Below are 89640 nucleotides of genomic sequence, written 5' to 3'. Positions count from 1 at the left end.
CCCCCGCGGGCGCGGGGGGGCATGCGAGGCTTTTATAAACACCCCCCCCCCCCCCCCCCCCCCCCCCGAAAATTCGGCGCAAAAGAATAAAGGTGCAGGATATGAATTTTAATCCCTGTGCTTGATTATCCGCTTTGCTTTTGTTAAAATCAAAGAAATTTTGCACAGGGAGCGTCCGTATGATTGTTATGAAATTCGGCGGTTCATCCGTAGCGGATGCCGAGCGCATCCGTCATGTCGCCTCGATTATAAAAGCCTATAAAGATAAACGGCCGATTGTCGTATTATCCGCGATGGGCGATACGACCGATCACTTGTTGGCTGCCGCCGACGAAGCCGTTGCGGGCAGGGTTGACATAAGCTGTGTGGAAACCTTACACAGACAGACGGCTGCGGCTTTGGGCTTGGGCGAAAAAGCCCTAAAAGATACGGAATCGCTTTTATGCGAATTGCATGCACTTTTAACCGGTATTTCGATGATTCGTGAATTGACCAAACGCACGCGCGATTATCTCGTATCTTTCGGCGAACGCTTAAGCGTTCGCATAGCCGCAGCCTTTTTGGAACAAGAAGGAGTGCCTGCCCGTTTTTATGATGCATGGGATGCCGGCTTTATTTCCGATTCGGCTTTTATGAACGCGGAACTGTGCGATGAAGTATGGAATACGATTCCGGAAGCTTTAGCCGCGTATAAAAACGGAACGCAAAAAGAGATTCCCTTTGTTACCGGCTTTATCGCCAAAGATAAAAAAGGCAACATTACCACTTTGGGGCGCGGCGGAAGCGATTTAACCGCTACAATGCTGGGAGCGGCTTTAGGAGCCGAAGAGATTCAAACGTGGAAGGATGTCGACGGCATTTTAACCGCCGATCCGCGTATCGTAGCGCAGGCAAAAACCGTTCCCCTCGTTACCTACGAAGAGGCTGCCGAACTTGCATATTTCGGCGCTCAGATTTTACATCCGCGCTCAATGGCGCCCTGCCGTAAAGCGGGTATTCCCGTACGGGTAAAAAATTCGTACAATATTGACTTTAAAGGTTCTCTTGTCGTTGAAAAACACGAGGGTGAACTTTCTCCCGTACGCGCGATTACTGCCGTTAAAAACAGTACGCTTATCGATATCGTATCGACCCGTATGCTCGGCGCATCGGGCTTTTTGGCGCATATTTTTAATTTGTTTCTTAAGCGGGATATCAGTATCGATGTGATTGCAACCAGCGAAGTATCGGTTTCGCTTACGGTAAATACGGGCGCCGATTTATCCGGCTTGGTGGAAGATTTACGCGGTATTGCCGAAACACAGGTAAAAACAAACCGTTCGATTGTTACCCTTATTTGCGACGCCGCCCATTCAAGTTCCATCCTTGCATCGGCCTTTGCCGCTTTGGCAAAAGAAAACATAAATCCGGAAATGATAAGCCAGGGCGCTTCGAAGGTAAATGTCAGCTTGGTGTGCGCCAACAATCTTGCCGATAAAACCGTGCGAACGCTTCACGCCGCTTTTTTTGAATAAAAATATGCAAAAAATGTGCAAGGGGAGAAAATGATATGAAAATCGCCTTATCCGGTTACGGAAAAATGGGACGTATGATAGAAAGCGCGGCACAAAGCGCAGGGCATACAATCGTACTTAAAGCCGATATAGGCGCCGAAGGTGCTGTAAGGGTCGGATCCGCGGCGGAATTGGCCGAAGCCGTAAAAAAAAGCGGAGCCGACGGCGTTATCGATTTTACGCATCCTGCATCCGTTGTTGAAAACATATTGGCTTTAACGCATTTGGGTTTGCCGATTGTCGTCGGCACTACCGGCTGGTACGATAAACTGGAAGAGGTGCGGCGTGCAGCTCAAACCGGCGGCGCTTGTGTTTTTTATTCTGCAAATTATTCAATCGGGGTAAACCTGTTTTACCGCATAGCCGAATACGCAGCCCGTTTAACGGCGGCATACAGCGAATACGATACGGCCGTTTCGGAAACGCATCACCGCCGCAAAGCCGACAGTCCGTCGGGAACCGCTTTGGATTTGGCAAAGGCGGTTATGAGGGGCAATCCGCACAAAAAAGAAACGGTGTTTAATGCACAGGATATAAAAGACGACCGGCTGTACGTCGCATCTTTGCGTGTAGGTTCGGTTCCCGGTACGCACCGCGTGTACTTCGATTCTCCGGCAGACACGATTGAATTGACTCATTGTGCGCGAAGCCGCGAAGGATTCGCTTGCGGGGCGGTACGCGCCTTTGAATGGCTTGCAGGCGGCCTTGCAAACGGCAGTTTAAAAAAAGGCGCCCTTTATACGATGGACGATATGTTGGTTGACTGATTTCAGTATGGATAAATCGATATTCACCGAATCCGATATAAACTGTCTTGTCGTTTTAGGGCCGACCGCTGTGGGGAAAACCGCCCTTGCCGTGCGTTTGGCCGAACATTTTAACGCCGAAATATTATCGGCGGATTCGCGCCAAGTGTACCGCGGTTTGGATATCGGTTCGGGTAAGGATTTGGACGAATACACCGTTCCTTATCACCTTATCGATATCACCGATTTATCGGTAGAATATTCGGTTTTCGATTACCAGCGTGATTTTTATACCGCCTTTAATACGGTTCGGCAAAAAGAAAAAGTACCCCTTATTGCAGGGGGTACGGGATTGTATTTGGATGCGGTTATCCGAGTCTACGATATGAAGCGCGTTCCGGAAAACCCCGTTTTGCGCGAAAAACTTTCGTCTTTACATATGGATGAACTGTGCGCGCTTTTGTACACCTTAAAACAAGAGGCAGGGACGGAAGTCCACAATACAACCGATACGGAAACCCGTGCACGTTTGATTCGCGCTATCGAAATTGAAACCTATAATGCCGAGCACAAAGAAAAAAAAGCCAACGCCGAAGACGAGAATAAAAAGGCGGCCGCTTTGCATCCGCTTGTAAAACCCCTTATTATCGGAACGACTTTTCCGCGCGATATGCTCCGCGCCGCTATCCGCAAACGTTTAAAAGCGCGGCTTGCAGGCGGAATGATAGAAGAAGTTGAAAACCTTCACCGTACTGCGCCGGGATTAACTGAAGGCGCTTCGTGGGAACGTTTGGAGCGTTTAGGTTTGGAATACCGCTTTATTGCCGAATATATACAAGGCCGTATTACATCCCGCGAAGAACTGGAAACCAAGCTGGGCATCGCCATCGGGCAGTTTGCAAAACGGCAGGAAACATGGTTCCGCGGTATGCAAAAAAAAGGCGTACATATTCATTGGCTTGAACATAACGGAACACATGAAGACTGTTCGGTTGAATGCCGTTTTGAACAAAGCCTGCGTTTACTGCGCTCGGAACAAGGGTAAAACAAGCATAAAGCAAGTATGAAAGACGTTATCGGTTTATACAATAAAAAACGCTCAGTGTTTGCGCACTCCCGTTTTCCGTGTAAAATTATAAAAAGCGCTTCCTTTGAACATAAAAAGACGGCGGCCGTCATTCCCGCGTGCGCCGAGTATCCGAATATTCTTTCAACCTTTGAATCTTTACAAGCCCTCGAATATGCACCTTCGGTTATTTGCGTTGTAAATCACCGCGCAAACGCCAGCGGCGAGGTAAAAGAAAACAACCGTACCCTTGTAAAAGAAGCTCCCAAATACGGCGTTTGCGTACTTGATTGCAGCGAACCGGAATTCGAGTTTGAACAAAACGAAGGGGTGGGGACTGCCCGCCGTATCGGCATGGATTACGCCCTTTTGTCCGGCGCACACGTTATCGCCTGTATGGATGCCGACACTTCAGTCAGTGTTTCTTACGGGCCGGCCGTGCAGGATTTTTTTGAACGCTGCGAGTTCCGCTTAAACGGGGGAAAATTTCCCTTTGCGGGAGCTGTAACCGGCTTTACCCATCAGGCGGCCGAAAACCGGCACTTACAGACAGCGATCGACGCTTATGAGTTTTTTATAAAAGAACACAGCCGCCGCCTTTTTAAAACGGGAACTCCCTTTTACCCCTATGCTTTGGGGCCGTCGATTGTGTGTTCGGCTTGGGGTTACGCCGCTTCGGGCGGTATGAACAAGCGCATATCGGGCGAAGATTTTTACTTTTTGCAGTCGCTTATAAAGGTCGCCGTTCAGCAAGCGGCGGTACAGCCGGAAGAATCGGCATATGCCGGTTACGCCGGCCTTTGCACATTTTGCACGGACGGCACTTTGCCGGAAAAAAAATTGCGGCGCTTTGTTTTTCCCGAACTTGATTGTACGGTGTTTCCGCAAGCACGGCTTTCAAAACGTACCCTGTTCGGTACGGGGCAAAGACTCGCCGCCCTCACCGAAAATGCCGAAAACAGCAAAAATACCGAAAATACCGAAAACTCCGCAGCTTCCATTGCGCGCGATTCTTTAGTGTATCCCGACGAAGTATATAAAAAAATAGAAGATTTTATCGCTTTGTTTTACAAAACGGCACATAAGCCGGAACTCTTTTTTAACGAGTGTGCACAATGTTTAGACGACGTATACGATTTTTTGGCAAAAGAACGATTTTTCGATGTGTGGGAAAAAATGCTTATTCAAAACCGCAAAAACATAAGAAAATTGGAAGCCGCCTTCCATACATGGTTTGACGGCTTAAAGATTTTGCGGCTTATACATTATCTTATGCGCTGATTATGCGCTGACGGCCGCAGCTTGCGGTACTTCTATTTTTGTTAAGTATCCCGTTCTGATGCAGCTTTCAAACAGTATTTTACTTATAAAGTCGGTTACAACTTCTTCAAATCCGTCCTTATCGCGGACTATGCGGACGACAAATCCGTCGTCGAGTTCTTTTTCAATCGTTAAATAATCATTCGAATAATGGCTTTTTAATGCATAACAGTTTTTCATAATTCCTCCCAAAATCAAAAGACTTTAAAGTCCGGTGCCCGGTTATTATTATTGTCGGTTTTTATAAAAGATATATTAGTACTTTTTGCCCGTGCCGCCCTTTTGAAAATCGAACGTTTTGTGGTATAGTCAAACTATGATTTTTGCCGACGCTCATATGCACATTACCGATCTTGATTCGTGGACACCCTTTATTGCAAGCGAAAAAGCTTCTCCGGTATGTTCGTGCGCGCACTGTGAAAAAGATTGGAAAAAGCTCACGGATATTGCCCTGCGGTATCCCGGTTTTGTAGTGAAGGCGGCCGGCATCCACCCTCAAGATCCGGACAAAAAGCACTGCCTTTTTTTATCGGATGCTTTGGAAAAAAATCAAGCCGATGCGATAGGAGAGGCCGGCTTTGATCTTTTTAATCCGGCTTATGCCTCCCGTTTGGACGAACAGGAACAGGTGTGGGCTTTTCAATTGGAAGCCGCCGTGCGCTATAACAAGCCGCTTATCATTCATTGCCGAAAAGCCTTGCACTTGATTTTTCGCGATGCGAAAAAACTTGCAAAGGTGCCCTCTGCGGTATTTCATTCTTTTCCCGGCTCACCGCTCGAAGCGCTTTCGCTTGTTAAACGCGGAATCAATGCCCGTTTTTCTTTCGGCAAACCTTTATTGAACGGCAATAAGCGCGCCCTTTTGTGTGCTTCTTCTTTACCGATGGAACTTTTACTCGCGGAAACCGATGCACCCTGGCAAACCCTCAAGGGAGAAACGGCAACCGCACCGAGCGACATTCAAAAAGTGTACCTTAAAATCTGCGAATTGCGGAATGTATCGATAGAGTATGTTTGCAGCAGCTTATATGAAAATTTTAAAGATTCTTTTGCAATTCTTTAAATTCGGCATTTGTTTTTTCATATACCGTAAACAAAGTACTTAGGCAGAGGTTTAAATCATCGGCTGATTTTGCACGTAAAATGTCTTCGACTTTTTGCGCTGCCCGAAACAATTCCAATGCGCCTAAAGAACCGGCGGCCCCTTTTATTCGATGTATATACGACGCAGCGTCGGCAAATGCATTCTTTGCCCTAAAATCATCGAGAACCGTTTTTTGTAATTGTATTTCGGAAAACCAGCAATCAAGTAAATCTTTGTACAAATCCTTGTCATTACCTAAGTCCGCAATTGCTTTTTTATAATCGACGAAAGATTGTTCCATAATCTGCATGCCTTCTTCCAATGAAGCTTTAATGCATTATAGTATATATTTTATTTTTTTGCTATACTGATTACATGAAAAAGATTGTGCGTATTTTAAACACCAAGGTACTTATTTTATGTGCTTTGTTTTCGATTTTGCAAATTATATTCGATTTTAGAATTACCCTTGATGTATGGGGTGTTTGTGCCTTTATATTAACCGCCGTTTTTACGATTTTTTTGGTACGTGAAACTTCTTTGTTTTTTAAGGGGCGGCATGTAAAGCGGTATTTTGTTATTCACAAGCTGTATCAATACCTCCCCTTTGTTTTGCTGGCGGGCTTTATTATCCGCCGTTCCGGCGATAAAACCGCATCTTTGTCCTACGATATTGTCGCCGTTATCGTATGGGCGGCCGCTTCGCTGTGTGTATTATGCTTGCTGTATTTTTTTAACCCCAAGCGCTTTTTTGTTCAAAATAAAGACTATGCCGATGAAGCTCTGTGTATGGGATTAACCGATAAAGCCGGAAAACTTGTACCGAAAAAGCGCCGCGGCATACAAAAAGTGCTTTTTGAAATTCTCGACTGGACGGATGCGATTGTGCAGGCAGTGTGTACGGTTGTACTTATCAATATCTTTATTTTTCAACTATACGTGATTCCTTCCGAATCCATGGTACCCGAATTTTTAATAGGCGATCGTGTTATCGGTTTTAAAACGGCTTCGGGGCCGCGTTTTCCGGTTTCCGACGCGGGTCTTCCCGTTATGCGTACATATAATCGCGGCGATATTGTCATTTTCCGCAATCCGCGCTATCCGCAGGATAATAAATCCGAAGTAAAAACTTTTTTGTCGCAGCTTGTTTTAATGTTTACGTTTACAAAGGTGAATTTGAATGTCGATGAAAACGGAAATATAAAAGCAGATCCCCTTGTTAAGCGTATTACCGGCGTTCCCGGAGAACAGCTTGTTATGCAAGACGGCGTATTGTACCGCCGCACTGCAAGCCAAAAGGAATTTACACCCGTTGAAGAAGAAAACCTTTGGGCGCAATGGAACAACGCAAGCCTTCCCGATCCTATCCGCAAAAAAGTACAATATATTCCTTTGACAAACGACCAGTACAAAGGCATGCTCGATATTGAAAAAACGCGGCGCGGCCTTGATTATAAAGAAGCCGCCCGTGAAGCGCATGAATTAAGCCGCCGTTTTAGCGAATATAAAAAACTTTTATCCGCTTTTTCTTTTTCGGCAACGCAAACTTCCGGCCTTGTACCCGAACATATGATGAATGCCCTTGCTTTTTTTAAGCAAAGCGATACCTTAATCCGCAAACTGCTTATGTTTTCCGGCGGCGAACTCTGGTTCGATGCATTTATGACCGATTGGGAAAAAGCTTTTGAAAAAGCCGCAGCCGAAGCGCAAAAAAACGGCGCGGCGGACAAACCCGTTTTAATCGGCGGCGATATCTATTCGGATGCAATGTTTCGCCAAAACCTCGTTATAAAGCTGAACTTCGGCCGTCTTGCAGTGCGCACTGCCGAACTTATACGGCAAGGTGTGAGCGCTTCCGAGCAAAACCGCGATCCCGAGCGGCTTCGTTTGTTAAACGATTTTCAAAACGCGGTGTTTTATCTTGTATCGATTAACGATATGCGCAATATGCCTGTTTTTCCCGCAAATACGGCCGAAGGAGAACCGTCTTATATTCCGCCGAACAACTTTTTTATGATGGGCGACAACCGCTTTAATTCTTTGGATATGCGCCACTTACTTGAATCGCGCAAAGTTCCTCTTACCGCCTTTGATTCTCATACTCTGTACTACGATTCGAATATGCAGCCGCAGTACGTTCCGCAAAAAAATATTTTGGGAACTCCTATATTGCGCTTTTTCCCGCCCAAACGTTTCGGCGTACCGGGAAAGATACGTAAGGGATAAACTCACAAGTATAAACGGATATAAAAACTCCTTTTTTACTTGTTTTTTGCGCCGTTTTTAACTATCTTTAATATAGATATGTTTCAAAACCGCTTGGTTTTCGGCTTTTCGCCGATTTAAAAATCAAGAATTGTGTGTATAGGAGTTTATATGGAAACGACCAATTCGCCCAAAAGGCGGAAAAAATTCAATGCGACGCCTGCAACCCTGTTTACAGCCGTAGCGGTTGCGCTCTTTATCGGTATTGCGGCGACGGGTTTTTACATCGTAGACGAAACGGAGCAGGCGGTTGTAACGCGCTTCGGGAAATACCATAAAACGCTTGATGCGGGCTTGCGTTTTAAAATTCCCTTCGGTATAGACAAAAATTACAATGTACCCGTAAAGGTTGTACAAACCGAGCAATTCGGTTTTACCACCCTTAAAGCAGGCCAAACAAATAAATACAAAAACGGCATTACAAAAGAATCCACTATGCTCACCGGAGATTTAAATATCGTCGATGTGGAATGGACGATTCAATACCGCATTGTAGACCCGGCAGCTTGGCTTTTTAACGTGCAGGAGCGCGTACAAACCATACGCGATATTTCCCAATCCGTTGTAAATACCCTTGTCGGCGACCGCACGATCTTAGGCGTTATGAGTTCCGAGCGTTCGGCCATCGAAGAATCGGCTATGACCTTGATGAACGATAACTTCAGTCAACTCGGCTTGGGTATAAAGGTATTGACCGTTAAACTGCAAAACATCGTACCGCCGGCCGGCGTTCAGGACGCCTTTGAAGACGTAAACCGTGCAAGCCAGGATGCCGAGCGTTATATAAGCGAAGGAAAAGAAGCTTACAAGCGCGAAATTCCCCTTGCAAAAGGAAAGGCCGACCAGCAAATTCAAATTGCCGAAGGTTATGCTGTAGAACGCATAAATCAAGCGCACGGAGATGTCGCCCGTTTTAATGCGGTGTATCAGGAATACCGTAAATCGCCTGCGGTTACAAAAGAGCGCTTGTATTTGGAAACCCTCGAACAGGTATTCAATGCAAACGACAAAACCCTGCTCATAGACGGCAAGCTGAACAACGTACTGCCTATAAAAAATCTTGATTTAAAGAAAGGAGGCAAAGAATGAAAACAAAACAAGCATATGCGGCACTGGGTGTCGTTGCGGTGATTGTCGCCGTCTTTTTAATGCTCGGCCCCTTGTATATTGTAAACGAGGGTACCCAAGCCGTTGTAACGCGGTTCGGCGAAATCGTCGATACGCATACGGAAGCCGGCTTATATGTAAAAGTTCCCTTTATAGATGTCGTAACCGTTTACCCCAAATTGATTTTATCGCTTGACGGGGACGCATACCGCATTCCCACAAAGGAAAATCAGTTTATTATCGTCGATACCACATCGCGCTGGCGCATTACCGACCCCAAGCGTTTTTATCAATCTTTAAAAACCTTAAGCGCAGCTTATAACCGCTTAAGCGACGTTATCGACTCGGCAACGCGGACGGTTATTACGCAAAACCCTTTAAGCGAAGTGGTACGCACATCGAATCAAATCAACGATAAAATACGCACGGGCTTAACCGAAAATACAAACAACGATTTTAACGTATCGCAAGTTCAAATCGAAACCCTCGTAAACGCGAATACCCTTGTCGAACAGGTAAGCAAGGGACGCCGTCAATTAAGTTTGGAAATGGCTGCCGAAGCGCGCAAAACGGTGGGCGAATACGGTATCGAATTGATAGACATTGTACCGCGCCAAATCAAATATTCTGACGAAATGACCGAAAGCGTGTACAACCGTATGATTACCGACCGCAAGCAGGTTGCCCAAGCATACCGCTCATGGGGCGAGGGCCAAAAAGCCGACTTACTCGGACGGCTCGAAAAAGACAAAAAAAGTATAGAGTCCGAAGCGTATCGCAGAGCGCAGGAAATTAAGGGAAATGCGGACGCTCAAGCGGCGCAAATCTATGCCCGCGCTTATGCAAAAGATCCCGAATTTTATGCGTTTTGGAAAAGCATGGAATCGTATAAAACCACCCTTCCCAACTTCGATGCGGCGTTCAGCACAAATATGGATTATTTTAAATATCTGTATGCGCCTTCGGGACGCTGAACGTATGGGATAAAACCTGATTTTTACTCGGCGGACTGTCAAAAAGCAAGCGGCTTTTAAGACGGCCGCCGCATTTTTATTGAAGGTTTAAAGTGAGCGTCTAAAATGGCGCCGCGCACTTTAATTTGAGTTTTGCCTTTTGAGAAAAAGGTAGCTCGGCAAAACTCCCGGTATTTACGGTGCTTTCTCACCTGCGTTACGAAAGCACGAATAAAACAGCTTCCAAAGCTCATACTTTGTTCAGCTGTTTTATTTTAAGGAACACTTTTTTTATCGGACGGCGGTTTACTGTGATAAATATAGACGATGTATTACGCATAAAAAATAATAGGCTCGAATTAAACAGCGGTTTAAGCGAACAGGAATTTGCACGCTCGCGTTTGGCGCAGTATATGAGCGAAGAAGGCCTTTTGTGCAAACCTCTTTCAGGCACTTCAAAAAAAAATGCCCCTTGTCCGGCAGACTCTCAAGGCGGTGCCTCTTTTACAATCGAAGCATTCCGCTTTACGCAAACGCATGTAAAAGACGGTGCCGTTGTTTTGTCCGCTCCCGCTTTTAAAGGCAGGCCGCTTTTATCGTTTATACAAACTGCGATGAGCGCACCCGCCGAAAACTCTTCTGTCGCGCAAAAAAAAGCCGCGCTCGAAGCCCTCGATGCCGCATATTGCGCCGTGCGGATGCTTAGCGAGGATACGGAGGCTCAAAAAACCGCACAAGATAAAACCGCACAAAAACTGCATAACTGCGGCCCCTTAAGCATTTTATACGGCGAAGACGGTTCGGTGTTGTTTTTACCGCCTTCTCTTTTTGAGCGCAGTATGCTTGCCCGCTCAGGGAAAGAACGCGCCTTTTTGTACGGCTTTTGGGTGCGCGGCGGTACAAGCGAAAAAGAAAGTTTTACCTTTAGCTTCGGCTCCTGCCTTTATGCGGTGCTTACGGGAAGAGTACCGTTCCCCGCCGCAGACGATGAAGCGCGTATCGCAGACTACACGGACGACAATTTTATTCCGCTTTCCCTTCTTTTTCCCTACATTGCCGACAATGACGAAGGACGCGCCTTTGCCGCCCTTATTCAAGCTATAGATTCGGCTCTTGTTTCTCCGCAAGCACAGCGTACAAGCATTCAAATAAAACGGCAAAAAAGCACAGCGTTTCCGTCTATGATTGTAAACGAAGGAGCTTTTACACAAAATCCTCTTACGCCCCTGCAGATTCCGCAGCATGATGACGGACGGCAACAAGAAGGGCGGCAAGAGCCGAAGGCGGCACAACCGGCTGCACACGCAGCCGAAGACAAAGCACTTTTTTCGTTTATAAATGCACAGCAAAAACGCATAGGCAAGCGGCGCTTTATGCGTAAACACGGAACGAAGCTTGCCTTCACCGCCGCAGTCGTCGTCATTATCTGTGCCGCAGCATTCAGTATCGTTAAAGCAAATATGCAGCGCCCGACGACAAAGGGTATGACTCCCCTTGAGGTTGTACATACCTTTTATACGGCCCTGCACGAATTGGATACAATCGTTTTGGACGGCTGCGGCGACAAAAAGGCAATCAAAGCCTATTCGAATACGGCGGCAAGTTTATTCGTTATGGGCAAAGTGCGCCAAGCATACGAAAAAACGCCCGACTTTTTGCCGCCCGAACAATGGCTTTTTTCGTATAATCCTTTGGAAACATGGATATTCGGCTTAACGCGGCTTTCCGTGAACGCTTTAGAAAATACGAGTTTTACCGATTCGGTATCGGCGCAAAAAGGCGACAGTGTACGGTTAAAAGCCGAGTTTTTTATGCTTGCAAACGAAGGCCCCGAACACTACGCGGTAAGCCGCCGCAGCGACGAACTGACTCTTACCTTTAATAAGATGTGGCGCATAACGGCATTAAAATCCTCACAAAAAGAAATTGCCGCAGACGATGAAGCGTTCAGGCGCGATATAGCCGAAGTTTTGGAAACGGCACAAAAAGCCCCACAGGAAGCCTTCGCCGAAAATCTTATTCGGGAAATCGGACACCTTTACGGCCGCTACCCCTGGCTTCCCGACGAAGCGGCGCTGCGGCACGGCGTGGAAAAAATTCCCGAATACTGCCGCTTCCGTTAATAAGGTTGCTGTCCCGTTTCTTCAGTCCTATATATCTTGTACAAAAAATATAGGGCGATTTTTCCGGTTATCCTCTATACTGCTATCTGTAGGAGGAAACAAATGCCGTATAATGACAATTGGGACGAGATACTTGACATCTACGTAAAAAAAATTACCGCACCCGACGGCCGCGACACCTTTGAAAGTACAACAACCTTGGTTTCCGATATTATAAACATAGCCGAATTAAAATCATCGGATATGGTAATCGATATCGGATCCGGCTGGGGAAATATCACAATACCCGTATCGCAAAAAGTATTTCATATAACGGGAATAGAACCGAATAAAAAAAATATTGGTGAAGCTGAAAAAAAAACACAAAATTTAAAGATAAAAAACGTACGGTACATACGGGGTTCTTTTGAAAAACCAAACTGTAATATACGAGCCGATAAGATTATCAGTTCGCTGGTTTTTCATCAAATCATATACGGAAAAAGAAAAAATACACTCCGAAAAAAAATCGTTTTTACAGCGAAAGCGACTTGGAAAAAAATCTCGGCGCTTTAAATATGAAAATTACAAAAAAGAAATTATATACTCCCTTTTTCGGTATAGCGGTTATTGAGCATATCGTATAGCCGCCTGCCTTTTACTCCGCCGCTTTTCCGCCGCGCTTGCCGTTGAGATTTTTTATCCCGCTTCACGAAAGCCCTTTTTTGTGCTAAACTATGGATAGTGGGGTGAGGTAAAAAACAACCGACTTTTTAGACACTGCAACAGCCGTGTGCTGCGGCCGGTTTGGGTTTAGGAGAGCTGTATATGGAATTGTATGAAAAATGCGCCGCTTTTGCCGGCCGTCACGGTATAAGTATAAACGGACCCGATATAGGCGGCGTTATAGATGCTTTACTGTACGATATGCGGCTCGGTTTAAAAGAGCTGAACGAAAAAAACGGTGAGTCCGGAAAGATGACCGCGGCGCAGGAAATGATTCCCACTTGGACGACTCCGCCGCAGCACAAGCCCGTAAACGAAAATGTTATTGTCATAGATGCCGGCGGAACGAATTTCCGTACTTGTTTGGTATCCTTTGACGCAAGCGGCGCACCGTCGATAAGCGCATTGGAAAAATCTTCTATGCCCGGTACGGAACGCGAATACTCGAAAAACGAGTTTTTCGATACCATCGCTTCAAAATTGGATTATCTGAAAAACAAAGCGTCAAAAATAGGTTTTTGTTTTTCTTATGCAATGAAAATCACGCCGGATAACGACGGGCAGGTTATCAGATTTTCAAAAGAAATAAGGGCAAAAGAAGTGGTTGGCTCCTTTGTCGGCGCTTCGTTGTCGGACGCACTCGTAAAGCGCGGATGGGAGCGTCCCGAAAAAATTGTTTTGCTCAATGATACGGCAGCCGCTTTGTTAGCCGGAGCGTCGCACTATGAAAACGGAAGACGTTACAGTTCTTATGCGGGCCTTATTTTAGGTACGGGCTTAAACACCGCCTATATAGAATATGAAGCCATAGATAAAATCCGCGGTATGCACGGCGATATTCCGTCAAGTCAAATTATCGTCTGCGAATCGGGAATGTTCGATAAAATTGCCCGCAGCGATTTTGACATTGCCTTCGATAAAACAACCCAAACGCCCGGCCGCTATATTATCGAAAAAATGTGTTCGGGGGCCTATTTGGGAGCGGTTGTTTTTTATGCGGTAAAAGAAGCGTGCTGCGAAGGCTTGTTTTCAGCGCATGCCGCCGAAGCTTTGTCGGCTTTAAAAGAATTCACCCTTTACGATATGGACCGGTTTTTGTATACGCCGTATCGAAGCGATACTCTTTTGGGTGCGGCTTTGTCCGGTTCAAGTCAAAACGATTACGATACTCTATATTTTATTTTGGATATGTTTGTGGAACGCTGTGCGCGCTTAACCGCCGCTTTAATTGCAGCTGCGGTTATTAAAACGGGCAAGGGTAAAAATCCTTCAATGCCGGTAAGTGTTTTATGCGAAGGAACGACTTTTTATAAAACTCACAATTTGCGTTCGCGTATTCTCGGATATTTACATGAAGAATTGATGTACAAGCGCCGTATTTATTACGAAATTCGAACGCTTGATAATGCCATTGTATTAGGAGCGGCTGTTGCGGCTTTATCGGTATAAGTTTTTTTTATCCGTGCCGATACTGTTGTTTTGTGTGTTTACACTGTATGCACAAAGACCGGCCGGCCGAATATCGGTTTTTAAAAAGCTTTCGGTAATTCAAACCGAATACTTCGATTTTATTTTTTCGGAAGAATCGGCTCTTTCCGCCCGCCGTCTTGCCTCCTGTGCCGACACCCTGTATCGCAAAGCCGCCGCTCATCTTCAATTTCAAAAAGCATTACATATTCCGGTTGTAATTACGCGCGATACCGACGTTTTTAACGCTTATTATACGGCCTTTCCGTATAACCGCATTGTTTTATTCGATTCGGTTCCTCCCTCATCATTTTCGGTTTTTTCGGATTCTCTTGTTTCCGTTTTTTATCATGAGCTTGTACACGCTTTAACCTTTAATATCCGCTCGCCCTTGTGGGATTCTCTTTCTTCCGTTTTTGCCGATGCGCTCAGCCCTTCTTTTATGCTGAATTTTCCTCCTTCGTTTACCGAAGGCGCGGCCGTTTTTTTTGAAAGCATGGACACTCAGGGAAGATTGAATGACAGTTACAGTATGCATGTACTGCGTCAAGCAAAGATAGAAAACAAATTTCCCGATTGGAGATCGGTAACCGGAGCATACGGATCTTATACCGACGGTTCTTTACCCTATATTTTCGGCGCGGCCTTTACCGACTATATTCAAAAAAAATACGGCATGCATACATATGCCGAATTATGGAAACAGGGCGGCAGGGTACATTTTTTTAACTTGTCGGCAGGTATTTTTAAAAAGGTATACGGCATTTCTCTCAGCCAAGCATGGAACGGCTTCGAAAGTTCAGTTTATATTCCTCCCTACGAACAAGCTCCGGAATCCTTATTCGATGATATTACAGCCGAATATAAAAACGCACAAAAGGGTTTTCGCCTCTATGCCAATCTTACATCATCGCCTTCCGGGCTTGCATGGTACGATTATGCGTCCTCTTCGGTTATGTTTTTGCCGGCGAAAACCCGCACTCCGCTTTTTATCTGCCGTTCCGATTTGTCTAACCGCCTTGTTTTTTCCCGCTCCGGCACTTTTTTACTTTTGTCCGGTTTACGCGGCACCGAAAAAGCGCGCCGAACACTGAGCGTGTACGATACGCAAAAAAAACGCTTTGTTTTGCATACGGACGCTCCGGATCAGGCAAGCCTCATCGAACACAAGGGAAAAACGCTGCTTGCCGGTACGGAACGCCGGGGAACGTCGTATTCGCTTGTACTTTATGATTTTGATGAGCTGTGCGGCGCAGCCAAAACTGGAAAAATAAATCCCGTAAAACGTATAAACTTTACACAGGGAGTTTTTCCCCTTGAATCTGCGGATATAGGAGAGGGGCGGATTTTATGTTTATTGGAACATAGGGCTGCGCCCTCTGGTAAACTTGTATGCTCGCTTTTTGTATACGATACCGAAAACGAAACGATGTGTACCTATGACTTTGCGGCTCCGGACGAAAATAGAGATGAAAACGGATGTGATATAAACCCCGTTTTATGTTCCCCCTCCGTGCATGACGGCGTTTTATATTTTTCATGCGCGCTTAATGCCCGTTTTCAACCCGTTTTGGCACGCCTTGATTTAAAAAGCCTTGTGTGCGCAAGCGGCGGCGTTTTAGAAGTACAGCGCACACAGTATTCGGGAGGAGTGTTTTGGCCTGCCGCCTTTGAAGACGGTATTGCTCTTATATCGCGGTTTTATGAGCACCGGCATTTGTCGATTATGCATGATTTCGGCGATTATTACAGCCTTCCTTTAAAATCTTGCGGACAAAATTATATCGCTGGAGAACCGATAAAAACGGATATAAAAATGGAACTGCCGGTAACTGCGGAAGTTAAACCCTATCGGCCTTTAAAATATATGAAAAGAGGCGTTTTAATTCCGCTTGTCGGTTTTTTAAATATCGATTCGTTTACTCCCTATGTTCCGGCAGACATTCCGTTGGGAGTATCGGCCCTAACCGGAGATCCGGTCGAACATTTTTTATTTATAGCAGGTTTGGGAATCGACGCGCATACACATAATTTTAATGCAAACGCCTCTCTTGCCTTTGCCGACTATCCTGCGGAAATTGAAGCCGGTTTTTATACCGAAGCGGGAATAAAAACCGGCTTGCAGCGCGCCGTTTTTCGTATGCATACGGATTTTGAAATTCCTCTTGTATCGAATTTTGCGGCTTTATATGCGGCAAATACGGCTTTTTTTACATACAATGCCGCTTCGCACAGCGACAATGTACCGTACAAAGATGACGGCTATTCGTTAACGGATCGCGTGCAGCTCGGTTTAAAATATACCCGGCGTACCGGAACCGGCGCGTATGAGTATATCGGCTTTAACTCGAACGTACAGGTTTTTATAAAAAAGAATTGGGATATATCGGGGCGGCCGGAACCGGCGTTTCGGGTTATACACCGCTTTAAAAACGGTTTTCATATGCCCTTTTTACTGCCTTTTAAAAATCCCCGCCGTTTTACATTAAACCTTCCCTTTTCGGGTGCGGTTTCGGCATATATAAATGCCCAAGAAAAGTGGGGCATTGAAAGCCGGTTTATTCTTTTTGCCTATGATATCCAAAAACCGTTGACCTTTATGCCGATTTTTTTTAGACGTATTTGTGTAGACGGCGGGGCGGATGCCGTTTTTTTGCGCGGCGGAACCACCGTTTTTACGGTACACGGAAGTTTGTTTTCCACCCTTTCGTTTAATTCCGGTTCGGCCGCCTCTTATCCGATTGATGCGGGCATTACCCTGTTGTGGAAACCCTTTGAAATTCCCAAACATCAATTTAAATTGATGTTTAAATTTATGCTTTGAAGTTTTTTTTGCCGAAGATATATACAGATTGACTTATCATGTAGTATAATAACTATATACGGCTGAAAATACTGCTGTTTTACAGTATGCACAGCGGGAACAAACAGGAGGCGGCTTTGGCGAGGGGAGCTACTATCGGAAAAACCATAGCATTGCTTATTTTGGTTCTTATCTTGATTTTAGGCGGGATGCTGTGGTTTGATTATTTGGGTGTCATAAATGCAAAAAAAATGTTTGCACCGCTGTATCGGCTGATGGGCTTGCAAGTACAAACCTCCGAAACAAACGCACATGCGGACACCGATCTTATAGCAAATTTGGATGAAGACCGGCTTGCCAAGCGTTTGGAATCGCTTAACATATATGCCGAAGAACTCAATAAACGTGAGCAGGATATTGCCGCACAAGAGGCGGAAAACAGCCAAATAGCGCAAAAATTGGAAGAAATGCGTCTTGCCTTGGAAGAACGCGAAAAAACATTTAACAATGAAGTAAAAAAGTACGATGATAGAAATGTAAACATCGAACAAAACGCAAAAAACCTAAACAGTATGCGGCCGTCCGACGCCGTGGAAATACTGAATGCGATGGATGATCAGGACGTAATCGATACGCTGCGTAAGGTGGAAGAAATGGCGCAAGCTGCCGGAAAACTTTCGCAAGTATCAAACTGGCTGTCTATGATGCCGCCCGACAGGGTTGCCTTGCTCCAGCGTAAAATGACGAATAAGCCCGTGTCAATACAATAGTCCGATGTTTACATCGGAGGTATGCCCATGCAGGCATTATATACTCACCTTGAAGGTCCCCGTATACGGGTACCTCCCGGAAGATTTTCGGTTCAGGGATTGAACGCTTCCTTTCAAGGTGAATCTTCTTTTGAAAAGCTTTTAAAACAAAGCGGTTTTTCACAGGATTTAAAAGCCAAGGAAGGCCCTCCTGAAACCGGCAGCCCGAAGGCTGCGGAATCAGATGTCCGTACGGCCGGCAAAAACGAAGCTGTGCGGAACTCAGTACACGAAACCGGCTCGCCGCCGCCCGGAGCAGGTGAAAAAGGCGCAGGCGAAACGTCCGCACCCGAAAAAGGCGCTCAAGCCGAACAAGCAATGAAGCCCGAAGATTCGGATACAAAGGCTAAAGCGGCCGGAAAAAAAGACTTTGAAAAAACCGAAACTGCGGTTTTTTCGCCCGATGAAAAGGGGCTTAGCGAAGGTACGATTGACGGGCCTGCGATTGACGAAAAAGCCGTTGCGTTTACCGGCTTTGAAAACCTTGAAGGCGGTTGCAAAACGGGGGCGGAATGTGCCCTAAAAGAAGTTTCGGAAAAATCGAATGCAGCGCAAACGCTTGTGCCCTCCGATACCGAAAACGATGCGGACGCCGAAAGCAAAAATGCTTTGTTTGCTTTGCCGCCGTATGCGTCCGCCGAAACGGCAAGCGCAAAGCCCAAACCCAAAGCCGCCCGACACACAAAGGCCGCCTTCGGCGAAGAGGTTTCGCTTAACCGGGTATCCGACATTGAACATACCGGCGGTGCGGAAATGCGCCTGCCCGAAATCCCTGCGATTTCGGTCCGCGACGAACGTACCCAAGCGCCGGTTGTAAAGGAAAAAAAGCACAACTTTGCGGACAATCTGCGGTATGACGGCAAGGGAAACGTTCACGCCGATGTTTTTTTTAACACATCGGAAGAGCCGAACAATGCGGTACCTTCAGCTTTTTTTACAAAAGAGGCTTCGGTTTCCGCGCAGGGCTCCGAACAAGTTCAAAACCGTTTTGCTTCGCTGTTGTCGTCCGAAATACGCAATAATGCCGCAGACTTGGTAAAAGCCGGTTCGATTATCTTGCAGGACGGAAATAAGGGAACGATAAACTTGATTTTGCATCCCGAAGAGCTGGGAAACGTTAAGATACGTTTACAATTTTCCGACAATATATTGACGGGACGTATAACGGTTGCCAGCGAAGAAGCGTACAATGCCTTTAAGTCGAATATAACGGCATTAACCGAAGCTTTTTCGTCGAACGGTTTCGATACCGCCGGCTTTGATTTAAGCTGGTCGGGACAAGACGGACGAAATACGGACGGACGCCAAACGGACGGACACAATTGCGCGGCCAATCCCTTCGGCATACGTTATGACGAGCAAACGGCTTTTATCGTAGAAGATGCGGCAGCCGCTTCGGAAGCGCTGCTTGATTCGCGTCCTTACATAAACCTGATAGCCTAAACGTGAGGAGTTGTTTATGGAAATAAACACAAAAATGAATGCAGCTGATGTCGCGAAAACGCAAATGCAAGTCGACAGCTTTAACAAAAGTCTTGCGGTAAACGGACGTACCTCAAGTCAGCAATTAGGCAAGGATGATTTTTTAAAACTGCTTATAACGCAGCTTTCGCACCAAGACCCGCTGTCGCCGATGGAAAACACCGAATTTATTGCACAAATGGCGCAGTTTTCGTCGCTGGAGCAAATTACGAATATGAGTTCGGGTTTTAACCGCTTGGCTTCAATGTTAACCAATTCGGAGGCGGTTAGTATAGTCGGAAAAACCGTAGATGTGGCAACCGAAAACGGGCTTATCAAGGGAACGGCAGAAGCCGCTTCGCGCGGTGAAAATCCGCACGTTGTCGTAAACGGCACTCCCTATGAGATGAAACAAATCGAACGCATTTATGCACATTAAGAGGAACTACTGATATGATGAGATCACTTTATTCCGGCGTATCCGGAATGCAAAACCACCAAACCCGCTTGGACGTCATCGGTAACAACGTCGCCAACGTAAACACCACCGGCTTTAAAAAAGGCCGCGTCAATTTTCACGATATGATTTCTCAGCAGCTTTCGGGTGCCGCAAAACCCACCACCGAAGTCGGCGGTATAAATCCCAAAGAAGTCGGCTTGGGCGTTATGGTCGCTTCAATAGACACGATTTTTACACAGGGCAATTTACAGTCTACGGGAGTCGGCACCGATGTCGCCATCCAAGGCAACGGCTTTTTTGTCTTAAAGGACGGAGAAGAAACCTTTTACACCCGTGCCGGAGCTTTCGGTATCGACCGTGACGGTACCCTGGTGAATCCCGCCGACGGTTTACGTGTGCAGGGATGGATGGCGCGCGAATTAAACGGCGAAATGGTTATCAACACCGCGGGCAATACCGAAGATTTGATTATTCCCGTGGGAACAAAGGACCCTGCAAAGGCGACGGAAAACGTCAACTTTGCCTGTAACTTAAATAAAAACACGCCCGAAATTCTTGAAGGCGCCACTGCCCGCGATATTGCAAAGGGAACATGGGCGACCGAATTTAAAATTTACGACAGTTTCGGCAATGCCCATAACTTGGCCGTATCTTTTGCCCGTGTTGCCGGCACTCCCAACCAGTGGCTTGCAACCGTAGATGTAGATCCGGACAATGCCGATTTTACGCAAACAAGGGTCGGTTTGGGAACGACGGACGGTATGGGCAATACTTTTTTGGTAAACTTCGACAATACGGGAACCTTGCTGTCGGTCAGCGATACGGTGGGTAATGTAACGAATCCCGGCGGAGAAATTATTTTGCAAACATCGTTTACCGTACCCGAATCGAACCCCGATGCGGACGGAAACCCTTTGCGCCAAACTTTAAACATCAATTTGGGTACCATCGGAAGTCAAAAAAATACGATTACCCAAAGCGCGTCCGAAAGCAGCACAAAGGCCTTTTTCCAAGACGGCTACACAATGGGCTATTTGGATAACTTTAAAATAGACCAAAGCGGTGTGATTACCGGCGTGTATTCAAACGGTACGAACCGCGCTATCGGTCAAATAGCCCTTGCTTCGTTTACAAATCAGGGCGGTCTTGAAAAAACGGGAAGCAATACCTATGTGCAGTCGAACAACTCCGGCTTGGCAAATATCGGCACTTCGGGCATTGCAGGAAAGGGCAGCCTTTTGGCAGGTACCTTGGAAATGTCGAACGTCGATTTAACCGAACAGTTTACCGATATGATTGTAACCCAGCGCGGTTTTCAGGCAAACTCAAAGTCCATTCAAACCGCCGACACCCTGCTTGAAACGGTATTGTCCTTAAAGCGCTAAGCTGAAGACTGAACCGGAGCTAAAATAGGTTTTAGAGATTAAATGCAAAGAGCCGACGGGTTTTCCGCCGGCTCTTTTTTTGTGTGCGGTGGGCACGGATACATAACTGTCCTGTATCATAACTGAAAATCACCGCTTTTAAAGCGGGGCAGAATTTTTCCCCTCCCGTTTTATCCCTTGCCAATACCGCTTGTCCCGTGCTATACTTATGCACATGAAGGCTGCACGGCGTATTAACTTCTGCGCATTTTTACAAAAAAAGTGCATTTTCCCGCAAAAAACGCTTGACACAAAAAGAGCGCGCCGTATAATGCCCTTCGATACCCGATACCCGATACCCGATACCCGATACCCGATACCCGATACCCGATACCCGATACCCGATACCCGATACCCGATACCCGATACCCGATACCCGATACCCGATACCTGCGCGTCAGTGCGCTGCGCGCACTGACGCGCGACGAGTTTGCGGTTCCGCAAACTCGCAGGGCATACGGCTTTTTAACTTATATTCCCGAAGATGTTTATCTTTTTCTAAAAGCCCGCTGAGCCGCTCGCTTTTATGCAGAACATACAGCTTTTATAACTTATATTCCCGAAGATATTTATTTTTCTCTAAGAGCTCGCTGCAAACGGTGCGTCAGTGCACTGCACATTTCGCACGCGAAACTTGGTTATATAAGGCTTTTCCGAACATCGTGCACGTGTGCAATACAAATAGCATTGCACACGTGCATATCGAGTTTTGCAAAGCAAAACTCGCATAAAAGTCGGCTTTAAGTTCGCAATTCTTCAGAATTGCTCACACTTAAAGATAACATCGAACATACCGTTTCAAAACCGAACCTCCTGTTCGGTTTTGAATCTCGGTTTCAGGCAAGCCCGAAACCGACTATTTACGGCTTTACCGTACTTCCTGTACGGTAAAGATAGCATTGCATATACAGCTGTCAGCTGTATCGGCCGGGTTCTTAGGGGCGGTGAGCCCCTAAGCGGTATTTGGAAGATAGGATAGGGGCGCAAAATCACACATCCGTGTGCGATTTTGCGCTGCACGTTTCGCGTGCGAAACGTGTTTATATAAAGCTTTTCCGGCATCCGTGCCGGAAGCGTAAATCAAGGAAAGAAACTTTTGTCCGAAAAAGTGTCTTTCCTTCCCTAACCTTAGGAGGATTGTTGAAGCTCACGGCTTAAATAGCGCCGCTCGCTTCAACTTCGAGTTTGTTTCAAAACCGAACCTCCTGTTCGGTTTTGAATCCCGGTTTCGGGCTTTGCCGAAACCGATTACTAACGGTTTTCCCGGCATCCGTGCCGGGACTATGGAAAGAGATTTTCCGCTTTTTTAGGAGGAAATTATGCTAAAGTATTGCCTACGTGAGAATTTACTCACGGCAAAACCTGACGACTTTATGGCGCAGGTTACCGACAGTCAGGTATTCACCCTTGACGACATTATCGAGCGCATGGTAAAGCGCGGTACCACCGTTACCCGCACCGACCTTGCCGCCCTTATGCAGCTGTACACGCAGGAGTGTACCTATATTGTCGAAGAAGGCGGCACCTTAAACACGCCGCTTATCAACACAAGCTACAGCATTTCGGGCGTATTCGACGGGGCGGACGACGGCTTTGATGCAAAACGCCACGCCCTGCACCTTAACATCACGGCGGGTACGGGAGGCATAAAATCGGACGTCGTGTCCGATTTTATGCAACGAGTTTGCCGTAGGCAAACTCGCGGTATCTACGGCTGTTCCGGCATCCATGCCGGGACTATGAAGGGGAGGAGAGAATACAGCGGCATTAGATGAAACAGGCGGTGAGGCATGGGCACCGCGCAAAAAATCTGCACAAGCGAAGCGCGGAAGCCTTTTTGCGTGTGCCCAATGCCTCGATACTATTCATCTTATGGAAATACTCGGCAGCCGTCTGAAGTTCGACCCGAAGGATGAAGAACAGGGCGTGTTCGCCGTAACGGGTGCAAAGACCGTGCGCTGCACATCGGTGGTGGAAAACAAACCCGCACGCCTTATCGTCATACTCGACCCGACCGTAGAAGCGGGAGATTTTACTCTGGAGGTGCGGACAAAGGTAGTCGGCAACGGCAGTAAAAAATCCAAGACAATAAAAAAGGGCTATTACCTCAAAAGCCTCAAAGCAATCGTATAACAAACAAGTCGGAGTCCCCGACCGCATAAGGTCGGGGTCTCCGACCACGTAAGGTCGGTCTGTCCGCCTGCATAAGGTCGGGGTCTCCGACTACATAGGGGCGAAAAATCGGACATCCGTGTGCGATTTTGCGCTACACGTTTCGCGTGCGAAACGTGTTTATATAAAGCTCTTCCGGCATCCGTGCCGGGACTATGAAGGGGATGAGAGAATACAACGGCATTAGATGAAACAGGCGGTGAGGCATGGGCACCGCGCAAAAAATCTGCACAAGCGAAGCGCGGAAGCCTTTTTGCGTGTGCCCAATGCCTCGATACTATTCATTTTTATGAACGCCGTGCTCTCTCCCCCTAATCAACAAAAAAGCCGGCGGGCATAAACGCAGAGGAGTTGTGTAATGAAACAAAGCAAAACACGCAAAAAGACCTGTGTCTTTTTAAAGCGTGCAGTACACTTTACTGCATTGGTAGCGGCGGCGGGACTGCTGACGGGACTGTTTACCGGCTGCCCGCAAAAGATAGACGGCGGGCCGTCGTCGGGAGGGGGAGCGCAAAGCGGGCCGGATCCAAACTTAAGAATTGAGGGTACCGTACTTATGGGCTATAATGAGATTCCTGCAGGGGTGCTGAACATTCCCGCAGGCGTTACCGAAATAGCCGGCTCTGCCTTTGAGAACTGTACAAGTTTGACAAGTGTGAACTTTCCTTCAAGTCTTAAAAAGATAGGCGGCTCTGCTTTTTACGGCTGTACGGGCTTGACAAGTTTGGCTTTACCTGCAAGCCTTGAGCACATCGGCTCTCAGGCTTTTGGCGGTTGTACCGAAATTGCGGGGACGGTGAGTATACCTGCACACCTTAAAACAATCGGCTATGCTGCTTTTAGCGGCTGTAAAAAGGTAAGCGGTTTTGATTTTTCTTCTTGTACGCAGCTTACCTCAATAGGAGACCGTGCTTTTTCCGGCTGTACGGCGGCAACGTACAAGGTTAAATCGGGCAGTTCGATACGGAATTTATTGCTTAACAGCCAAAGCGGTATTACGCTAAGCCAAATTATCGAGGAGTAGTAAAAACGGTATACCGGGTATCGGTTGGAGTTTCCCCGCACAGGATGCGGCTGCACAGGGTGCGGGGAAGGGGAGAATTATAATGACGGCTTATTGCCGAAAGGAAGGATAAAATGCATGAAGTGAAAAAAGAAAGTGATATTAAAACGTGTCTGGATGAATTTTATGACAAAATAAAAGAGGATCCTCAGCACCGGTTCAGGTCGTGGGAGCATTGTTACAAATATTTTCAAAGTATAGAAAAGCCGGGTTTTGACGAAGAAAAAGCGGCGCTGCACCTGGCCTTTTTTCTTGCAAGCTGGGGAATGTACCGAGGTTCAAGTTCGGTTTTATGGAAGGATTATACAATCCACAAACCGGCTATACAATATCTGTTCGATTCAAAAGATAGGATACAAAAAATACGCAGCCTTAAAGACTCGTATCGCAAAGACGAAAAAGCCCAAGCTGAAGATATACGTACAATCATAGAGGAAGTAAAAGCAGTTCAAAATCTGTATACCGAAAATCTTAAAACTTCTGTAATTAAGGGAAAGGAACGTAAAGAATTTGTGTCGGTAATGTTTGTATCGAAGCTGCTTCTTGCAACCTATGCCTGTATTCCCGCCTTTGACTCCTTTGTCTGTAAAAGTATGGGCAGGTCATCTTCCTCACAGATAAACGAAAACACACTGCGATATGTATATAACTTTGCCTCCTTAAACGAAAAGGACTTGCTTGCAAAAAAAGAACGCATAGAAAAAGAATGCGGCTGCGAACAGCCTATGATGAAGCTGGTTGATGCCTATCTTTGGATTAAGGGACAAAAAGCGAAGGAAAAATCATAAAGGGGAACCGACAATGAAAAAAGAATATGCAACACAAAAAATAAAACCGGTGTTGTTTGCAGCCGTTTTTATACTTATTGTTGTGCTGCTGCTTTCGGCCTGTCCGAATGCTGCCGGAACAAATCCGAGTACTCAAGGTTTAATCATTGAGGGTACCGTCCTTAAGGGATATAGGGGAGAAAAACCTACAGGCGTATTGGAAATCCCCGACGGTATTACCGAAATAGCTAAAGACGCCTTAGCAGTGCACGGGTTTGACTCAAGTAAAGTTTCCTGCAAGCCTTACTGCAATAAGAGAAACTGCCTTTATAGGCTGTATGGGATTGACCGAATTGAACTTGCCTGTAAAGCTTACAACCGTAGAAAACTATGCTTTTTACGGCTGTAAAAACAGTATACCGGGTATGGGTTATAACGCTTCGATTTCTTCAACGGACAAACCTGATATTGTACAAATATCATTAATCGGATAATTCATTCCTTTCATCAGTTTTGCCGTTTCAAGTTTAGTTTGATGGGCACCCTCGGAAAAGCCCTCCCGTCTGCCGTAATAGCGGGCATCCATTTCAAAGCCGGAGATAAAGCGGTATTCGCTTCTTGCCTGTTCCGTGTTTTTTACTTTCTCTATCATCTTTTCTATCCTCCCTGTAAACTCTGTGGTAACTTTACCGGTTTTAACGTATTCCAAAAAGCCGCTTAAGTTTTTATCTTTAGCTTTTCTAAAGGCATTTGCATTGATTATAATCTTTTTTGTACCGTCTTGTAAGAGCGTTTGTTTATCTTCGAGGCAGATGTTTTCAAATGTATAAAGGGGCATATTTTTTCCAACCGAATCAAAAAGGCATAAAAAGATTATATAGCTGTCGTTAAGCTCACTGTAATGTTCTCCCTTGTCTAAAAATAAAATATCGATTGCGGCTTGGTAATAGCGCATACGTTTAGGGAGATTATGCTCGTTGACCGCTTGCATCTCAATGTCATACGTTTTACCGTTTTCGTCTTTTACAAGAATGTCTAGGCGAATTGATTTTGCTTCAGCACCTGTAAATATTGCATTTTGCGATGACAGTTCTGTAATTTTCCCGATTTGACCTGCCAGAGTCATTTCAAGAAAAGTTTTGCAGACTTCCTCATCCTGCATAACCTTGCAAAACATAAAATCATCCGCAATGGTCAGTTCATCAAAACTTTTGCGCATTTTGAACCTTCCTTATACAAAGTATAACACGAAAATGGAAAATCTCCAACTGTTAAACTTATGAATTGTTCAAGATGTGAAACAGCGGTGAAGGCGCGGATGCTGCCTTTTGTTGTGCTGAATGAACTTATAGGATTACCATTAAGCTCCGAGGACTTTCGGCGCTTTTGCCTTATCGCAGCATACTGTCTTTTATAAGGGTGCGGGCATGCGATACCAGCGTGTTCATTTGTTCGCCGGAGTAGGGGATTATGTCGTTATAAGACGGGTCCAAGCAGTTTTCGGGCAAAAAGGGTGCAAAGCGCCAGCGCGCGTCTTGGGGCAAAAGGGCGGCCATATCTGTAATGTCGTCTTTTTGCACAAGGGGCGGCACCAATACGGTTCTGAATTCGCGGTTTTCGCACGAAAAAAAACGGCAGGCAATGTCTATGCTTTGTAAAAGCCTGTGCGAGGCGGGGTTTGTTTTGTTTGTGTAAAGGGGCGAATGCTGCGGTACAAGAAGGTTGTAGCGGTCGGCGGACGTTTTAAGATCGATGGCGATAAAGTCGGGACAGGTATCGTCTTTTGCGCAAAGCCGTTCAAGCTCTTGCGGATGCATACCGTTTGTATCGAGCTTTACCGCATAGCCGAGTTTTTTTACTTTTTGTATAAGGGCGGGAATTTCCGCATGAATAAGCGGTTCGCCGCCTGAAATAACAAAGCCGGAAAGTACATTCCGGCGTTTTGTCAAGTGTTCGAAAACCTGCGTTTCCGTAACGCTTTCTTCCGCTTTTAAGCGGTTAAAAACGGAGTCCGCATTGTAACAATACGGACAACGCAAACTGCACCCGGTTAAAAACCATGCACAGGCGACTTTCCCCGGATAATCTATGAGGCTTGTTTTTATTAAAGCGCCTGAAAGCATGATTTTATAAGCGGTTTTAAGCTACATGTACCGCCGCGGGGTTAAGTATAGCTTCAAGCTCGGCTACGCTGTGCGCCCGTGCGATTTCTTCGCGGTTTTCGTTAAATAAAATAACCGTAGGAGCGGAAAGCACAGCGCATTGCGAAGCTTTGTGCAACCCTGCTTCCGTATCCACATTTATATAACTTCCTTCTAAAGAAAGATTTTCCAAATATTTTTTTACGGGCGGACAATTCGGACATGTCGCCTTTCCGAAAAATTCATAGGAAAAAACCGCCTGTGCATGAACTGCGGCAGTGCGGGTTTCCGAAGCGAAGGGTGTATCCTGTTCGGCGGTAAAAACACCGGCGGCGCAGGAAGGAACGGTTTCGTATACAAATTGTTTGCGGTGGTTGTATTCGTCGCGTTTTCCCTTGTTCCAATTGCGCACGGAACGGTAATAACCTACAATCCGTGAATACACTTCGGTTTCGGTTCCCCGAACTTCGGCAAGCTCCTTTTGTATATGAGCTATATCGGCATCGATTTCCGCTATAGTTCTTTTTTCATTCATTATAAAAATCCTCCCATTCTTATTATTCCCATTCTTATTATATTATATATCGGCTGTTTTTTCAATGCACCTTTGTCTTTCTTCTTCAAGATTTCGCAGTTTTAAGCGCAGTTCTTTTTCTTTTTCCGCCTTGCATTTGGGGCATTCGAACACTTCTCCGTTTAAATAACCGTGAATTTTACAAATCGAATAAATAGGCGAAATGGTGATATACGGAATACGGTAAGAATTTGTTATCGCGCGCACCAAATCCCGGCATGCTTTCCAATCTTTTATCGCTTCTCCCATAAAGGTATGAAAAACCGTTCCGCCGGTGTACTTTGTTTGCAGGGATTCTTGATGATCCATAGCTTCAAAAATGTCGCTTGTGTAATCGACGGGCAGTTGGGTCGAGTTGGTATAATACGGGTCCTTTTCGCCGGAAGTAATAATATCGGGGAACTGCTTTTTATCGTGGCGTGCAAGCCGGTAAGACGTGCTTTCGGCGGGGGTTGCTTCCAAGTTAAAAAGTTCTCCGGTTTTTTCCTGATAATCGGCTAAGCGCCGGCGCATATACGTCAAAACGTCTTCGGCAAAGGCTTTTCCGCGCGGATGCACGATATCGACGCCTAAAAAATTCAAACAGCACTCGTTCATACCGCACAAACCGATAGTATTAAAGTGGTTGTTTAAAGTCGAAAGATAGCGCCGTGTATAGGGAAATAAGCCTCCGTCCAATAAGCGCTGAATTACCTTGCGTTTTGCACACAAACTTTCTTTTGCCAAATCCATAAGATAGTCCAAGCGCGCAAAAAACTGTTCCTTTGTTTTTGCCAAATAGCCTATTTGCGGCAAATTAATCGTAACGACTCCCAAAGAACCGGTAAATTCGTCCGAGCCGAACAAACCGCCGCCTCTTTTACGCAGTTCGCGCTTGTCCAGCTGAAGGCGGCAGCACATGGAGCGCACGTCGCCCGGATTCAAATCGGAATTGACGAAGTTTTGAAAATACGGGGTTCCGTACTGTGCGGTCATTTCAAACAAAAGCTTTGCGTTTTCTCCGTCCCAGTTAAAATCCTTTGTAATGTTATAGGTGGGAATCGGATACTGAAAGCCGCGGCCTGCCGCATCGCCTGCAATCATCAATTCGATAAATACCTTATTGATGACATCCATTTCGTGTTGACAGTCGCCGTAGGTAAAGTCCGCTTCTTCGCCGCCTGCAATCGCTTTTTTGTCTTTCATGTCTTCGGGAACCGTCCAGTCGAGCGTTATGTTCGTAAAGGGCGCTTGCGAACCCCAGCGGCTGGGCGTATTGACGCCGTAAATAAAACTTTGTATGCATTGGCGCACTTCTTTTTCGCTCATATTGTCTTTTTTAACAAAGGGAGCCAAATAGGTGTCGAACGAGCTGAACGCTTGAGCGCCCGCCCATTCGTTTTGCATAATGCCTAAAAAGTTTACGATTTGCTGAATAAGCGTGGACAAATGCTTTGCCGGTGTGGAAGTAATTTTATCCGGCACGCCGCCCAAGCCCTCGGCCACCAATTGTCTGATAGACCAGCCCGCGCAATAGCCGGAAAACATCGACAAATCGTGGATGTGAAAGGCGGCCGTTTTGTGGGCTTCGGCGACTTCCTGAGAATAAATGTTTTTAAGCCAATAGTTTGCGGTTATCGTTCCCGAATTGTGCAGGATAAGGCCGCCGAGCGAAAAGTTTACGTTTGCATTTTCGTTTACGCGCCAATCCGACTGGCTTAAATAACCGTCCATAGTCGCATTTATATCGAGCATTAAACGCTTGGCATCCCGAATAGCCTCGTGTTTTGCACGGTATAAAATGTAAGCCTTTGCAACTTTGACTTCATTTTCTTCAATCAAGACCGTTTCCACTATGTCTTGAATCTCTTCGATGGCGGGAATAGAATGTTCGTGGCGCCCTGCCATAAGAAGGCGCAAGCGCTCTTCCGCCTTTTCCGTAAGCCGTTCCGCCTTATCGGGATCGGGCCGTTTTTCAACGGCCGTAATGGCTTTCCCGATGGCGGCAGCGATTTTGGAACGGTCGTAATCCCCTATTTCCCCCGACCGTTTTACAACATGCTTGATGAACATGGCCGATTTTTCGTTTTTTTCGGTTCCCAAAAAGCTTTTCCACTCAGGGAATACCGTCTGTTCGGCAGAGCTGTTTTGCCCGCTCATTCGTTTCCTCCCAGTTTATTTACTTCCGTTATAAACTCTTCCAAATTTTCAAAATGCCGATACACCGATGCAAAACGTATGTATGCAACCTTATCTACTTTGTGCAAGGCTTCCAATACCAAATTACCTAAATCGGCCGTCGAAATCTCTCGGCTGCCTTTTTCTTTCATAACGGCGAGGTTTTCAATATCGTTTACGATATTTTCGATTTCCGCCGTGGAAACCGGCCTTTTTTCTAAGGCGCGGCTTATTCCTTTTTCCAACTTTGCGCGGTCAAAAGGTTCGCGTCTGCCGTCTTTTTTTACAACCATAAACGGCTTTTCTTCTATGCGTTCATAACTGGTAAAACGATAACCGCAGCTCAAGCATTCCCGCCTGCGCCGTATGCTTTCTCCGTTTGTCATCGTTCGGGATTCAAGCACCTTATCGTCAAGGTTTCCGCAATACGGACAGCGCATATACACTCCTCTTTTGCACCGGCGGTGCAGGTGAGTACGGTAAAAATTTCAGCGAATTATGCTACTAACGATAAAAACAGTATGCTTGTATCTAGTGTTGTATCGCTTATAAACTAATTATACAACACTATATCTGTTAATGCAAGATGTTTTGTAGAATAAATGCAAAAAAAAGCGGGAAAACGGCTGCGGTACCGCATTTTTGCTTAATTACGGTTTTGGAGAGCATAAAAAAGGTTTTGAGCTTTAAAAAGCGCCGTTGAAATAAAAACGGGAAAGAGTACAAAGAGTTTTTTCGGGCCGTTTTTACCTGCGCGCGCCTTCCACGATAAATCAAGTTGTGCCCATACGGAAAAAAGCAGGGGAATAAAGGTTAAAAAAAGAGTAAAAATCAGCGATATGCTTTTAGGCAATACCTTTTCGAGCGCTTGTTTTAATTCAAGGGATGTTGTCGTGCTGAAAAACAAAGAAGAAATTTGTATCGCGCAGGTAAGCCGCAGTATAAGGGCTATGAGGGGTTTGACCGAACCGCTTTCTCCGATTAAAAAAGAAACAATATGTGTCAATGCAAGAAAAAATGCGTAATATGCAATCGGTTTTAAATCTTTTATTTGCCGGCGCAACGAAAAACCGGCATAAAATGCCGCAGCGGAATTTATGAATATATAAAAAAAACAGTACAGGGGAGGTATAAAAAAAACGGCTGCCGGAAGCAAAAACAATAAAATAAGTTTTATAAGGGCCGGCATTTTATGAATAAGGCTGTTTCCGCTGCGATATGCAAAAAGAGGTTTTATGTCCATAATAAATCTTCCCGTTTTGTATATGAGGCGAGGGGGTGGCGGATATTCCAGTGCAATAAATCCTGCTGTAACCCTTCTTCGGGTAAGCCGTCGAATACGGTTTTTCCGCCGTGCAATACAATTAAGCGGTCGGCTAGGGCATAGCATTTTTCCAATTCATGGGTTAAAAGCAATACGGTATGTTTTTCGGCTTTAAGCATTTGTATCAATTTATTCACTTGAACGACGCCGCTGTAATCCAAATTGGCAAAGGGTTCGTCGAAAATGATAATCGGGCAATCCATCGCAAGGATACCGGCTACTGCAAGGCGGCGTTTTTCACCTCCCGACAAAAAGCGTGCGGGGAAAAAGCTTCGTTCGAGTAATCCCGTTTTTTCCAAAGCGGCGTATACACGTTTTTTTGCTTCGTTTTCGGGTATTTTTAAATTTTTCAATCCGAACATAATGTCTTCTACGGGGGTTTCACCCAAGATTTGAGTGTCCGCATCTTGAAATACTAAGCCGCAGCGCCCCCGTATATTAAGGCTGCCCCGTGTCGGTTTGTCCAACCCCGCAATAATCGACATAAGAAGGCTTTTACCCGAACCGTTTGCGCCGGCTATAAGCACACATTCTCCCTTATACAGGCAAAAAGAAATGTTGTCCAAGGCGGTAAAGTAAACGCTTTCGTTTTTCGATTCGGCGGCGTCCGTATTTTTCGAACCGGCCGTGTTTTTTTTGTTGCCCGTACCTTTCGGATTGCCGGCAGTTTTTTTTGGGGGCGTATTTTGTAAAACTCCTTGAAAATAGCCGTTCGCAGCGGTTTGTATAAAACGCTTGGTTATGCCGTGCAGTTCTACAGCCGGCAAGTCGGATGTTCGGTCGGTCATTCGGCTAAATCTGCATCCTTATATACATAGCGCGCAACAATCGGGCGCAGTTTTGCCGCTAACAGGATTGTCAAAACGGCTTTAACCGCATCGCCGGGTAAAAAGGGTATACAGGCAAGCGCAAGGGCTTCTTTTAAGCCTTTGCCGGTAACCTTGATAAATTGGCTTATGCCCGGCACGTACAACAGTACAAAGCCTAAAAGACAACCGCAGATAATGCGCGGCAGTGCCGTTTTTTGCTTTTGTGAAGGTTTTCCTATGTAAAAACCCGCTGCGGCCGCCGCCAAAAAATAGCCGATTAAAAAGCCGCCTGTAGGGCCGAGTATTACCGCCATACCGCCGCGGCCGCCGGCAAAAACGGGAAGGCCGAGCATTCCTGCAAGTAAAAAAAGGCCCGCCGCTCCGGTTCCCTGTACGCCGCCTAAAAGTGCCGCCGCCAAAACGGGCATCATATTTTGCAGTACAATCGGTACCGGCGATGCAGGCAGGGGAACTGAAATAAAACCGCTTACGGCAATAAGGGCCGCAAAGAGGGCGGTAAAAACGGATAAAAGTATTTTTTGATTTGACTTTGTGTTAGACATATGTTCTCCGCATAAAATGATATATATTGTCGATTTTCGCAAAGTGTGACGGTTTGCACTGTTTGTGTCAAGTGGCCGGGCATGTTTTGTGTCCTTCGATACGGCGGCGTATGTAAAATACAAGATAAAAAGCGCCCCACAAGCCTCCTAAAAGAATGGGTAACCAATCGCCCAAGACGGCGTAGACGGTTAGGGTCCGTTTGTAAACGGGTACGTCGACAATACCGGCAGTGCTTTCAAAAAGCGGCAGGCTGTACAATATGCGGCCGGCAGGATCTGTAACCGAGGTAAAGCCCGCATTTGTGCAGCGCACCAAGCTTGTTCTGAATTCCTGCGCACGGTACGAGGCTATAACGTAGTGTTGGATTTCCGCCGAATCCGTGCGCGACCATGCGTCGTTTGTAAGGTTAAAAAACACTTCGCTGCCGGCAAAAAAAAGGTTTCGGCATATATAGGGAAAAGCGTCTTCAAAACAAATGGGCGTACTTATTTTTGCACTGCCGTTTTTAAGCGGAATATCGAAAACGGTATAGTGTTTTCCCGGCGTCCATCCGCTTGAAAAACCCACAAGGGCTTGCATAAAACTGCGCATCCAAGCTTTGTCGGCATAGGGAATTATTTCCGCGAAAGGAACAAGCTGCACTTTGCCGTAAAAATCAAGCCAATTACCTTCTCCGTCAAAGTATACGGCCGCATTATTGAATTCCCGCATAACCGAAACCGAATGAGCGAAACCGTCCTTTGTACGTGTGCCGGAATCTTCTGTACGTGTGCCGGCAAGCGGAAGATCGGCGGTCAATTCAACCGGAGCGCCGCTTATAAACGGTATACCGTTTTCCCGTATAAATGAAATTAACGGTTTTTTTTCCGGACTGTATGTGTAATAATGCAGGGCGGCCGGCAAAGCATAGGGCAGTATGGTTTCCGACCATAAAATAACGTCCGGTTTGCGGTCGGTTTTGTTCAATTGTTCTTCGGTTAAGTTTATTGAAAGTTCCAATGCATTTTTTCCGCTTTCGGCAAGCCACGAATCGAAATTCGGCTGCACTAAAAGCGTCCGTATTTTTTTTATCGGCGTGCGTTTTTCGGTATACCGATATATGCCGTATGCCGTACTCAGCACAAAAAGCGATACGCAAAAAACGGCCGTGTTTATATAGGAAAAAATCCGCTTTTTCGTTTGCTGTCTTATGTGCAGTGCGTTGTTTGTATCGGATCCGAGTATAGACGGCAGCAATAAAAGTCCTTCTGCGATAACGGCATTAAAAAGCGAAAATAAAAAACCGATTCCCCATGTTCCGGTTATATCGACTATTTGAGTTAAAAGCTTCCATCGCCAGGCGCTCATAATTAAAGTACCCCACGGATAGGCTAAAAACCCGACCGATTTTACCCACTCGTACACTGTCCATAAAAACGCAAAAAGTAAAATCCGCATAGGACTATTAAAGGGACGCATCCCGGCGCCTTCTTCCAAAGCGCTTTTACGAGTTATATAAAAGGGCATAAAAAACAAACCGCCTATATAATAGCCGAAAACGGCATAGGTAAGGGCGGTTGCGCCGAGCGTAAAAATTGCAAAGTCTTTAAAATAACCGAGCCAAAAGCTTGAAAAAATATGCGTACAAAGCATTTGTAACGACATAAGCAAGCCCGCTTTTTTAAAGGAAGATGCCTGTGCAAGCGCCGTATATAGGGGAACGAGGGCAAAAAGGCCGAGAAAAGGCGATCCGAACAGCAAAAATTCGTTTTGAATGGCTAAAGCCATGATTATTGCGGAAAAAAAAGCACAAAAAACTTGTAAAAATCTTCTCATTATATTATCATCATACATGATTTTGTTTTTTAAAATCAATACAGCGCATAGGTGGTAATCTTACAAATATGAAGCGGGTAATTGAGATTCACAAAAAAGAATATGATAAAAAACCCGATGTTGTAGTTTCTGCTCCCGGACGTTTTCATCTTATCGGAGAACATACATGGTTTTTTAAAGACAAAACATTATCCATGGCGGTTAATTTACCGGTCTATATTGCGGCTTCCGCCCGCAGCGATTCTTCGCTCCGTTTTTACTTTCATCAAATAAACGAGCGAAAACGGGGTAATGTGTCCACTTTGAAATTTCGCAAAGAGGACAGATGGGCGAATGCATTAAAGGCGGTAATAGCCGGTTTTAATTCCTGCGGTTTTGAGTGCAGGGGTATGAATATTACGATATATACCGAAATACTCCCTTCTGCGGGATTCGGTATAACAACCGCTATGAAAGTTGCAACCGCCCTCATTTGTAAAAACCTTTTTCAACACCCCTGTTCGGATGCTCAGATTTTACAAACCATAGAACGCGGCAATAAATTCTTTTTAAATACCGGAAATTATATTGCCGATTTATATGCGGCCCTATATGCAAAACCCGATACCTGTTTGCTGATTGATCATTCAAAAAACACAAGCACGCCCTTGCCCTTTGATTTTGAAGGTTATTCGATTTTACTCACCGATGCCCGTGTGCCGCGTATTTCCGTATGGGATGAAGAAACGTTGCGGAGTCCGGAAAACTTTTTGCTTATGGCCGAATTGAAACTGCAAAAAAAAGGTTTTTGGATATATAACGAATCCGATGTGGAAATAAACGATGTGCTGTCGGTGGTAAATGAAGATACAAGACGCCGTCTTTTATGCGTTATGAAAGAACATCATTCGATTATGGATGCGGCCGAAGGATTACGCAGCGGAGACTTTTTTTTGTTTGCCCGCGCGGTAAACAAATCTCACGAATCCATGCGCGATTTATTTAATATCTCGTGTCCCGAAATCGACTGGCTCGTTAAGCGTGTGCTTGAGTTCGAAATAACTTCGTCACGAAAACCTACGGCTTGTTCGCGCATAACCGGTAAGGGGTTCGGCCGCTGCCTGTATACGATTTTAAAAACCGCCGATGTTGAAGAATTTAAAAAGAAAATTACCGAATACGAACGGATTTTCGGTTTTCATCCGGTTTGTTATGAAGTTAAACCGGCCGGAGGAGCGACCGTACTTTTAGCCTAAGAGGATTTATATGACTGTTTTATTGACGAATGACGACGGATTTACGGCCGAGGGCTTACAAACGCTTATTCGAATTTTTTCTCCGGTGCATACCGTGTATGTCGTTGCCCCCGACAGAAACCGCTCCGGAGTTTCACACGGTTTTACGATGTCGAAACCGCTGCGTATAAAAAAGATGGGCGAACGCATGTTCCAATGTTCGGGGCTTCCGGCCGATTGTACCGATGTGGGAACAAAAAAGCTTACGGAATGTACGCCGGATGTTGTTATTGCCGGAATAAACAAGGGCTCGAACATAGGAACGGATATTTTATATTCGGGAACCGCCGCCGCCGCCCGCCAAGCTTCTTTGCACGGTATTCCCGGTATTGCGGTCAGTTTGGATTCGTATGACGAAAAATGGCAGTACGAGCCGCTTGCATTGTTCGTACGCGATAATTTGGATAAATTGCTTCAACTGTGCGATCGGGACATATTTGTGAATATAAATGCAAGCGACAGCACCGCATATAAGGGATGGAAAATGACCGTGCCTTCAGTACGGCGTTATCAGGATTCTGCAGAATTGATACATGCGCCGGACGGGCATTTATACAGCTTTTTTAAAGGCGGCAAAGCGCAGGTTCCGCATACGGCAGATACCGACTATGCGGCTATTCGGGAAGGATATGTGTCTATAAGCCGTATCTTTTCTCAGCCGTGCAGTGCGGCAGGGGCTTTCGACATTCCTGCAGACTTTTTTAAGATGCCGTAAATTAACGGGTTTTAAAAGGGATAAATATAACTATTTTAAGAGTGAATTACCCCTCACAAAAAAACACCCTGTGTTCTTCCTAATGACTTTTTTAAATTTAACCGCACAGAGCGCAAAGGCTGCAGGGAATCTAAGAGCTTTTACAGCTTTTCTATTTCCTCGCGGGTTAAACCCGTTCCAGCTGCTATTGTATCGAGTTCAACGCCAAGCCGTTTAAAAGCGGCTGCCGTTTCCAAAGCTTTTTGCCGGGCACCTTCTTCTAAGGCGATCTCGCGTTCTTCTTCTCTTTGAACCGCTATATCGGTTGCGTAATCATATTCCGCCAATAACATATTCATTACCTCCCGCGATTTGCGCTCCAAGTACTCTCTTAGTATATCATTATTTATACATTCCTGTACAGCTTTTTCAAAGCCTTTTTCCCTGTCAAGCTTAAGATGTTTTCTTACTGTCTCTACAAATAAACTGTACTGGGCAAGCGGTTTACACTGCTCAAGAATTGTATGTGCTTTATCCTGATTGATATTCACCACTTCGACAATGAGTTCAAGGTTCGGTTGTGAACCGGCCGTCATAAAAGCGTCGGAAAGTTTTAGTGTTTTATATTCCGGGAAATCTTCTTCACCGTTGTAAAAGACATAGAATTCGGGAGAAGGAATCTTAACCAAACGGCGCAAATACTTATCGCGCGGATTTTGTATCTGCTCATACAAGCGGACGACATATTCCAAAAAACGGAACGGCATGTTTTCATTAACGGTCGATTGATGTTCTGCAAGTACAATGATTTTATTATCTACAAGGAAAGACACATCGTTATAAAAGTTCATATACAGGATTTGTTCCAGTCTGATATGACGCAGCTCACAGTCAAGCGGCAGCTGTGTTCCGTGCAATGCGTTGTATAAACTGATAAAGTTTGATTTTGCCGACTTATCCGCCCCGAAAAAGTCGGCAAACACGGAGTCCTTATAGGTTCGTTTGGGATTAGCCTTTGTCATACTTCACCTCCACCTATACTGTTTTACAAGTGAACCACACCGAAATAGCTCCATTTTTACAAGTGAACACATTTTCAAATGTGTGAACCTAAAGCCGATTATCCCCGATGTTTTGGACGGTAAAATACCGCACGTAAAACATCCTGTTTCAAATCCTGCACACGGATGTGCAGGAAAGCCGTTAGTAATCAGTTTTGAGCTATGCTCAAAACTGGAATTCAAAACCGCACAGGATGTGCGGTTTTGAAACAAACTCGAGTTAAAGAGAGCGGCGCTATTTCAGCCGTTCTCTTTAAACATTATAGGTTTGATATGAAAAAAAACAGAGTTTTTCCGGAAAAAACTATGAATTTATTTTGTATCCCGAACAGGACGTTCGGTAAAGCTTTATATAACCAAGTTTGCGCGGGCGCAAACTTGCAGCATAAAACCGAGCAGCACGGTTTTATCGTTATTAAAGATAACGCCGTTTTGGGAAAAAGGGTAGATGTTATCAGGTGCAACGGTTACGCTTTGAAGCTTATCTCCCTACTCACTGACATACTTTGCATCCGTTACCGTGTAGGTTATGCTGTTGCGGATAACTTCTTTTGGTATATAAAGCGCAGGTTCCGCATACGGCAGATACCGACTATGCGGCTATTCGGGAAGGATATGTGTCTATAAGCCGTATCTTTTCTCAGCCGTGCAGTGCGGCAGGTTCTTTCGACATTCCTGCAGACTTTTTTAAGATGCCGTAATTTTAAGATGCCGTAAATTAAGGCAAAGGTGTGCTTCCGCACATCCGTGTCCACGGATGTGCGCTTTTACGGCTTTTACAGCTCAAACTCCGGAGATGTAACCCACACGCACGAAAATATACTTTCGCTGTCGTTATAGTTTACAGAATTTTTTACGCCGATATTATCTGCATCTACCGTCCATGCCTGACCGTTTACCGTAACGGTAATGCCCGTTTTTGCAAGCCGGTGCGTTTGTCCGTCATCACTAACAGTGTAACCCGTTTATCCGCAGATTTCAACGTTTGGGGAAACGTTTTTTAAGATGTATGTATTTACCGCCGATGTTTTTTATGATATACTATAAACGGTAGCATTCAACGGTTTTATGCAGGGAGGGTTATGGCAGAAACTATACAAGACGGTATTGCATTGTACCGTTCGGGTAAATACACCGATGCGTTAACTCTTTTTTTATCTTTACCCGCACCCGATATACATACGGCCGACGAAGGTGCCGACGGTTTCGATTTGGCATACTATATCGGTTTATCCTATGCTCGGCTTGAGCGTTATGACGAAGCGATTTTATATCTTGAACAAGTGGTTACCGGCGGAACGATTGCCGAACGGGTAAATCAGTGCCGCTTTGCGCTTGCGGTTATATACAGCCTTACCGGCAGAACCCGTTTGGCCGATTTTGAATTGCAGCAGCTTATAGACGGCGGTTATAAAACTGCCGAAGTGTATTCCGCCCTTGCCTATGTTGAATGGGAAAAGAAAAAATCCTCTAAAACAATCGAGCATTACGAAAAAGCGCTTGAATTAAACCCCAACAGTCCTACAGCCTTAAACGGCTTGGGCTACGTGCTTGCCTGTTTGGGAAAAGATCTTACCAGAGCTTTATCCCTTTGTAAACGAGCCTTGGATATGTATCCGGAGTCCGCCGCTTTTTTGGATTCTTTGGGCTGGGTGTATTATAAACTGGGTCTTTTAGCCGAAGCGCAAAATTACATAAAAAAAGCCAAAGAATGCGGGCGGGAAAATTCGGAAATAGAAGAACACTATAATGCGGTGTTTAATGCGTCTGCCGAAGCCGATTTGTAACCTTTTTTTGCGGGAGATTTGAATGAAAAAAAAGCTTTGTATGATTTATAACATCGTTTTTGTTTTTTTATGCGCTCAAATCTTTCTTTTTTCACAAACGGCAAAAGAAGCGACACCCGTTGAACGCGGTTCGGCCGAACAGGAATTTCGGCGCGGAGTACAAGCTTGGTACCGCGGTGCGTTTAATGATGCGGTTATTCAATTTGAAAAAGCCTTATCCTATCTTCCTTCGGAAAATCTTATTCTCGATTGGCTCGGAAAAGCTTATTACCGCTCAGGCATAGAAGGAGCGGCATTGCAGCAATGGAAACTTGCCTCACAAGCCGGATACGGCGGACTTTTGCTTGAAAATAAAATCGATATCGTGCAAAATCGGCGAGTTCCGGCGGATACTTCCGATATGTCGCTGCGTTTTACCGAATCGGGAATTTTTCCGGGCAAAACCGCGTCGGGGGTGCATTTTAGCCAGCCCTTGTCGCTTTTGCCGCAAAAAGACGGATCGATTTTGCTTATCGCATACGGTTCAAATGAAATCTTACAGTTGGATGTAAACGGTTTGATAATAAACCGCATACGGGGTCCCTTAAGCGGTTTTGATCGGCCCATGGATATTTTGCGCCAAGCAAACGGCAATTTGCTTGTTTCAGAATATGCCGGCGACCGCATATGCCAATTGGATCCGCGCGGACGGTTTATAAAATATTTCGGTTCGAAGGGTAGGGGGGCAGGACAGCTTGTGGGCCCCCAATTTTTGGCGCAAGACGCTTCGGGCAACGTGTATGTAAGCGATTACGGAAACGGACGGGTAACGGTTTTCGACTCGGAAGGCGAAGCTTTGTTTTTTTTCGGTACATTTATATCTCCTGCCGGGATTGCGGTCGCCGATGACAGGGTTTATATAGCCGATGCCGGTACGGGAGCCGTTACCGTATACGATACCGCCGGCAATTATTTGGATACATTGACCGAACATAAAACCCTCAGGCATCCTGAAACCCTGCGCGTTCACGGTTCTTTTTTAATGGCTGCGGATACGAATAAGATATTGGCCATAGATCGGCACAGCGGTGCCGCCTATGAAATTGCCCGTACCGGAAACGCTCCGGTGAAGCTTACTTGTGCGGATGTCGATTCGAACGGTAATATCGTCGCCGCCGATTTTAAAAACAACGAAGTTATTGTGCTTTCGCGCATGCATGAATTGGTAGGCGGTCTTTTTGTACAAGTCGAGCGGGTATATGCCGACGATTTTCCGCGCGTCAGCCTTGACGTGCGCGTCGAAAACCGCAGCCGAAAACCGATTATAGGATTAAAAGACGTCAATTTTCTTATAACCGAAGAAAAACGGCCTGCCGCCGAACAAAAGCTTATAGGCGGCGCCGATTACAACGATGTATGCGACATAAGTCTTATTATCGACCGCAGCTACGATTCGGCTCAATATCGTCAGGAAATCGATACGGCTGTCCGCGAAATTGCCGCCGCTATGAAAGGAAGGGGAACCTTACGCATTGTTTCTGCAGGCAAAGTGCCCGTTCCCGAATACGAGGGAAATCCGGCACTTATGGAAAAATTCTCGTCGGCAAACCTCAAAGCCGCCGTATCGCCGACCGTCGCCGTTGATTTGGCGGTACGTCTTGCCGCAAACGATTTAATCAATGCCGAACCGAAACGCGCCGTTGTGTATATAACCGCAGGAGGACCGCGCTTTCAATCTTTCGGCAAATACGGTTTAACCGATGTAAGCTCATATCTAAACAATAACGGCATTGCTTTTTTAAGCCTTTCGCTTGACAGGCAAAACATTGCCGAAGAAATAGAGTTCTTAGTAAAAAATACTCCCGGCGGGCACTATTATATATTCAGAACGGCCGGTATTTCTTCCGTTGTACGGGACATCATCGATATTCCCTGTCCCGTATACAGGTTTTCGTATGTGTCGAGTTTACCGACCAATTTCGGCCGCGCCTTTTTACCTGTAGAAGTGGAAACCTATGTATTAAACCGTTCCGGCCGTGATGAAACCGGATATTTTGCTCCGCTGGAATAAAACATTTTGCGCTGTTAAAATAAAAGCTTGCGCTCCTCCGGAAAAAGTATTGTACTGCGCCGGCACAAATCTAAAACTGTATTTTTGCGGATATGCCGGCAGTGTTTTTTATACTGAATAAAGCATTCGCAAAAGAAAGTTCCGTACCCGCATACACGGCCGCCTTTATGCGCTCGCTTAAGTTAAATTCCATGCTGTGATTAAGATTGTACGTTTGTGAAAACCGTGCATTTTTTGAACCGAATGCGGCCGAAAAAGAACTTTGGCGCCGTATTCCTTCCGCCTTTTGTATGCGTTCGGCGAATTTCGGCAATAAAAATATAAAAGCGTCTTTTACAATGCTTGTTTTTCCCTGCCGATTCCAAAGCGTTTCAAAGCGCGTGTGCCATCCCCCTGAAGTGTCGGCGCTGTATTCGGTGTAAAAGCGCACACTGTCGCGTTCCGTAAAAAAAAGCATAAATTGTCCGTAGCCCGAAATTCCTATACGATAGTTGCGTACATTATTTTTATCGGTTTTGTACGTAAGGCTGAGCGAAGCGAGGGTTTCATCCTGTTCGTACCAATCAAAAAGCCGTATAGACCCGAATTTGCCGAAACAGTTAAACGCCGAAAAAAAACAGCTTGTTTTAAATTGCAGCACATCGCTTGTATCTGCGGGGCTTGCTCCTATCGTCCGTGCGGCGGAAAAAGAGCATCGTGCCGGTACGATAATGTCTAAAGGCGACATAAAAAGAGGGCGCTTCCATGTAAGATTCCATAAACTTTCGTACCCCGATACGGGCACGCCGCTTTGCCGCATTTTGGCAGGCAGTTTTGTGTCGAAAAAGTCATAAACGGGAAGGGCGGTATAAAGCCATTGTCTTTTATTCATCGTGTGCCCGTACTCAAAAACATCTGCGGTATAAGAGCCGCCCCGTGCCTGTTCCGTTACCGAAGAGGATTTTTTTATCCACTCGACGGAAAACCGTTGTTTTTCGATTGTAAAAGGAAGATTTATGCTCAAAATGTCTGAAGCCGTATTTTCTGTTTTTACCGAGCCGGTATATACGTTGTGTGCGTTTAAGCTGATTTCGGGTTCGAACCGCTTTTCAAAAAAAACAAAGCTTTGATTCAGGGAAAAATCCAGTGTGCGTTTATCCGCATCGCTTTTGCCCCCTGAAAACTGCACTTTCGATACGTCCAGCCACGAAGAAAAAAAGTCGGAATGTGCCGGAAACGCCATTTTCCCCTGTTGGGCAGCTTGCGCCGCCGTTTGCAGGGTATATGAAATTTTTTGCTTTTCAAGCGCATATTTTCCGGACATGGAAAGCGATTGTTTAAAACTGTGCGCATTCGTATTTCCTTCGGCTTTAAACGAAAAAGAAAGCGGCACATGCAATTCGGAAAAATCGAAAAAAAGACTTTCGGCTTTGTTTGCATTAAAAGTCGTCGGCGTAAACGAATATTCGGAACTTGCATTCACTATACGTGTTACAAAAAATACGGGCGTTGTTTTTAAGCTGTACGAAGCGTTTTGCAAATAGTATACCGAATGGTTTGCTTTGTTTTGACTGCGGTTTGAAAAGGAAAAAGATGCGGCCAATGCCGTTTTTATTCCCGCTATATCCGCTTGTATTCTGCCGTCCGTATATGTTCCGATATCGGCGTGTTTATTTTTATGTGTTAAATTACCGCTTTGCACATGCGAGCGTATTTTTGCCGTAAATGCGGGGTTTGCGGCAAGGGGAAAATTTTTTACGGAAAATACCGTTCCTTCTTTACTCCAATTAAAGGCAAAAATGTTTTCGGCGTTCAAACGCACGTCTTTTCCGCTTACATATACTTCATCTATAAACAAAGCTCCAGATGCCGTATCGGTTATATCCGAAGAAGAAAAGGCGAATTCTATGCGGTTGGGAGCAAGCTGTGTATTGCAGGTTTCTACGGTAAAATCAGAAGCGTTTAAGGATACGCCGCCTACGGACAAAGTGCGGCTGTGCATATTAAATACCGCCTTTTTCCACAGTCCGTGGAATTGGGTATCGATTTCGGTCATCCCGGCCCCTTCAATGTGTAAAATCAAAGCACTTTGTGTACCCTCAGGCGTTTCGCTTTCAAGGCTGATCGATAAACGTGTTTTTACAGGGGCTTCGGATGTGCATATAAAAAAAACAATATCGTCGTAAGAAGCAAGCGGAACCGTTTCGATATAGCGGTATGCGCGGACCGTTTTGTCGGCCGGTGGCGGCGCGGCGGGAATGTCCCACTTAAAAAACTGTACGGTATTTGCACCGCGGGGATTAAAGCGGAGCATTTCCGCCGGTTCGGGTGCTGCGGATACGGGCGAACTTTGTTCCGATGAACGGAGCAGGCAGCCTTCGGGAACGGAAAAGCCGAATTCTGCGCTTCTTATTTCGCACGCTCCTACCGTCAAAGTACCGACAGCCCCCGCCGCCGTACTGCGGATAATCAAGCGTGCGTTTTGCGATTTTGCAAGCTGCATACGGTCTTCGTCGCGGAGATAAACGGTAACTTTTTGCCAATCGCCGACATCGGAATTAAAATGGTTTTTTATATCGCCTTCCGCCGCATTGTCTTCGGTTATGCGCCATGTAGGAAGCGGTACTTGCGAATCGGTAAGCTGATTTTCACTTGCGCCGAGCTGCAAATAAACCTCATAATTCGTCGGCGGTATCGACGGTTCCATCTTAAGCCATATGCTGAATTCGCGTGCCGAGGCGAGGGACGCGGCCGCCCCTTTAAAGTCGATTGTACGCGCAGCCCACGCATTTGCAGCGGGAAGATTCCATTCCATACGCAGCGCATAGCCTTCCATATCGGTTTCCCGCAAGGCGGTTGCCGAAAGGGGAACGGCGTTTCCGGAAAGCTGCACATAGCTTCCCGGCATAGCGGGGCGCTTTTTAAGTGCCGGTATTACGCTTTCGGGAAAGCCGGCGTCTGCATGGGCGCCTAAAAGTATTTTTTTCGGTTTTGAACCGTCCATACCGAGTATGCGCCGTACGCCGCCCGTGTCGGGTATTTCAAAAGAAAGGGCGCTTGTGTTTTCAAGCGAAAAATCCTTTTTTTGCCAATCGATTTTTAATGCGGTATTTAAAGAGCCGGGCAGGGCGGCAGTACCGGTACTGAATGTGTTGTTTTGTGTAAGCGGCCATAAAAAAGATGCGGAAGCGTCAAGCGACAAGTCGGGTCCGAACTGCCGCCGTATACCTGCAGCTGCCGACAAGCGCCCCGTTTGCGCTCCTTCCTTATGTTCTTGCCAGGTAATGCGTATTTTGTCAAAGGGAAGCGGAGGGTTAAGGGGGTGTACAAGCCCCGTTTTATTATCGTAACGGAAACCCGTTTCTTTTATGCCGTTTCGGTACATCACGACGGAACCGGGAACTGCTGCCGTTCCTATATCCAAAAAACCGGAAACCGATACGGTTTGTACGGAAATAAAGCCGGGTTTTTTATCGGCATTTTGCGCTTCCGGCGACTGCGGGCTCAAATAGAGAAAAGGGTGTTCGGGCGCGGCCGGGTAGCGCTGGGCCGCTTTTAAAATATTCGGCTGCATATTTTGTGCACTGCGGTTAAAAAGCCGCGCATAGCGCCGTTGTTCTTTAAAAAAATCGCTTCCTTCAAAACCTCCGCCGTAAGAATTATAATCCGCAATCACCGCTCCGTAATTTTCCTGCTCGATACCGGATTGTGACAGTACCCGTATGTCTGTGTTACGGACATCGGAATTAAGGACATATAAAGATGCATCCGCAAAGGGCGAAAAAAAGGGCGGGTATTGTAAAATAAGGGCGTCTTTTTTTTGCCCGCCGCTTTTTGTACCTATTTCCGTAAAAAAATTGTCTGGCTCCGTCGCTCCCGAAGCGAGCGGATAAGAATAGTCTTTCGGATTTTGCGCGGAACCGAACCACGCTTGTATGTCATGCAAAAAGCTTCCGCCGCTTGCATGCGGTGCCGCAAAGCTGCCCAGTGTATTCACAATCTCGTTTTTTTCGATATAAAATTCCGCAAGGATTCTTCCTGCGGCGGGTTTTGCCAAAATGACCGTATCCGAGGTGTTTAAAATCAAATAATCCGAAGGAGAAAGCTGTCTGTAAGTATATTTTTGATTGTCTTCATAGGTTCCCGTATCCGATTGAACGTAAATCGACGCTATGTGCTTCGATGTTCCCGGCGGGAGAACAAAGCGCAGTCCCTGCTGCCATTCGTGCAAGCCTATTTTTTTTTCGCCTATTTCATCGGTACCCGCCCAGGTTTTTTCAAAATTGTCGAGCATATCGTAGCGCAGCAGGGCGTCCGCCTGCCATACATCGCTTTGCCACCGGGCGCTCACACCGGGAGCTTGATCCGCAGCTCCTCCTGCGCTTCTGCCTGCAGTGCTTATGCCGTAAATCTGCGGAAAAACAATTCCTCTGTTTCCGATGCGTACGTGGCGTAAAAATCCGTCACCGTAATAGCCTGCGGCAACCGTACTTTTTTCATATGCATCCGTGACGGCCGCTTCAAAATACCATTTTTTTTGGAGAAAAAACCACAGCGTAATGTCGGTTTTTTGTATAAATACGGGCGGCGCAAAAGAAAAAACAGGTGTCGTTTTTTTCCCGTCTTCCGCATACGTACCGATTGTATGCTGCATGTGCAGTTTTGCTTCCCAGCTTCCCTGAGCATAAAATTCCACATCGGGAGAATCCGGCGTCAGGGAAAACACGGCAACCGGCATTTGCGGTAAAAAGGGAACGGACAATGCTTCTTGCTGTGCCTCCGGATTTTCCGTATTTTGCTTTTGCGCCGCAAGACTGCTTTTTCCCGAAAAAAACAATGCTGTAAGCATACAAAAAACGGCAAGCATGTGTTTGGGCTTTATGTTTTGTGCGGGCGTTTTATTAGGCTGAAGTTCTTCTTTTGCGTGTAAAAGGCGCGCTTTTTCCACACATATACCGGGATTTTTTTTCTGTATACGGATAACCGCTTTTTCCACCGCCGCCTTTTTTTTTTCGCCGAAATCGAACAATTCGCTTTGTACGGGTGTCGCGCCGTCTTCAAGGTTTTGCGCGCCTAAACCGAGTAAACGTATGCCGCGTCCGTTTTCGTATTTTTTTCTGAACAAGAGTTTTGCACGGTTATATAAATCATCCGCCGACGAAAAAATTCTGTCCGATGTTTCCTGTATGCTTACTGTCGTAAAATCTTCGTAGCGTATTTTTATATGCAGGGTTTTACTTATCCAGCCTTCGGTTAAAAGGCGGTACATCACTTCCCATGCAAGCTCCAGCAGGGCTGTATCTATTGTGTATAAATCGGTTAAATCGAAAGAAAAAGTATGCTCGGAGCTTATGGAGCGGCTTTTGGTTTGATTTTCGAAGGTTTCGACTTCACAGCCGCGCACGGCATGATATAAAAAACTGCCCGTACAGGTACCGAATAAGCTTTGGAGTAAGTTAAGAGAAGCTTTATGAACGTCACGCGACGTTCTAAAACCCGCCTTTGTAAGGCGCTCCAAGGTTTTTTCCCCTACGCCCCAAATTTTTTTTAAGGGCAAAGAAAGCATAAAATCTTCTTCTTTACCGTTTTCAACGATATATAAACCGTCCGGTTTCGACATTCCCGAGGCAATTTTTGCAACATATTTATTTGAAGCCGCTCCGATTGAAAGCGTTAGGCCGGTACGTTCCCGCACCGCTTGTTTCAGTTTTTTTGCCGCTTCTTCGGCCGTTCCGAACAAACGTTCGGTACCGCCCATATCCATAAAAGCTTCGTCAACGGACATTTGCCGAACTTCCGGCGAAAATTCATTTAAAACGGTCATAACTTCCCGCGATTTTTCGTGGTAGCGCTTCATTCTTCCGCGTAAAAAAATTCCGGAAGGACACAATTGAAACGCTTTGCCTATGGGCATGGCCGAATGAACACCGTATTGCCGGGCTTCATACGAACAGGTTGATACGACGCCCCGCCGGTCGGTCGGCAGCGAACCGACGATAACGGGTTTGCCGCGGTATTCGGGGTTATCCAATTGTTCTACCGAAGCAAAAAAAGCGTCCAAATCCACATGAAAAAAATTCGAAGCGCTCATTTCGGTACACCCGTTATCGTATATGACAGTTTTTCTGTTTGTATGCCCGTTTCCGTTTTGATATATGCGGTAACGGCACATACCGTATTGTTTATTCCCTGTGCGGAAAATGAGAGCGTAAAAGGTTCGGGAGGATAATCGTCTAAGGCAAAAACCGCCGTAAACGGTTTTAAAAACATATCATAAGGATAATTTGATTCAAGAACGGGAAGAACCGTTTGGGACCTTACTTCTATACGGTATCTGATAACGGGAAGTTTTGAGGACAATTTTAAAGTAAAAATACTTCGTTCGAATTGTACAATGCGTTCGGGTATAAGGGAGACCGCTTTTGTTTCTATGGGTTGGGATGCGTTTTTATTTTTATAAACGGAGCGTAGTACAAAAGATACTGCAAACGTGACTGTAAAAAAGCACACAAAAAAAACGGCTGCAAAAACCGCGTGCATTCGGATTTTTGATTTTGCTTCCGATCCGCGTCTTTTCCATAATTTAAATCGTATAAGGATGCGTACAATCATAATTAAAAAGGGCAGTAAAATTGCGGCAAACAAAATATTGTATCCGAAACGTGCGCCGCTTATAAAACGAAAACAAAGCTCCGAATTGAAGCCGGTGAGGGCATTTATAAACGGGGCAAAGGGAAGCAGCATAAAAATCATACAGCCGATAAGCGGAAAAACTTTTCTCATAGTACGCGAAATATATATAATAATGTATTCGAAAATAAAAAGAAGAATAAGGGTTATGTCAATCGCTGCGAATAAAAATATGTTTAAAAAGCCGGCAACGGAAAGAAGGTATCCGTAAATAAAGCCGGTAAGCGGAAGTTTGAAAATATAATAGATAAGCGGAAAAAATCCGAATACAAAAAAAGTAACGGCAAAAACCGTTTTTACGCTTAAAAAAAACAAAGCCGCATCGGTACGGCTGCCGATTATCTGTGCCGTTATAAACTGTGCAAAAAATAAAAGCAAGGCGGTTACGCCTATTGTCAGCGGTATAAGGTACCAGGTTTTAAAGAATTCTTCGCGATGAATATAACGGTGGGCACCGCGTATAAAAGAAAATATAAAAAAAAGGCAAAGGGTGAGTGCCGCCGCAAGACTTAAAAAAACGATGTATGTTTTTTCCGAAATCCAAAGCGTTCGGTTGAAAATGCGGAAAATACTGTAATGTGTTTCGGTGCCGACCGTTTGCAAAGATGCGTATTGCCGTATGCACTGTTCAATACCGTTTAAAAGATAGTTCGGATGTTCCGCATTTGTTTTAAACATAACCGCCGGAATATGTGCGGTAAGCCATGTAGATATAAGGGGATCCGATTGCGTTAAGCCGAGTCTGTATAACGATAAAAAAGAATCTTTTATGTAATAATTTATATCGGCTTTGTAAAATGCGTCGGTAATCAGTGTAAACAGGGGCCGCGGGATAAGGGTTCCCGTTCCGTATTCGCCCCTTCCTCCGGGTATGATTTCCGTACCGTTTTTGCGCTTGGGATGAGAAAAAACCGTATCCGTTTGCAAACGGATTAAAAAAGCTGCCGTGTTTTCTTTTGTTTCCAAATTTTCTATGTAAGAAAGAGAGCCTGCGTTATAGTATGTGCCGGCGTTTAATTCATCCGCCGTCGGTACGGGACTGTAATCGTTTGCCGTAAACACAAAGTCAATACGGTAATCAAAATTTTCCGCCGTAAGTTTTTGTATAAAAGCGGTTAATACGGGAACCGCCGTTTTTATGTCTTGCTGCGGAATTGCTATAATCAGTTTTTTTTTATCTTTTTCTTTATTAAGCGCTATAACAACATTGTAGGGAAACTCATATGATAAAGTATTTTGCAATAATTGCTTTTCGGGTTTAAAACCGCTTTTTTCAAAAAAATCATATAAAAAATCGGAGTATAAAGCCTGTGCCGACTTGGTTGCTTCGGCGTGTAAAAGCGATCGGGTTTGAAGTATACATAATAAAAGTGCGATACAAAGTATCTTAAATGCAGGCTTCATAGTAACAGCATAACGGTAAATTTGTTTTATGGTCAATAGCTTGTATACTGCGGCGGTGTCAAAAAAAACGGCTTTACATAGCCATTTGACATATATTTCAATCGCAGGTATAATGGGGGCGTTAATAATATGGCAAAAGTTCCTAAAAAAGTAATGCTGGAATTACCTTTAAAAGTAGCTTTAAGCGAAGAAGGGGCGGCTTCTTTTATACGCAATAAAAAGAAACTTGTCCGTTTAAAAATGGTAGATAACAGCGAAGAAAGCGGTGTCGTTTTGGAGCGATTTACCCCGACTTCTTTACAAAAATTAATTTTACTCGATTACGTGTCAAAGATAGAAATTTCTTTACCCGAATTTACTACCCTGCGGCAGGATTTAATCGATTTGTCCAAGCTTCTCGTTTTTTCTTTGTTTTACAGACAATTCAGCTCACAAGTGCAAGCCGATTTGCTTGCAACCGACGTAATAAAAAAACACAACAGAGCGCATCCCGGTCAATTTTTTGACAGCAAAACAAAGGTGCCTCCGCGTACCCTTCAATCGATTATGAAAAAATACGCTTCGCATATAAACGATATGAAGCGGCTTATTCTCGATCCTTTGAATATGGAAATCGTAAAAAACAAAAATTATTCGGATGAAGAAAAAAATACTTATTTATTGATGATTGAAAAATTCTTGTCTAAACTCAGTCCGTATAATTGGTATCTTATTGTTTTGTTTTCCAAGCAAAACGGATTTAAACATATGCTCGAAGCGGTACGCAAGGGACTGCGCGATTATATGGGAAAGGGTACGATTGCCGAATATATTTCTCTTATGTTTATGGAAATCGCTTCAAACTGTGAAGCGTCGAATATGGCTAAAGAAGCGGAACGCTTATATAAGGGGGCAGGCGAAAGCGCTATAACCTTGTATGATCCGATTGTGCGAAAAAAGATAATCGCCGAACTTACTCGAAAAAACAAACTGGTATGCGCTTCATGGAAATTCGGAGGAAGTTCGGCTTCCATCGGTAAACAGGGAATGCTGCAAATAACCGTATACAATCAGGATGATGAATTCCAAGAAGTAAAAGAAAGTATTGAAACGTCAAAATCGGCCGACTTAAACAAAAAAAATCTTATAGATTTTTATAAAGAACTGCCCCAGCACGGCAGCCGTACCGATTTGGGCTTATATTATTTGTCTTATTTGAATGATGCGTGCAAACAGGTAAATATTAAGTTCGATTCTCATGTTACGCAGTTTACTTCAAGCGATTTAACGGTTATTAATATGATGTTCAATTTTTGACCTATGAAACATCTTTTCCGGTATACAATTCTTATTTGCATATGTACATGCTTAATCTCTTGTTCCTCTCCCAGTCCTTCCTTTGATGACGTCCGTACTATGATTGTGTATGATTTTCAAGACATGCAAAGACCGCCCCTTATGCGTATGGCCGTATATGTGCGTTTGAATTCGTCCGCTCATGAGGGAGGTTCGCTTTCCGTACGTTTTGAAAACTATACGTGGAATATAGATAAACCTTTGTATGTTTTTGATCCGGAAAACGGATATCGGTGGATAGGCAGTACGCATATTATGCCGGCCGCGGGTTCCGAATTTAAAGCGGGCAGGTATCATGTGTGTTATACTGACCAAGCGTCGATGAAAGCGGAAACCGATTTTTTTTTGGACGCACCCCGCCCGGTATCGAATTTGGATACCGATGCATATAAAACGGAAAAACAAGCCGTTTTTGATAGTGAAGGTTTTTTACTCGGTTATGATATCGAAAAAGAACCCATTTTGCGTTCCGAAATATCTGAAAAATATCCGGGCGCTTTTTTTACCCGTAAAATTCTGCTTGCCCCCGACGGATTAAGTTTGATTGTCGAACCTCCGGCTTTTCTTTCGGAAGCGCACAATGTTTTAGCGGAAGGCGGTATGCGGTGAATTCTTCCGGCCCGATACGTTCGTTTGTGCTTCGTGCAGGAAGAATGACCGAAGCTCAGCAGCGCGATTACGAAAATCTTTCTGCGAAATGGTGTATTCCTTTTTCACAAAATCATCTTAATTACAGCGATATTCTCGGCAATACGGAAAATGTGATTATTGAAATCGGTTTCGGAATGGGGCAGGCGACCGCCCTTATTGCCGAAGAAAATCCCGGCACGAATTATATAGGCATTGAAGTTCATCGTCCGGGTGTCGGCAGACTTTTAGGTGAAATACAACGAAAAAATCTTTCAAACCTTTTTATTATCGAACACGATGCCGTTGAAGTTTTGGAAGCGATGATTCCCGATAATTCGGTGCAGGGGTTTCATATTTTTTTCCCCGATCCTTGGCCGAAAAAAAAACACCATAAACGCCGCTTGATAAAACGCCCCTTTACGGATATGTTGTGTACAAAGCTTTCGCGCTTCGGATATATCCATATGGCGACCGATTGGCAGCCCTATGCACAGTTTGCACTGGAAGAATTGAATCTAACTGCAGGGCTTAAAAATAAGTATACGGGCTTTGCCGAAACAAACCGGCAGCGCCCGCAAACGAAATTCGAATTAAAAGGAAAAAATGCCGGCCGCGATATTTTCGAACTGGTGTTTGAAAAAAAAGATGGAAACGGAATTTAGAATAACGGAACTTGTAAACCGTATTTTGCGGTATCAAAAATCATATTACACCGGAGAAGCCGAAGTAACGGATGCCGAATTCGATGCTTTGTGGGACGAACTGAAGATTTTGGATCCCGACAACCCTGTACTCAAAAAAATAGGTTCGGATGCGGACGAAGGGGTAAGTACATCGGGTGTAACATATGAAAAAAAACGACATCTTATTCCGATGGGCAGTCAGGAAAAAGCCGCAAATCCCGCCGAATTTGAAGAATGGGCTGCAAAGCGGGATTTTAACGAATTTGTTGTCGAATATAAGCTTGACGGAGCGAGCCTTGAGCTGCAATACGAAAACGGTACGTTTTTGTGTGCGGTAACGCGCGGCGACGGTATTATCGGCGACGATATAAGCGCCAATGTAGTTAAAATGCAAGGTTTTATTCCGCGCCTCAAAGAGCCTTTAACCGGCGGTGTACGCGGTGAAGTTATTATGAGCCGCAACATACACAAAAGCTTTTATGCGGATAAGGCAAACTGCCGTAATGCCGCAAACGGTTTAATGAAGCGGAAAGACGGGAAAGGAAGCGAACATTTGCAAATTATTTGTTACGACGCGCGTTTTTCGAACGGCAGCCCCTTCGACGATGAAGAAAAAAAAATTGCCTGGCTTTCGGATCAGGGCTTTGAAACCGTTCACTTAAAACTCTGTACAAACAGTGCCGAAGTTATCGCATACCGCGAACAGGTAAGCGATTTGAGACCTTCTCTTCCTTATGATATAGACGGTTTGGTGGTAAAAGGACGCGATATAGACCTTCGTGATGCCGAACGCGCGCGGCCCGAAAAACAAATCGCTTTTAAATTCAATTTGGAAGAAGCGGTAAGCATTGTGCGCTCGGTTATATGGAGCGAATCGGGGGCAACCTATACGCCCATCGCCGAATTCGATGCGGTGGAACTTGCCGGAACCCGCGTTAAACGGGCTTCTTTGGTAAATCCGAACACTATCCGCGTTCTCGGTGTAAAAATCGGGAGCCGTGTGGTTGTTACCAAACGCGGCGAAATTATTCCCAAAATAGAGCGCCTTGCCGATAGTGAAGGCTTTGAGCAAAGCGAAATCGTTTTCCCTTCCGTTTGTTCTGTATGCGGTTCCGCTTTAACCGACGAGGGAACGCGGCTTTTTTGCCCGAATACGCTTTGTTCCAAACGCCTTCATCACCGTATCGAAAAATGGGTGTCCGTTCTCGATATACGCGACTTCGGCATAAACCTTATCCGCCGCCTGTACGAAACAAAGCGGCTTAATTCGGTGTCGGATATTTACACGCTTACCGAAGCGGAATTGGCGGAACTTGACCGCCTGGGGGAAAAAAGCGCCGCAAAAATCATCTCATCGATTAAAAGCCGCACAACCGTGTCTTTGGCGCGCTTTATTGCCGGTTTCGATATCGAAGGTATAGGCGAAACTTTAGCCGAAAAATTGGTTGAAGCGGGCTTTAATACCCTCGAAAAACTCTTAGCCGCGCGCGAAGAAGAAATCGCTTCGGTGTACGGTTTTGCCGAAATTACCGCGCGCACCCTTGTGCAGGGCTTGGCCGAATGCCGGCAGGAAATGCTTTTTTTAACCGAACGCGGAATTATCACGATAGAAAAGCCCTTGAGCGGCGAAGCGGCTTTTTTAACGGGTAAAAGCTTTTGTTTTACGGGAGAACTTTCTTCGATGAAGCGGAGCGAAGCCGAAAAGCTGGTTAAAGCGGCAGGCGGCGATGTAAAATCCGCCGTTGTAAAAGGGCTTTCGTATTTGGTTACAAACGATCCTTTATCGGGTTCGTCAAAAAACAAAAAAGCGGCCGCCCAGGGTACGCCGATTATCGATGAACGGGAATTTTTAAATCTTGTTAAACGGGATGTATAATAAAAATGTTGCAAAGCAAAAGGACAGAATTATATATAAAGATTAGTGCCTTAACCGTTTTTGCCGTTTTGATTTTTTTTGTACTGATTGATTTGTACCGCTTTCGTGTTTGTTTTAAAGCTGCAAAAAACATACCGCCCTTTTCGCAAACGGTTCTTATGCGCTTTTCGCTTTACGGTTCCGGCAGCGATACGGTCAGTGCGGTGTTTTATTTATATAATTCAGAAAACAAAGAATTGGCGGCCGTCGAACGTTCGTGGAAGGGCGCAAGTTTGGCGATTGACTTTGTCGGCGCACGGTTTTCAGGAAAAACGGTATATTTTCCCCGCTTTATATACGGCTATTTTTCCGAACTGTTTCCCGTGCGCTCTTCGCGCAAAGGAACGCGCTTAAGCCGCTATTATATGCAAAATAAAAACTGCCTTTTATACGATTTTAAAGGTTATGAAAAAGACTTTTTCCGCTTGGCGCGCTATGCCCTGCGCCTTGATATGTTCGGCTTAAGCCAGCGGATTTCTGGTGCCCTGTATAATACCCACCGTACTTTGAGCTTAGCCGCCTGCGAGCCGGGAAAAACCTATATAATTAAAACCGATTCAAACGGCGGCCTTGAAGTGCTGGCGGAATAGTCGCAGTGTTATCGATACGGAAGGACAAGATAATATGAAAGTTATATTGAAAGAAATCTTTTGTGTAGAATGGGAGTCCGGACGAGAGATTCAATTAACGGCAGATACATCATATTCCGTAACTGCATATATAGGGCCGGCCGAAACGGAACAAGCGGAGGGCTTTGTGATTACGGTTTGTAATTCCGATTATGTCAAGCGAATAGTAAATCAACAAGGTTTTTTTGACGGACGTTGGTGCGTCATCACGGAAAATCCGACAAAAGATACTATTATAAAATATTTTTATAAAGTTCTTCCGCGAAGAGATTTTAAGAATTGGCCGGATGCATTACAAAATCTGCGACTAATCGGTCAATCCGAATTCGAGGATTATAAAGAGCACATCGAATAATATAAAAGTGAAGAATATATTTTATGGCATTATACCGTCTGTTATGCTATAATTGTATGCAGCAGGAGGCTTTTATGAATCGTAAAGTTTTTTGTGAAAAAGACGGAATTTTAATTACATATACCGATAGCGATGTCTGTTTTGAAGATTGTAAAACGGCCGAAGCCGTTTTGCTTACAAATGACGGAAACGTAATTCATTCCGATTTCGGTTTGGAAAGGAATGAATATTTTAAAAATTATCTCAAGCAGATTTATCCTTCGATAACCGCATTTCGCAATCTTGATGCGTTGGAGAGTGCTTGATGCCCATATACCTTCGTACCGCAGGTTATAAAATTTATTTTTGGTCAAATGAAGGCGGAGAAGCTATTCATTTTCATGTCTCAAGAGGCGATCCGGGCAAAAATGATACAAAGGTTTGGGTTTTATCGAACGGGTCTTTTAAACTTGCTCACAATAAGGGAAAAATTTCCGAGAAGGATTTGTCCCGTATTTTTTCCGCTATGCAAAGTTATTATTTTGATTTTATAGACTTTTGGAAAACTTATCACAATGGAGAAGTCAAATTTTATAATTGATTTGATATAAGGAAAAGATAAACATGATAAGTTCTATAGTTTTAAGAAAACAAATTATATTTTTAACTTTTGCGACTATATTATTTTTGGCGGGTTGCAAAACAATGGAAAACGGTGTACAAAAAGAAGGTGAGATTAAGGAACCTTCTACACAACTTGACTTACCGACTCCGGAGCGATTGCTTGAATTAGGGGAAAAATACCTTAAAGCAGGAGATAATCTAAAAGCTTTGGATTGTTTTAATACTGCTATAAAAATAAACCCATCTTATGCACGTGCCTATATACATAGAGGAATGTTCTATACAAGAATAAAGGCATACACAAAAGCAGTAGATGATTTGAAAAAAGCGGTAAAATTAATTCCCAATCCTAATCCCAGAAATACCGAGGATATGATAGCGTATTTTCTGTATGGTTTTTGCCATTATGCGCTTGGAAACTATGAACAGGCAATATCGGTTCTTTCACAAGCGATAGTAATAAATCCGTATTATGCAGATGCTTATAATTTTTTAGGGCTTGCATATTTCAATCTGAAACAATACGAGCAAGCATTGAAAGAATATACGTCGGCAATACATTTTGGTAAGATTGTGAATGGTTCACAAGATGAATATTATCTTAACAGAGGACGTACATATGGCGTTCTGAGAGATTATGAAAAAGCAATTGACGATTTTACAAAATCTATAGAACTTAAAGCTGATGTTGCCGAAGTTTATGCTGAACGCGGTGGCGCCTATAATCTTTTAGAAAAATATGATAAAGCACTCAATGATTTTACTCAGGCATTGATATTGGAAAGTCGTCTTACTGCTGCATATATTGGTTGTGGAGTGGTGTATTACAATATGGGAAAATATGAAGAATCGGTTGATGTGTTTACAAAAGCAGAAAAGATATATCCGTCTGTTTATATCTATGTGGGGCGTGGTATGGCATTAACTCACTTAGCAAAATATGAAGCGGCAGTACAGGATTTTAATCAGGCATTAAAATTAAAACCGATGGATGAGAAGATCCATAAAATGCGCGGAATTGCGTATTTACATTGGGGAAAATATCAAAAAGCAATACATGACTTTGATGAAAGTATAAAATTAGCTCCCAATGATTTGGAAACACGGCAAGGCAGAGAAGAAGCGTATAAGGCCTTATGTTCAAATATGGAAGGCTATACATTTATCATGCCTCCACCGAAATTGCATTCGGCTCCGCTTCAGCAAATCGGTGAAGAATCAAAAAATATTTATTGATGCTGTACGAAATCCGTATACCGTAACGCTCAAAAACGGAGAAAAATGTTTCTGTCCGATCATTCGTCAATCGGAAAAGCTTCGGTAAAAAAGTCGGGGTTAACGGCTTTTCCTAAAAGGCGGACTTCCCAGTGCAAGTGAGGGCCGGTCGCCAAACCCGTCGCTCCGGATAAGCCTATTTTTTGTCCCCTACCGACAATTTGGCCCTCTTCCACATTAAACTCGCTCAAGTGATAATACAAGCTGTACATACCCGGAAGATGTTCGATAACCACCGAATAACCCGTGGATACACGCTTTTCGGCAAGCACAACCTTTCCCCTGCCGCATGAAAAAACGGGGGTTCCCGTAGGAACTCCGAAGTCTATACCGTAATGAAGCCCTGTGGACGATTTTCCGTTGGAATACGCATAAACGCGCCGGTCGGCAAAAAAAGCGGTGCGCCGCTTTTGCGTTACGGGAAGAGAAAAGGTTCCGCGCTGATAAACCGCCGTATAGTCGATTGTTTCAAGAATCGTATTTAAGCGCTCTATTTGTTGTTTCCGCACAGTGCTTGTGTCCGTCTTTATTGCGGTATTGCGCCCGTCAAGCTGTATTGTTTCGCTTACGAATTCTTTTTTTTGCATAAAAAGCGGAAACTCTATATGCGCTTCCCGCTTTCCCTTAAGTTGATAAAAAAGATGCACCGTAAAGGTTCCCGCTTCATACCATGAAGAAAGCGGAATGAGGCAAAGGTATTGATTTTCGGTTGAAGCCGGCTTTTGCCGTGCGGGTACTTTGTAAAGAGCGGCACTTACAAGCACTTTTTCGACGGAAGGAGAACGTAATTCCGCACGGGCGTTTTCCAGCGTACTGCCTTTTAGGGTAAAACGGATAAATGCCGCATCTCCGGGGAATACCGTGTCGGTGTATTCAATACACAGCTTTTTATCGCCTGTCGGGAAAAGGCGGGTACTTGTGCCGAATACGGAAGAGGCGGAATTATCGGTACTTGACGCAAGCGGCGAGTCCGGCTTGCAGTTTACCGATTCGTAAGCAGTCGGCTCCGTTTGTGCGTAAATGCGGAACATCAAAACAAAACTTAAAAGTATAAAAAATGTTAATTTTCCGCCGGCATGTTTATGCATAGATTTTCTCCTTTTCTAAAGCAGCGTTTTATATTAGTTTTATATTAATCCGCCTTTTTACAATCTTTGAGTATTATTTGCGCTTTTTCCATACCGTTAAAAGTATTTCGCTCTGCCTGAAAAAGAATATCCAATCGGTCTCCGACATCGAAGTCGCGTTTTAATCGTTCCGACTGTTCCCAAAAAAAAGCCGGCCATTTGTTTTTACCGCAGTCCAGCGTAAGTTTTAAGTGCGGCTTTTCTTTTTTGCCGACAATAATATCCGCCGATACTATTTTTAACTTTTGGGCGCTGAACAATAAATGCGGATTTGCTTCGCCGTAAGGTTCAAACCGGTCAACCACTTGCAATAAATCCGGCGTTATATACTCTTGAGGCAGTTCCGCATCGATATGCATTGTATTATAATCCGTATTTTTTTTATCGAATTCCATAACCAAACAAAATTTTTGCAAACGTTCGACCAATTCGTTAAACTTTGAACTGTGAAAGCTGAACCCGCCTGCGAACGCATGACCTCCATAATTTAAAAACAAATCTCCGCAAAAATTTAAAAGCGGGGTAACGTCATATCCGAAAACCGAACGTATGGATCCGACTGCTTTTCCGTCGTCAAAAAAAGTAATAACCATTGCCGGAATTTGCATACTTGAAGCAAGGCGTCCTGCCGCAATACCGGTAACGCCGCGGTGAATTGCTTTGTCTGCCGCAAAAGCGAGGTTGTTGTTAAATCGTTCAAGGTTTTCGCGCGCCGCTTTTCCGGCGATAATCAATGCTTCTTCGGTTAACGCTTTGCGTTCTTCATTCAGCGTAAAAAGTTCTTCGGCCAAAGCTCTACGCTTATCCGCATCTTTTTCCATAAAGAGTTCGGCGGCCAGTTCCGCTTTTCCCATGCGGCCGGCGGCGTTCAGCAAGGGTACTATCTTCCATGACAAATCGGTACTGTTGATTTTTTGCCCGTGTAAGTTCATAAGAGTAAACACTTCCGTAAGCCCGTTTTTCGTTTTACCCGTGTTTATCGATGCAAGCCCCTGTCTGACCAAAATACGGTTTTCATTTTGCAGCGGAACTATATCGGCTAAGGCTGCAAGGGCGACAAGCTGAAGCTCTTGCGAATCACCGTCATTCAAAAAAGAAGTTTTTTTGCCGGCATATGTTACAAATAAATTAAAAAAAACATCAAGTTCCGAATTCTCTTTAGGTTTGTAGCGCGCAATCTTTGAGTGTGTTTTTAAACGTAACAAGCTCATGTTTGCAAGAGATGCGGTCATTCGGGCAATTTCGGGACGTATGTCGAGCATATTGAATTCCACTCCGGTACCGAATGCCTTTGCAAGCATTTTTTGCTGCAAGGGCGCATCCCAGCAAAAGATTTGCTGTCCTTGTAAAAATCCGGCAAGGCGTGTTTCTTGTATCGATAACATGCCCGGAACAATCGTTTCGGTAATACGTTCGCGTTCATGCAAGTTGACGGTTTTTAGAGCTTCTACAAGATACGAATCGTTGAGCGGCCGTACATTTAAAAGGCATATTTCCTGCTTATATAATTCCGAACAGGCAAAACGCAGAGCGCTGATCAGTTTATATACGACAGCACAGCCCGAAATTTCTTTAAAAGGGTAGGTTGTGCCCGGCATTTTGGGATTAATAATAATTGCCGGAGAAGGGATTTCCGCCGGAACGTTGTGATGATCCACAATAATAACGTCTATACCCAGTTCTGCCGCTTTTGCAATTTCGGTATTGTTTGAAATTCCGCAGTCAACGGTTATAATCAAGCTGCCGTAGTTTTCCGCGAATTCTTCTACACTCTCTATGCTTAAACCGTAGTCGTCATTTCCGTGGGGTACGCGCCATGATACATCTATTCCCGTTTTTGAAAGATATTCGTACAAAATGGTTGTACTGGTAATTCCGTCTACGTCTTTATCGCCGAATATAAGAACTTTTTCTCCCTCATCCTTTGCCTGTAAAATTCGGTCAACGGCATCTTCCATCGCTTCAAATAAAAAGGGGTTATGAAGATAGCGCTTGTCGTCTTCCATAAAATATAAAATATCTTTTCCTTCCGTTATTCCGCGCCGTACAAAAATGGATGCGGTCAACGGATCGCAGCCGTATTGTTCATACAATTCCTGTACCTGTGTTTTTGTAATTTCCTTTTTGTGCCATTCCATTCGTGTTGTCCTTTTTATAAAATACCTTTTCCGGCATCCAATGTTTTTAGTTTTGTATCGGCGGCGTTTTGTATAAGATAATACAAAAGATTACGAAGCTGACTTATACTTTCGTCCGACAGTTGTAATGTCCGCGCTTCTTTCGGACTTTTTGAATTTACGGTTTGTAAAAACACCGTGCTGTCTTTATTAAGCGGAAAAAGAGCGGCATGATGTTCCGAAACGGTTTTGTTTTCCGGCAAACAGTCGGCGCATATAAAGGCGTTTTCAGCCGCCGAATACCATATCGGAACCGCAGACGCACAATAGCGGCATTCACAGCTGTTGTCCTGCAATCCCATAAGACCTATATACCGCCATAGAAAGCGCAATAGGCCCGTTTGCGCTTCTTTTTCCGTACATATATTTAAACCGTCCAAAAAGCCGTTTGTCAATATCCATAAGGAAGAAATGTCGGCCGCTCCCTGCGTTTTTAAAATAATTTCGGCACAAAGAGCGGCGGCACATGCTTTATATATACTTTCGCGTATACCGATTCTGTAGTGTTCCGGATTAAAATCCGTTATTTTTATAGATTGCTTTACCGCATCCGTGTATAACCACATTTTTCCGCTATGGTAGGGCGAAACCAGTGCTTTTAAACGTCCTTTTCTGCCTCCGTATACCATAGCGTTAAAAATACCTTTTTCGGGGCTTAGTACCGCCGCAAGCCGGTTATTTTCTCCGGCAGCGGGTTTTACCGAAAGTACAAGCGCATCGACGGTTGAATTGCGGTTCATAGCTATGAGTATATCACAAAATAAAAAAGATTGCCCAGCGGTTTTTATGGAATAACAAACAGTTTAAAATCACTAAAATGTGCAGAAACGTTGTTTTTTTGTCGAAAAAGAAGTATAATGTTCTATATGAGTATGCGTAAATTTATTTTTGCGGCTTTTTTTTGCTTTTTTGCAGTTTGTGTGTATGCTCAAACGCAAGAGCTTGAAAAAGCTTTGGCTGCAAAAGACGTTTCGGCAGTACGCTCGCTTTTAACTGCCGCATCTCAAAAAGAAAAGCTCAAACTTGAAAATGCGGCTTTTAACGGAGCAAAGCAAGCTGTGCGGGATAACGATTTGGAATTTGCCCAAGCGCTTACCGAAGCAATTCTTTTTTCCAATCCGGATCACCGGGAAGCTCAGGACTTATATACATCAATCAAAGAAATGCTTCGCAGTCAACAACTGGTAGCCGACCGAAAGCAGCGTGAACGGGAAGAAGCCGATTCAAAAGCACGTGCCGAAGCCGAAAAAAAAGCACAGGAAGAGCGGGCTGCAAAACGGCTTGCCGATTCGGAAGCTTTATATAAATCGGTCCATGAAGTTGATTTACGGAATTTTTCCGCAGACGTTTTTTTGGGGCCGACTTTAAATCTTTTCGGGAGCGGCGGGGGAAACTTGTATTTCAATTCAAAAAAAGCGTATTCAAGCGCCGGTCTTGTAAGCGGTTTTTCCGCACAGTTTACTCATCCGTATATATTGATTAAGCTCGGCATGAAATTCTCTTGGCTTACGGTTCCCGTTTCGACACAGGATCTTTCATGGATACTTTCGACCCGTTTGGGTATCGGAACTGCCGCTGCCGGTGTTCCCTTATTTTTATCCGCCGGCTACACGGAGCTGCGGTATTACAGTAAGGGCGGCGGCCCAGCAGTTTCTATGTTCTACAACCGAATACAGACGCCGATTATCGGGTTCGGTGCGGAAAATTGGGAAGTATATAAAAATCTTGATGTTTCATTCCGGTTTGATTGGCTGCCGGTATCCGTAGTAACCCGCTTTATGGATTTCGGTATGGATTTTAATGCCGGTGCCCGCTATAAATTTTGGAGTACGGATATCGTATCGGTTTATGCCGGCGTCGATTTGGACACCTATATTTTTGCCGTAAAAAGTGATTTCGGAAAGGGGTACGCGGATTGGAATATCGTACCCGCAGTATATGTAGCTGCCGTATTTAGGGGACAAGCTCCGAAATAAGGAAAAGGGGTTCGCATGATTTATGCAGTAAAAACCAAACTCCGTTTTTTTATGTTCTATGCCCTATTGGGTTTATCAGTGTTTTCATATCCGTGTTTTGCACAAAAACTTATGGACAAAATGACCGAATCCGTAAATCAGCGTATTTTGCTTAAAGAATACGATAAAGCCTATGCAAACGCTTTGTTCATTATACGCAATTACGCCGGCCAGGATTTTCCGCTTGAAGAAAAAGAAACCTGTGCGCGCGCAGTGCGGCACTGGATTGATTATCTTGAAGAACACAAGCGCTGGGAAGATATTTTATCAGTTGAAAAACAACTTGCACAAGCACCTTCCGATATACGATCTTTGGTCCGCGACGGAGTTCTTAAAGCACGCGGCGAACTGTCGCGTTCCGCCCCTTCGCTTCCGGTCGATGCGCTCTCTTCATCTGCGTTGCCCGCAGCTTCCCCGTTGCCGCCGGCCGTATCCTTATCGAAGCCGGAAAACCCGGCCGGTTATGAGGCTGCGCGGCAGGAGAGCGGCGCCTTCGCTGAAGATAGCGGTATGCAAAAAGACTCTCTTGAATATGAATATTCGATTCACTTTTTAAAGCTGATGGAAGAACAGCAAAAACACTTTGATTCGGTTATCCGTGAAATGCGCCGTTCCGAGCGGGAAAAAGAAAAAGCCTATGCACTTGAGCGTGAGGAATATAAAAAATACCGTATTGAAGCTGAAGCCGCCAGAGCGCAGGCGGAAGCGGATTTTACCGAAAAATTAAACGATATTTTCAAAAAAAACGCGCTTTTAAACCGTACGGTTTTTTTGTGGGCGCTTTTGCTTTTTTCGGTTTTTGTAGCCGGTTGTGCCGGTTTGTACATTTTTATGTATGTTCAGCACAAAAAAATACATCGTGATATAAAAAACGCTTTGGCCGCGACAGAGGCGGTGCGTTCGTTTTTTCTTTCCGGACAAACAAAAGAAGAGCGGGAATAAAAACGATTGGAGATTAAACCTATATTTAGGAGATTGTTATGAAAAAAATACTATGTACGGCGATAACAGCCCTTTTTTTGTATACGGCTTGCAATGTATCGACGAATTTAGATATACAGGAAACTGTTTTTGCACCGGATCAATCCATTATGTTATCGCAGGAAGCCACCGGACGGGGATTTAAAACAGGTTCTAAGATAAATCTTTTAGGAATCGGTGTTTCCGGTTACAGTGATTGGGAAACTATCAATATCGAAAATCTTGAGGATAAAAATCTCATTTTGCAGGGGCCTCCGGAAGTAACCAATCGTTTTTTTCAAATCGATGCAAGCGGAACAAAGGTGTCTTTAGGTCCTTATGAGCGGACTTCTTTTAAAGTCCGTTACAATCTTGCGGACACCGGAGATATCAATACGGATTTGAGTCTTATATATTCGGTAGGCGGGCGAAAAAGGAATTTTAAACTTAATTTAGTCGGCAATTTCAGCAATATTCAATTAACGGAAGTGAAAGAAGGAGAAATCGAAACCGTGATTGCCGACAGCGGAGCCGCTGCCGATTTCGGTTATTCCCCGTATGACGATGTTACCAAGACATTTAAAATAAAAAATAACAGCAACAGCCGTGTTGAAATTCAAAACACTGTTTTGGACGCAGATGCGGCTGCCGCCGGCTTTTTTATGCCGAACGGTGCGCTCAGCGGCTTTATAAATCCCGGCGAATCTTTGGAATTTAACGTTACCTTTCGTAAGCAGGGGATGAGCGAATATAAACAAGGCTTTATCGAAATTACGCATAGCTTGAGTTCACAGCCGTATAAAGCCGCTATTTGCGGCGGGGGAAGCACTATTCCGCTTACAATTGTGCGCAAGGAGCACGGCGAGGACATTCCTGCGGCCGTTCCCTATAAGCTTACAAAAAATTGTGTAGATTTTGAATACAAAGAAGAGGTTTCGCAAAGAGATTTTGCCATTAAAAATACGGGAATCGGCATACTGTACTTTGATAGTGTAAAGTATGAAATACCGATAGGTTCCGAATCGGTTTTTTCAATCATAAACCGATACGAAAACAATGAAAAAATATATCCGGGCGGTACCGCCGGCATATCAATCAAATTTACGCCGCAAGCCGGTATGTGGTCGGAAACGGATATCGTTATAAAAGACGAAAAAACAAACAGAACCTACACCCTGTCTTTAACCGGATCCGGTTTTAAACAGCCGAGCGACTTAGTCGACGGCGGTCTTGCCCTGTGGCTGCGCGCCGACAGGATAGGAACGGAACACGTGAAAAAGGTATCGGCGGCAAATAGGGTTCTTACAATGCCCGACGTAAGCGGTAAAAATCTTCATGCCTACAAATACGGTGAAGACAGTCCTACCTATAATGCAGCAGGTATTAACGGACTTCCGGCTTTAACTTTTTCGGTAGAAAAAGAAGGAATGGCGGTTACAACCAAAAATGATACGTGGATTGTAAAAGATGCCAAGGGGACCACTTCGTTTATCGTGTTTAAAGTATCCGGCGGAGATGATACGCGGCTTCGTAATCAATTTGCAATTACATCTTCAAACGGCGATACCCGCGTTTTTCCCCACATATCCACCTATTCTTTGTATTTCGACCCGATTGACGGTTTATACGGAAACGGTAAAACGGAAGGGAAACCCCTTGCGTACAGAAAATTCAATATTGAAAACTCCTTTTTTTCCGGTCCGCGTTCTCCCGCATATTCACGGCAATACAGTATTCCCGACGGCGGAATTTTTGCGGCGGCAATCCGCTACGACAGCCTTATCCAAGCCCCCTATGAAAACGTTCATTTTTTCTTAAACGGCGACGGAGCGCGTACGGGAAGAACCCCCATCGGTTTTATAGATACGCGCAATACCGGAGACGTAAGCAGTAATGTGCGCTCTTACGGATATCCGGTCGGCGACGGAGAAGGCAATAGGCGCACTCATCACATCGGTCCCAATGAAAATACGAATCCGTGCAAAAAAGATTATGCATGGAGTTTGTCTGCCGGACACCCTTATTTTTCAAACAGGGTAAACGTGCAAAAACCCTATAACGGTACGATACGGAATATTTTTATGGGTAACAATGCTGCAGGCGACGGTCCCTTTTACGGAGAGATTGCGGAAGTTATTGTTTTTGAGCGCGCGTTAACCGACGATGAAATAAAAACCGTAAATAATTACATAGCGGTTCGCTATAATACACAGCCCGTAAACGATTTGTATACCGAAAATCCTGCGCTTCCGTAAGCGGCTGTATATGCTTTTACCCCTTGACGTTTTGTGCGTATTTTTTACAGCCTGCGTCAAGGGGAAAAGAAGCTTTTTTCCCATTATTATTTGTTTATCTTATACTTTTGGCATGGGTGAAAAACAATCTTTTGCGGTCCAAATCTAAAAGGCTTTCGGATAAAAAGGGACTGTCGAAAAACTAATAAGCGTTTGAATAAGAACAACTCCTTATTTTCCGGATGCGGTGTTTGATAATTCGCCGGTAAGTTTGTCGACCGTTTTAACAATCGGCTTATACTTCGCCAGATTTTTGTTTGTAAAATTGTCCCACGCCGTGTACAAGTGCCCGAGCATAGCAGGCTTATCAGTGTATAAAAGCGAATAGTCGATGAGCGCGTTTACCGCTTTAATGTCTTTGTAACTCGTCGGCAGGACACGGAAGCCCTTGTTCAAAAAAAACGGAATGGAGCCGTAACGTTCCAGCTCGTCGTAGTGCCAGTCGCAGATGATGATGTCCTTGGGAATGTGGTCGACGGCAGGAGCTGTTCCGTTACACGAGCTTTCGTATTCACCCTTATAACCGCTTTCTTCATCATCACAGTCGAGGAGGCGGTCGCCCCACATATACATTGTAAATCCCCGTTTTTTGACACAGTGGTCGTAAAGTTTGTTCACCGCGCCTGCAAAAAGTTCGGCCTTGTCTTTTCCGCGGCAAAGGGGACAGGCATCTTCGCCTATCAAAAACACTTCGTCCAAGCCGACATGTATTTTTTGTACCGAAAGGACTTCGGTAATTTCGTCGATCAGGGCGAATAAAATTCGGTAGACTTTTTCGTTGGAAGTGCACAGGCTTCGGCAATAAATACCCTTGTTACCGGGGTAGAGGCCGGGCGTTTCGTCCAGCTCCGGGTAGGCTTTGAGAAGGCCAAAAGTTTTGTCTTTCCACGATTGATGGCCTATGCAGTTTATTTCGGGAATGAGGTCGATGGAAAGCCTGCAGCATTCGGCCGCAATTTCGCGTGCCGCGGATTCGGAAAGTCCATATGTGCTGTAGAGTTTCGGATCGCATTTCCATTGGTAATTATTACCTATTGACAAAAAAAGCGTGTTAATTCCCCGCTTTTGTAAACCGGGCAGTTCTTTTATCAGGTTTTTGCACGTTTTGTCGGAATTGACACTTGTGTGAAGAGCAATGACGAATTCGCGTTTCGGCATTGTACCCTTTGTTTGAGTGTACACAGCAGGTTGCAAAAGCAAAAGTAAAAACAAAGAGGCTGCGCGAACCCTTGCTTTTTCTTTGAGAATTTGTACTATCATAATGCACCTCCTCATTTAGTATACCATTTTTTTATCTTATATTCTCCCCCCGATAGCCGCAAGCGGCATTGAGCTTACGTAGAGTCAATTAATACGGTTAACAGTGCAAGGGAAAAAAAAACCTCTCTTTCCATTATTATCCGTTTGTGTTATACTTTTGCTATGGGTGAAAAACAATCTGCAAAATCAAAACCGGATGCCAAACCGGCGTCAAAATCCGTATATGACGAATCGAAGATAAAAACGCTCAGCTCGCTTGAACACATCCGGCTGCGCACGGGTATGTACATCGGGCGTTTGGGCGACGGCACCAATCAAAACGACGGTATTTATATTTTGCTCAAAGAAGTTATCGACAACGCGGTTGACGAGTTTATTATGGGAAACGGCAAGCGCGTAGATGTTGAAATAAAAGAAAACCGCGTTAAGGTGCGCGATTACGGGCGCGGCATTCCGCAGGGAAAACTTGTAGACTGCGTTTCGGTTATCAATACGGGCGCAAAATACAACAGCGAAGTATTTCAGTTTTCCGTCGGCTTAAACGGTGTCGGTACAAAGGCGGTAAACGCCCTGTCCTCGTATTTTCGCGCGGTATCCGTGCGCGACGGAAAAGCCGTTGAAGCGGTTTTTGAGCGCGGCAAGCTTATTTCCAATAAAACAGCTAAAGTAAAAGAAGGTACCAAAGACGGCACCTTTGTCGAATTCGTTCCCGACAATCAAATATTCGGCGATTATAATTTTAATATGGAATTTATCGAGCGGCGCTTGTGGAACTACGCCTATTTAAACGCAGGCCTCACCATCGTATGCAACGGCAATAAGTACGTAAGCGAAAAGGGCTTACTCGATTTATTGAACAGCGAACTTGAAGGCGAAAGCCTCTATCCGGTGGGCTATTACAAAGGAAAACAAATCGAATTTTCGTTTACCCACTCGAACGCATACGGCGAAAATTCCTTTTCGTTTGTAAACGGACAGTTTACCTGCGACGGCGGCACCCACCTTTCGGCTTTTAAAGAGGGCTTTGTAAAGGGTGTTAACGAATTTTACCGCAAAAACTATAAAAGCGAAGACGTGCGCGAAGGTATGGCTTCCGCGGTTGCCGTAAAAATTCAGGAACCGATTTTTGAAAGCCAGACGAAAAACAAGCTGGGCAACACCGATGTAAAGGGCTGGATTGTAAACGAAACAAAGGCTGCTGTCGACGATTGGCTTCACCGCAACAGCGAAGCGGCAAAGGCCCTTGAACTTAAAATTACCGCAAACGAAAAACTGCGCACCGAGTTGAACACGGTAAAAAAAGAAGCAAAAGAAGCGGCTAAAAAAATCGCCCTTAAAATCCCCAAACTCAAAGACTGCAAGTATCACTTGGACGACGGGGCAAAGGGCGAAAACACAATGATTTTTTTAACCGAAGGAGATTCGGCTTCGGGCTCGATGGTCGGCTGCCGCGATGCGATGACGCAGGCTCTGTTCAGTTTGCGCGGAAAACCCGAAAACATGTACGGCAAAAAGCGCACCGACATTTATAAAAATGCCGAACTTTACAACCTGATGATGGCGCTCGGCATAGAAAACGATATCGAAGGGCTGCGCTACAATAAAATCATTATCGCAACCGACGCGGACAACGACGGCTTTCACATACGGAACCTTTTGCTTACCTTTTTCTTAGGCTATTTTGAAGAACTGGTAACGAGCGGCCGCGTCTTTATTTTGGAAACGCCCCTGTTCCGCGTGCGCAATAAAAAAGAAACCCGCTATTGTTACAGTGAAGCCGAGCGCGACGAAGCATTGGCGGCCTTAGGCGCTTCTTCCGACGTTACGCGCTTTAAAGGTTTGGGAGAAATCAGCCCCGCCGAGTTCGGTCAATTTATCGGAGAACATATGCGCCTCGTTCCCGTAGAAGTGCAATCGCTTAAAAACGTTCCCAAATTGTTGGAATTTTACATGGGCAAAAATACGCCCAAACGGCGCGATTTTATCGTTCATAATTTGCTTAAAGAAATCGATGCATAGGGGGCCTTCAAAAAACTATGGCTTACGTTAAAAACTTATTTGATAAAAACTTTTTGGAATATGCAAGTTACGTTATCCGCGACCGCGCCATCCCCGATTTGGAAGACGGCTTAAAACCCGTTCAGCGGCGCGTCCTGCACACCCTTTTTGAATTGGACGACGGTAAATTCCACAAGGTTGCAAACGTCGTCGGGCAATGCATGAAATATCACCCCCACGGCGATGCTTCCATTTACGGCGCCCTCGTGGTGCTTGCAAACAAAGAACTGTTTATAGACAAACAGGGAAACTTCGGCAACCTCTATACCGGAGACGGACCGTCCGCCGCTCGCTATATCGAATGCCGCTGTACGCGTTTGGGAAAGGATATTTTATACAATCCGCCAATTGCAAACTATGTGCCTTCCTACGACGGGCGCGGCAAAGAGCCGACCGCGTTCAGGGCAAAGCTTCCGCTTGCCCTCATTTTGGGCGCCGAAGGTATTGCAGTCGGTATGTCGACGCGCATTCTAAGCCACAATATCCGCGAAGTAATCGAAGCCGAAAAAGCCTGCCTCGAAGGAAAGCGCTTTAAACTGTATCCGGATTTTCCGACCGGAGGCCTTATCGACGTATCGGACTATCAGGACGGTTTGGGTAAAATCATCACGAGAGCCAAACTCGACACAAGCGACCCCAAACGCATTGTGATTACCGAGCTTCCCGCCGGAAGCAATACCGAAACGCTTATGCAGTCGATTGAAAACGCGGCAAAAAGCGGCAAGGTAAAAATCGCTTCGATAAACGACTTTACAACCGACAAGGTTGAAATAGAAATCCGCCTCCAGCGCGGCGTGTATTCCGAAGAAGTAGTGGACGCCCTCTTTGCCTTTACCGACTGCGAGCAGTCTATCTCCTGCAACCTCCTCGTGATAAAAGACAATATGCCGCAGGTAATGACTGCAACCGATGTTATAAAGCATCACGCAAAGCAGCTGTTGGGCATCCTCAAAGACGAATTGGAATTGGAAAAGGCAAACCTTACCGACCGACTGCACTTGCGCACCCTTGAGCGTATTTTTATCGAAGAGCGCATTTACAAAAAAATAGAGCAAATGAAAACGGCCGAAACGGTTGTAAAAGCCGTTATCACAGGCTTTAAACCCTTTGCTGCGGAATTAATCCGTCCCGTAACCGAAGAGGACGTGGAAACCTTATTAAAGATTCCCATTCGCCGCATATCGCTTTACGATATAAACAAAAACCGTCAGGAAGTCGAAGAAATAAATGCGCGCCTTAAAGAGATTGCCAAGCTTTTAAAAAATCTTACCGCCTACGCTATAAGCTGGCTTGACGGGATTTTGGCAAAACTGGACGAAGAAAAAACGCGGCGCAAAACCGAAATTACCGGCTTTAATCAAGTGGATGTGCGCGAAGTGGTTAAAAAAGACACCGCCCTTCGCTACGATTCGAAAACCGGCTATTTGGGAACCGCCGTTCCCACCGGCACCGAACTGTTTAAAGTGTCGCCCTACGACCGCATACTGATTTTACGGAAAAGCGGCATTTACACCGTTTGCGATGTTCCCGATAAACTGTTTACGGACAAGGGCTTGCGCTATTGCGGTTCGGCCGATAAAGAAGAATTGGCAAAGGTTCTTTTTACCGTGATTTTCCGCGACCCGAAAACAAAGTACTGTTTTATCAAGCGCTGCCGCATAAGCCAATTTATATTAAACCGCGATTATTTTATTATGCCGGAGGGAATGGAACTGCTTCACGTGGACACGCGCAAAAAATTCGAGTTTACGCTTAAATACGTGCAAAAACCGCGCGTTAAAATCCTTGAAGAAACCTTTAATGCCGCCGACTACGAAGAAAAGGGCCTAAAGTCAATCGGTGTACGCCTTGCCGCGCGCGAAACCGAAAAGCTTATTGTTGCAAAAACCGCAGCTTCAAAAAAAGAATAACGGGAGGAAGGCCGTGAATTCGTTTAAACACTTGCTTGTAAACATACACCGCTGTGCTGCCGAAAACATACCCAAACTCGCCCTGACCATGATGATTATGGGCCTTATATCCTATGCCGCATTGGGAGCCGCTTCCGCACCGCTGGGGGCGGCTTTGGCATCGGGTGCGGTAAACCCGGCAGTGTTTGCAGCCGCCCTTTTTTCAGGCTTTGCCGTAACCCTGTTAAACAATGTTCTGCTGTACGGCTTTTTTGTCATGGTGCTTTTAATGTACAAAAAAGAGCGGGCAGTCCTCGGCCATTTATTTACCGGATTCCGTGATTTTTCCCGCGCCTTAAAAACCGCCCTGTTTTTTATTACAATACAGATGGTTCTCTCTTTGGCCGTAGGATTCGGCTTGTTTATGGCCGCCGCCGATTTTTTTACCGAACGTATCGAACTTTTGTTAGCGTCTGTGGTTATTCTGTCGCTGTGCGTTTTAGCCTTTATATATTTGCAATTCGCCTTTACCTGGTTTTTTTTGTATGAGGATTCCAACCTGAGCGTCGGACAGGCGCTGCGCAAAAGTTCCGCCCTGATGAAAAAAAAGCGCTTCGATTTTTTTCTTTTGTGCGTACAAAGCGGCGGCTTGTATCTTTTATTTGCCCTTCTTTCGTTTATCTTTCCGGCGATTATGGGCCAAAGGGGCGGAGCCGTTTCAGCCTTCGCGTTATCGCTTGTCCGCGTATTGTCCACCCTTTCTTTGTATGTCAGCCTTATCAGAATCAGCATAGCCTTTGCCGCGGCTTATGAGGCGGTAAAACCGGGGCAAGACACTGAAACCGGCCGAACAAAATCCGCTTATAAAGAAATATCCGCCCCCGCCGATACGGCCGCCTCCTCCGCAGACACACAATCCGATTCTGCAGATACAAAATCCGATTCTGCACAAACAAAATCCGGGGATGATGATTTGTGAACATTTTGTGCGAAAGCGCTCAAGCCGAACTGATTGTAAAAAAGTCGCGTTTTTTAGCCGAAGTTTTTCCGGTACACTCCCAAGCCGAAGCGCGGAGTCTTCTTAAAGAGCAAAAACAGCGGTACGCGGATGCATCCCACGTCGTACACGCCTTTGTCCTCGGGCGGGCGGCCGAAATATGCGGTATGTCCGACGACGGAGAACCCTCCGGCACTGCAGGACGTCCGGTGCTCGACGTGCTTAAAGGTTTCGGCTGTACGGACATTTTGCTTACGGTAACACGTTGGTTCGGCGGCACCCTCTTGGGAACCGGCGGCCTGGTCAAAGCCTACAGCGAAGCGGCAAAGCTTGTGCTGCAAACGGCAAAAACCGAAGCCTTTATCCTTCGCGAACCCTTTGAACTGAACCTTTCATACGAAGCTTACGAGCACTGCAAACGCCTGTTCAAAAAATTCAACGTAAAAGACCTGAGCGAAACCTTCGGCGAACGCGTACACGCCGCAGGCCTTATAGAAACGTCCTTAAAAGAAGACTTTGAAAAAGAACTGTGCGATTCGCTGGGAGGAGAAAACAGCGTCCACTATACAACAGGTGAATAAAGCTTTATCTAATGGGCTTTTGGAAAGAAAGAGGGGTATGGGGAGAAGGAAAACCTTTTACTCTAAATAAAAGGTGTTTCTTCTCCCCGTTTTTAATGACAAATCCTACAAAGTGTTTTATAATAGCAGAGCCGGTAGAGGAGTTTTTCTATGACCCGATTACACAAAAAAACGCCGCCTTTTTTACGCCGTCTGCTTATAAAAATAATCCTTATCCTTGTCGGCGCCGCCGGCCTTGTCCTCGCTTGTTTTTACGGATGGAAGGAGTACGACAAGCAGCGTTTTGCCGCGTTATCCGCAATGGTGTCCGGCGAGCTTATGCATTGTGCCGAACTGACCGTCGTAAAAGCCGTGTACAGCGATATTGTCAGTTTAAAGCGGCAGGAAGTGCTGGGGCTGGCGAAAAGCTACAGCATTATACGCTATTCGGGAACCGTGCGTGCGGGAATAGAAGATTTTTCCGCAGCGGAATTCATCCTCAGCCCCGACCGCACATCGATTACGGTACGGCTTCCGCCCGTAAAAATATTGGCCAACGATATTTCTTCGATGGAAGTATTCGACGAGTATAAAAATATCTTTGCTCCCATTTCTTCACAAGACATATTTACGGAAATCGACAACGCAAAAAACAGAGTTGAACAAACCTTTATCGTTCAAGGTTTAATACAGGATGCGGAAATTCAAGCGGTTTTGGTGGTGCGCCGCATACTTTCGGCAATGGGTTTTCGTACTATCGAAGTGCTCCTGCAAGATTGAACGTACCGCATCGGACGGGCAGCGCTTTGCCTGCCGGCTGTAAAAAAACGATTGTTTTTTTTTATACGCCGTGCTATAGTCGTTTTGCAGGAGAACCGCATGAACGTTCATAAAAATATTGCTTCGGTAACGGGTAATACGCCGCTTATGGAATTAAGTCGCATACAAAAAAACTACGGTTGTTTTGCATCGATTTATGCAAAGCTTGAATATTTTAATCCGAGCGGCAGCGTCAAAGACCGCGCCGCCTTGTATATGCTCGACGAAGCGGAACGCTGCGGCCTTTTAAAGCCGGGCGGCCTTATTATAGAACCTACAAGCGGCAATACGGGTATCGGTTTGGCCGCCTTTGCCGCTGTGCGCGGCTATACGCTGATTTTAACTATGCCCGAAAGTATGAGCCTTGAGCGCCGTCAGCTTTTAAAAGCATACGGTGCGCGTATTGTGCTTACCGACGCCGCCTCGGGTATGAGCGGCGCCATAGCCAAAGCCGAAGAACTTGTTAAAGAAAATCCGGGATCTTTTATGCCTGCCCAATTCGATAATCATGCAAACCCGCTCGCTCATTATCAAACGACCGGCCCCGAAATTTGGCGCGATACGGACGGAACTGTCGATATCTTTGTTGCCGGAGTTGGTACGGGCGGTACTTTAAGCGGAACGGGAGCATATCTTAAAGAAAAAAAACCGTCGGTTAAAGTATATGCGGTAGAACCCGATTCGTCGGCGGTTCTTTCCGGCTCTGTCAAGGGAAAACACGGCATTCAGGGAATCGGTGCGGGCTTTATTCCGAAAAACCTCGATACCCGCGTGTACGACGGCGTTATAAGGGTCCGCGATGCGGACGCCGCCGAATATACCCGCGTTCTTGCAAAAACCGAAGGTATTTTGGCCGGGATTTCTTCCGGGGCTGCTCTTTGTGCAGCAGTTGAGCTTGCCCGTAAAAAAGAAAATACCGGACGTGTTATTACCGTACTGTTTCCCGACGGCGGCGCAAAGTATTTGTCGGCGGGATTATTTGAAGAATAATATATCGGCTGTGAGGTTTTTATGATGTTTCCGGACAGAAAGATTGTTGTGCGTGTTGTAAAGGAGTTAAAGGCATTCTTGTTTCCCGACCATTTTCCGGCTCAAAGGGTTTCGCTTAAGCGGCTGAAAAAAACCTTTAAAAAACAGCTGTATATTGCCTTATCAAGCTGCGGCAAGGGTGAGGAAACGGATGCGGTATGTGAAGATTTTTTTTCAGAACTTGAAAACATACGAAAAAAATTACTGCTCGATGCCCAAGCTGCTTTCGACGGGGACCCTGCCGCCTACAGTATCGATGAAGTTATATTAACCTATCCGGGGTTTTTTGCCGTTTACATACACCGTCTTGCTCATAGCCTGTATAGAGCAAATGTTCCCTATATTCCGCGTTTTATGAGCGAATATGCGCACGGAAAAACGGGTATAGACATAAATCCGGGCGCCGACATAGGCGAATATTTTTGTATAGACCACGGGACCGGTATCGTTATCGGCGAAACGGCTGTTATAGGGCGGGGTGTAAAAATTTATCAAGGAGTTACTCTCGGCGCTCTTTCGACGCGCGGCGGCCAACAGCTTAAAAACGTTCGCCGTCACCCTTTGGTCGAAGACAATGTAACAATCTATGCGGGCGCTACGATTCTCGGAGGCGATACGCGCATAGGGGCAAATTCGGTTATAGGCGGCAACGCTTTTATTACCGAGTCCGTACCTGCAAACTCAAAGGTGTATATGAACAAGTGCATACGGCCGCAAGCACTAGGCGCACAAAGCCCCGTCTGTAATTGCCCCGTATCCGAAGCGGCAAAGTGAACTGCCCGGCTCAAAGAGCAGCTGAAATGTTCAATAATGTTAAATTAAAAAATGTTCAGTTAAAGCGCTGGGCGGGGCTGACCACCCACAATGCTTTTAAGATGCCCGTACCGGTATTCGATAAGGTGTGCGGTGCGGCTGCCGAAAAAGAAATACTGTCGCCTTCTTCCAGCGTATAAACCTGCGATTCGTATTTAAAGCCGGCCTTTCCTTCTATGATAAATCCCATTTCACAGCCCAAATGTCCGTATGAGCCGCGTTTGGTATGCTCGCCGGGCGGAATCGTTATCATATAGGATTCTATGGAATGCGTACCGTCTTTTTCCGAAGGTTTTGCAAGTTCTTCGTAGTGTACGGCGTCTTCTTCCACCGTGCGGCGCTCGCCGCTTCGTATGATTTTTACGGGACGCTTATGTCTGAACTCATCGAATAAAAACTCGATATTTACATCCAATACGTCGGCAAGGGCTAAAAGGGTATCGATTGCCGGCGATACCTTGTTGCGTTCGATTTGGGATACAAGGCTTTCGCTGACTCCCGCCTGTGAAGCGACGACTTTAAGGGTATAGCCTTTTCGTTCGCGCACTTTACGCAGTTTTTCGCCGAAGCGGTAGGGTGCTTTTTTTGCCGGTTCAGATTTCTTCAAACTGCCTCTCCTTATTTGTTTCCAAAATAAAACGCATGTAGTGGTCTTCAAGCGTATAATGCGGCCCCGGTAAGTTCAGTCTTAAACGGGCGCGTGCATTGTCGCGCCGTACCGAATACAAAAGGTAAAAGTCGCGCGGTTCAAACTCGTCCGTTTTCGGTTTAAATGCATCCGACGGTCGGCCTAAAATATGTGCGGCTTCTTTACCGTCTACAGCACTCACTTTTTTTTCGCTGATGTTTTTCTTTACTTTTTGAATTTCTTCCCATGAAATACCGAATAAAAATTCTTCCATAGCCATAGCGGCATCTTCATTTCCCATACGGGTTGAAATAAAATGACACCATTGATCGTCCATCGCCATCGTTAAAAGCAAAAGTTCGCTGGTGCCGACCATCGTACCGAAAGCGGGGGTAAGGCCGCGTCGCGCATTCCATACCGCATCCAAAACGGGGGCCATTTTTATTACCTTTTCGTCGCTGCGGTGTTCCCACAGCATAATCAGTTCGTAAGCGATGTTTTGGCGTATATCTATGCTTATCGTATCGTTGTCCAAAAGGTTTAGATACACGTCTTCGGCCATAATCGTAAATAAAATGTCCAAACAACAGCGGCGCAGGCGTTTTAAAAGTGTGGGGGGGAAGTCGGATGCCGTTGCGATTTTTTCCATAGCCGAAAAGGTGTGAAATTTTGCAACTGAGAATCCGCGTCCGAGAATCGCCTTTGAAGGTAAATGCAGGGCACGATCTCCTTCACGTCTTATAAGCAAAGCTTCGACAAGGGTGTGCATACTGCGTACCGCGGATCCCTGCTCCTGTGTTTGCTTAAGGGAAGGAAAGTGAGCAATATTCAAAGTCAGCTTTTCAAGGTCGGCAAGTCTGTCCGCCAATACTACAAGGGTTTCCGGCGATACAGTGCGCAGGCGTTCAAACACGGAATTAACCAAATCCTGTTCGGCCGGAGTAAGGACGATAATATTTGTGGATGTTTCTTTTTGTGCCCGGGATATTTCATCTTCATCGTAAAACTCCTCAAGGGGAACCCGGGTAAATCCTCCTTGTTCGGAGTTATTTGCTTCAATTATCACGGCTTTATACAGTATATCATAACTTTAAAAAAAAATCCTGCAGAATCTGTATAAATAATGAATTTTTTTACCGACAATAAAGTATGTGCGGTTTTAGATATTACACTGTAATTTTTTTTCTGTGTTTTTTCGGATTTTCCGCCTTTATACATCCGCAAACGGAAGAAAATCCTGTAAAAGACGGTAATCCCTTAAAAATAAGGCTTTCGGATATGCGTTTGGAACGCGCCGAAAACGGCTGGCATTTATACATACGCAAAACAAAAGACATTTCATCGGTGCTTTTAACCGAAACGACTAAAGATCCGGACGGAAAAGCCGACAACTATGCGTACCGCGCACCGTTTTTTAATCCCGTAAACGGGAACGAAAAACGGCTTTTAAACGGCGCATTTTTGGATTCCGAATTCGGGCGCTACGGTATTATCGATTCGACGCCCGAAGCCGATGAACAGTTCGGTACGGCATTTCATTTGTTTATTCCCAAAAAACTTTTGTACGGTTATCCCTGGTCGAGAAACGGGGAAGTGGAAGTAAAGGTCGGAACCTTTATCAATGTCCGCACATTCGAAAAACCCTATGCCGATTACAGCGCTTCGTATGCCGACAATCCTTTTATGTTTAATTTCAGCATGAGCGCCGAAAAAAAAGAAAAGCCGAACGCTGAAGCCGAAGATAATACAATCGTTGCGGAAAAAGAAGCGGAAGTGCCTACCGTGTTAACCGATGATTACAGTCCCCTTGCCGCTGCGGCCTTTAACGAAATTGCAAGCGGATTGCTCACTTATTCGCGCGGCCCGGAAAGCATTGTAGACGATGTTTTAAAGTCGTTTCAAAAACTGGATAAAAAAAAGCCGGCCGACGTCGTGTTTGCCGTCGATGCAACCGGCAGTATGTGGGACGACATTCAAAAACTGCAAAAAGAATTGATACCCGCTTTGGCCTCCGAATTGGAAGCAAGGGCGCCGGTCCGGCTCGGGCTTCTTTTTTACCGCGATTATACGGATAACTTTCGTTACCGCGGATTGCCCGTGCAGTTTAACGATTTTACGCAGGACAGCAGTCTTTTTTTTGCAAAACTTAATGCAATGCATATACCGCAAAATTCTCTTATCGGCGGAGATATGCCTGAAGCCGTATACGAAGCCCTCTATGCATCATTGGAATTTTATCAATGGAACCCGTTTGCCGAGCGAAAAATTATTTTAATAGGCGATGCCGAACCGCATCCGTCTCCGCGCGGCAGACGGGGCATATCGAAACAGCTTGTAGAAAAAACCGCCCGCAGCAAGGGCATTACAATCGACTGCATTATTATTCCCGACGGAAAAGCCGGCAGCAGATAGCGCGCCTTTTAGCACATACTGCGCAATGCTGCTTCGGTTTTATGCTTTATTTTTTCTTTTTTGCCTTTGATTTTTCGGTTTTAGGCTCGCATTTTGCCAAATCGATGAGTGCAAGTTTTTTATACGAAGGCGGCAAAAGCGCGGCCGTTTGCGGATCGTCGTAATAAGCGAGCAAGCGCTCTAAAGCCGGTTTTGCGTCTTTGTAGTTTTTACGCTTTATGTTAATGTGGGCAAGTTCGTATTCGGCTTCGATAACCGTACCGATATCGGAGCCGTAGAGTTCGATTACCTTTTTGTAATAAAATTCAGCCGCTTTATAATTACTGTTGTCGAGAGACGATTGTCCCAGCTGAAGCAATTCGGCTTCGCTAATTCCTTCGGGAACGGTTGTCGGAACCGTTTTACATGCCGAAAATAAAAGGGTTGTAAGAGTCAATATAAGGCTGCATACAATCAGCGGTATTTTTTTTGTCATTATTTTTATCATAATCGTTCCTTAAAAACAAAATAACCGCTTATACTGTACCATTTTTCTTTGGATTCATCAACAGCAGCCGGCTGATGAAGATATCTGTTATAGCCCATATTGAGTGTTACGGATTTCGCTATGAGGGTTTTCTGTTTGTATGAAAAAGATAGGCTTACTTTAAATAGCCGCTGGTAAACTAACGATAAAAGTACACCCTTTTATTTGGTTGTTATGTGCTGCCAAAATACCATGATATTTTTCAATGATGGAATAACAAATTGATAAACCTAATCCCATATTATTTTCTTTTCCTAATTTTTTTGAATAGAACGGCATAAAAATATTTTGTATATCTGCTTCTATTAATCCCTCTCCTTCGTCTATTATGTGTAGTTCCGTATACGGTTTTTTATTTATTTCTTTTTTGAGTGTTTTTATTATAACATTACCTCCATTCGGCATAGCTTCAATACTATTTTTCAAAAGGTTTAAAATAACTTGTCTGATTTCATTTTTATTTGCTTCAATACGTAAAGTATCGGTTCCCTCCAAAAAAATTAAATCTATATATTTATAGTTTGCATTGAATTTTATGAGATTTATAATATCTTTACATAATTCATTTAAATCCAATAATTCGTTATGCGCAGTTTTTTTGTCGGAAAAGCTCACTAAATTACTTACAATAGCTGAAATATTTAAAATTTCATCCGATATCTTTTCTACGATAGACAGGAGTTTTTCATTATCATAGTTATATCGTAAAAAGGTAAGGTAGTTGTAAATAATCTCTAAGGGATTGTTTATCTCATGTGCAACTCCCGCTGCTAACATACCGACTGATGCAAGTTTTTCTGAAAGGATTACTTGTTTTTGTAATTGTTCTTGTTCGGTTACATCTTCAATAGTGATAATATAACCTATTGTTTTTTTTGCATCTGTTATGGGATGACTTTGTACGTTTGTTATAATTTGCTTATCGGATAAAGAAAGACATACATGAAATAAACGTTTTTCTCCTGTTTTGGATATTACTTCATCAATAAAGGCGGATAATATTTTATTTTGCTTCGGCAAGCAGTCATTTATATTTTTTCCGATATGCGTCGTATTCCATGAAAACATTGAACGACACATATCATTCAAAAGCCGAATTTTTTTATCTTTACTTATAACAATTAAACTGAGAGGTAATTTTTTTATGATTGCTTCGTTATATTTAAGAAATTCATAAAAGCCTTTTGATGAAATAACTTCTGCATTTTCTTTTGAGATTTGTGTGTAAGTTAAGCGGATTAAACTCATCTTATCAATATTGTATGTTTTATCTGTAATAAGAATAGTACCGTTGCGTATGATACTTACTTTATCGGCAATTAAATACACGTCATCAATTTTATGTGTAATGCAAAGTACGGCCATTCCTTTTGATTTATACTGTTTTAAAATATTAATAATTTTATTGTAAAAATCGGTAGAAAGATTATCCAATCCTTCATCGATAATTAATAGTTTCGTATCGGTAGAAAGGCATCGCAATATTTCTACAATAGTTCGTTCCGATAAGTTTAATGTTTTTATAAGACGGGAAGGTGAAAGGTTAAACCCATTCTTATGGAGCATTTTTTCCGCAGCGGAATGCATTTTTCGTTTACTGATCCAAAATGAAGAATTTACCGCTTTATTTGTATAATATAAACTTTCCGCTACAGTGAAGTTTTCGTTTTGAGGAATTTGTTGATATACGGTTTTTATACCGTTTTGCAGCGCTTGCTTAATACTCCAATCCCCCATGCGTTTTTCGTTTAGGAAAATACTGCCTTCGTCTGCAGTTATTTCTCCGCTAATTATTGATACAATCGTTGATTTTCCTGCCCCGTGTTCTCCTACCAGAGCATGTATCTCTCCCGGCCGGATTATTAAATCAATGCCGGTTAGTGCTTCTACGCTTCCGTATTTTAATTGAATTTTATCAAGTTTAATAAAGGATTTTTTATAGGGGGTTGTTGTCAATATTATACATCCTCAATTTTCTATACAGGGTATTGCGACTTAATCCGAGTTTTTCTGCCGTTTTTCGTTTGTTACCCTGCATCGTTTTTAAAGTTTTAATAATAGTTTCTTTTTCAACCTCTTGTATGGTGTATGGCTGCCTATTTATTTTTTCAATATGCTTAGAAGAAGTAAATATCGGCGGTAAGGTTTCTATAGTGATAATATTAGTTTTAGAAATCGCTGCAATATACATTATAGTATTTCTAAGTTCACGAACATTTCCCGGCCATCTGTACTCCATAAAACATTCCAACACTTCATTATTGATATTTTTTCTCGGAACCGAGTTTTTAAATGAATATTCATTTAAAAAACAGTCGATAAGTTCTGTAATATCTTCTTTCCTATCGCGAAGCGGAGGAATGTATAGGGTTGCTGCATTTAATCTATAGTAAAGATCTTCTCTAAAATGGCCGTTTTTTATCATAGATTCAATGTCTTTATTAGTAGCTGCTAAAAAACGTACGTCAATTGATATTGTTTCAGTGCTCCCGATACGTCTTATTTCATTGTTTTGAAGAGTACGCAATATTTTTGCTTGAATTGTAAGAGGCATATCTCCTATTTCATCGAGCAATAGGGTTCCTCCGTTTGCTTGTTCGAATATACCTTTAAAATTACTTGAGGCTCCCGTATACGCTCCCTTTTCATGGCCGAATAATTCGTTATCTAAAAGACTTTCCGGGAATGCGGCACAGTTTATTTTGAAAATTTTTTCTTTTGCTCTACAAGAATTTTTATGAATAATATCGGCAATCATTTCTTTTCCGGTTCCATTTTCTCCGGTAATTAAAACCGGAAGTTCTGTGTTTGCAATGAGCATGGTTTTATCGAGTAAAGTATCCATAAGAGAACTTTTATATTTGAATATGGGTTCAATTTTTTTTAATTGAGAGTGCTTTGAATTAACTGTTTCATCTGAAATAGCCTTTTCTATTGTTTTTGTAAGATTTTCAAAATCAAGCGGTTTTTTTAAATAGTCGAAAGCTCCCAATTTCATTGCATCTACAGCACTATCGACCGTTGCATAACCGGTAATCATAATAACGGGTAATTGAGGTTTTTCTTTTAGCATTTCACGCAAACATTCAATGCCGTTTTCGTTTCCAAGCCGAATATCCAATAGCGCAACATCTATTTTTTCTGTTTTTACAATTGCGACTGCTTCTCTTGTATTTAGAGCAAAATGTACAAAATAGCCCAGCGGAATCAAAAGTTCTGATAAACTCTCTACGACACGTTGATTATCATCGACGATTAACACATAACGTTTCATAACATATGTCCTTATTTGGTTCATGTAACTATTGAAGTGTGCAATATTGGTACACTGCTTTTATTATGGACCAAATATTATTTTTGTCAAGTTAAATTGCTGAAATATATTTAGTGTTTTCTGGTAGTCTTTGTGATTTTTTTTGCCTATTGCACTTTCTTTGGTATAATGCGGATGTTTATGTTTAAATATTTATTTTATAAGAAATTAACCTTATTTTTAGCAGATGACCTATAAAAATGGGTTTTGGGATAATCAGATTGAATTTTTTTCATGCTATAGAGCGGAGATAGCGATATTGCTTACAAAGATTAACCGTATAATGATGTAAGTTGGCACACTTAATGCTTATTATTTTACGGAGGTCGGTATGGATGAAATATTTTTGAAAGTACATGAGGTTTCAAAAAATTTTGTCGGTGTACCTGCATTACATAAAGTTTCATTTACGCTAAAAAAAGGCAGCGTTCACGCTTTGTGTGGAGAAAACGGGGCCGGTAAATCGACTCTCATGAATATTCTTATGGGAAGCTTACTTCGTGATAGCGGGGAAATATTTTTACATGGGAAACCGATTTCTTTTACAAGTCCGAAGCAAGCGCTCGCAGCGGGAATTTCTATCATAGAACAAGAACTGTCGCCCATCCCTGAAATGAGCATTGCTGAAAATATTTTTCTTGGAAGAGAACCGAAAAAAATCGGTCTTTTTATAGATTATAATTATCTTAATAAGCATGCGAAGGTTATACTGGGGCAAATGGGGGTAGATATTGACCCTAAAGTTAAAATGAAACATCTTAAGATTGCTCAAATACAACTTGTTGAAATTGCAAAGGCTCTTTCATATAACTCAGATATACTCATTATGGATGAACCTACTTCTGCACTTGGTGAAAAAGAAGTGGATAAATTATTTGAAGTGATACAAAAAATAAAAGATAGGGGTAAGTCGGTTATATATATATCACATAGGTTGCAAGAAGTATTTACTATAGCAGATGAAATTACCGTTTTGAGGGACGGAAAATGGATTGGCAGCGGTAAAAAAAGCGAATTTAATAAAATGCAATTAATCAATATGATGATAGGTAGAGAATTAGAAGGAGAATATGTTAAAAAAAATATACCGCAAGAAGAAACTGCTTTAGAGGTATCGCATTTAAGCAGAAAAAAAGAATTTGAAAATATCAATTTTAATGTTAAAAAAGGAGAAATAGTCGGTGTTTTTGGTCTAATGGGGTCTGGCCGAAGTGAACTTTTTGATAGTTTGTTTGGCGTAACTCGATATTCACAAGGTAAAATATATCTACATGGCAAACAAATACATATAGCAAAGCCTAAAGATGCCGTCTTAGCCGGTTTAGCTTATATTACTGAAGATAGAAAAAAAAGCGGCTTAGTACTTAACCGATCTGTAGCAGATAATATTACTATCTCTTCTTTGAAAAGATTTACTAAGTTCGGCTTGATTAATTCAAAAGACGAAAGAACGGCAGTTTCTATGCTAATTGAAGAATTTCAAATAAAGGCTTTTTCCGCAGGACAACTTGTCAAAACACTTTCAGGCGGAAATCAACAAAAAGTTGTTTTTGGAAGGTGGGTACTGACGAATCCGAAAATCCTTTTACTCGATGAGCCTACCAGAGGTATTGATGTCGGTGCAAAGCGCGAGATTTATAAGTTTATGTCATCCTATGCCAGTCAAGGTAATTCAATTATTATGATCTCATCTGAATTGCCGGAAATATTGGGTATGAGTGATCGTGTGATAGTATTTAAAGAAGGACAAGTGTCCGGTATACTGCAAAGAAAAGAAGCTAATCAAGAGAAGCTTATGTGTTTGGCAACTTAATAAAAAATATATAAAATTGAAAGCAAAGGAGTTTTTTCAATGGAAAATAATATAAAAATCAAACCGGAAGCACATTCTTATAGTTTAAAGAATTTTATGAGTGATTTCGGTATTATAATTGTTTTTTTTCTATTTTGTATAATACTTGCAATAATAAATCCGTATTTTTTAAAACCGCGAAACCTTATTAATGTTTTACGGCAAATATCGATAAACGGTCTTTTATCAATAGGTATGACCTTTGTTATTTTAACCGGCGGGATAGATTTGTCGGTAGGGTCTATGCTCGCCTTTAGTGGGGTTATTGCTGCCAGTTTTGTTAGTCCTGCTTTTGGGGGATCTATTCATTCCGTGCCCCTAGCTATTATTTTCAGTTTATGTGCCGGCATCGGAATGGGCGCTTTTAACGGTATTTTAATTGCAAAATGGAAAGTTCCGCCGTTTGTTGCAACTCTCGGAATGTTGAGCATTGCTAGAGGGGTGACCTTCATTTACTCTAACGGCATGCCTATTCCTAATATCGATACACGCTTTTTATTTATAGGGCAAGGCGAGTTTTGCGGAATACCTTTTCCGGTTTTAATTTTTGCGATTGTTTTTTGTATATCGTGGGTTGTGTTATATAAAACCCGTTTCGGTCGCTATGTATATGCTGTTGGCGGTAATGAAAAAAGTGCTAAAATTTCAGGCGTTAATACACGCTTAATAATTTTTATTACGTATGTTATAAGCGGATTGCTGTCTAGTTTAGGCGGACTGATTTTAACTGCACGCACTACGGCAGGTCTGCCTCAAGCAGGCGTAAGTTATGAATTAGATGCTATTGCAGCTGTTGTAATCGGTGGAACCAGTTTATCGGGCGGACAAGGAGATTTGGTGGGAACTCTATTTGGTGCCCTTATTATGGGAGTAATAAATAACGGTCTTGATCTTATGGGAGTATCTTCGTATTACCAACAAGTAATTAAAGGTTCAATTATTATTGGAGCAATATTATTGGATTCATTGCGAAAAGAGCGAGAATAAGCGGCATCTTGTAAAGATGCTGAAAAAATTATCGGAGGTAATGGTATGAAAAAAAGAGTATGGCTTGTTGTAATGGCAGTGCTGTTTTTACAGTTCGGTTTTGCTATGGGCAGTAAGGAAAATGCTAAAACTCAGTACAAAATCGGTGCCGCTGTGTACGGTTTGAAGGGTGAGTATATGCGTTTATGGTCTACAGCCTTGGAACGCCATCCTGCTGTTGTTCAAGGTTTAGTTAAGATTACCGTTTTTGATGGTAATTATGATGCTTCAGTACAGCAATCTCAATTTGAGAATATGGTTACACAGGGGTTTGATGCTATTTTATTTGTTCCGATTGATATAGAAGCAGGGGCTGCCGCTGTTGAAATTGCAGCTAAGGCCGGTATTCCGGTAATAGGTTCAAATACGCGGGTAAACAGTCCTAAATTAACAAGTTATATAGGCTCAGACGATGTTTTGTCCGGAAAAATGGAAGCTGAAATAGTGGCGAAGGCTATAGGAGGAACCGGCGGGGTTGTTATTATTGAAGGACCTATCGGCCAATCCGCTCAAATTGAAAGAAAAAAAGGTAACTTAGAGGCATTGAAAAATTATCCTAATATAAAAGTTTTGGAAATGAAAACGGCAAACTGGTCGCGTGCGGAAGCGTTAAGTTTGATGGAAAACTGGCTTAATGCTTATCCCGGACAAATAAAAGGTATTATCGGCCAAAACGATGAAATGGCGTTGGGTGCTATTCAAGCTGTAAAACAAGCAGGACTTAATGTAAAAGATTTCCCGACGGCCGGTATAGACGGAGTTACCGATGCAATGTTGGCTGTTAAAGCAGGGGAAATGACTTCAATTCTGCAAGATGCAACGGGGCAAGCTCAAGGAGCACTCGATCTTGCATTACGTAAAATTATCGGTGAAAGTTATAAACCGCAAGCAGAGTGTTGGAAATCGATGGATTGGGGAACGTCTTTAAAACCCGTGTACAACGTACCTTGGGTTCCTATCACGGCGGAAAATGTAGATAAGCTTTTAGAAGAACGCAAAGCGTTAACGACGCGATAGGTCGCAAAGGCCTCGGTTAGAATAATATATACCGGCCGGCGCAAAATTTTATTAGGAGGAAGGGTCATGAGTTTTGCTGAATTTGATATTAATTTTTCTTTGAAAGGGAAAATAGCATTGGTTACGGGAGCCGCGAAAGGAATCGGTAAAGCTATAGCAGTGTTATATGCTGAAAAAGGTGCTGATGTAATTTTAATAGATATCAGCGATGAGGTTTTAACCGTTGAAAAAACTATTCGTGATTTAGGCCGGAACACTTTGGTATTGAAGACAGACCTTACAAAACGTGACCAAATAAAATCTTCTGTTGAACGTGCTTTGAATATGTTCGGCCGGATTGATATTTTAGTAAATTGTGCCGGAGTGGTTTTTCTCGATGATGCCGAAAATCTTTCAGAAGAGGACTGGGATATTACAATGGCTGTAAATCTAAAGGCGCCCTTTATTTTATCGCAATTTGTGGCTCATCAAATGATTAAGCAAAAAGCAGGATGTATTGTTAATATAGCAAGCCAAGCAGGTTTTATTGCACTTGATAAACATATAGCATATACCGCAAGTAAGGCTGCTATTATTGGTATAACAAAAGTTATGGCTGCAGAGTGGGCAGAATACGGTATTCGTGTGAATGCCGTATCTCCCACTGTCATATTAACGGAACTTGGAAAAAAAGCATGGGCGGGACCTGTCGGAGATGCGATGAAAAAGAAAATACCTGTAGGTCGTTTTGGGCAGCCTGAAGAAGTGGCCGCTTGTGCTGTATTTTTAGCCAGCGATGCTGCAGGTATGATAACAGGATCGAACTTGGTTATTGATGGCGGATACACAATTCAGTAGGGAGGATTTCAGTGACTATAGCTATAGGTTGTGATGAAGCTGCTTACGATTTGAAGGAAGAATTAAAGATTTTTATTACGCAATTGGGACATAGTGTTCTTGACTGCGGAACGTTTGATAGAGAAAAAGTTTTGTATCCGGATATAGCCGTAAAAGTAGCAAATAAAATTATGGAAAATAGTGCCCAGCGGGGAATATTGTGCTGCGGTACGGGTATTGGAATGGCAATGACGGCAAATAAAATTCCCGGTATCCGCGCAGCACAATGTCACGATACTTATTCCGCAGAACGAGCTGTCAAAAGTAACAATGCTCAAATTATTACGATGGGTGCAAGAGTGATAGGGATTGAATTGGCTAAATCAATTGCTCAAATTTTTCTTTCATCAGAATTTGTGGACGGACCTTCTACTCCAAAAATAAACAAAATTACCGAATATGATGAAAGGTTCAGACTAAAAGGAGAAAAACAATATGCAACGAATAATTAATAATCCTAATTTAGTAGTTGAGGATATGCTTAAAGGATTCGAAAAAGCTCATTCAAACTTAATTTGTGCTACAGGAAACCCCCGTGTTTATAAGTGGATAGGTGCCCCCCAAAAAGGCAAGGTTGGAATTGTTACCGGAGGAGGTTCCGGTCATAAACCCGCTTTTATAGGTTATGTGGGACGCAATATGGTAGATGCTGTTGCTGTGGGTGAGATTTTTTCATCGCCTACTGCCCGTTCTTTTTATGATGCTTTTAAGTCGGCAGATGGCGGTAAGGGGATTGCTTGCTTATACGGTAATTATGCGGGCGATAACATGAATGTAAAAATGGCGATAGAAGAAGCGGCAGATGAAGGACTTGTGGTAAAGACCGTTATTGCAAATGATGATGTCGCTTCTGCACCCGGCACGGAAAGAGATAAAAGGCGCGGTGTAGCCGGCGAAGTTTTAATGTGGAAAGTCGGTGGCGCAAAAGCGGCTATGGGTGCCTCCTTGGATGAGGTTATTTCTATTGCACAAAAAGCTATTGACAATACGAGAAGTATCGGGATCGGATTAACTGCTTGTACCATTCCGGCTGTCGGTAAACCTAATTTTCATATTGAACCGGGAACGATGGAGATTGGAATAGGACATCATGGAGAGCCGGGGATAAAAATAGATAAATTAAAGCCGGCAGACGAAATAGCGCAACAATGTTTGGATATGATTTTACCGGATTTACCCTTTTGTTCGGGAAATGAAGTTGTTGTTCTTATTTCCGGATTAGGAAGTACTCCGATAATGGAGCAATATATTTTTTATAATAGAGTAGCAGAAATACTTAGTGATAAAAAAATAAGTATATATCGATCGTATGTCGGCAATTATTTTACTTCGCTGGAAATGATGGGAATTACTCTTACTCTCATGAAGGTTGATTCAGAATTAAAACGGCTTATAGATCTTGATTGTGAGTGTATGGGGTTAACACAGTTTGGAGTCGGCGTATGAACGGATTTAAAAATATAGACGGAAAAGTAATTGTTGAAGATTTAATTAACACTATACAAAAAAACACAGCTTATTTGAGTGAGGTGGATGGGGCTATCGGCGACGGAGATCATGGAATCAATATGAATAAGGGATTTTCATTATGTGCAAAAGCTATAGAGGGAAAAGATTTATCATTCTCCGATGCTGCAATGATTTTGGGAAAAACATTGTTATTAGAAATAGGGGGGTCTATGGGGCCTCTATATGGGTGTTTTTTTAAAGAAATTGCAAAAAAAGGTAAAGATAAAGAAATAATTGATGCAGTTTCTTTTTGTGATATGATTGAATCCGGTATTGCCGGCATACAAAGCGTTGGAAAGGCACGTGTAGGAGATAAAACACTCTTAGATACCTTAGTTCCTGCTTCCGTTGCATTAAGAAACTCGGTAAACGAAGGAGAAACATTTGAGAATGCATTGATACAAATGACTGCTGCTGCTGAAAAAGGAATGTCCTCAACAAAGGATATGATTGCAAAAGTCGGTCGTGCAAGTCGTTTAGGGGAGAGATCTAGGGGCACTTTGGATGCAGGAGCCGTATCGAGTTATCTTTTAATCGATTCAATGGCACGGTCTATACATAATCTTTTAAAGAAGACTTAACTGAATTTTTCTTTATATGTAGTTTACTTTTCCTCCCTTTTTATTTGACATACCGGCTATACTGGACAAAGCCTGCTTCCCCGTATACAATAAGGAGCCTCTAAAAACTCGGTTAGCTTTTAGAGGCTTTCGATAACCTTTTAGGATGTTTGTATGAGTTCATTGTCTTTGCCGGCGGATTATAAGGCTTTGCTTTCCGTACACGAAACGGAACACGCCATTGTAATGATTAAAGATTTTTTTCAGCTTGCTCTTTCCACCGAATTGAATTTAACCCGCGTTACGGCCCCGCTTTTTGTACAGTCGGGTACGGGCTTAAACGACGATTTAAGCGGCGTTGAAAAACCGGTATCGTTTACCGTGCAGGATATGGACAATGCAAATATGGAAATCGTACACTCGCTTGCAAAATGGAAGCGCATAAAACTTGCCGAAATGAAACTGCAAACGGGTTTCGGCATTTACACCGATATGAATGCCATCCGCGCGTGCGAAGAACTCGACCCGATTCACTCCCTCTATGTAGACCAGTGGGACTGGGAAGCGGTTATCGCAAAAGAAGACCGCACAGTGTCTTTTTTGCAGGACACGGTAAAAAAAATCTACCGCTGCCTTAAACGAACCGAATTTTATATCTACGACCGGTTTCCGGCCATTACTCCCGTACTGCCCGAAAAAATCACCTTTCTTTTTGCAGAAGATTTACAAAAACGCATGCCGAATCTGAGTGCCAAAGAGCGCGAATACGAAGCGTGTAAAGAATACGGTGCGGTTTTTATCGTCGGTATAGGCTATCCCTTGGCCGA

Annotated in this window: 77 protein-coding genes (1 of these 77 cut by a window edge); 54 read left to right on the top strand and 23 right to left on the bottom strand. The window is 44.2% G+C overall.

Going from position 1 to position 89640, the window contains the following annotated elements; translation table 11 throughout:
* Window positions 1–179: 179 nt before the first annotated feature.
* The 4 genes from H0R92_RS08885 to H0R92_RS08870 are packed head-to-tail and all read left to right on the top strand — an operon-like array spanning window position 180 to window position 4646.
* Window positions 180–1514 (top strand): aspartate kinase, encoded by a 1335-nt coding sequence (locus H0R92_RS08885; protein WP_432963403.1) that lies wholly within the window; start codon window positions 180–182, stop codon window positions 1512–1514.
* A gap of 35 nt (window positions 1515–1549) precedes the next feature.
* Window positions 1550–2320 (top strand): 4-hydroxy-tetrahydrodipicolinate reductase, encoded by a 771-nt coding sequence (gene dapB, locus H0R92_RS08880; RefSeq protein WP_432963400.1) that lies wholly within the window; start codon window positions 1550–1552, stop codon window positions 2318–2320.
* A 7-nt stretch (window positions 2321–2327) separates the two neighbouring features.
* The gene (gene miaA / locus H0R92_RS08875; RefSeq protein ID WP_432963397.1) at window positions 2328–3344 is read left to right on the top strand and encodes a tRNA (adenosine(37)-N6)-dimethylallyltransferase MiaA; all 1017 of its coding nucleotides are present in this window, start codon (window positions 2328–2330) and stop codon (window positions 3342–3344) included.
* Between the two features lie 18 nt (window positions 3345–3362).
* Entirely contained in the window at window positions 3363–4646 is a 1284-nt protein-coding gene (locus H0R92_RS08870; protein WP_432963394.1) for a glycosyltransferase, read from the top strand.
* Here the strand turns inward: H0R92_RS08870 and H0R92_RS08865 are convergent, their stop codons facing one another.
* Window positions 4647–4865 (bottom strand): hypothetical protein, encoded by a 219-nt coding sequence (locus H0R92_RS08865; RefSeq protein ID WP_432963391.1) that lies wholly within the window; start codon window positions 4863–4865, stop codon window positions 4647–4649.
* A 136-nt stretch (window positions 4866–5001) separates the two neighbouring features.
* Here H0R92_RS08865 and H0R92_RS08860 point away from each other — a divergent pair, with 136 nt between their 5' ends.
* Window positions 5002–5748: a TatD family hydrolase gene (locus tag H0R92_RS08860; protein WP_432963388.1), complete on the top strand. Its 747-nt coding sequence runs from the start codon at window positions 5002–5004 to the stop codon at window positions 5746–5748.
* Here H0R92_RS08860 and H0R92_RS08855 read toward each other — a convergent pair.
* A complete protein-coding gene (locus tag H0R92_RS08855) occupies window positions 5723–6070 on the bottom strand; it encodes an Hpt domain-containing protein (RefSeq protein ID WP_432963385.1) in 348 nt (115 codons plus the stop codon). The genes H0R92_RS08860 and H0R92_RS08855 overlap by 26 nt on opposite strands.
* A 74-nt stretch (window positions 6071–6144) precedes the next feature.
* On the opposite strand from H0R92_RS08855, the gene lepB reads away from it, so the two are divergent.
* From lepB to H0R92_RS08775, 16 genes are all read left to right on the top strand, one after another.
* The gene (gene lepB / locus H0R92_RS08850) at window positions 6145–7995 is read left to right on the top strand and encodes a signal peptidase I (protein ID WP_432963382.1); all 1851 of its coding nucleotides are present in this window, start codon (window positions 6145–6147) and stop codon (window positions 7993–7995) included.
* Window positions 7996–8145: 150 nt separating this feature from the next.
* Complete coding sequence (gene hflK, locus H0R92_RS08845) at window positions 8146–9123, top strand: FtsH protease activity modulator HflK (protein WP_432963379.1); 978 nt, start codon at window positions 8146–8148, stop codon at window positions 9121–9123.
* Window positions 9120–10115 (top strand): protease modulator HflC, encoded by a 996-nt coding sequence (gene hflC, locus H0R92_RS08840; RefSeq protein ID WP_432963376.1) that lies wholly within the window; start codon window positions 9120–9122, stop codon window positions 10113–10115. The genes hflK and hflC overlap by 4 nt, the downstream gene beginning before the upstream one ends.
* A gap of 290 nt (window positions 10116–10405) precedes the next feature.
* Complete coding sequence (locus H0R92_RS08835; RefSeq protein ID WP_432963373.1) at window positions 10406–12217, top strand: hypothetical protein; 1812 nt, start codon at window positions 10406–10408, stop codon at window positions 12215–12217.
* Window positions 12218–12319: 102 nt separating this feature from the next.
* Window positions 12320–12772: a class I SAM-dependent methyltransferase gene (locus H0R92_RS08830; RefSeq protein ID WP_432963370.1), complete on the top strand. Its 453-nt coding sequence runs from the start codon at window positions 12320–12322 to the stop codon at window positions 12770–12772.
* Between the two features lie 252 nt (window positions 12773–13024).
* Window positions 13025–14371: a hexokinase gene (locus H0R92_RS08825; protein WP_432963367.1), complete on the top strand. Its 1347-nt coding sequence runs from the start codon at window positions 13025–13027 to the stop codon at window positions 14369–14371.
* 34 nt (window positions 14372–14405) lie between these two features.
* Complete coding sequence (locus H0R92_RS08820; RefSeq protein WP_432963364.1) at window positions 14406–17213, top strand: hypothetical protein; 2808 nt, start codon at window positions 14406–14408, stop codon at window positions 17211–17213.
* A 116-nt stretch (window positions 17214–17329) separates the two neighbouring features.
* On the top strand, window positions 17330–17962 hold the full coding sequence (locus tag H0R92_RS08815; RefSeq protein WP_432963361.1) for a periplasmic-type flagellar collar protein FlbB: 633 nt from the start codon (window positions 17330–17332) through the stop codon (window positions 17960–17962).
* A gap of 27 nt (window positions 17963–17989) precedes the next feature.
* Window positions 17990–19444 carry a flagellar hook-length control protein FliK gene (locus H0R92_RS08810; protein ID WP_432963358.1) on the top strand — a complete coding sequence of 485 codons (1455 nt, stop codon included), beginning with the start codon at window positions 17990–17992 and terminating at the stop codon, window positions 19442–19444.
* A 16-nt stretch (window positions 19445–19460) separates the two neighbouring features.
* Window positions 19461–19901 (top strand): flagellar hook assembly protein FlgD, encoded by a 441-nt coding sequence (flgD, locus tag H0R92_RS08805; protein WP_432963355.1) that lies wholly within the window; start codon window positions 19461–19463, stop codon window positions 19899–19901.
* A 14-nt stretch (window positions 19902–19915) separates the two neighbouring features.
* Window positions 19916–21307 (top strand): flagellar hook protein FlgE, encoded by a 1392-nt coding sequence (flgE, locus tag H0R92_RS08800; protein ID WP_432963352.1) that lies wholly within the window; start codon window positions 19916–19918, stop codon window positions 21305–21307.
* Between the two features lie 1358 nt (window positions 21308–22665).
* A complete protein-coding gene (locus H0R92_RS08795) occupies window positions 22666–23121 on the top strand; it encodes a DNA-binding domain-containing protein (RefSeq protein WP_432963349.1) in 456 nt (151 codons plus the stop codon).
* Between the two features lie 97 nt (window positions 23122–23218).
* Window positions 23219–23479: a DUF4469 domain-containing protein gene (locus H0R92_RS08790; protein WP_432963346.1), complete on the top strand. Its 261-nt coding sequence runs from the start codon at window positions 23219–23221 to the stop codon at window positions 23477–23479.
* Between the two features lie 397 nt (window positions 23480–23876).
* A complete protein-coding gene (locus tag H0R92_RS08785) occupies window positions 23877–24542 on the top strand; it encodes a leucine-rich repeat domain-containing protein (RefSeq protein WP_432963343.1) in 666 nt (221 codons plus the stop codon).
* A gap of 113 nt (window positions 24543–24655) precedes the next feature.
* A complete protein-coding gene (locus tag H0R92_RS08780) occupies window positions 24656–25369 on the top strand; it encodes a hypothetical protein (protein ID WP_432963340.1) in 714 nt (237 codons plus the stop codon).
* A gap of 254 nt (window positions 25370–25623) precedes the next feature.
* A complete protein-coding gene (locus H0R92_RS08775; RefSeq protein WP_432963337.1) occupies window positions 25624–25842 on the top strand; it encodes a leucine-rich repeat protein in 219 nt (72 codons plus the stop codon).
* Here H0R92_RS08775 and H0R92_RS08770 read toward each other — a convergent pair.
* The 9 genes from H0R92_RS08770 to lnt all read right to left on the bottom strand — a co-directional run bounded on the left by H0R92_RS08770 (window position 25779) and on the right by lnt (window position 34732).
* On the bottom strand, window positions 25779–26567 hold the full coding sequence (locus H0R92_RS08770) for an Rpn family recombination-promoting nuclease/putative transposase (protein WP_432963334.1): 789 nt from the start codon (window positions 26565–26567) through the stop codon (window positions 25779–25781). The genes H0R92_RS08775 and H0R92_RS08770 overlap by 64 nt on opposite strands.
* A gap of 172 nt (window positions 26568–26739) precedes the next feature.
* A complete protein-coding gene (locus H0R92_RS08765) occupies window positions 26740–27471 on the bottom strand; it encodes an anaerobic ribonucleoside-triphosphate reductase activating protein (protein ID WP_432963331.1) in 732 nt (243 codons plus the stop codon).
* A gap of 16 nt (window positions 27472–27487) precedes the next feature.
* Window positions 27488–28024 carry an anaerobic ribonucleoside-triphosphate reductase gene (gene nrdD, locus H0R92_RS08760; RefSeq protein ID WP_432963328.1) on the bottom strand — a complete coding sequence of 179 codons (537 nt, stop codon included), beginning with the start codon at window positions 28022–28024 and terminating at the stop codon, window positions 27488–27490.
* Between the two features lie 42 nt (window positions 28025–28066).
* Window positions 28067–30202, bottom strand: coding sequence for a ribonucleoside triphosphate reductase (locus tag H0R92_RS08755; protein WP_432963325.1), 2136 nt, complete (start codon window positions 30200–30202; stop codon window positions 28067–28069).
* Entirely contained in the window at window positions 30199–30660 is a 462-nt protein-coding gene (gene nrdR, locus H0R92_RS08750; RefSeq protein ID WP_432963322.1) for a transcriptional regulator NrdR, read from the bottom strand. The genes H0R92_RS08755 and nrdR overlap by 4 nt, the downstream gene beginning before the upstream one ends.
* Before the next feature lie 206 nt (window positions 30661–30866).
* Window positions 30867–31463 (bottom strand): CbiQ family ECF transporter T component, encoded by a 597-nt coding sequence (locus H0R92_RS08745; RefSeq protein ID WP_432963319.1) that lies wholly within the window; start codon window positions 31461–31463, stop codon window positions 30867–30869.
* Window positions 31454–32332, bottom strand: a complete 879-nt coding sequence (locus tag H0R92_RS08740) for an energy-coupling factor ABC transporter ATP-binding protein (protein ID WP_432963316.1) — start codon at window positions 32330–32332, stop codon at window positions 31454–31456. The genes H0R92_RS08745 and H0R92_RS08740 overlap by 10 nt, the downstream gene beginning before the upstream one ends.
* Window positions 32329–32916 (bottom strand): biotin transporter BioY, encoded by a 588-nt coding sequence (locus H0R92_RS08735; RefSeq protein ID WP_432963313.1) that lies wholly within the window; start codon window positions 32914–32916, stop codon window positions 32329–32331. Before H0R92_RS08735 ends, H0R92_RS08740 begins: the two co-directional genes overlap by 4 nt.
* Before the next feature lie 67 nt (window positions 32917–32983).
* Entirely contained in the window at window positions 32984–34732 is a 1749-nt protein-coding gene (lnt, locus tag H0R92_RS08730; protein WP_432963310.1) for an apolipoprotein N-acyltransferase, read from the bottom strand.
* 68 nt (window positions 34733–34800) lie between these two features.
* Here lnt and H0R92_RS08725 point away from each other — a divergent pair, with 68 nt between their 5' ends.
* On the top strand, window positions 34801–35967 hold the full coding sequence (locus H0R92_RS08725; RefSeq protein ID WP_432963307.1) for a galactokinase: 1167 nt from the start codon (window positions 34801–34803) through the stop codon (window positions 35965–35967).
* Between the two features lie 10 nt (window positions 35968–35977).
* Window positions 35978–36721, top strand: coding sequence for a 5'/3'-nucleotidase SurE (surE, locus tag H0R92_RS08720; protein WP_432963304.1), 744 nt, complete (start codon window positions 35978–35980; stop codon window positions 36719–36721).
* Window positions 36722–36861: 140 nt separating this feature from the next.
* Here the strand turns inward: surE and H0R92_RS08715 are convergent, their stop codons facing one another.
* Window positions 36862–37722, bottom strand: coding sequence for an Rpn family recombination-promoting nuclease/putative transposase (locus H0R92_RS08715; protein ID WP_432963301.1), 861 nt, complete (start codon window positions 37720–37722; stop codon window positions 36862–36864).
* A 590-nt stretch (window positions 37723–38312) separates the two neighbouring features.
* Between H0R92_RS08715 and H0R92_RS08710 the strand changes: the two genes are divergently transcribed.
* The 3 genes from H0R92_RS08710 (at window position 38313) to H0R92_RS08700 (ending at window position 41598) form a co-directional block, all read left to right on the top strand.
* The gene (locus H0R92_RS08710) at window positions 38313–38462 is read left to right on the top strand and encodes a hypothetical protein (protein ID WP_432963298.1); all 150 of its coding nucleotides are present in this window, start codon (window positions 38313–38315) and stop codon (window positions 38460–38462) included.
* 381 nt (window positions 38463–38843) lie between these two features.
* Window positions 38844–39548 (top strand): tetratricopeptide repeat protein, encoded by a 705-nt coding sequence (locus tag H0R92_RS08705; protein WP_432963295.1) that lies wholly within the window; start codon window positions 38844–38846, stop codon window positions 39546–39548.
* Window positions 39549–39570: 22 nt separating this feature from the next.
* On the top strand, window positions 39571–41598 hold the full coding sequence (locus H0R92_RS08700) for an NHL repeat-containing protein (RefSeq protein ID WP_432963292.1): 2028 nt from the start codon (window positions 39571–39573) through the stop codon (window positions 41596–41598).
* 70 nt (window positions 41599–41668) lie between these two features.
* On the opposite strand, the gene dinB is transcribed toward H0R92_RS08700, so the two are convergent.
* Both dinB and H0R92_RS08690 read right to left on the bottom strand, forming a co-directional pair.
* Window positions 41669–47749 carry a DNA polymerase IV gene (dinB, locus tag H0R92_RS08695; RefSeq protein ID WP_432963289.1) on the bottom strand — a complete coding sequence of 2027 codons (6081 nt, stop codon included), beginning with the start codon at window positions 47747–47749 and terminating at the stop codon, window positions 41669–41671.
* Window positions 47665–49671, bottom strand: coding sequence for a hypothetical protein (locus H0R92_RS08690; protein ID WP_432963286.1), 2007 nt, complete (start codon window positions 49669–49671; stop codon window positions 47665–47667). Before H0R92_RS08690 ends, dinB begins: the two co-directional genes overlap by 85 nt.
* 129 nt (window positions 49672–49800) lie before the next feature.
* Here H0R92_RS08690 and H0R92_RS08685 point away from each other — a divergent pair, with 129 nt between their 5' ends.
* The 9 genes from H0R92_RS08685 (at window position 49801) to H0R92_RS08645 (ending at window position 57057) form a co-directional block, all read left to right on the top strand.
* Window positions 49801–50967, top strand: a complete 1167-nt coding sequence (locus tag H0R92_RS08685; protein ID WP_432963283.1) for a hypothetical protein — start codon at window positions 49801–49803, stop codon at window positions 50965–50967.
* A 99-nt stretch (window positions 50968–51066) separates the two neighbouring features.
* Entirely contained in the window at window positions 51067–51615 is a 549-nt protein-coding gene (locus H0R92_RS08680) for a hypothetical protein (RefSeq protein WP_432963280.1), read from the top strand.
* 44 nt (window positions 51616–51659) lie between these two features.
* The gene (gene trmB, locus H0R92_RS08675; protein WP_432963409.1) at window positions 51660–52298 is read left to right on the top strand and encodes a tRNA (guanosine(46)-N7)-methyltransferase TrmB; all 639 of its coding nucleotides are present in this window, start codon (window positions 51660–51662) and stop codon (window positions 52296–52298) included.
* Window positions 52282–54195, top strand: a complete 1914-nt coding sequence (gene ligA / locus H0R92_RS08670) for an NAD-dependent DNA ligase LigA (protein ID WP_432963406.1) — start codon at window positions 52282–52284, stop codon at window positions 54193–54195. Before trmB ends, ligA begins: the two co-directional genes overlap by 17 nt.
* A gap of 5 nt (window positions 54196–54200) precedes the next feature.
* Window positions 54201–54824: a hypothetical protein gene (locus H0R92_RS08665; RefSeq protein WP_432963277.1), complete on the top strand. Its 624-nt coding sequence runs from the start codon at window positions 54201–54203 to the stop codon at window positions 54822–54824.
* Window positions 54825–54858: 34 nt separating this feature from the next.
* Window positions 54859–55218 (top strand): Imm8 family immunity protein, encoded by a 360-nt coding sequence (locus tag H0R92_RS08660; RefSeq protein ID WP_432963274.1) that lies wholly within the window; start codon window positions 54859–54861, stop codon window positions 55216–55218.
* A 74-nt stretch (window positions 55219–55292) separates the two neighbouring features.
* Entirely contained in the window at window positions 55293–55523 is a 231-nt protein-coding gene (locus H0R92_RS08655; protein ID WP_432963271.1) for a hypothetical protein, read from the top strand.
* The gene (locus H0R92_RS08650; RefSeq protein ID WP_432963268.1) at window positions 55523–55798 is read left to right on the top strand and encodes a DUF4160 domain-containing protein; all 276 of its coding nucleotides are present in this window, start codon (window positions 55523–55525) and stop codon (window positions 55796–55798) included. The genes H0R92_RS08655 and H0R92_RS08650 overlap by 1 nt, the downstream gene beginning before the upstream one ends.
* A 23-nt stretch (window positions 55799–55821) precedes the next feature.
* A complete protein-coding gene (locus tag H0R92_RS08645; RefSeq protein WP_432963265.1) occupies window positions 55822–57057 on the top strand; it encodes a tetratricopeptide repeat protein in 1236 nt (411 codons plus the stop codon).
* A 59-nt stretch (window positions 57058–57116) separates the two neighbouring features.
* On the opposite strand, the gene H0R92_RS08640 is transcribed toward H0R92_RS08645, so the two are convergent.
* Genes H0R92_RS08640 through recO form a run of 3 tightly spaced genes read right to left on the bottom strand, consistent with a single transcriptional unit; the run spans window position 57117 to window position 61140 of the window.
* Window positions 57117–58184, bottom strand: a complete 1068-nt coding sequence (locus tag H0R92_RS08640; RefSeq protein ID WP_432963262.1) for a M23 family metallopeptidase — start codon at window positions 58182–58184, stop codon at window positions 57117–57119.
* Between the two features lie 44 nt (window positions 58185–58228).
* Window positions 58229–60361, bottom strand: a complete 2133-nt coding sequence (gene recJ, locus H0R92_RS08635) for a single-stranded-DNA-specific exonuclease RecJ (protein WP_432963259.1) — start codon at window positions 60359–60361, stop codon at window positions 58229–58231.
* 14 nt (window positions 60362–60375) lie between these two features.
* Window positions 60376–61140: a DNA repair protein RecO gene (gene recO, locus H0R92_RS08630; RefSeq protein WP_432963256.1), complete on the bottom strand. Its 765-nt coding sequence runs from the start codon at window positions 61138–61140 to the stop codon at window positions 60376–60378.
* Between the two features lie 126 nt (window positions 61141–61266).
* Here recO and H0R92_RS08625 point away from each other — a divergent pair, with 126 nt between their 5' ends.
* From H0R92_RS08625 to H0R92_RS08615, 3 genes are read left to right on the top strand one after another with little or no spacing between them, the layout of a single operon-like run.
* A complete protein-coding gene (locus H0R92_RS08625) occupies window positions 61267–62376 on the top strand; it encodes a hypothetical protein (RefSeq protein WP_432963253.1) in 1110 nt (369 codons plus the stop codon).
* Between the two features lie 15 nt (window positions 62377–62391).
* Window positions 62392–63357, top strand: a complete 966-nt coding sequence (locus tag H0R92_RS08620) for a hypothetical protein (RefSeq protein ID WP_432963250.1) — start codon at window positions 62392–62394, stop codon at window positions 63355–63357.
* Between the two features lie 38 nt (window positions 63358–63395).
* On the top strand, window positions 63396–65630 hold the full coding sequence (locus tag H0R92_RS08615) for a hypothetical protein (RefSeq protein ID WP_432963247.1): 2235 nt from the start codon (window positions 63396–63398) through the stop codon (window positions 65628–65630).
* Window positions 65631–65840: 210 nt separating this feature from the next.
* Here the strand turns inward: H0R92_RS08615 and H0R92_RS08610 are convergent, their stop codons facing one another.
* A complete protein-coding gene (locus tag H0R92_RS08610) occupies window positions 65841–66929 on the bottom strand; it encodes a family 20 glycosylhydrolase (RefSeq protein WP_432963244.1) in 1089 nt (362 codons plus the stop codon).
* Window positions 66930–67091: 162 nt separating this feature from the next.
* Here H0R92_RS08610 and H0R92_RS08605 point away from each other — a divergent pair, with 162 nt between their 5' ends.
* The 7 genes from H0R92_RS08605 (at window position 67092) to H0R92_RS08575 (ending at window position 75055) form a co-directional block, all read left to right on the top strand.
* Window positions 67092–68948, top strand: a complete 1857-nt coding sequence (locus H0R92_RS08605) for a DNA topoisomerase IV subunit B (protein WP_432963241.1) — start codon at window positions 67092–67094, stop codon at window positions 68946–68948.
* A gap of 17 nt (window positions 68949–68965) precedes the next feature.
* Entirely contained in the window at window positions 68966–70897 is a 1932-nt protein-coding gene (locus H0R92_RS08600) for a DNA topoisomerase IV subunit A (RefSeq protein WP_432963238.1), read from the top strand.
* Between the two features lie 13 nt (window positions 70898–70910).
* Complete coding sequence (locus H0R92_RS08595) at window positions 70911–71855, top strand: hypothetical protein (RefSeq protein ID WP_432963235.1); 945 nt, start codon at window positions 70911–70913, stop codon at window positions 71853–71855.
* Complete coding sequence (locus H0R92_RS08590) at window positions 71852–72454, top strand: IMPACT family protein (RefSeq protein ID WP_432963232.1); 603 nt, start codon at window positions 71852–71854, stop codon at window positions 72452–72454. The genes H0R92_RS08595 and H0R92_RS08590 overlap by 4 nt, the downstream gene beginning before the upstream one ends.
* A 150-nt stretch (window positions 72455–72604) precedes the next feature.
* A complete protein-coding gene (locus tag H0R92_RS08585; RefSeq protein WP_432963229.1) occupies window positions 72605–73213 on the top strand; it encodes a DUF4230 domain-containing protein in 609 nt (202 codons plus the stop codon).
* A 99-nt stretch (window positions 73214–73312) separates the two neighbouring features.
* Window positions 73313–74242, top strand: coding sequence for a cysteine synthase A (cysK, locus tag H0R92_RS08580; protein WP_432963226.1), 930 nt, complete (start codon window positions 73313–73315; stop codon window positions 74240–74242).
* Window positions 74243–74263: 21 nt separating this feature from the next.
* A complete protein-coding gene (locus H0R92_RS08575; protein WP_432963223.1) occupies window positions 74264–75055 on the top strand; it encodes a serine O-acetyltransferase in 792 nt (263 codons plus the stop codon).
* 55 nt (window positions 75056–75110) lie between these two features.
* On the opposite strand, the gene H0R92_RS08570 is transcribed toward H0R92_RS08575, so the two are convergent.
* A complete protein-coding gene (locus tag H0R92_RS08570) occupies window positions 75111–75701 on the bottom strand; it encodes a cupin domain-containing protein (RefSeq protein WP_432963220.1) in 591 nt (196 codons plus the stop codon).
* A complete protein-coding gene (locus H0R92_RS08565) occupies window positions 75688–76788 on the bottom strand; it encodes a hypothetical protein (protein WP_432963217.1) in 1101 nt (366 codons plus the stop codon). Before H0R92_RS08565 ends, H0R92_RS08570 begins: the two co-directional genes overlap by 14 nt.
* An 83-nt stretch (window positions 76789–76871) precedes the next feature.
* Between H0R92_RS08565 and H0R92_RS08560 the strand changes: the two genes are divergently transcribed.
* Window positions 76872–78134: a vWA domain-containing protein gene (locus H0R92_RS08560; protein ID WP_432963214.1), complete on the top strand. Its 1263-nt coding sequence runs from the start codon at window positions 76872–76874 to the stop codon at window positions 78132–78134.
* A 46-nt stretch (window positions 78135–78180) separates the two neighbouring features.
* On the opposite strand, the gene H0R92_RS08555 is transcribed toward H0R92_RS08560, so the two are convergent.
* From H0R92_RS08555 to H0R92_RS08545, 3 genes are all read right to left on the bottom strand, one after another.
* Entirely contained in the window at window positions 78181–78609 is a 429-nt protein-coding gene (locus tag H0R92_RS08555) for a hypothetical protein (RefSeq protein WP_432963211.1), read from the bottom strand.
* A gap of 171 nt (window positions 78610–78780) precedes the next feature.
* Window positions 78781–80616 carry an ATP-binding cassette domain-containing protein gene (locus H0R92_RS08550; RefSeq protein WP_432963208.1) on the bottom strand — a complete coding sequence of 612 codons (1836 nt, stop codon included), beginning with the start codon at window positions 80614–80616 and terminating at the stop codon, window positions 78781–78783.
* Entirely contained in the window at window positions 80597–81934 is a 1338-nt protein-coding gene (locus tag H0R92_RS08545; protein WP_432963205.1) for a sigma-54-dependent transcriptional regulator, read from the bottom strand. Before H0R92_RS08545 ends, H0R92_RS08550 begins: the two co-directional genes overlap by 20 nt.
* Before the next feature lie 370 nt (window positions 81935–82304).
* Between H0R92_RS08545 and H0R92_RS08540 the strand changes: the two genes are divergently transcribed.
* From H0R92_RS08540 to asnA, 8 genes are all read left to right on the top strand, one after another.
* Window positions 82305–83786, top strand: coding sequence for a sugar ABC transporter ATP-binding protein (locus tag H0R92_RS08540; RefSeq protein ID WP_432963202.1), 1482 nt, complete (start codon window positions 82305–82307; stop codon window positions 83784–83786).
* 39 nt (window positions 83787–83825) lie between these two features.
* Complete coding sequence (locus tag H0R92_RS08535; RefSeq protein ID WP_432963199.1) at window positions 83826–84812, top strand: ABC transporter permease; 987 nt, start codon at window positions 83826–83828, stop codon at window positions 84810–84812.
* Window positions 84813–84857: 45 nt separating this feature from the next.
* A complete protein-coding gene (locus tag H0R92_RS08530) occupies window positions 84858–85868 on the top strand; it encodes a substrate-binding domain-containing protein (protein ID WP_432963196.1) in 1011 nt (336 codons plus the stop codon).
* 66 nt (window positions 85869–85934) lie between these two features.
* The gene (locus tag H0R92_RS08525; protein WP_432963193.1) at window positions 85935–86705 is read left to right on the top strand and encodes a GolD/DthD family dehydrogenase; all 771 of its coding nucleotides are present in this window, start codon (window positions 85935–85937) and stop codon (window positions 86703–86705) included.
* Window positions 86706–86716: 11 nt separating this feature from the next.
* Window positions 86717–87196, top strand: coding sequence for a ribose 5-phosphate isomerase B (rpiB, locus tag H0R92_RS08520; protein WP_432963190.1), 480 nt, complete (start codon window positions 86717–86719; stop codon window positions 87194–87196).
* Entirely contained in the window at window positions 87180–88190 is a 1011-nt protein-coding gene (locus H0R92_RS08515) for a dihydroxyacetone kinase subunit DhaK (RefSeq protein WP_432963187.1), read from the top strand. The genes rpiB and H0R92_RS08515 overlap by 17 nt, the downstream gene beginning before the upstream one ends.
* Window positions 88187–88834: a dihydroxyacetone kinase subunit DhaL gene (dhaL, locus tag H0R92_RS08510; protein WP_432963184.1), complete on the top strand. Its 648-nt coding sequence runs from the start codon at window positions 88187–88189 to the stop codon at window positions 88832–88834. Before H0R92_RS08515 ends, dhaL begins: the two co-directional genes overlap by 4 nt.
* 153 nt (window positions 88835–88987) lie before the next feature.
* On the top strand, window positions 88988–89640 hold the 5' portion of the coding sequence (gene asnA / locus H0R92_RS08505; RefSeq protein ID WP_432963181.1) for an aspartate--ammonia ligase. It continues 385 nt past the right edge of the window; 653 of the gene's 1038 nt are visible here — the first part of the coding sequence; it begins with the start codon at window positions 88988–88990; its stop codon lies beyond the right edge, outside the window.

This window comes from Treponema sp. OMZ 840 (assembly GCF_050937815.1).
Classification (GTDB): domain Bacteria; phylum Spirochaetota; class Spirochaetia; order Treponematales; family Treponemataceae; genus Treponema_C.
Note: the sequence above shows the minus strand (reverse complement) of the source record. Positions and strands in the feature narration are given on the sequence as shown.

Excerpts from the sequence above, each read along its gene's own strand:
- H0R92_RS08885 (WP_432963403.1), top strand. The coding sequence starts at position 180 with ATGATTGTTATGAAATTCGGCGGTTCATCCGTAGCGGATGCCGAGCGC.
- dapB (WP_432963400.1), top strand. The coding sequence starts at position 1,550 with ATGAAAATCGCCTTATCCGGTTACGGAAAAATGGGACGTATGATAGAA.
- miaA (WP_432963397.1), top strand. The coding sequence starts at position 2,328 with ATGGATAAATCGATATTCACCGAATCCGATATAAACTGTCTTGTCGTT.
- H0R92_RS08870 (WP_432963394.1), top strand. The coding sequence starts at position 3,363 with ATGAAAGACGTTATCGGTTTATACAATAAAAAACGCTCAGTGTTTGCG.
- H0R92_RS08865 (WP_432963391.1), bottom strand. The coding sequence starts at position 4,865 with ATGAAAAACTGTTATGCATTAAAAAGCCATTATTCGAATGATTATTTA.
- H0R92_RS08860 (WP_432963388.1), top strand. The coding sequence starts at position 5,002 with ATGATTTTTGCCGACGCTCATATGCACATTACCGATCTTGATTCGTGG.
- H0R92_RS08855 (WP_432963385.1), bottom strand. The coding sequence starts at position 6,070 with ATGGAACAATCTTTCGTCGATTATAAAAAAGCAATTGCGGACTTAGGT.
- lepB (WP_432963382.1), top strand. The coding sequence starts at position 6,145 with ATGAAAAAGATTGTGCGTATTTTAAACACCAAGGTACTTATTTTATGT.
- hflK (WP_432963379.1), top strand. The coding sequence starts at position 8,146 with ATGGAAACGACCAATTCGCCCAAAAGGCGGAAAAAATTCAATGCGACG.
- hflC (WP_432963376.1), top strand. The coding sequence starts at position 9,120 with ATGAAAACAAAACAAGCATATGCGGCACTGGGTGTCGTTGCGGTGATT.
- H0R92_RS08830 (WP_432963370.1), top strand. The coding sequence starts at position 12,320 with ATGCCGTATAATGACAATTGGGACGAGATACTTGACATCTACGTAAAA.
- H0R92_RS08825 (WP_432963367.1), top strand. The coding sequence starts at position 13,025 with ATGGAATTGTATGAAAAATGCGCCGCTTTTGCCGGCCGTCACGGTATA.
- H0R92_RS08810 (WP_432963358.1), top strand. The coding sequence starts at position 17,990 with ATGCAGGCATTATATACTCACCTTGAAGGTCCCCGTATACGGGTACCT.
- flgD (WP_432963355.1), top strand. The coding sequence starts at position 19,461 with ATGGAAATAAACACAAAAATGAATGCAGCTGATGTCGCGAAAACGCAA.
- flgE (WP_432963352.1), top strand. The coding sequence starts at position 19,916 with ATGATGAGATCACTTTATTCCGGCGTATCCGGAATGCAAAACCACCAA.
- H0R92_RS08795 (WP_432963349.1), top strand. The coding sequence starts at position 22,666 with ATGCTAAAGTATTGCCTACGTGAGAATTTACTCACGGCAAAACCTGAC.
- H0R92_RS08790 (WP_432963346.1), top strand. The coding sequence starts at position 23,219 with ATGGAAATACTCGGCAGCCGTCTGAAGTTCGACCCGAAGGATGAAGAA.
- H0R92_RS08785 (WP_432963343.1), top strand. The coding sequence starts at position 23,877 with ATGAAACAAAGCAAAACACGCAAAAAGACCTGTGTCTTTTTAAAGCGT.
- H0R92_RS08780 (WP_432963340.1), top strand. The coding sequence starts at position 24,656 with ATGCATGAAGTGAAAAAAGAAAGTGATATTAAAACGTGTCTGGATGAA.
- H0R92_RS08770 (WP_432963334.1), bottom strand. The coding sequence starts at position 26,567 with ATGCGCAAAAGTTTTGATGAACTGACCATTGCGGATGATTTTATGTTT.
- H0R92_RS08765 (WP_432963331.1), bottom strand. The coding sequence starts at position 27,471 with ATGCTTTCAGGCGCTTTAATAAAAACAAGCCTCATAGATTATCCGGGG.
- nrdD (WP_432963328.1), bottom strand. The coding sequence starts at position 28,024 with ATGAATGAAAAAAGAACTATAGCGGAAATCGATGCCGATATAGCTCAT.
- H0R92_RS08755 (WP_432963325.1), bottom strand. The coding sequence starts at position 30,202 with ATGAGCGGGCAAAACAGCTCTGCCGAACAGACGGTATTCCCTGAGTGG.
- nrdR (WP_432963322.1), bottom strand. The coding sequence starts at position 30,660 with ATGCGCTGTCCGTATTGCGGAAACCTTGACGATAAGGTGCTTGAATCC.
- H0R92_RS08745 (WP_432963319.1), bottom strand. The coding sequence starts at position 31,463 with ATGGACATAAAACCTCTTTTTGCATATCGCAGCGGAAACAGCCTTATT.
- H0R92_RS08740 (WP_432963316.1), bottom strand. The coding sequence starts at position 32,332 with ATGACCGACCGAACATCCGACTTGCCGGCTGTAGAACTGCACGGCATA.
- H0R92_RS08735 (WP_432963313.1), bottom strand. The coding sequence starts at position 32,916 with ATGTCTAACACAAAGTCAAATCAAAAAATACTTTTATCCGTTTTTACC.
- lnt (WP_432963310.1), bottom strand. The coding sequence starts at position 34,732 with ATGAGAAGATTTTTACAAGTTTTTTGTGCTTTTTTTTCCGCAATAATC.
- H0R92_RS08725 (WP_432963307.1), top strand. The coding sequence starts at position 34,801 with ATGAAGCGGGTAATTGAGATTCACAAAAAAGAATATGATAAAAAACCC.
- surE (WP_432963304.1), top strand. The coding sequence starts at position 35,978 with ATGACTGTTTTATTGACGAATGACGACGGATTTACGGCCGAGGGCTTA.
- H0R92_RS08715 (WP_432963301.1), bottom strand. The coding sequence starts at position 37,722 with ATGACAAAGGCTAATCCCAAACGAACCTATAAGGACTCCGTGTTTGCC.
- H0R92_RS08705 (WP_432963295.1), top strand. The coding sequence starts at position 38,844 with ATGGCAGAAACTATACAAGACGGTATTGCATTGTACCGTTCGGGTAAA.
- H0R92_RS08700 (WP_432963292.1), top strand. The coding sequence starts at position 39,571 with ATGAAAAAAAAGCTTTGTATGATTTATAACATCGTTTTTGTTTTTTTA.
- dinB (WP_432963289.1), bottom strand. The coding sequence starts at position 47,749 with ATGTGCCGTTACCGCATATATCAAAACGGAAACGGGCATACAAACAGA.
- H0R92_RS08690 (WP_432963286.1), bottom strand. The coding sequence starts at position 49,671 with ATGAAGCCTGCATTTAAGATACTTTGTATCGCACTTTTATTATGTATA.
- H0R92_RS08685 (WP_432963283.1), top strand. The coding sequence starts at position 49,801 with ATGGCAAAAGTTCCTAAAAAAGTAATGCTGGAATTACCTTTAAAAGTA.
- H0R92_RS08680 (WP_432963280.1), top strand. The coding sequence starts at position 51,067 with ATGATTGTGTATGATTTTCAAGACATGCAAAGACCGCCCCTTATGCGT.
- trmB (WP_432963409.1), top strand. The coding sequence starts at position 51,660 with ATGACCGAAGCTCAGCAGCGCGATTACGAAAATCTTTCTGCGAAATGG.
- ligA (WP_432963406.1), top strand. The coding sequence starts at position 52,282 with ATGGAAACGGAATTTAGAATAACGGAACTTGTAAACCGTATTTTGCGG.
- H0R92_RS08665 (WP_432963277.1), top strand. The coding sequence starts at position 54,201 with ATGTTGCAAAGCAAAAGGACAGAATTATATATAAAGATTAGTGCCTTA.
- H0R92_RS08660 (WP_432963274.1), top strand. The coding sequence starts at position 54,859 with ATGAAAGTTATATTGAAAGAAATCTTTTGTGTAGAATGGGAGTCCGGA.
- H0R92_RS08655 (WP_432963271.1), top strand. The coding sequence starts at position 55,293 with ATGAATCGTAAAGTTTTTTGTGAAAAAGACGGAATTTTAATTACATAT.
- H0R92_RS08650 (WP_432963268.1), top strand. The coding sequence starts at position 55,523 with ATGCCCATATACCTTCGTACCGCAGGTTATAAAATTTATTTTTGGTCA.
- H0R92_RS08645 (WP_432963265.1), top strand. The coding sequence starts at position 55,822 with ATGATAAGTTCTATAGTTTTAAGAAAACAAATTATATTTTTAACTTTT.
- H0R92_RS08640 (WP_432963262.1), bottom strand. The coding sequence starts at position 58,184 with ATGCATAAACATGCCGGCGGAAAATTAACATTTTTTATACTTTTAAGT.
- recJ (WP_432963259.1), bottom strand. The coding sequence starts at position 60,361 with ATGGAATGGCACAAAAAGGAAATTACAAAAACACAGGTACAGGAATTG.
- recO (WP_432963256.1), bottom strand. The coding sequence starts at position 61,140 with ATGAACCGCAATTCAACCGTCGATGCGCTTGTACTTTCGGTAAAACCC.
- H0R92_RS08625 (WP_432963253.1), top strand. The coding sequence starts at position 61,267 with ATGAGTATGCGTAAATTTATTTTTGCGGCTTTTTTTTGCTTTTTTGCA.
- H0R92_RS08620 (WP_432963250.1), top strand. The coding sequence starts at position 62,392 with ATGATTTATGCAGTAAAAACCAAACTCCGTTTTTTTATGTTCTATGCC.
- H0R92_RS08615 (WP_432963247.1), top strand. The coding sequence starts at position 63,396 with ATGAAAAAAATACTATGTACGGCGATAACAGCCCTTTTTTTGTATACG.
- H0R92_RS08610 (WP_432963244.1), bottom strand. The coding sequence starts at position 66,929 with ATGATAGTACAAATTCTCAAAGAAAAAGCAAGGGTTCGCGCAGCCTCT.
- H0R92_RS08605 (WP_432963241.1), top strand. The coding sequence starts at position 67,092 with ATGGGTGAAAAACAATCTGCAAAATCAAAACCGGATGCCAAACCGGCG.
- H0R92_RS08600 (WP_432963238.1), top strand. The coding sequence starts at position 68,966 with ATGGCTTACGTTAAAAACTTATTTGATAAAAACTTTTTGGAATATGCA.
- H0R92_RS08585 (WP_432963229.1), top strand. The coding sequence starts at position 72,605 with ATGACCCGATTACACAAAAAAACGCCGCCTTTTTTACGCCGTCTGCTT.
- cysK (WP_432963226.1), top strand. The coding sequence starts at position 73,313 with ATGAACGTTCATAAAAATATTGCTTCGGTAACGGGTAATACGCCGCTT.
- H0R92_RS08575 (WP_432963223.1), top strand. The coding sequence starts at position 74,264 with ATGATGTTTCCGGACAGAAAGATTGTTGTGCGTGTTGTAAAGGAGTTA.
- H0R92_RS08560 (WP_432963214.1), top strand. The coding sequence starts at position 76,872 with ATGTGCGGTTTTAGATATTACACTGTAATTTTTTTTCTGTGTTTTTTC.
- H0R92_RS08555 (WP_432963211.1), bottom strand. The coding sequence starts at position 78,609 with ATGACAAAAAAAATACCGCTGATTGTATGCAGCCTTATATTGACTCTT.
- H0R92_RS08545 (WP_432963205.1), bottom strand. The coding sequence starts at position 81,934 with ATGAAACGTTATGTGTTAATCGTCGATGATAATCAACGTGTCGTAGAG.
- H0R92_RS08540 (WP_432963202.1), top strand. The coding sequence starts at position 82,305 with ATGGATGAAATATTTTTGAAAGTACATGAGGTTTCAAAAAATTTTGTC.
- H0R92_RS08535 (WP_432963199.1), top strand. The coding sequence starts at position 83,826 with ATGGAAAATAATATAAAAATCAAACCGGAAGCACATTCTTATAGTTTA.
- H0R92_RS08530 (WP_432963196.1), top strand. The coding sequence starts at position 84,858 with ATGAAAAAAAGAGTATGGCTTGTTGTAATGGCAGTGCTGTTTTTACAG.
- H0R92_RS08525 (WP_432963193.1), top strand. The coding sequence starts at position 85,935 with ATGAGTTTTGCTGAATTTGATATTAATTTTTCTTTGAAAGGGAAAATA.
- H0R92_RS08515 (WP_432963187.1), top strand. The coding sequence starts at position 87,180 with ATGCAACGAATAATTAATAATCCTAATTTAGTAGTTGAGGATATGCTT.
- dhaL (WP_432963184.1), top strand. The coding sequence starts at position 88,187 with ATGAACGGATTTAAAAATATAGACGGAAAAGTAATTGTTGAAGATTTA.